Source organism: Brevundimonas subvibrioides ATCC 15264 (assembly GCF_000144605.1).
GTDB lineage: Bacteria > Pseudomonadota > Alphaproteobacteria > Caulobacterales > Caulobacteraceae > Brevundimonas > Brevundimonas subvibrioides.
In genome coordinates this window covers 2,285,922-2,395,037 of sequence record NC_014375.1, presented here as the reverse complement: position 1 = coordinate 2,395,037, position 109,116 = coordinate 2,285,922, and the positions used below count along the sequence as shown (strand labels likewise).

General features: G+C 68.6%; 113 protein-coding genes (2 of these 113 running past the window's edge). 53 read left to right on the top strand and 60 right to left on the bottom strand.

Going from position 1 to position 109,116, the window contains the following annotated elements:
• On the top strand, nucleotides 1–446 hold the 3' portion of the coding sequence (aroB, locus tag BRESU_RS11865; protein ID WP_013269799.1) for a 3-dehydroquinate synthase. The gene continues 661 nt to the left of window position 1, outside the view; 446 of the gene's 1,107 nt are visible here — the last part of the coding sequence; its start codon lies off the left edge, out of view; its stop codon occupies nucleotides 444–446.
• Nucleotides 447–455: 9 nt separating this feature from the next.
• Here aroB and BRESU_RS11860 read toward each other — a convergent pair whose 3' ends face one another.
• On the bottom strand, nucleotides 456–863 hold the full coding sequence (locus tag BRESU_RS11860; RefSeq protein ID WP_013269798.1) for an MliC family protein: 408 nt from the start codon (nucleotides 861–863) through the stop codon (nucleotides 456–458).
• A 43-nt stretch (nucleotides 864–906) separates the two neighbouring features.
• Complete coding sequence (gene tadA / locus BRESU_RS11855; RefSeq protein ID WP_245528563.1) at nucleotides 907–1,383, bottom strand: tRNA adenosine(34) deaminase TadA; 477 nt, start codon at nucleotides 1,381–1,383, stop codon at nucleotides 907–909.
• On the opposite strand from tadA, the gene BRESU_RS11850 reads away from it, so the two are divergent.
• A complete protein-coding gene (locus BRESU_RS11850; RefSeq protein WP_013269796.1) occupies nucleotides 1,372–2,907 on the top strand; it encodes a pseudouridine synthase in 1,536 nt (511 codons plus the stop codon). The two genes, tadA and BRESU_RS11850, sit on opposite strands and share 12 nt — an antisense overlap.
• Here the strand turns inward: BRESU_RS11850 and BRESU_RS16945 are convergent.
• Nucleotides 2,884–3,828 carry a CPBP family intramembrane glutamic endopeptidase gene (locus BRESU_RS16945; protein ID WP_013269795.1) on the bottom strand — a complete coding sequence of 315 codons (945 nt, stop codon included), beginning with the start codon at nucleotides 3,826–3,828 and terminating at the stop codon, nucleotides 2,884–2,886. The two genes, BRESU_RS11850 and BRESU_RS16945, sit on opposite strands and share 24 nt — an antisense overlap.
• A gap of 46 nt (nucleotides 3,829–3,874) precedes the next feature.
• On the opposite strand from BRESU_RS16945, the gene rsmD reads away from it, so the two are divergent.
• Nucleotides 3,875–4,441: a 16S rRNA (guanine(966)-N(2))-methyltransferase RsmD gene (rsmD, locus tag BRESU_RS11840; RefSeq protein WP_013269794.1), complete on the top strand. Its 567-nt coding sequence runs from the start codon at nucleotides 3,875–3,877 to the stop codon at nucleotides 4,439–4,441.
• Nucleotides 4,442–4,472: 31 nt separating this feature from the next.
• Here rsmD and BRESU_RS11835 read toward each other — a convergent pair whose 3' ends face one another.
• The gene (locus BRESU_RS11835) at nucleotides 4,473–4,934 is read right to left on the bottom strand and encodes a low molecular weight protein-tyrosine-phosphatase (RefSeq protein ID WP_013269793.1); all 462 of its coding nucleotides are present in this window, start codon (nucleotides 4,932–4,934) and stop codon (nucleotides 4,473–4,475) included.
• 36 nt (nucleotides 4,935–4,970) lie between these two features.
• Nucleotides 4,971–6,824 (bottom strand): DNA mismatch repair endonuclease MutL, encoded by a 1,854-nt coding sequence (gene mutL / locus BRESU_RS11830; protein ID WP_013269792.1) that lies wholly within the window; start codon nucleotides 6,822–6,824, stop codon nucleotides 4,971–4,973.
• Between the two features lie 75 nt (nucleotides 6,825–6,899).
• Between mutL and BRESU_RS11825 the strand changes: the two genes are divergently transcribed.
• Nucleotides 6,900–7,739, top strand: a complete 840-nt coding sequence (locus tag BRESU_RS11825) for a hypothetical protein (RefSeq protein ID WP_013269791.1) — start codon at nucleotides 6,900–6,902, stop codon at nucleotides 7,737–7,739.
• Nucleotides 7,736–8,317 carry a DUF4287 domain-containing protein gene (locus tag BRESU_RS11820; protein ID WP_013269790.1) on the top strand — a complete coding sequence of 194 codons (582 nt, stop codon included), beginning with the start codon at nucleotides 7,736–7,738 and terminating at the stop codon, nucleotides 8,315–8,317. Before BRESU_RS11825 ends, BRESU_RS11820 begins: the two co-directional genes overlap by 4 nt.
• 367 nt (nucleotides 8,318–8,684) lie before the next feature.
• Here the strand turns inward: BRESU_RS11820 and BRESU_RS11815 are convergent, their stop codons facing one another.
• Both BRESU_RS11815 and BRESU_RS11810 read right to left on the bottom strand, forming a co-directional pair.
• Complete coding sequence (locus BRESU_RS11815) at nucleotides 8,685–9,845, bottom strand: GNAT family N-acetyltransferase (protein WP_013269789.1); 1,161 nt, start codon at nucleotides 9,843–9,845, stop codon at nucleotides 8,685–8,687.
• On the bottom strand, nucleotides 9,842–10,300 hold the full coding sequence (locus tag BRESU_RS11810) for a RidA family protein (protein WP_013269788.1): 459 nt from the start codon (nucleotides 10,298–10,300) through the stop codon (nucleotides 9,842–9,844). Before BRESU_RS11810 ends, BRESU_RS11815 begins: the two co-directional genes overlap by 4 nt.
• A 100-nt stretch (nucleotides 10,301–10,400) precedes the next feature.
• Here BRESU_RS11810 and BRESU_RS11805 point away from each other — a divergent pair, with 100 nt between their 5' ends.
• On the top strand, nucleotides 10,401–11,327 hold the full coding sequence (locus BRESU_RS11805) for a hypothetical protein (protein WP_013269787.1): 927 nt from the start codon (nucleotides 10,401–10,403) through the stop codon (nucleotides 11,325–11,327).
• Nucleotides 11,328–11,355: 28 nt separating this feature from the next.
• On the opposite strand, the gene BRESU_RS11800 is transcribed toward BRESU_RS11805, so the two are convergent.
• Nucleotides 11,356–12,093 carry a polysaccharide deacetylase family protein gene (locus BRESU_RS11800; RefSeq protein WP_013269786.1) on the bottom strand — a complete coding sequence of 246 codons (738 nt, stop codon included), beginning with the start codon at nucleotides 12,091–12,093 and terminating at the stop codon, nucleotides 11,356–11,358.
• 23 nt (nucleotides 12,094–12,116) lie between these two features.
• Complete coding sequence (locus BRESU_RS11795) at nucleotides 12,117–13,376, bottom strand: DNA polymerase IV (RefSeq protein ID WP_013269785.1); 1,260 nt, start codon at nucleotides 13,374–13,376, stop codon at nucleotides 12,117–12,119.
• 117 nt (nucleotides 13,377–13,493) lie between these two features.
• Between BRESU_RS11795 and BRESU_RS11790 the strand changes: the two genes are divergently transcribed.
• The 4 genes from BRESU_RS11790 (at nucleotide 13,494) to BRESU_RS11775 (ending at nucleotide 17,504) form a co-directional block, all read left to right on the top strand.
• Complete coding sequence (locus tag BRESU_RS11790) at nucleotides 13,494–13,877, top strand: response regulator (protein WP_013269784.1); 384 nt, start codon at nucleotides 13,494–13,496, stop codon at nucleotides 13,875–13,877.
• Nucleotides 13,878–13,883: 6 nt separating this feature from the next.
• A complete protein-coding gene (locus tag BRESU_RS11785; protein WP_013269783.1) occupies nucleotides 13,884–15,248 on the top strand; it encodes a PleD family two-component system response regulator in 1,365 nt (454 codons plus the stop codon).
• Nucleotides 15,249–15,327: 79 nt separating this feature from the next.
• Nucleotides 15,328–16,989, top strand: a complete 1,662-nt coding sequence (locus tag BRESU_RS11780) for an FAD/NAD(P)-binding protein (RefSeq protein WP_013269782.1) — start codon at nucleotides 15,328–15,330, stop codon at nucleotides 16,987–16,989.
• 11 nt (nucleotides 16,990–17,000) lie between these two features.
• Nucleotides 17,001–17,504 (top strand): DUF1543 domain-containing protein, encoded by a 504-nt coding sequence (locus tag BRESU_RS11775; protein WP_013269781.1) that lies wholly within the window; start codon nucleotides 17,001–17,003, stop codon nucleotides 17,502–17,504.
• 294 nt (nucleotides 17,505–17,798) lie between these two features.
• Here the strand turns inward: BRESU_RS11775 and mazG are convergent, their stop codons facing one another.
• Both mazG and BRESU_RS11765 read right to left on the bottom strand, forming a co-directional pair.
• The gene (mazG, locus tag BRESU_RS11770) at nucleotides 17,799–18,584 is read right to left on the bottom strand and encodes a nucleoside triphosphate pyrophosphohydrolase (RefSeq protein WP_013269780.1); all 786 of its coding nucleotides are present in this window, start codon (nucleotides 18,582–18,584) and stop codon (nucleotides 17,799–17,801) included.
• Nucleotides 18,581–19,945 carry an MFS transporter gene (locus BRESU_RS11765; RefSeq protein ID WP_013269779.1) on the bottom strand — a complete coding sequence of 455 codons (1,365 nt, stop codon included), beginning with the start codon at nucleotides 19,943–19,945 and terminating at the stop codon, nucleotides 18,581–18,583. The genes mazG and BRESU_RS11765 overlap by 4 nt, the downstream gene beginning before the upstream one ends.
• A 111-nt stretch (nucleotides 19,946–20,056) precedes the next feature.
• On the opposite strand from BRESU_RS11765, the gene BRESU_RS11760 reads away from it, so the two are divergent.
• The 4 genes from BRESU_RS11760 to ygiD all read left to right on the top strand — a co-directional run bounded on the left by BRESU_RS11760 (nucleotide 20,057) and on the right by ygiD (nucleotide 22,827).
• On the top strand, nucleotides 20,057–20,926 hold the full coding sequence (locus BRESU_RS11760; protein WP_041761577.1) for a D-alanyl-D-alanine carboxypeptidase family protein: 870 nt from the start codon (nucleotides 20,057–20,059) through the stop codon (nucleotides 20,924–20,926).
• Nucleotides 20,923–21,384 carry a hypothetical protein gene (locus BRESU_RS11755; protein ID WP_156796159.1) on the top strand — a complete coding sequence of 154 codons (462 nt, stop codon included), beginning with the start codon at nucleotides 20,923–20,925 and terminating at the stop codon, nucleotides 21,382–21,384. The genes BRESU_RS11760 and BRESU_RS11755 overlap by 4 nt, the downstream gene beginning before the upstream one ends.
• A gap of 81 nt (nucleotides 21,385–21,465) precedes the next feature.
• Nucleotides 21,466–22,068 (top strand): NAD(P)H:quinone oxidoreductase, encoded by a 603-nt coding sequence (gene wrbA / locus BRESU_RS11750; RefSeq protein WP_013269777.1) that lies wholly within the window; start codon nucleotides 21,466–21,468, stop codon nucleotides 22,066–22,068.
• A 3-nt stretch (nucleotides 22,069–22,071) separates the two neighbouring features.
• Complete coding sequence (ygiD, locus tag BRESU_RS11745) at nucleotides 22,072–22,827, top strand: 4,5-DOPA-extradiol-dioxygenase (RefSeq protein ID WP_013269776.1); 756 nt, start codon at nucleotides 22,072–22,074, stop codon at nucleotides 22,825–22,827.
• Here the strand turns inward: ygiD and BRESU_RS11740 are convergent.
• The gene (locus BRESU_RS11740; protein WP_013269775.1) at nucleotides 22,824–24,380 is read right to left on the bottom strand and encodes an AMP-binding protein; all 1,557 of its coding nucleotides are present in this window, start codon (nucleotides 24,378–24,380) and stop codon (nucleotides 22,824–22,826) included. The two genes, ygiD and BRESU_RS11740, sit on opposite strands and share 4 nt — an antisense overlap.
• 186 nt (nucleotides 24,381–24,566) lie before the next feature.
• On the opposite strand from BRESU_RS11740, the gene lipA reads away from it, so the two are divergent.
• Genes lipA through BRESU_RS11720 form a run of 4 tightly spaced genes read left to right on the top strand, consistent with a single transcriptional unit; the run spans nucleotide 24,567 to nucleotide 27,435 of the window.
• Complete coding sequence (gene lipA, locus BRESU_RS11735) at nucleotides 24,567–25,529, top strand: lipoyl synthase (RefSeq protein WP_013269774.1); 963 nt, start codon at nucleotides 24,567–24,569, stop codon at nucleotides 25,527–25,529.
• Nucleotides 25,530–25,536: 7 nt separating this feature from the next.
• Complete coding sequence (locus tag BRESU_RS11730) at nucleotides 25,537–25,986, top strand: type II toxin-antitoxin system RatA family toxin (RefSeq protein ID WP_013269773.1); 450 nt, start codon at nucleotides 25,537–25,539, stop codon at nucleotides 25,984–25,986.
• A gap of 4 nt (nucleotides 25,987–25,990) precedes the next feature.
• Entirely contained in the window at nucleotides 25,991–26,326 is a 336-nt protein-coding gene (locus tag BRESU_RS11725; protein ID WP_041761573.1) for a hypothetical protein, read from the top strand.
• Nucleotides 26,323–27,435: an NAD(P)/FAD-dependent oxidoreductase gene (locus tag BRESU_RS11720; protein ID WP_013269772.1), complete on the top strand. Its 1,113-nt coding sequence runs from the start codon at nucleotides 26,323–26,325 to the stop codon at nucleotides 27,433–27,435. Before BRESU_RS11725 ends, BRESU_RS11720 begins: the two co-directional genes overlap by 4 nt.
• Here BRESU_RS11720 and BRESU_RS11715 read toward each other — a convergent pair.
• From BRESU_RS11715 to queA, 6 genes are all read right to left on the bottom strand, one after another.
• Nucleotides 27,432–28,187 (bottom strand): SDR family NAD(P)-dependent oxidoreductase, encoded by a 756-nt coding sequence (locus BRESU_RS11715; protein WP_013269771.1) that lies wholly within the window; start codon nucleotides 28,185–28,187, stop codon nucleotides 27,432–27,434. The genes BRESU_RS11720 and BRESU_RS11715 overlap by 4 nt on opposite strands.
• Before the next feature lie 39 nt (nucleotides 28,188–28,226).
• Nucleotides 28,227–28,589, bottom strand: a complete 363-nt coding sequence (locus BRESU_RS11710; protein WP_013269770.1) for a VOC family protein — start codon at nucleotides 28,587–28,589, stop codon at nucleotides 28,227–28,229.
• The gene (gene purF / locus BRESU_RS11705) at nucleotides 28,586–30,082 is read right to left on the bottom strand and encodes an amidophosphoribosyltransferase (RefSeq protein WP_041761571.1); all 1,497 of its coding nucleotides are present in this window, start codon (nucleotides 30,080–30,082) and stop codon (nucleotides 28,586–28,588) included. Before purF ends, BRESU_RS11710 begins: the two co-directional genes overlap by 4 nt.
• Before the next feature lie 46 nt (nucleotides 30,083–30,128).
• Entirely contained in the window at nucleotides 30,129–30,725 is a 597-nt protein-coding gene (locus tag BRESU_RS11700; protein WP_013269768.1) for a CvpA family protein, read from the bottom strand.
• A gap of 27 nt (nucleotides 30,726–30,752) precedes the next feature.
• On the bottom strand, nucleotides 30,753–32,117 hold the full coding sequence (gene radA / locus BRESU_RS11695; protein ID WP_013269767.1) for a DNA repair protein RadA: 1,365 nt from the start codon (nucleotides 32,115–32,117) through the stop codon (nucleotides 30,753–30,755).
• 83 nt (nucleotides 32,118–32,200) lie between these two features.
• Entirely contained in the window at nucleotides 32,201–33,271 is a 1,071-nt protein-coding gene (gene queA, locus BRESU_RS11690; RefSeq protein ID WP_013269766.1) for a tRNA preQ1(34) S-adenosylmethionine ribosyltransferase-isomerase QueA, read from the bottom strand.
• Nucleotides 33,272–33,415: 144 nt separating this feature from the next.
• On the opposite strand from queA, the gene BRESU_RS11685 reads away from it, so the two are divergent.
• The 6 genes from BRESU_RS11685 (at nucleotide 33,416) to BRESU_RS11660 (ending at nucleotide 39,420) form a co-directional block, all read left to right on the top strand.
• Nucleotides 33,416–34,846, top strand: a complete 1,431-nt coding sequence (locus BRESU_RS11685) for a response regulator (RefSeq protein ID WP_013269765.1) — start codon at nucleotides 33,416–33,418, stop codon at nucleotides 34,844–34,846.
• 151 nt (nucleotides 34,847–34,997) lie between these two features.
• The gene (locus tag BRESU_RS11680; protein ID WP_013269764.1) at nucleotides 34,998–36,161 is read left to right on the top strand and encodes an amidoligase family protein; all 1,164 of its coding nucleotides are present in this window, start codon (nucleotides 34,998–35,000) and stop codon (nucleotides 36,159–36,161) included.
• Nucleotides 36,158–36,592 (top strand): hypothetical protein, encoded by a 435-nt coding sequence (locus BRESU_RS11675; protein ID WP_013269763.1) that lies wholly within the window; start codon nucleotides 36,158–36,160, stop codon nucleotides 36,590–36,592. The genes BRESU_RS11680 and BRESU_RS11675 overlap by 4 nt, the downstream gene beginning before the upstream one ends.
• Nucleotides 36,593–36,648: 56 nt before the next feature.
• Nucleotides 36,649–37,116, top strand: a complete 468-nt coding sequence (locus BRESU_RS11670) for a hypothetical protein (protein ID WP_013269762.1) — start codon at nucleotides 36,649–36,651, stop codon at nucleotides 37,114–37,116.
• Nucleotides 37,117–37,165: 49 nt separating this feature from the next.
• The gene (locus BRESU_RS11665) at nucleotides 37,166–38,836 is read left to right on the top strand and encodes a lysine--tRNA ligase (protein WP_013269761.1); all 1,671 of its coding nucleotides are present in this window, start codon (nucleotides 37,166–37,168) and stop codon (nucleotides 38,834–38,836) included.
• 104 nt (nucleotides 38,837–38,940) lie between these two features.
• Nucleotides 38,941–39,420 (top strand): SH3 domain-containing protein, encoded by a 480-nt coding sequence (locus tag BRESU_RS11660; RefSeq protein ID WP_013269760.1) that lies wholly within the window; start codon nucleotides 38,941–38,943, stop codon nucleotides 39,418–39,420.
• A gap of 91 nt (nucleotides 39,421–39,511) precedes the next feature.
• Here BRESU_RS11660 and BRESU_RS11655 read toward each other — a convergent pair whose 3' ends face one another.
• The 6 genes from BRESU_RS11655 to BRESU_RS11630 all read right to left on the bottom strand — a co-directional run bounded on the left by BRESU_RS11655 (nucleotide 39,512) and on the right by BRESU_RS11630 (nucleotide 42,439).
• Nucleotides 39,512–40,147, bottom strand: a complete 636-nt coding sequence (locus BRESU_RS11655) for a S24 family peptidase (protein WP_013269759.1) — start codon at nucleotides 40,145–40,147, stop codon at nucleotides 39,512–39,514.
• 52 nt (nucleotides 40,148–40,199) lie between these two features.
• Nucleotides 40,200–40,631 (bottom strand): hypothetical protein, encoded by a 432-nt coding sequence (locus BRESU_RS11650; RefSeq protein ID WP_013269758.1) that lies wholly within the window; start codon nucleotides 40,629–40,631, stop codon nucleotides 40,200–40,202.
• Nucleotides 40,632–40,722: 91 nt separating this feature from the next.
• A complete protein-coding gene (locus BRESU_RS11645; protein ID WP_013269757.1) occupies nucleotides 40,723–41,076 on the bottom strand; it encodes a hypothetical protein in 354 nt (117 codons plus the stop codon).
• Nucleotides 41,077–41,121: 45 nt separating this feature from the next.
• On the bottom strand, nucleotides 41,122–41,508 hold the full coding sequence (locus BRESU_RS11640; RefSeq protein WP_013269756.1) for a hypothetical protein: 387 nt from the start codon (nucleotides 41,506–41,508) through the stop codon (nucleotides 41,122–41,124).
• A 53-nt stretch (nucleotides 41,509–41,561) separates the two neighbouring features.
• Entirely contained in the window at nucleotides 41,562–41,969 is a 408-nt protein-coding gene (locus BRESU_RS11635; protein ID WP_013269755.1) for a PaaI family thioesterase, read from the bottom strand.
• Complete coding sequence (locus tag BRESU_RS11630) at nucleotides 41,966–42,439, bottom strand: PaaI family thioesterase (RefSeq protein ID WP_013269754.1); 474 nt, start codon at nucleotides 42,437–42,439, stop codon at nucleotides 41,966–41,968. Before BRESU_RS11630 ends, BRESU_RS11635 begins: the two co-directional genes overlap by 4 nt.
• A gap of 62 nt (nucleotides 42,440–42,501) precedes the next feature.
• Here BRESU_RS11630 and BRESU_RS11625 point away from each other — a divergent pair, with 62 nt between their 5' ends.
• Nucleotides 42,502–43,542 carry a ligase-associated DNA damage response exonuclease gene (locus tag BRESU_RS11625; protein ID WP_041762509.1) on the top strand — a complete coding sequence of 347 codons (1,041 nt, stop codon included), beginning with the start codon at nucleotides 42,502–42,504 and terminating at the stop codon, nucleotides 43,540–43,542.
• 464 nt (nucleotides 43,543–44,006) lie between these two features.
• Here the strand turns inward: BRESU_RS11625 and BRESU_RS11620 are convergent, their stop codons facing one another.
• Nucleotides 44,007–45,626 (bottom strand): response regulator, encoded by a 1,620-nt coding sequence (locus BRESU_RS11620; protein WP_013269752.1) that lies wholly within the window; start codon nucleotides 45,624–45,626, stop codon nucleotides 44,007–44,009.
• Between the two features lie 202 nt (nucleotides 45,627–45,828).
• Here BRESU_RS11620 and queC point away from each other — a divergent pair, with 202 nt between their 5' ends.
• A complete protein-coding gene (queC, locus tag BRESU_RS11615) occupies nucleotides 45,829–46,545 on the top strand; it encodes a 7-cyano-7-deazaguanine synthase QueC (RefSeq protein ID WP_013269751.1) in 717 nt (238 codons plus the stop codon).
• Nucleotides 46,542–47,177, top strand: coding sequence for a 7-carboxy-7-deazaguanine synthase (gene queE, locus BRESU_RS11610; RefSeq protein WP_013269750.1), 636 nt, complete (start codon nucleotides 46,542–46,544; stop codon nucleotides 47,175–47,177). Before queC ends, queE begins: the two co-directional genes overlap by 4 nt.
• Before the next feature lies 1 nt (nucleotide 47,178).
• Here queE and BRESU_RS11605 read toward each other — a convergent pair whose 3' ends face one another.
• Entirely contained in the window at nucleotides 47,179–47,451 is a 273-nt protein-coding gene (locus BRESU_RS11605) for a hypothetical protein (RefSeq protein WP_013269749.1), read from the bottom strand.
• A gap of 99 nt (nucleotides 47,452–47,550) precedes the next feature.
• Between BRESU_RS11605 and BRESU_RS11600 the strand changes: the two genes are divergently transcribed.
• Nucleotides 47,551–48,084 carry a hypothetical protein gene (locus BRESU_RS11600; protein ID WP_013269748.1) on the top strand — a complete coding sequence of 178 codons (534 nt, stop codon included), beginning with the start codon at nucleotides 47,551–47,553 and terminating at the stop codon, nucleotides 48,082–48,084.
• Between the two features lie 10 nt (nucleotides 48,085–48,094).
• Here BRESU_RS11600 and aroC read toward each other — a convergent pair whose 3' ends face one another.
• Nucleotides 48,095–49,180 carry a chorismate synthase gene (gene aroC, locus BRESU_RS11595; RefSeq protein WP_013269747.1) on the bottom strand — a complete coding sequence of 362 codons (1,086 nt, stop codon included), beginning with the start codon at nucleotides 49,178–49,180 and terminating at the stop codon, nucleotides 48,095–48,097.
• Nucleotides 49,181–49,190: 10 nt separating this feature from the next.
• Entirely contained in the window at nucleotides 49,191–49,910 is a 720-nt protein-coding gene (locus tag BRESU_RS11590; protein ID WP_013269746.1) for a DnaJ C-terminal domain-containing protein, read from the bottom strand.
• Nucleotides 49,911–49,986: 76 nt separating this feature from the next.
• On the opposite strand from BRESU_RS11590, the gene pdxH reads away from it, so the two are divergent.
• Nucleotides 49,987–50,661, top strand: coding sequence for a pyridoxamine 5'-phosphate oxidase (pdxH, locus tag BRESU_RS11585; protein ID WP_013269745.1), 675 nt, complete (start codon nucleotides 49,987–49,989; stop codon nucleotides 50,659–50,661).
• 3 nt (nucleotides 50,662–50,664) lie between these two features.
• On the opposite strand, the gene BRESU_RS11580 is transcribed toward pdxH, so the two are convergent.
• Genes BRESU_RS11580 through BRESU_RS11570 form a run of 3 tightly spaced genes read right to left on the bottom strand, consistent with a single transcriptional unit; the run spans nucleotide 50,665 to nucleotide 52,374 of the window.
• A complete protein-coding gene (locus tag BRESU_RS11580; RefSeq protein WP_013269744.1) occupies nucleotides 50,665–51,294 on the bottom strand; it encodes a TetR/AcrR family transcriptional regulator in 630 nt (209 codons plus the stop codon).
• Between the two features lie 55 nt (nucleotides 51,295–51,349).
• Nucleotides 51,350–51,997: a uridine kinase gene (udk, locus tag BRESU_RS11575; protein ID WP_013269743.1), complete on the bottom strand. Its 648-nt coding sequence runs from the start codon at nucleotides 51,995–51,997 to the stop codon at nucleotides 51,350–51,352.
• A gap of 38 nt (nucleotides 51,998–52,035) precedes the next feature.
• Nucleotides 52,036–52,374 carry a DMT family transporter gene (locus BRESU_RS11570; RefSeq protein ID WP_013269742.1) on the bottom strand — a complete coding sequence of 113 codons (339 nt, stop codon included), beginning with the start codon at nucleotides 52,372–52,374 and terminating at the stop codon, nucleotides 52,036–52,038.
• Nucleotides 52,375–52,450: 76 nt separating this feature from the next.
• Here BRESU_RS11570 and BRESU_RS16940 point away from each other — a divergent pair, with 76 nt between their 5' ends.
• Nucleotides 52,451–53,071 carry a TetR/AcrR family transcriptional regulator gene (locus BRESU_RS16940; protein WP_013269741.1) on the top strand — a complete coding sequence of 207 codons (621 nt, stop codon included), beginning with the start codon at nucleotides 52,451–52,453 and terminating at the stop codon, nucleotides 53,069–53,071.
• A 1-nt stretch (nucleotide 53,072) separates the two neighbouring features.
• On the opposite strand, the gene BRESU_RS11560 is transcribed toward BRESU_RS16940, so the two are convergent.
• Complete coding sequence (locus BRESU_RS11560) at nucleotides 53,073–53,666, bottom strand: hypothetical protein (protein ID WP_156796156.1); 594 nt, start codon at nucleotides 53,664–53,666, stop codon at nucleotides 53,073–53,075.
• A gap of 92 nt (nucleotides 53,667–53,758) precedes the next feature.
• Nucleotides 53,759–54,352, bottom strand: a complete 594-nt coding sequence (locus BRESU_RS11555; RefSeq protein ID WP_013269739.1) for a hypothetical protein — start codon at nucleotides 54,350–54,352, stop codon at nucleotides 53,759–53,761.
• Between the two features lie 191 nt (nucleotides 54,353–54,543).
• Here BRESU_RS11555 and BRESU_RS11550 point away from each other — a divergent pair, with 191 nt between their 5' ends.
• Together BRESU_RS11550 and BRESU_RS11545 are read left to right on the top strand one after the other, a co-directional pair.
• The gene (locus tag BRESU_RS11550; protein ID WP_013269738.1) at nucleotides 54,544–56,190 is read left to right on the top strand and encodes a long-chain-fatty-acid--CoA ligase; all 1,647 of its coding nucleotides are present in this window, start codon (nucleotides 54,544–54,546) and stop codon (nucleotides 56,188–56,190) included.
• 2 nt (nucleotides 56,191–56,192) lie between these two features.
• A complete protein-coding gene (locus tag BRESU_RS11545) occupies nucleotides 56,193–56,855 on the top strand; it encodes a DUF1499 domain-containing protein (protein ID WP_156796155.1) in 663 nt (220 codons plus the stop codon).
• On the opposite strand, the gene BRESU_RS11540 is transcribed toward BRESU_RS11545, so the two are convergent.
• The gene (locus BRESU_RS11540) at nucleotides 56,840–57,757 is read right to left on the bottom strand and encodes an MBL fold metallo-hydrolase (RefSeq protein ID WP_013269736.1); all 918 of its coding nucleotides are present in this window, start codon (nucleotides 57,755–57,757) and stop codon (nucleotides 56,840–56,842) included. The genes BRESU_RS11545 and BRESU_RS11540 overlap by 16 nt on opposite strands.
• Before the next feature lie 82 nt (nucleotides 57,758–57,839).
• Between BRESU_RS11540 and BRESU_RS17565 the strand changes: the two genes are divergently transcribed.
• Nucleotides 57,840–57,989: a hypothetical protein gene (locus BRESU_RS17565; RefSeq protein WP_013269735.1), complete on the top strand. Its 150-nt coding sequence runs from the start codon at nucleotides 57,840–57,842 to the stop codon at nucleotides 57,987–57,989.
• Here BRESU_RS17565 and BRESU_RS11535 read toward each other — a convergent pair.
• Nucleotides 57,986–58,393 carry a protein tyrosine phosphatase family protein gene (locus tag BRESU_RS11535; RefSeq protein ID WP_013269734.1) on the bottom strand — a complete coding sequence of 136 codons (408 nt, stop codon included), beginning with the start codon at nucleotides 58,391–58,393 and terminating at the stop codon, nucleotides 57,986–57,988. The genes BRESU_RS17565 and BRESU_RS11535 overlap by 4 nt on opposite strands.
• Nucleotides 58,394–58,605: 212 nt before the next feature.
• Here BRESU_RS11535 and BRESU_RS11530 point away from each other — a divergent pair, with 212 nt between their 5' ends.
• The gene (locus BRESU_RS11530; protein WP_013269733.1) at nucleotides 58,606–61,668 is read left to right on the top strand and encodes a TonB-dependent receptor; all 3,063 of its coding nucleotides are present in this window, start codon (nucleotides 58,606–58,608) and stop codon (nucleotides 61,666–61,668) included.
• A 177-nt stretch (nucleotides 61,669–61,845) separates the two neighbouring features.
• Nucleotides 61,846–62,424, top strand: coding sequence for a hypothetical protein (locus BRESU_RS11525; RefSeq protein WP_013269732.1), 579 nt, complete (start codon nucleotides 61,846–61,848; stop codon nucleotides 62,422–62,424).
• 130 nt (nucleotides 62,425–62,554) lie between these two features.
• On the opposite strand, the gene metH is transcribed toward BRESU_RS11525, so the two are convergent.
• The 6 genes from metH to BRESU_RS11495 form a co-directional block, all read right to left on the bottom strand.
• A complete protein-coding gene (gene metH / locus BRESU_RS11520; protein WP_013269731.1) occupies nucleotides 62,555–65,221 on the bottom strand; it encodes a methionine synthase in 2,667 nt (888 codons plus the stop codon).
• Nucleotides 65,221–66,291 carry a homocysteine S-methyltransferase family protein gene (locus BRESU_RS11515; RefSeq protein WP_013269730.1) on the bottom strand — a complete coding sequence of 357 codons (1,071 nt, stop codon included), beginning with the start codon at nucleotides 66,289–66,291 and terminating at the stop codon, nucleotides 65,221–65,223. The genes metH and BRESU_RS11515 overlap by 1 nt, the downstream gene beginning before the upstream one ends.
• Nucleotides 66,288–67,256, bottom strand: coding sequence for a methylenetetrahydrofolate reductase [NAD(P)H] (gene metF / locus BRESU_RS11510; RefSeq protein ID WP_013269729.1), 969 nt, complete (start codon nucleotides 67,254–67,256; stop codon nucleotides 66,288–66,290). Before metF ends, BRESU_RS11515 begins: the two co-directional genes overlap by 4 nt.
• A complete protein-coding gene (locus BRESU_RS11505; protein WP_013269728.1) occupies nucleotides 67,256–68,218 on the bottom strand; it encodes an ArsR/SmtB family transcription factor in 963 nt (320 codons plus the stop codon). The genes metF and BRESU_RS11505 overlap by 1 nt, the downstream gene beginning before the upstream one ends.
• A 66-nt stretch (nucleotides 68,219–68,284) precedes the next feature.
• Nucleotides 68,285–69,097: a DUF6065 family protein gene (locus BRESU_RS11500; RefSeq protein WP_245528637.1), complete on the bottom strand. Its 813-nt coding sequence runs from the start codon at nucleotides 69,095–69,097 to the stop codon at nucleotides 68,285–68,287.
• Between the two features lie 125 nt (nucleotides 69,098–69,222).
• Nucleotides 69,223–70,158, bottom strand: coding sequence for a 2-hydroxyacid dehydrogenase (locus tag BRESU_RS11495; protein ID WP_013269726.1), 936 nt, complete (start codon nucleotides 70,156–70,158; stop codon nucleotides 69,223–69,225).
• A gap of 122 nt (nucleotides 70,159–70,280) precedes the next feature.
• Between BRESU_RS11495 and BRESU_RS11490 the strand changes: the two genes are divergently transcribed.
• From BRESU_RS11490 to mdoH, 4 genes are all read left to right on the top strand, one after another.
• Nucleotides 70,281–70,709, top strand: coding sequence for a protease inhibitor I42 family protein (locus BRESU_RS11490; RefSeq protein WP_050762497.1), 429 nt, complete (start codon nucleotides 70,281–70,283; stop codon nucleotides 70,707–70,709).
• Nucleotides 70,710–70,772: 63 nt separating this feature from the next.
• Nucleotides 70,773–71,951: an acyltransferase family protein gene (locus BRESU_RS11485; protein WP_050762496.1), complete on the top strand. Its 1,179-nt coding sequence runs from the start codon at nucleotides 70,773–70,775 to the stop codon at nucleotides 71,949–71,951.
• A gap of 8 nt (nucleotides 71,952–71,959) precedes the next feature.
• A complete protein-coding gene (locus BRESU_RS11480; RefSeq protein ID WP_169308021.1) occupies nucleotides 71,960–72,601 on the top strand; it encodes a DUF998 domain-containing protein in 642 nt (213 codons plus the stop codon).
• Nucleotides 72,602–72,731: 130 nt separating this feature from the next.
• Nucleotides 72,732–74,657, top strand: coding sequence for a glucans biosynthesis glucosyltransferase MdoH (gene mdoH / locus BRESU_RS11475; protein ID WP_013269722.1), 1,926 nt, complete (start codon nucleotides 72,732–72,734; stop codon nucleotides 74,655–74,657).
• A gap of 76 nt (nucleotides 74,658–74,733) precedes the next feature.
• On the opposite strand, the gene ettA is transcribed toward mdoH, so the two are convergent.
• The 7 genes from ettA to BRESU_RS11440 all read right to left on the bottom strand — a co-directional run bounded on the left by ettA (nucleotide 74,734) and on the right by BRESU_RS11440 (nucleotide 81,472).
• Nucleotides 74,734–76,401: an energy-dependent translational throttle protein EttA gene (gene ettA / locus BRESU_RS11470; RefSeq protein WP_013269721.1), complete on the bottom strand. Its 1,668-nt coding sequence runs from the start codon at nucleotides 76,399–76,401 to the stop codon at nucleotides 74,734–74,736.
• Between the two features lie 122 nt (nucleotides 76,402–76,523).
• A complete protein-coding gene (locus tag BRESU_RS11465) occupies nucleotides 76,524–77,165 on the bottom strand; it encodes an NrsF family protein (RefSeq protein WP_013269720.1) in 642 nt (213 codons plus the stop codon).
• Nucleotides 77,155–77,727, bottom strand: coding sequence for a sigma-70 family RNA polymerase sigma factor (locus BRESU_RS11460; RefSeq protein WP_342610948.1), 573 nt, complete (start codon nucleotides 77,725–77,727; stop codon nucleotides 77,155–77,157). Before BRESU_RS11460 ends, BRESU_RS11465 begins: the two co-directional genes overlap by 11 nt.
• Before the next feature lie 39 nt (nucleotides 77,728–77,766).
• Nucleotides 77,767–78,570, bottom strand: coding sequence for an SDR family NAD(P)-dependent oxidoreductase (locus tag BRESU_RS11455; RefSeq protein ID WP_013269718.1), 804 nt, complete (start codon nucleotides 78,568–78,570; stop codon nucleotides 77,767–77,769).
• Entirely contained in the window at nucleotides 78,563–79,174 is a 612-nt protein-coding gene (locus BRESU_RS11450; RefSeq protein WP_013269717.1) for a TIGR02466 family protein, read from the bottom strand. The genes BRESU_RS11455 and BRESU_RS11450 overlap by 8 nt, the downstream gene beginning before the upstream one ends.
• Before the next feature lie 44 nt (nucleotides 79,175–79,218).
• Nucleotides 79,219–80,466, bottom strand: a complete 1,248-nt coding sequence (locus BRESU_RS11445; RefSeq protein ID WP_013269716.1) for a metal-dependent hydrolase family protein — start codon at nucleotides 80,464–80,466, stop codon at nucleotides 79,219–79,221.
• Between the two features lie 241 nt (nucleotides 80,467–80,707).
• Complete coding sequence (locus BRESU_RS11440; protein ID WP_013269715.1) at nucleotides 80,708–81,472, bottom strand: tRNA1(Val) (adenine(37)-N6)-methyltransferase; 765 nt, start codon at nucleotides 81,470–81,472, stop codon at nucleotides 80,708–80,710.
• A gap of 116 nt (nucleotides 81,473–81,588) precedes the next feature.
• On the opposite strand from BRESU_RS11440, the gene BRESU_RS11435 reads away from it, so the two are divergent.
• On the top strand, nucleotides 81,589–82,629 hold the full coding sequence (locus BRESU_RS11435; RefSeq protein WP_013269714.1) for a polyprenyl synthetase family protein: 1,041 nt from the start codon (nucleotides 81,589–81,591) through the stop codon (nucleotides 82,627–82,629).
• Nucleotides 82,630–82,635: 6 nt separating this feature from the next.
• Here the strand turns inward: BRESU_RS11435 and BRESU_RS11430 are convergent, their stop codons facing one another.
• On the bottom strand, nucleotides 82,636–83,841 hold the full coding sequence (locus tag BRESU_RS11430) for a pyridoxal phosphate-dependent aminotransferase (protein WP_013269713.1): 1,206 nt from the start codon (nucleotides 83,839–83,841) through the stop codon (nucleotides 82,636–82,638).
• A 92-nt stretch (nucleotides 83,842–83,933) separates the two neighbouring features.
• Between BRESU_RS11430 and BRESU_RS11425 the strand changes: the two genes are divergently transcribed.
• The 7 genes from BRESU_RS11425 (at nucleotide 83,934) to rodA (ending at nucleotide 91,661) form a co-directional block, all read left to right on the top strand.
• On the top strand, nucleotides 83,934–84,671 hold the full coding sequence (locus BRESU_RS11425) for a TVP38/TMEM64 family protein (protein ID WP_013269712.1): 738 nt from the start codon (nucleotides 83,934–83,936) through the stop codon (nucleotides 84,669–84,671).
• A 56-nt stretch (nucleotides 84,672–84,727) separates the two neighbouring features.
• Nucleotides 84,728–85,339, top strand: coding sequence for a glutathione S-transferase family protein (locus BRESU_RS11420; protein WP_013269711.1), 612 nt, complete (start codon nucleotides 84,728–84,730; stop codon nucleotides 85,337–85,339).
• A 238-nt stretch (nucleotides 85,340–85,577) separates the two neighbouring features.
• Entirely contained in the window at nucleotides 85,578–86,618 is a 1,041-nt protein-coding gene (locus tag BRESU_RS11415) for a rod shape-determining protein (protein ID WP_013269710.1), read from the top strand.
• A gap of 139 nt (nucleotides 86,619–86,757) precedes the next feature.
• Complete coding sequence (gene mreC, locus BRESU_RS11410; RefSeq protein ID WP_013269709.1) at nucleotides 86,758–87,864, top strand: rod shape-determining protein MreC; 1,107 nt, start codon at nucleotides 86,758–86,760, stop codon at nucleotides 87,862–87,864.
• A gap of 8 nt (nucleotides 87,865–87,872) precedes the next feature.
• Entirely contained in the window at nucleotides 87,873–88,379 is a 507-nt protein-coding gene (locus tag BRESU_RS11405) for a hypothetical protein (RefSeq protein ID WP_013269708.1), read from the top strand.
• Between the two features lie 67 nt (nucleotides 88,380–88,446).
• Complete coding sequence (mrdA, locus tag BRESU_RS11400) at nucleotides 88,447–90,507, top strand: penicillin-binding protein 2 (protein ID WP_013269707.1); 2,061 nt, start codon at nucleotides 88,447–88,449, stop codon at nucleotides 90,505–90,507.
• A complete protein-coding gene (gene rodA / locus BRESU_RS11395; RefSeq protein WP_013269706.1) occupies nucleotides 90,504–91,661 on the top strand; it encodes a rod shape-determining protein RodA in 1,158 nt (385 codons plus the stop codon). The genes mrdA and rodA overlap by 4 nt, the downstream gene beginning before the upstream one ends.
• Here the strand turns inward: rodA and BRESU_RS11390 are convergent, their stop codons facing one another.
• From BRESU_RS11390 to BRESU_RS11380, 3 genes are all read right to left on the bottom strand, one after another.
• Complete coding sequence (locus BRESU_RS11390; protein ID WP_013269705.1) at nucleotides 91,662–92,117, bottom strand: hypothetical protein; 456 nt, start codon at nucleotides 92,115–92,117, stop codon at nucleotides 91,662–91,664. It abuts the gene before it with no gap.
• Between the two features lie 291 nt (nucleotides 92,118–92,408).
• Nucleotides 92,409–93,383 carry a prolyl aminopeptidase gene (gene pip, locus BRESU_RS11385; RefSeq protein WP_013269704.1) on the bottom strand — a complete coding sequence of 325 codons (975 nt, stop codon included), beginning with the start codon at nucleotides 93,381–93,383 and terminating at the stop codon, nucleotides 92,409–92,411.
• 28 nt (nucleotides 93,384–93,411) lie between these two features.
• A complete protein-coding gene (locus tag BRESU_RS11380) occupies nucleotides 93,412–93,783 on the bottom strand; it encodes a DUF423 domain-containing protein (RefSeq protein ID WP_041761567.1) in 372 nt (123 codons plus the stop codon).
• Nucleotides 93,784–93,850: 67 nt separating this feature from the next.
• On the opposite strand from BRESU_RS11380, the gene BRESU_RS11375 reads away from it, so the two are divergent.
• Nucleotides 93,851–94,993: an MFS transporter gene (locus tag BRESU_RS11375; protein WP_245528562.1), complete on the top strand. Its 1,143-nt coding sequence runs from the start codon at nucleotides 93,851–93,853 to the stop codon at nucleotides 94,991–94,993.
• Here BRESU_RS11375 and BRESU_RS11370 read toward each other — a convergent pair.
• The 3 genes from BRESU_RS11370 to BRESU_RS11360 form a co-directional block, all read right to left on the bottom strand.
• Complete coding sequence (locus tag BRESU_RS11370; protein ID WP_013269701.1) at nucleotides 94,986–95,585, bottom strand: C15 family peptidase; 600 nt, start codon at nucleotides 95,583–95,585, stop codon at nucleotides 94,986–94,988. The two genes, BRESU_RS11375 and BRESU_RS11370, sit on opposite strands and share 8 nt — an antisense overlap.
• A gap of 111 nt (nucleotides 95,586–95,696) precedes the next feature.
• Nucleotides 95,697–98,264 (bottom strand): coiled-coil domain-containing protein, encoded by a 2,568-nt coding sequence (locus BRESU_RS11365; RefSeq protein WP_013269700.1) that lies wholly within the window; start codon nucleotides 98,262–98,264, stop codon nucleotides 95,697–95,699.
• 152 nt (nucleotides 98,265–98,416) lie between these two features.
• On the bottom strand, nucleotides 98,417–98,599 hold the full coding sequence (locus BRESU_RS11360; protein ID WP_013269699.1) for a hypothetical protein: 183 nt from the start codon (nucleotides 98,597–98,599) through the stop codon (nucleotides 98,417–98,419).
• 177 nt (nucleotides 98,600–98,776) lie between these two features.
• Here BRESU_RS11360 and BRESU_RS11355 point away from each other — a divergent pair, with 177 nt between their 5' ends.
• Nucleotides 98,777–100,246 (top strand): phospholipase D-like domain-containing protein, encoded by a 1,470-nt coding sequence (locus tag BRESU_RS11355; RefSeq protein WP_013269698.1) that lies wholly within the window; start codon nucleotides 98,777–98,779, stop codon nucleotides 100,244–100,246.
• Here BRESU_RS11355 and BRESU_RS11350 read toward each other — a convergent pair.
• The 5 genes from BRESU_RS11350 to BRESU_RS11330 all read right to left on the bottom strand — a co-directional run bounded on the left by BRESU_RS11350 (nucleotide 100,234) and on the right by BRESU_RS11330 (nucleotide 104,212).
• Nucleotides 100,234–100,971, bottom strand: coding sequence for an endonuclease/exonuclease/phosphatase family protein (locus BRESU_RS11350; RefSeq protein WP_013269697.1), 738 nt, complete (start codon nucleotides 100,969–100,971; stop codon nucleotides 100,234–100,236). The two genes, BRESU_RS11355 and BRESU_RS11350, sit on opposite strands and share 13 nt — an antisense overlap.
• A gap of 50 nt (nucleotides 100,972–101,021) precedes the next feature.
• On the bottom strand, nucleotides 101,022–101,708 hold the full coding sequence (locus BRESU_RS11345) for a TPM domain-containing protein (protein WP_245528561.1): 687 nt from the start codon (nucleotides 101,706–101,708) through the stop codon (nucleotides 101,022–101,024).
• Nucleotides 101,708–102,544 carry a TPM domain-containing protein gene (locus BRESU_RS11340; protein WP_013269695.1) on the bottom strand — a complete coding sequence of 279 codons (837 nt, stop codon included), beginning with the start codon at nucleotides 102,542–102,544 and terminating at the stop codon, nucleotides 101,708–101,710. Before BRESU_RS11340 ends, BRESU_RS11345 begins: the two co-directional genes overlap by 1 nt.
• Nucleotides 102,541–103,218, bottom strand: a complete 678-nt coding sequence (locus BRESU_RS11335) for a LemA family protein (RefSeq protein ID WP_013269694.1) — start codon at nucleotides 103,216–103,218, stop codon at nucleotides 102,541–102,543. Before BRESU_RS11335 ends, BRESU_RS11340 begins: the two co-directional genes overlap by 4 nt.
• 70 nt (nucleotides 103,219–103,288) lie before the next feature.
• Nucleotides 103,289–104,212, bottom strand: a complete 924-nt coding sequence (locus tag BRESU_RS11330; RefSeq protein WP_013269693.1) for a bifunctional methylenetetrahydrofolate dehydrogenase/methenyltetrahydrofolate cyclohydrolase — start codon at nucleotides 104,210–104,212, stop codon at nucleotides 103,289–103,291.
• A gap of 102 nt (nucleotides 104,213–104,314) precedes the next feature.
• Between BRESU_RS11330 and BRESU_RS11325 the strand changes: the two genes are divergently transcribed.
• From BRESU_RS11325 to BRESU_RS11310, 4 genes are all read left to right on the top strand, one after another.
• Nucleotides 104,315–106,162: a hypothetical protein gene (locus BRESU_RS11325; protein ID WP_013269692.1), complete on the top strand. Its 1,848-nt coding sequence runs from the start codon at nucleotides 104,315–104,317 to the stop codon at nucleotides 106,160–106,162.
• A gap of 70 nt (nucleotides 106,163–106,232) precedes the next feature.
• Complete coding sequence (gene crtY / locus BRESU_RS11320; RefSeq protein WP_013269691.1) at nucleotides 106,233–107,399, top strand: lycopene beta-cyclase CrtY; 1,167 nt, start codon at nucleotides 106,233–106,235, stop codon at nucleotides 107,397–107,399.
• Nucleotides 107,396–108,898: a phytoene desaturase gene (locus BRESU_RS11315; RefSeq protein ID WP_013269690.1), complete on the top strand. Its 1,503-nt coding sequence runs from the start codon at nucleotides 107,396–107,398 to the stop codon at nucleotides 108,896–108,898. The genes crtY and BRESU_RS11315 overlap by 4 nt, the downstream gene beginning before the upstream one ends.
• Nucleotides 108,895–109,116: the 5' end (the start) of a phytoene/squalene synthase family protein gene (locus tag BRESU_RS11310; RefSeq protein WP_013269689.1), read on the top strand. Its footprint extends 720 nt past the window's final position; only the first 222 of its 942 coding nucleotides appear in the window; its start codon is at nucleotides 108,895–108,897; its stop codon lies off the right edge, out of view. The genes BRESU_RS11315 and BRESU_RS11310 overlap by 4 nt, the downstream gene beginning before the upstream one ends.

Below are 109,116 nucleotides of genomic sequence, written 5' to 3'. Positions count from 1 at the left end.
TGATCCGCTCCGTCGAGATCAAGTCGGCCATCGTCGGCGAGGACGAGAAGGAGGCCGGCCGCCGCGCCCTGCTGAATCTCGGCCACACCTTCGGTCATGCCATCGAGGCCGAACTGGGGTTCGAGGAGGCGGCGCTGGCCCACGGCGAGGCTGTGGCGCTGGGTTGCTGCCTGGCGTTCCGGTTCTCGGCCGGGCAGGGGCTGTGCGATCCGGTGGACGCCGCCCGGGTCGAACAGGTCGTCGCCGCGGCCGGTCTGCCGACCCGCCTCGTTCAGGCGGGCCGCTTCTCTGCCGAGGCGCTGCTGGGCCGCATGGCGGGAGACAAGAAGGCCGAAGGCGGCGGCGTCACCCTGATCCTGGCGCACGGGATCGGACGGGCGTTCACGCAGCGCTTCAGCGATCCAGCCCCCATTCTGGCGTTCCTGCGCCAGGAGGGTGCCGCCTAGGCAGCGCCTTCAGTCGATGGCACGGCACTGGGTGTCGGCGCGGCCGTCGGCGGTCCAGGTCGCCAGAATGCCTTTGCCGCGCAGTTCGGTCGCCCCGGCGCGGTACCAGATCCCGTCGGCGGCGCGTTCCTGGAACAGGTCGGCGGCCTCGCCGTGTGAGTTGCGGACCGTGGCCATAGAGCGGGGATTGTCGAAATCGACCGTCAGCCGTTCGCCGTTGTCGCACAGATAGACGGTGCGGATGACCCGGTTCTCCGCCCGGTCCTGAAGCTCGGCCCCGGTGCGTCGCCGCGCGGTCTGGGCCTCGACCGCCCGCTGCTGCACCGCCTCCGCGCTGTCCGGGGCCTCGCGGGATTCGCCGCACCCGCCGAGCAGGGTAAGGCCGCCGAGGACGAGCGGGACGAGGACGATCTTCATGGAAACTCCGGCGAGGTGTCAGTCAGGCTTTGCCGTAACGGGTTCACGCGTCACGCGTTCCGGTCCGCCGCGCCCGGAAGAAGGCGCGCAGGGATTCGGCGCTCGCGTCGGCCAGAACCCCGCCCTCGATCACAGGACGGGAATGGAGCGTGGGCTGGTCGAACAGGCGGGGTCCGTGGATCACGGCACCGCCCTTCGGATCGTCCGCGCCCCACACCACACGGCCGATTCGGGCATGGCTGATCGCGCCGGCGCACATGGCGCAGGGCTCCAGGGTGACATAGAGCGTCAGGCCGGTCAGACGATAATTGCCCGTCGCCGCCGCGGCCGCCCGGATGGCCTGGATTTCGGCGTGGGCGGTGGGATCATGCCCGGAAATCGGGGCGTTGGCGCCCGTGGCGACCACCGTGCCGGTGGTCTCGTCGACGATTACGGCCCCCACGGGAACCTCGCCGGCGTCCGCCGCCGCTTGCGCAAGGTCCAGTGCCATGCGCATGAACCGCTCATCATGGCCCGCCATCCCGACGACAACGACAAGAAGCCCCGCCCCAGTCAAGCCCCGAGGGCGCACAAGCCCGGGGACCGGCCGAAAAGCGGCACCGCGCGCCCGGGCTCGGCCTCGGCCGCCCTGTTCCAGTCCAGCGCCAAGGCCCCCGAGGGCGGCCGGGGCTCCGGCAGCGGCCGCGCCTATCCGGCCGACAAGGGCGCACGCCCCGAGCCGAAGCCCAAGGGACCTCGCGCCGGCGGCAAACCGGGCAAGCCCGGGGCGAAGGACGCGGCCCCCGCCGAGCCCAAGCGCAGCGAGCGGATCGCCAAGGCCATGGCGCGCGCGGGCATCGCCTCGCGCCGCGAGGTCGAGCGGCTGATCGGTCTGGGCAAGGTGGCGGTCAACGGCCGCATCCTGGACACGCCCGCCACCCTGGTGACGCGCGATGACGTCATCACCGTGGACGGCAAGCCGATCGCGGCGGCCCAGGCCACGCGCGTCTGGCGCTACAACAAGCCGGTCGGCCTGCTGACCTCGCACAACGATCCGCAGGGGCGGCCGACCGTGTTCGACGCCCTGCCCAGCGGCCTGCCGCGGGTGATCTCGGTCGGGCGCCTCGACATCAACACCGAAGGCCTGCTGCTGCTGACCAATGACGGCGAACTGAGCCGGGCGCTGGAGCTGCCGGAGACGGCCCTGGTGCGTCAGTATCGGGCCCGGGCGCGCGGTCGCGTGACCCAGGCGGATCTCGACAAGCTGAAGGACGGGGTCACGGTCGACGGCGTCCGCTACGGCCCCGTCGAGGCCTCGATCGACAAGGCCACGACCAAGGAAGACGGCTCCCAGGCCGCCAACCTGTGGATCAGCGTCCAGATCGCCGAGGGCAAGAACCGCGAGGTCCGCAAGGTCCTTGAATCGGTCGGCCTGACGGTCAACCGGCTGATCCGCCTGGCCTATGGCCCGTTCCAGCTGGGCACCTTGGCCGTCGGCTCGGTGGAGGAGGTGGGCCCCCGCGTCATCCGCGAACTGCTGGGCGAGCATATCCGTCCCGACAACCTGCCCCAGGGCAACACGGTCGAGACGCCCGCGCCGATCCCCGGCCGCCGGACGGGCGCGCCGAAGGTTACCGGCACATCGGGCTCGGCCATGTCGGACCCGTCGCGCAAGCCCAGCCGAGTCCGCGCCGCCGCCACGGCCCAGGTCGAGGGGGCCGAACGCGCCAACCGTCCGCCCAAGAAGGCCGGCTGGGCCAAGGCCGCCGCGCCGAACCCGCGCGGCCCCTCGACCAAGAAGCCCTGGGCGCCCCGCGAGGGCGCGGCCCCGACGGGCGACCGCCCGGCCCGCGTGTTCAAGCCGCGCGACGACAAGATGATCGGCCCCAAGTCCGCGACCTGGGCGCGCGACGGCGACAAGCCGAATCGCGAGGGACCGAAGCGGGACTTCAAGCCGCGTGACGGAACCGGCGCGCCGCGCACGGGCGGGCCTCGTTCGGGTCCCGGCGGCGCCAGACCTGCGGGCGGCAAGCCCGGTGGATCACGCGGCCCCTCGCGGGGCTGATCCGGCCGGTCGCCAGTCGCGCGGGCCGTCGGCCAGCCGCTCGATGACGACCAGCATGATGGCCGTGACGAAGATCTCGGGTGCCAGCTCGACCCAGTCCGAATCGCGTCCCACCTCCATCGCCGACAGGGGCTGCCAGAACAGGGCGATCATCAGGTTGTTGGCCAGATGCGCGCCGATGGCGAACTCCAGCCCGCCCAGCCGGATCGCGGCCCAGGTCCAGATCGCGCCGGACAGGGCCCGGGCGACGAAGGCCACGGGATCCGGGTCGAGGTGCAGGGCCGAGAACAGCAGGCCGTTGATCAGGCACAGGACGACGGGGTGGCGCGTGAGCTGGGTGCTCAGCCGCAGCAGGACGCCGCGGCAGATGACCTCTTCCGCCGCCGCCGCCCCGAGCAGGCCCACGACGCTCGCGACGACGAAGACCGGGCGCGTCCAGTCGGCATAGATCGGGCTGAACAGCGGCGGCGTCCACTCCGCGCCCATCAGCAGATAGACGGGGAACAGGATCACGCTGACGCAGCCCATCGCCAGGAAGCCGACCCCGAGGTCCCAGGCGTTGAACCGGCGACCCGGCCACAGGAAGTCGGTGAGGGGCCGCAGATAGATCATGGCGGCCGCGGCGAGAACGGCCACGGCCAGACTGCCCAGAATCGCCGCCAGAAACAGGGTCTGCTTGCTCTCGTCGATCAGGCGGAGCGGCGTCTCGGCCAGGGGGCCGGACAGGCTCAGTTGATCGGGGCTTCCCGTGATGATGCGGACGACGATGACCAGGACGAGGGTGACGACGACCATCAGCAGCATCGCCAGGGCGATGAAGCCGATCAGCTTGAGCCAGGGGCATTGCGGCGTGAAGCCGGTGACCATGGGCGACCGGCGCGCCAGCGGGACGGCGCGGATCAGGGCTTCATAGGGGGGCATGGCTCACCGTTGCATTGCGTCGCGGTTTCGGTCCAGAGGCAGGCGCATGAGGATCGTATCTGGAAAGCTGAAGGGCCGGGCCATCGTGGCGCCGGAGGGTCAGGGCACGCGCCCGACCTCGGACCGCGCGCGGCAAGCCGTGTTCAATGTGCTGGAGCATGCGGCCTGGGCTGAGCCGCTCCAGGGGATGCGGGTCATGGACCTGTTCGCCGGCTCGGGGGCCCTGGGCTTCGAGGCCATCAGCCGGGGCGCGGCCTTCTGCCTGTTCGTAGAGACCGACGAGCTGGCGCGCGGCGTGATCCGCGAGAACGCCGACGCCTATGGCCTTCTGGGCACGACACGGGTGCACCGGCGCAGCGCCGTGGATCTCGGCGTCCGGCCGGGGTCGGACGGGGAGGCGTTCGACCTCGCCTTCCTCGACCCGCCCTATGGCAAGGGGCTGGGCGAACAGTCCCTGCAGCGTCTGCTGGACGGCAGATGGCTGAAGCCGGAGGCTCTCGTGGTGTTCGAGCGCGGGTCGGACGAGCCCGAGATCGAGACGCCCGGCTTCGAGCGGCTGGACGCGCGCGACTACGGGGCGGCGCGGGTGCTGTTCCTGCGGGTTCTGCCCTAGGGCCTTCGGGCGCTGCCTTGTGCGGCACCGATCAGCCGCCGCGCAGCCGCGCCGCCAGTCCGGCCGCCGCGGCGGTGACTTCGGCCCAGGTGACGTCGAAGCCGTCGTCGTCGCCGAAATACGGATCGGTCACGGCCTGGCCCTCGCGGCCCGGCACATGGTCCAGCAGCAGGCTGAGCTCCGCCAGCGCGTCGGCGGGGGCCAGCCGGCGCATGTTCGACAGGTTGTCGTGGTCGAGCGCGACGATGTGGGTGAACCGGCGGAAATCCGCCGGCTTCACCTGCCGGCCCTGATAGCCCGAAATGTCGATGCCGTGGCGGGCGGCGACCGCCCGGGCGCGGGGATCGGGCGGATCGCCGATGTGCCAGTCACCGGTGCCCGCCGAGTCCACCACGAGGTCGAGGCCCAGCCGATCCGCCTCGGCGCGCAGGGCGGCCTCGGCCAGGGGCGAGCGACAGATGTTGCCGAGGCAGACGAAGAGGACGGAGGGCATGGCTTCACCTAACGCGGGGACAGGCCGACAGGACTGTCATCGCCGCCCGAACAGCTTCTCGAGGTCGTGGAGCTTCAGCTCCACATAGGTCGGACGGCCGTGGTTGCATTGGCCGGAGTGGGGGGTGGCCTCCATCTGGCGCAGCAGGGCGTTCATCTCGGGCGCGGACAGGACGCGGCCGGCGCGGACCGAGCCGTGGCAGGCCATGGTGCCGCAGACCTCGCCCAGCCGCTCGGACAGGGCCAGCGCCGCGCCGTGTTCGGCCAGGTCGTCGGCGATGTCGCGGATCAGGCCCTGGACGTCGGTGTCGCCCAGCAGGGCCGGGGTCTCGCGGACCAGCACGGCCCCGCCGCCGAACGGTTCGACGATCAGGCCCAGCTCGGCCAGTTCGTCGGCGCGGGCCAGGACCCGGTCCGCCTCGGCCGGGTCCAGCTCGACCACCTCGGGTGTCAGCAGGGCCTGACGGGTGACCGACCCCTGGGCCATCTGGACCTTCATCCGCTCGTAGACGAGGCGTTCGTGGGCGGCGTGCTGGTCGACCACGACCAGGCCGTCCCTTGTCTGGGCGACGATATAGGTGCCGTGGACCTGGGCGCGCGCGGCGCCCAGCGGCTGGTCGATGGGGTCTGAGGTGTTGGCGGCGCCCGACTGCTCGGGCCAGCCGGTAAAGCCGGGCGGCGGGGCCTCCACGCGGGCGCTGCGCTCCGACAGGCCGGGAATGTCCTGGTTCGCCGCGACGGGCCGGTCCCAGCCTGTCCAGCCGCTGAATCCGCCGGCGAAGCCTTGCGAGGTCTGTGAGCTCGGACTGAAGGCGGCACCGGTGTGGGCCGTGAAGCCGGCCAGCACGCTGTCGGCGACGGTGGTCGAGGCGCGGTGGCCGGCGGCGTGCAGGGCGTGGCGCAGGGCCCCGACGATCAGGCCGCGCACCAGGGCCGGATCGCGGAACCGGACCTCGGCCTTGGCGGGGTGGACGTTGACGTCGACGAACAGGGGGTCGATCTCGAGGAACAGGACCGCCGCCGGGTGCCGGTCACGGGCGAGGAAGTCGGCATAGGCCCCGCGCAGAGCCCCCTGCAGCAGCCGGTCGCGCACCGGCCGCCCGTTGACGAACAGATACTGGTGCCCGCCGTTGCCGCGGCTGTAGGTCGGCAGACCGGCATAGCCCGACAGGCGGATGCCCTCGCGCGACTGGTCGATCAGCAGGGCATTGGCCTCGAAATCCCGGCCCAGCAGGGCGGCGAGCCGCTTCAGCCGGCCCTCGTCGCCGGGGTGTTCGGCGGGCAGGCGCAGGGTCGTGCGGCCGTCGAGGTCCAGCGTGAAGGCCACCCCCTCGTGTGCCATGGCCTGGCGCTTGATCTCTTCCGAGATGGCCATGGCCTCGGACCGCTCCGACTTCATGAACTTCAGCCGGGCGGGCGTGGCGTAGAACAGGTCGCGGACCTCGACCCGCGCCCCGTGCGGCCCGGGGAAGCCGGCGGGGGCGACCGGGCGCTGGTCGCCCCCCTCGACGGTGATCTGGTGGGCGTCGCCGCCGGGGCTGCGGCTGGTGATCGTCAGCCGGGCCACCGAGCCGATCGAGGGCAGGGCCTCGCCGCGGAAGCCCAGGGTGGAGATGCGCAGCAGATCGACGTCGCCGGCGTCGTCGGGCTCCAGCTTGGACGTCGCATGGCGTTCGACGGCCAGGGCCAGCTGGTCCGGGGCCATGCCGTGGCCATCGTCGGCGATCAGGATGCGCGACAGTCCCCCACCGTCGGCCTGGACCTCGATCCGGGTCGCCCCGGCGTCCAGCGCGTTCTCGACCAGCTCCTTGATGGCGCTGGCCGGGCGTTCGACCACCTCGCCGGCGGCGATGCGGTTGACGGTCTCGGGCGGCAGGCGGCGGATGGGCATGGGTGTCACAGACTGCGGTAGCGGACGGCGCGGCGCGGTCCTACCTTCACGGTTCACATAGGCAGGATGGCGTCGATGACCACCCGGATACTGCTTCAGACCACGATTCCGCCCATCGAGGACGACTGGAATATCGGCCGCTTCTCGCGCCTCGTCGCGCACCTGGCCGCGCTGGAGGGCGTCGAGGTCATTGCGCGCGACCGGGCCGTGCCGGGCGGAGCGACTGATCCCGTGCTGGGGTCGCTCGACACCAGCCACTTCGACCAGCTGTGGCTGTTCGCGGTCGACACCGGCGACGGGCTGAACGCCGACGAGTGCGCGGCCATCGGCCGGTTTCGGGCGAAGGGGGGCGGGCTGATGGTGACCCGCGATCACATGGACCTGGGCACCTCGGTCTGTACCCTCGGCGGGCTCGGCGCGGCCCACTATTTCCACTCGAAGAACCCGGACCCGGACGCCAGCCGCAACGCCCGGGACGACGTGGACACCACCCATATCGACTGGCCCAACTATCATTCCGGCGCGAACGGCGACGTTCAGACCATCACCCCGGTGGGCGAGGTCCATCCCCTGCTGAAGGACGGCGAGGGCGTGATCCGTCTCCTGCCCGCTCATCCGCACGAGGGCGGGGTGGGGGCTCCGGCCGAGGCCCCGGACGCCCGGGTCATCGCCACCGGCGTCAGCCGCACCACGCAGCGGCCGTTCAACATCGCCGTCGCCTTCGAGGGCGCGGACGGCGCGGGCCGGGGCGTGGCCCAGAGCACCTTCCACCATTTCTGCGACTACAACTGGGACCCCCGCGACGGCTGCCCCAGCTTCGTCGACGAACCGCCGGGCGACGCCATCGTCCGCGACCCCGAAGGCCTGCGGCAGACGCGGACCTATATGACCAATCTGGCGCGCTGGCTGTCGTGAAGCCGGGACCCCAGCTGACCGAGCGCCAGGCGAAATGGTTCGCCTCGGTGCAGGCCAATTTCGAGGCCCAGACCGGCAAGCCGTTGGCGGCCTGGGTCGAGATCATGAAGACCTGCCCCGAGACCGCGCACCGCGCCCGGGCCGCCTGGCTGAAAGCCGAACACGGCCTCGGCCAGAACCATGCGGCCCAGATCCTCGACGCGGTCCGCGCGGAGGGCAATCCCGGCTGGGACGAACCCGCCGAACTGCGCGCCGCCCTGTGGAAGGACGCCGGATCGCTGGCGATCATGGAGGCGGTCGAGGCGGTGGCCGCCGGCGTCGAGGGCGTCATGTCGGGCCAGCGGAAAGGCTACACGGCCTTCAGCCGCGCGGTTCAGTTCGCAGCCATCCGGCCGCTGAAGGGCGGGCGGGCGCTGCTGGGGCTGAAGCTGGAACCGGAGGCCTCGGCGCGGCTTTCGCCGGCGGTGAGGAAGGAAAGCTGGTCGGAGCGGCTGAGCGCCGTGGTCGAACTGGACAACGCGGCGGCGGTCGACGGGGAGATCGCGCGGCTGTTTGGGGCGGCGGCGGAGCGAGGGTGATGGTTGGCCGTGGTGCCGGGTTTAGGCTGGGCGACAAAGGCCGTTTTCGACCACGAACGGGAAGTCTTGCACGGCGCCAGGCGTGACGTAGCCGACTACGCATCGCACGGTTGAACCATCCTGCGAGACGATGATTTCTCCGTCTCCTTCGCAATTTATGCCTTGGATTCCAACGAATCGGTCACCCGCTCTCTGAAGGCGCTGCGTTCGACCGCAAAGGTGCAGGACTACGGACGTCGCATCAGGGCCTGTCTTGACGCTAAAACTGTTCGGCACGGGGCCACACGCCGCAACAAGCGAAGTTAGAACCAAACCGAGCATCCCGACCAACCTGCGCATCGTGCGGAGGCTGCCAGTCCCGACTAACCTACGCAATCGACCTGTAAGGCGACAGCTCCGCCGTCATCGCCACAATCTCCGCCTCCACACCGCTGCGTTCCTGCTCCAGATACCGCGCCACCGGGGTCCGCAGGGCCGGGTCCGAGATCCAGTGGGCGGAATAGACGGGGGAGGGCAGGTAGCCGCGCGCGATCTTGTGCTCGCCCTGGGCCCCCGCCTCGACGCGGGAGAGGCCCCGGCTGATCGCGAAGTCGATGGCCTGGTAGTAGCAGAGCTCGAAATGGAGGAAGGGCACCTCCTCCAGCGCGCCCCACTGGCGGCCGTACAGGGCGTCGCGGCCGATGAAGTTCAGGGCTCCGGCAATCGGGGTCTCGTCGCGGAAAGCCATGACCAGGGCGATCTGGTCCGCCATCGTCTCCCCGATCATTGAGAAGAAGGCGCGGGTCAGATAGGGGCGACCCCATTTCCGGGCCCCGGTGTCCTGGTAGAAGTCGAAGAAGGCGTCCCAGTGGGCCTCGGTCAGGTCGGAGCCGGTCAGCACCCGGATGTCCAGGTCGCCCTGCGCCTCGCGGCGTTCCCGCCGGATGGTCTTTCGCCGGTTGGACGACAGGGCGGCCAGGAAGTCGTCGAAGGTGGCGTAGCCGTCGTTCCTCCAGATGAACTGCATGTCCTGGCGGCGCAGCATCCCGGCCTCGCCCATCGCCGACCATTCCGGTGCGTTCGGAAAATTGACGTGCAGCGACGACACGCCCAGCCGCTGGGTCAGGGTAAGCGCCCCCTCGATCAGGGCCGCGCGGACCGTCGCCCCGTCCGTCCCGGGCGCGTGCAGGAACCGCGGCCCGGTCGCGGGCGTGAAGGGCACGGCCCCCAGCAGCTTCGGGTAATACTGCCCGCCCGCCCGCTGATAGGCGTCGGCCCAGCTGTGATCGAAGACGTATTCGCCCTGGCTATGGCCCTTCAGATACAGCGGCATGCAGCCCAGCACCGCGTCGTCCGGACCCATCAGGGTCAGGTGACGCGGGCCCCAGCCCTGACGCGCGACAGCGCTGCCCGACGCCTCACAGGCGTGCAGGAAGTCGAAGCTGACGAAGGGGTCGCCGGTCGGGCCGGCGCAGGCGTCCCACGCCTCGCGCCCGATGGCCGCGATGCTGTCGTGGACCTGGAGGGTGAACTCGGGCTGGGCGTTCACCGCACCTCGACGATGGCGTCCACCTCGACGGCGAAGCCGAGGGGCAGCTGATAGACGCCGACGGCCGAGCGGGCGTGGCGGCCGGCGTCGCCGAACACCTCGACCATCAGGTCCGAACAGCCGTTGATGACAGCGGGGATGGCGGTGAAGCCCGGTCCCGCCTGGACGAAGCCGCCCAGCTTGACGATGCGCACGACGCGGTCGAGGTCGCCGTCCAGAGCGGCGTTCAGCTGGGCCAGCAGGTTGATGCCGCACAGGCGCGCCCCGGCATTGGCCTGTTCCGGCGTGACGTCCTCGCCCACCGTGCCCTTGAGCCCGCCCGAGGCGTCGTTCGACAGCTGGCCCGAGATGTGGACCAGATTGCCCGTGCGCACGAACGGCACATAGTTGGCCACGGCCGCGGCGGGCTGGGGCAGGTCGATGCCGAGTTCGGTCAGGCGGGCGGTGATGGACATGCTGGGCTCCAGATAGGGATCTGGGGGCGGTTTAGCGCGGGCCTGCGACGTCTCGCCAGCCCTTAAGTCTTCGCCAACCGGCGTGTGGCATGATGCCGTCATGGAAACGCTCTCTCCCACCCAGGTCGCCGCGTTCAACGCCGTCCGGGCCCGTCTGACCGCCGAAGAGCGGGCGCGGGTCGACATCGCCTCGGTCGAGGCCGTGGAGCCGGCGGTGACCGCCGCGCCCCACTGGAATTTCGACCTTCCGGCCCACGCCGCCGACCGGGCCCTGGGCCCCGACGCCACCGACGCCCTGCGCCGCGCGCTCGTCGCCACCTGGGCGCTGGAGCTGCCGGGGCGCGCGAAACAGGCGGCCCTGCCGGGCGAGGTGATGGAGCTCTATCCCTACTGGCTCGACCGGATGGCCGAGTTCCTGACCGGGGCGGCCGAGACCGACGCGCCCTATGACGCCGACCACTGGGCCAAGGATGTGCGCATGGCCCTGGTGCTCAGCGTGCCGGGGGCCCTGACCCAGACCATCGACCTGTCCTCGCCCATGGGACCGGGGCAGGTGGTCCGGAACGGCCGCGAGGGCCACGGCTGGGGCCAGCTGATCCAGTACGTCCGCGCCCAGGGCTGGAAGAAGCCCTGGCTGGAAGTCCATACCGAAAGCCGCCAACTGGCCGACTTCAACGAGGCCGGCTGGGACCGCGCCTGGGCGACGGCCGCGGCGATCTGCAAGACCCGGCCGGAGCTGGCCGGCATGATCGGCTCCAGCTGGTTCTACGATCCGCCGCTGGAAACCATCAGCCCGCGCCTGGCCTATCTGCGGCTGAACCCGCTGAAGGGCGGGGCCTTCATCATCCACCAGGGCCCCGCGCCGATCCATTCGGAGCGCGCCAGCGCCTCCTCGCCGACCCGCAAGGCCCTGATCGAGAGCGGCGAATACACGCCCAGTTCCTGGCTGGTCGCCTGGCCGCGGGCGACGCTCATCCCCTGGGCCGAGCAGCGGAAGATGGCGCTGGAGATGGCGGAGGCGGCCTAGCGGTCCTTCTCCCGCAAGGGGAGAAGGATCACTGCATCCGCGCCCACGCCGCCCCGACCGGCACGATCTCCAGCCCCGCCGCCTTCGCCAGCCGGATGACCCGGTCCAGATCGTCCGGCGTGCACCCATAGGGCGTCGGTCCGTCCATCACGTCGTGGCCATAGGCGATCAGCCAGCCCTTCCGCTCCGCCGTCTCCGCCATCAGGGCCTCGAGGTCGTAGCCGGGCAGGCGGCGGCTCTCCAGGCCGATGGCCTGCAGGTTCGCCCGATCCGCCGACGCGGCGTTGACTCCGTCGCGGATGCCGCGGCCCAGGGCGAACCGGTCGGCGACGACGGCCTTGGTTCCCCGCGCCACATCGCCGAACGGCCAGGCGAAGGTCTGCATCCGGTGTCCGTCCAGCCGCTCGGCCACCCAGGCGGCGTTGCGCTCCAGGTCGGCCGCATAGTCGGCCGCCGACAGCCTCAGGGCATTGGCATGGCTATAGGTGTGGCACCCGACCTCGTGGCCCGCCTCGTACAGGGCCTGCAGGTGCGCGGTGGTGAACTGGGGCAGGTCGAGGTTCGCGCCGCTCTCCAGCCCGCCGCAGACATAGTAGGTCGCCTTGATGCCGTGCCCGGCCAGGATCGGCCCGGCCTCGGTCCAGGCCGTCGCGGGAATGTCGTCGAACGACAGGCTGAACACGCCGGATCCGGGGCGGACCGGCACGGTGCGGACATCCAGATAGCGGCCGGCGCGGCGACGCATCTTGTCGAGAAGGGCGGACATGGGCCCACTGTGCCCGACCCGCCTTAAGGACGCTTCAACGCCCGCCCGGCGACCACGGCCCCGGCCCCGAACTTCGCGCGCAGGGCGTCGATGGTGGTCTCGGTCTTCAGGGTGCGGGCCTCGCCGCTGTCGAACAGGGCCGGCGGCATGTCCTCGGCGTCCTGGATATCGGCCAGGCCGATGCCGATCAGGCGATAGGGACGGCCCAGTTCGGGCTTCAGCAGGTCGCGGCCGATGGCGAACAGGGCCCGCGCCGTCTGCACCGGGTCGGGCAGGGTAGTGCGCCGGGTGACGATCCTGAAGTCGGTCCGCCGCAGCTTCAGCACCACGACGCGACTGGCCACCCCGTCGCGCCGGGCCTTGGAGGCGATCTTCTCGCACAGGGGCCAGAGTTCGGCCTCCAGATCCTCCTGCGTCGTCAGGTCGGTGTGGAAGGTGTTCTCCGCGCTCATGCCGCGCCGGTCGTGCTCGGGGTTCACGCTGCGGGCGTCGCGGGCATGGGCCAGGTCGTGCAGTCGCAGGCCCGTCTCGCCATAGCGTTTGACCAGGTCGCGCACATCCGCCTTCGCGAGGTCGCCGACCGTGGGAAAGCCGTCGCTGACCAGGGTCTTGCCGAACACCGGCCCGACGCCCGGCAGGATGCGCACCGACTTCGGGGCCAGCAGGGCCTGGGCGTTCGCCGCCCCGATGACCGAGAAGCCACGCGGCTTGTCCAGTTCGGACGCGATCTTGGCGAGGAAGCGGTTGGGGGCCAGGCCGATGGACACCGACAGGCCGGTCTCCTCCTCGATCCGCTTCTGCAGGCGAATCAGCTGCAGCGCCGGCGGCCCGCCGTTCAGCCGTTCGGTGCCCGACAGGTCGATCCAGGCCTCGTCCAGCGACAGGGTCTGCACCAGCGGCGTCAGGGTTCTGACCATGCCGAAGATGCGCTCGGACTCGGGCACGTATTTGGTGAAGTCCGGCTTGATGACCACGGCGTCGGGACAGGCCTTCAGCGCCTTGAACATCGGCATGGCCGAATGCACGCCGTAGATCCGGGCGATGTAGCAGCAGGTCGAGACCACGCCCCGGGTCCCGCCGCCGACGATCACCGGCCGGTCGCGCAGCTCGGGCCGGTCGCGCTTCTCGACCGAGGCATAGAAGGCGTCGCAGTCCAGGTGGGCGATCGACAGGCTGGACAGCTCGGGGTCGCAGACGACGCGCGGCGAGCCGCAGGCCGGGCAGCGCGCCACCGCGTCCGCTCCGGTCCAGAGACATTCTCGACAGATGGCGATTATGGCCACGCTTGGGTTTCCGACTTCACCCCAACTTAAGACTGCGCAGGCAAGATCGTAAGCGAAGAAGGCAAATGCCAGCGTCCGCACACGCGCACGCACGACGAGGCCGCAAACCGGGTGAAGATGTCCAAGAAAGTCCTCATCGTCGAGGATAACGAGCTGAACATGAAGCTTTTTCATGATCTGCTCGATTCCCAGGGCTATCAGACGTTTCAGACCCGCGAGGGGCTGCAGGCGATGGCCCTGGCGCGCCAGTACATGCCCGACCTCATCCTGATGGACATCCAGCTGCCCGAGATCAGCGGCCTGGAGGTCACCAAATGGCTGAAGGACGACGAGGAACTGGCCCACATCCCCATCATTGCCGTCACCGCCTTCGCCATGAAGGGCGATGAGGAACGCATCCGTCAGGGCGGCTGCGAGGCCTATATCTCCAAGCCGATCTCGGTGATGCCGTTCCTCGAAACGGTGCGCAAACACCTCGGCGTTCCGGTACTGGCGGGATAGGGACCGATGACCGCGCGTATCCTTGTGGTCGACGACGTCGAGGCGAACGTCCGCCTGCTCGAGGCCAAGCTGACGCTGGAATACTACGACGTCCTGACCTGCAGCGACGGCGCGACCGCCGTGCGGCTGGCGGCGTCGGAAAAGCCTGACATCATCCTGCTGGACGTCATGATGCCCGGCATGGACGGGTTCGAGACCTGTCGCCGCATCAAGGCCGACCCGGCCACCAACCATATCCCGATCGTCCTGGTGACGGCGCTGGACGGGCGCGAGGACCGGATCAAGGGGCTGGAGGCCGGGGCCGACGACTTCGTGACCAAGCCGCTGGACGACGTCGTCCTGTTCGCCCGCGTCCGCTCCCTGACCCGGCTGAAGCTGGTCATGGACGAACTGCGCGAGCGCGATGAGAGCGGCCGCCGTCTGGGCGTCACCACCGACGGGGCCGGCCGACTGCGCGGCTCGGGCGGTCGCGTCCTGATCGTCGACGACAACGCCCGGCAGGCCGCAGGCATCGCCGAGGAGCTGACGCGCGAGCATCGCCCCGTGATCGAGACCGATGCGGCCGCCGGCCTGATTTCATCCAAGACGCCCGTCGATCTGATGATCGTCAATGTGACGGCGGCGTCCTTCGACGGCCTGCGGCTGATCGCCCAGGTGCGCTCGGCCGATCCGACGCGACATCTCCCCATCCTCGCCGTGGTCGATCCCGCCGACCGGCCCCGTCTGGTCAAGGCGCTGGAACTGGGCGTCAACGACATCCTGATGCGGCCGGTGGACCCCGAGGAACTGGCCGCCCGCGCCCGCACCCAGGTCCGCCGCAAACGCTACACAGACTTCCTGCGCGAGAAGCTGGACTACAGCCTCGAGATGGCCGTCACCGACGCGCTCACGGGCCTGCACAATCGCCGCTACATGGCCGGCCAGCTCCAGGCCTTCGTGGGCCGCGCGGCCCTGGGCGGAGAGCCCGTGTCCGTGCTGGTCCTGGACATCGACCACTTCAAGAAGGTCAACGACGGCTTCGGTCACGACGCCGGCGACGAGGTCCTGCGCGAATTCGCCGTCCGCCTGGCCACCAACGTCCGCGCCGTCGACCTGCCGTGCCGCCTGGGGGGCGAGGAGTTCGTGGTGGTCATGCCGGGCACCACGATCGAGGACGCCCATCGCATCGCCGAACGCATCCGTCGCGACGTCGGCTCGACCCCGTTCCGCGTCATGGGCGGTCGCGAGCATCTGACCGTGACCATCTCCATCGGCGTCGCGGCCTCGACCGGCCCGGGCGATACGCCCGACGCCCTGCTGAAACGCGCGGACGAGGGTGTGTACGAGGCCAAGGCCAGCGGCCGCGACAAGGTCATCGCCCGGGCCGCCTAGGCCACAGGGGCCCATCGTCCCGATACGACAGCGAGCCGACATTGGATCGCGATGCCTGCCTGCGCATTGAAGGCCCGCCATGTCATCAATCGCCTTTGTCGGCGCCGGCCCGACGACCCTCTATGCTTTGAACGCGCTCCTGGATCACGACGTCCGTGGGGCCAGCATCACCGTGTTCGAAGCCCAGGCGTCGGCGGGGGCGGGGACACCCTACCGTTCCGGATGGAACGATGCGGCGATGCTGTCCAACATCGCCAGCGCGGAAATCCCGCCGCTGACGCAGACGCTGGCGGCCTGGCTCCAGTCCCGGCCTGCGCGCGAGCTCGAGGACATGGGTGTCGATATCGAGCAGATCGACGATCGCGCCTTCGTGCCGCGCGTCGTTCTGGGCCGGTATTTCGAGGCTCAGTTCGCGACCCTGGTCCAGACGTTCCGCGCGGCGGGCGGCCAGATCCAGGTGATGACGGGCTGTCGCGTGATCGATGCCGTCAACCGGCCGGGCGGCATGGAACTCGTGCTCTCCTCCTCGCCACAGGGCGAGATCACGAAAGCCCTGTTCGACCACGTCGTCCTGGCCACGGGCCACCAGTGGCCGTCGCGGCAGGAAGTCCGTCCGGGCTACTTCACCAGCCCCTGGCCCGCGGCCACGCTGACGAAGATTCCGGCGACCCGGGTGGGCATCCGGGGCTCGTCGCTGACCGCCATCGACACCGCCGTTGCGCTGGCCGGCGTGCACGGCGCATTCGAACGTGAGGGCGACGCCCTGACCTATGTGCCCCATGCGGACACCGGGACCTTCGGCATCACCATGATGTCGCGCAAGGGGCTGTTGCCTGAGGCCGACTTCTACTTCCCCCTGCCGCACCCGCCCCTGGAAATCTGCACGGAACAGGCGATCGCGGACCTGATCGATCGGCCGGGCCCCGGCTTGCTGGATGACGTCTTCGAACTGTTCCGCCGCGAGCTGCAGGTCGTCGATCCCGCCTATGTCGAGGCCACGGGCCTGGCCGATGCCACGCTGGAGGCGTTCGGCGAGGCCTATTTCGCGGACCGGCTGACGGCGGATCCGTTCGAATGGGCGGCCGCCAATCTTGAGGAGGCCCGCGCGACCCACGACGCCGGCACGACGGTGCCCTGGCGCGACGCGATCTTGAGGATGCACGAGGTGGTGGCGGCGATCGTGCCGCATCTCGACGGTCCCGCCTTCGAGCGCTTCAGCCGCCATTTCAAGCCGGTCTTCGTCGACGCCTACGGGGCGGTGCCCCATGAATCGGTCGAGCGGATGCTTGCACTGCACCGCGCCGGCAAGCTGGACGTGCTCGCGCTCGACGACGACCACCGGATCGACACCCACTGTCCGGCGGGTGGGGCCCGCCTGATGCAGGCCGACGTGGACCGGCACTTTCCCGTCTTCATCGAGGCCACGGGCCAGCGCGCCCTGGGAGCCATCCAGTTTCCGTTCCTGTCGCTGCTGGAGCAGGGGATCGTGCGCGACGAAATGCCCGCCGTTGCCGGCGGGTCGTCGCGCGGCATCGTCATCGATGACGTGTTCCAGCCGGTCGCGGACGGTCTGCCCGCCGATCGCCTGTTCTGCTTGAGCCTCCCGTTCATCATGGGCCGCCACCCGTTCGTGCAGGGGATCACCAGCTCGCACGAGATGGGCGAGGTCGTCGGCCAGCGGCTGGCCTGCGCCCTCGGGCATGGCGACCCCGAGGTCGACATGCGCCGGGCTGTGTCCTAGACGGCCCGACGATGAAGCTGTTTGCGATCTACATTGGCGGCGAGCACGCCGGGGCCAACATCGAGGTGCACGACATCCGCTTCGTCGTCGCGGACTCGATCGCGGCGACCCACGGCCCGCTCGTCGCCCAGTGGTGGGGCAAGCCCGGCAGCCTTCATATCGACTGCTGGTCCGAGATCGATCGCGCGGATGGCTATGAGGTGTCGCTCCGTCCCGAGCCCTTCGAGGGACCGGAACGGCTCTATTACGTGAACCTGGGTGGATACGACGGGCTGTCCTTCGCGGAGCAGCACCGGAACGTCTTCGTCGTGGCTCCGGACCTGTCGTCGGCCAAGGCGCGCGCCATCAAGCTCGCGGCCGGATGGAAGGACGCCCACCGCGACGACATGTATGAGGCCGAGCAGGCCTTTGCCCTGGACGTCGCCGCGTCGAACGAACGCCTGCACATCCACCTGACGCCGGGCCTCATGACCGGCGATCCGGCCTTCACCTGCCGCTACACACCGATCCGCTGAGACACGGGCCGGCGGCTGTTCCGCGTCTACGACCGATTCTGACGCAGGCGTGTGTCAGGCTACAGATCTTCCGCCCGCGCCTCGACCGGCCCGCATCGCGCCGTCCGGATCGAGTGCAAATTCGAATGGGCGAAGCTTATCGGGCGTCGGGAGCAGAACGGCAATGATCTGAACGGGTTGAGCGGGCCTTCCCGAGTGATGTCGCAGGAATTGGACTCGCTGCACCCGGTTTTTTCGGGGTGCAATTCCGGACTGTCCGGTCTTCATCCGCCAAGCGGTTGAGGGGCGGAGACGCTACGCCCGCTCCGCCACCTTGGCCGCATCCCACAACCCGTCCATCTCGGCGAGGTCCGACTGCTCCGGCGTCCGTCCGGCCTTCGCCAGCTCCGCCTCGATGAAGCCGAACCGGCGGACGAACTTGGCGTTTGCGCCGCGAAGGGCGTCCTCCGGCTCCACGCCCAGCTTGCGCGCCAGGTTGGCGACGACGAACAGCAGATCGCCCACCTCCTCGCGGGCCTTGTCGAGGTCCCCGGCGGCGATCTCGACCTTCAGCTCGGCCACCTCCTCGTCCAGCTTGTCGAAGACCTCGTCGGTCGAGGGCCAGTCGAACCCGACCCGCGCCGCCCGTTTGGTCAGCTTGGCCGCCCGGTGCAGGGCGGGCAGGCCCACCGGCACGTCGTCCAGCACCCCGTGCTGGGCCTTGCCGGCACGCTCGGCGGCCTTGATGTCCTCCCAGCGCAGCTTCTGGGCCGGGCCCGAGGTCTGGGCCACCTCGTCGGCGAACACGTGGGGATGACGCCGGATCAGCTTGTCGGACATGGCGTCGGCCACGTCGTCGAAGGCGAACAGCCCTTGTTCCTCGGCCATGCGGGCGTGGAAGACGACCTGGAACAGCAGGTCCCCCAGCTCGCCCTTCAGCTCGGTCATGTCGCCCCGCTCGATGGCGTCGGCGACCTCATAGGCCTCCTCGATCGTATAGGGGGCGATGCTCTGAAAGGTCTGTTCCACGTCCCACGGGCAGCCCCCGTCCGGGTCGCGCAGGCGGACCATGATGTCGCGCAGGCGTTCGGTCGGGGTCATGCGGACGCCGCCTCGCGTGCGTCCAGTTCGCGACGGATCTGGTCGTGGCGCGCCGGCGTCAGCGGATAGTTCCGCAGCAGCACCGCCGCGCTGGCCAGCAGCAGGCCGGGCAGCAGGATGAACAGGACCTGGAGCGTCAGCAGCGAGGCCGGACTGTTGCCGCCCGCCGGTGGCACGGCCTGGAAGCCCACCGCCTGCAGGATCAGATAGGGGATCAGGGCGACGACATGCCCGACCTTGGTCGTGGCCGACAGGATGGAGAACATCAGCCCGGTCCGGTCCACGCCGGTCTCCAGCCGCACCTCGTCGCCCACGTCGGCCATCATGGCCCGGAGCAGGAACAGCCCCGCCGCATAGGGCAGACCGCCGATGAACATGGCGACCGCCGTCAGGGCGAAGCTGCCCCCCGGCACCAGGGTCGCCCCGACGTAGAAGGCGGCGAAGACCAGGCTGGCCACCGCCAGCGCCTTGTCCTTGCCGATCCGCGTCGCCAGCCACGCCCAGAAGGGCGCCCCGACCAGCCCGGCCACGAAATACAGCAGCATGAACAGCGACGCCTGGGTGTGGTCGTAGCCCTTGATCTGGCCGAAGAAGAAGAACAGCAGCGACCCGGTGATCCCGGGGGCGACGCCCAGCACCACGTCGGCCAGCAGCAGCTTCCTGACCGCCTTGCGCCTGAACAGCTCCAGATAGGCCCCGAGGCCCCCGTGCGGCGCGGCGCCGGCATTGACCGGCTCGGGCACGGCGAACAGGGCCAGCCCCATGGTGAGCGGCAGGGCGATCAGGATGGCCCAGCCCATGATGCGGACGCCGTCGGCGTAGGTCCCGATGCCCGTCTGGATCACCGCCGTCGGCAGGATCAGGATCAGGATGACGCCGATGATATTGAAGACCTGCCACCAGCCGTAGACCCGGCTGCGCTGGTCGTATTCGGGCGCGAGGACCGAGGCCCAGCCCAGCTGGCCCAGGGTCCCGATCGAGAAGCCGAGATAGAGCACCAGCAGCCAGGCGAACAGATAGACCGGCCCGGCTCCCGGCTGGACGACCACGAACATCATGAAGGCCGACAGCATCAGGATCGGCGTCGAGGCGACCATCCACGGGCGATAGCGGCCGAACCGGGTCTTGGTCCGGTCCATGGCCCAGCCGATGAAGGGGTCGAAGGTGATGTCGATCAGCCGCACGATCATGAACACCGCCGCGACCACGCCCAGCTCCAGCCCCACGTGGGTCGCATAGAACTCGGGCAGGGTGACCGGCAGGGCCACCCCGAAGGCCGCCAGCGGCAGGCACACCGCGGAGAAGGCGGCGAGGACGGCGTTGCTGCGGCGTGGCGCCGTTGCGGCGATCGCGTCTGACATTCGGAATTCCCGTGGCCCCGCCTCGACTCGCGGACAGCCGACCATGCCAGAACTGATCGCAGGAGGAGAGGGGTCTTGCATGCGCCTCAACCGTCAGGCTTCCTCATCCTCATGCGTCGTGGCCTCGTCATCCTGTTCTGCGCGACCCTGTTCGGTCTTCTGGCCGGCGGGGGCGCGGCGAGGGCGCAAGGTGCCGACCGATGCCAGGCCGGGCGCGACCAGTGGGCCGGCCAGGCCTTCGCCAACGCCATCTCGGAATATGCGCTGGAATGGTCGCCCTTCGGCACGACCGAGTGGGGCTGGGTCACCTATGTGCCGCTGCTGCAGAAGGAGCTGGGCACCGACTGCGAGGCCAATACCCCGGCCTTCGCCGCCGCCCTGGCCGGATTCCAGACGCGCTACGCCCTGACCCCCACGGGCGTCTTCGACCAGCCGACCTTCCTCGTCCTGAAGGGGCTGCTCCAGGAACGCCGGCCCTTCGTCATGGCCCGCGTGCGCGACGAATGCCCCGATCCGCCGCCCCTCAACCAGCTGGGCTATCTGGTCGAGTCCGAGGAACACGCCGACCGCCTGACCCGGCTGCTGCGCCGGGACGTGCTGGACGCCTATCGCCGCATGGTCGCCGCCGCCCGCGCGGAGGTGCCCCAGGTCCGCAACGACCCCGAACGGCTGCAGATTTTCTCCGGCTTTCGCGATCCCGAGGCCGATGCGGCGCGGTGCGCGGCGGAACGCAACTGCGACGGCCTGAGGCGGGCCGTCTGCTCGCCCCACCGGACCGGGACGGCCGTGGACCTCTACGTCGGTGAACTGCTGGGGATGGGCGTCGATTCGACCAACCCGGCCAGCCGACGGCACATGACGCAGGAGCCGACCTATCGCTGGCTGGTCAGGAATGCCGGCCGGTTCGGCTTCGTGCCCTACATCTTCGAGCCCTGGCACTGGGAATACGTCGGGGCCCCGCCATCCGACGGCACACCGTGAGGGCCCTGACCGGGGGCGAACGGCGACTGATCCGCGGCGAGTTCGGAAATTCGGTGGCTCTGGAAACCGTGCGTCTGCTGGGCACGCCCTGGCCGTTCGACCGTGCCTTCGTGCCCGGCCGCTGGTTCGGACGGGACTGGATCCTGTGGCCGGGCCGCGCGCTCCCCGAAGATTTCGCCGTCGCGCCGCTGTCGCTGCAGTCCGTTCTGATCCACGAGATGGTGCACGTCTGGCAGGCCCAGTCCGGCGTCAACCTGATCACGGGCAAGCTGAAGGCCGGCGACGGGCCGTCGGCCTATGGCTATCCCGCCGTGCCCTGTGGCTGGGATGTGCTGAACATCGAACAGCAGGCGATGGCCGTGGAGCACCGGTTTAAGGCGTCACGGGGCCTTCGCGTGCCGGCCGACGCCGGCCGTTACGCCGAGATCTGTCCGATCGGCCGACCGAATTCGGACTGAGGGGCTTGCGCCCCGGAGGGCGCGCCTTACATCCGCTACTGCAGTTGTTGCAGAAGTGCGAAACCCCTCAAGGAGCGTCCCATGACCAAGGTGCTGGTTCTCTATCATTCGACCTACGGCCACATCGAGCAGATGGCCGAAGCCGTCGCAGAAGGTGCCGCCTCGGTCGAAGGGGTCACGGTCGACATCCGCCGCGTGCTGGAGACGGTGCCCGAGGAGCTGGCGATCCAGTCGCACTACAAGCTCGACCAGAAGGCCCCGCTGGCCAACGTCAACGAGCTGGAAAACTACGACGCCATCATCGTCGGGGCGGGCACCCGCTTCGGCACGGCGGCCGCGCAGATGCGGAACTTCTGGGATCAGACCGGCGGCGTGTGGTTCCAGGGCAAGCTGGTCGGCAAGGTCGGCGGCGCCTTCACGTCCTCGGCCAGCCAGCACGGCGGCAACGAGACGACGCTGATCGGCCTGATCCAGACGCTGATGCACCACGGCATGGTCGTGGCCGGCCTGCCGTACGCCTTCCAGGGCCAGCTCACGCTTGAGGAGATCTCCGGCGGCTCGCCCTACGGCGCCACCACGATCACCGGTGGCGACGGCTCGCGTCAGCCCAGCGCCAACGAACTGGACGGGGCCCGTCACCAGGGTCAGTACATCGCCGGTCTGGCCAAGAAGCTGGCGGCCTGATCCATGCGCCAGCCGGCGGTCTTCTTCGGGCACGGCTCACCCATGAACGCCCTGGGCGGTCCGCACGCGGACGCCTGGCGCGCGGTGGGCCGCGATCTGGGCAAGCCCGCCGGCGTGGTCATGGTCTCGGCCCACTGGGAGACCTGCGGACTGGGCGTGACGGCGCAGCGGAACCCCGAGACCATCCACGATTTCGGCAACTTCGGGCCGGAGCTTCACGCGTTCCAGTATCCGGCCCCGGGGTCGCCGACCCTGGCGGCGCGGGTGGCCGACCTGACCGGGGCCCAGGCCGTCGAGGCGTGGGGCCTGGATCACGGGACGTGGTCGGTGCTCGCCCACGTCTGCCCCGAGGCCGATGTGCCGGTGGTGCAGCTGTCGCTGAACCGCGACCTCGATGCGCGCGGCCACTACGAACTCGCGAAACGCCTTCGCCCGCTGCGCGATGAGGGCATCGTCGTCGCCGGCAGCGGGGACTTCGTGCACAACCTGCGGACCTGGAAGCGGGACGGCGGCGACGCCTATCCCTGGGCGACCAGCTTCAACGCGGCGGTCAAGTCGGCGCTGGAGCGGGGCGATCACGACGCCCTGATCGACTGGGTCGGCCTGGCCGAGGACGCGCAGCTCAGCGTCCCGACCGACGAACACTATCTGCCGCTACTCTACGTCGCGGCCCAAGCCGGGCCCGGCGATGCCGTGACCTTCTTCAACGACGTCATCGACGGTGGCTCGATCTCGATGACGGGCGTCCGGATCGGCTAGGCCGCCTCGGCGAGGTCGACCAGCGACTGGATGGCGACGTAGTCGGTCTTGCCCGTTCCCAGCACCGGCAGCTCGCGGACCTTGACGATCTTCTTGGGGACGGCCAGCTCCGGCGCGCCGTGCTCGCGGGCCCACTCGGCCAGCTCCCTGACGTCGGCGTCCTTGCGTTCGGTGACCAGGACCAGCTTCTCGCCCTTGCGGCTGTCCGCGATGGAGATGACGGCGTGGCGTACGTCGGGCCAGACGGACTGGACCAGGCCTTCCACCGCGCTCAGCGAGACCATCTCGCCCCCGATCTTGGCGAACCGCTTCACCCGGCCGAGGATGGCGATATAGCCCTCCGGGTCGAGATCGACGATGTCGCCCGTGTCGTGCCAGCCGCCCTCGAGCGGCTCGACCTTCGTCGGGTCCTCGGGCGTCATATAGCCGGCCATGACATTGGGACCGCGCAGATACAGACGGCCGCCTTCGGTGATGCCCTCGACCGGTTCGACGCGGGCCTCGATGCCGGGCAGCAGCTGGCCGACCGTCCCCGGGCGGTTGCGGTCGGGGTGGTTCACCGCGACCACGGGCGCGGCCTCGGTGGCTCCATAGCCTTCCAGCAGCTTCACGCCGCCGAACTTGGTGTTGAACAGGTGGTGGGTCTCGTCGCGCACCCGCTCGGCCCCGGCCACCACGAACTTCAACGTGCGGAAGTCGTCGGGCGACGCCACGCGCGCCCACTGGTTCAGGAAGGTGTCCGTGGCGAACAGGATCGCGGTGTTCACCTCGGCCAGCAGGGCAACGATCTGCTTGCCGTGGAGCGGGGAGGGATACTGGAACGTCTTCAGCCCGCTGAGGACCGGCAGGATGACGCCGCCCGTCAGCCCGAAGCAGTGGAACGTCGGCAGCGGATTGAACATCACCCACGCCGGATCCAGCGGGATGTGGGTCGAGATCTGCCGGGCGTTGGCGACGAGGTTCTTCTGGCTCAGCAGCACGCCCTTGGGCGCGCCGAAACTACCGGAGGTGAACAGGACCACGCCCGGATCTCCGGGCTTGGTCGGGGTGCGGAACCGCTTGGGCGCGAGGCCCGCCATCAGGCCGAACAGCTTGTCCTGCAGCCCGATCGTCTTGCGCACGTCGTCCAGCCAGACGATCTCGGCCACCGTGGACAGTTCCTCGATCAGGTCCTCGATCTTGGCCTGTTCCACGAAGCGCCGGGCGGTGAGGATGCGTTTCACGCCGGCCGCCTGGATCGCCGCCTTGATGTTCCGCTCGCCGGCGGTGAAGTTCAGCATGGTCGGCACGCGTCCGAAGGCGTGCAGGCCGAAGAAGGTGACCACCACCCCCATCGACGCGGGCAGCAGGATGCCCACGCGCTCGGCCGGCTTCGTCATCGCCGCGATCTTGCGCCCCAGCACGAAGGCGGCGCGGATCAGGCCGGTGTAGGTCAGGGGCTTCCTGTCCTGATCCTCGACGATTTCCTTGTCGCCGAACCGCGTACGCGCGGCGATCAGGGCGTCGAAGAGGGACTCTTCGCCCGCGGATGGATCAAGACCTGGCCGTAGCACGCATATCCTCCGGAGGGCTTGGTACCGCCCCCTCGCTGACTGGGCGGCCAAACTAGTTAAGCCGGGCGGCATTGAAAAGATGCGTTACGTCGCGTGAGGTCACGGCTGCGTCACAGGGCGTGACTTGCCTTTGGGTGACGGAAAGACGACATACCGGCCTGTCCTCCCTGGAGCCCGGCCGCCTCGATGGTCACCCTCATCGACACCCTGACGCGAAGCCCTGCGGAGCTGCGTCACCCCGAAAAGCAGAACCGGCCCGAGACGGCGGTACTGCGCAAGCCCGACTGGCTGCGGGTCAAGGCTCCGGGTTCGGGCCAGTACAATGCCACCAAGGAGATCGTCCGCTCCAAGGGGCTGGTCACGGTCTGCGAGGAGGCCGCCTGCCCGAACATCGGCGAGTGCTGGAGCCAGAAGCACGCCACCCTGATGATCATGGGCGACACCTGCACGCGGGCCTGCGCCTTCTGCAATGTGAAGACCGGCCTGCCCCAGGCGTTGGACCCCGAAGAGCCCGCCAAGGTCGGTCTCGCGGTCGCGCAACTGGGTCTGAACCACGTGGTCATCACCTCGGTCGACCGGGACGACGTGGCTGACGGCGGCGCGGCCCACTTCGCCGAGGTCGTGCGCCAGATCCGGCTGCAGGCCCCGCTGACGACCATCGAGATTCTCACGCCCGATTTCCTGCGCAAGGACGGGGCCGCCGAGGTCATGATCGACGCCCGTCCCGACGTCTTCAACCACAACCTCGAGACCGTGCCGCGGCTGTATCTGAAGATCCGGCCCGGCGCTCGTTACTTCCATTCCCTGCGCCTCCTTCAGCAGGTCAAGGAACGCGACCCCAACCAGTTCACAAAGTCCGGCATCATGGTCGGCCTCGGCGAGACCAAGGAAGAGGTCATGCAGGTCATGGACGATATGCGCTCGGCCGGCGTCGACTTCATCACCATCGGCCAGTATCTGCAGCCGACCCGCAAGCACGCCGCCATCGACCGGTTCGTCACGCCGGAAGAGTTCAAGGCCTATGAGGCGATCGCCCGGGCCAAGGGCTTCCTGATGGTCTCGGCCTCGCCCCTGACCCGGTCGTCGCACCACGCCGGCGACGACTTCGCTCGGCTGAAGGCGGCGCGTCTGGCCCAGACCGGACGCTGACCACCGCTTGGCCGTCCACCGCGTCACCCGCCATCTGCCCTACACCCCCGCCCAGCTCGCCGAGCTGGTCGCGGACGTGGAGGCCTATCCGCGCTTCGTGAAGTGGGTGACCTCGATGCGGGTCTGGAACCGGCGTCAGGAGGCCCCGGGCGTCGACCTTCTGGATGCCGAAGCGTCCGTCGGGTTCTCGTTCCTGAAGGAGCGGTTCTCGACCTGGGTGCGCCATGACCGCAATGCCCCTCTGGTCGAGGCGGGGCTTTTGCGCGGTCCGTTCCGGCACCTGAAGAACCGCTGGGAGTTCCATGAGGACCCACGGGGCACCCGGCTGGAGTTCATGATCGATTTCGCGTTCAAATCGCCGCTGCTGAACGCCGCCCTGCAGGCCAATTTCGAGCGAGCTGTCTCCATGCTGATCGGCTCGTTCGAGGCGGAAGCCGCGCGGCGGTTCGGGCCATAGGCCGATGATCCAGGCGCTTATAGCCAGGCTGGATGGCCGCAGCTGGCTTCTGCTGCTTGTCCTCGTCGTCTTGACCGGTGCGGCGATCCTGTCCTTTCCGTTCATTCTGTTGTTCGCAGCCATGTCAGGGATGGCTGCCGATTCTTGCATTGATTGGCCGATCAAGCTCTTCATCCTGACGGCGCTGACATCTCCAGTCGCAGTTCTGGCTGCGCTCGTTGTCGGCTGGAAGAGCTTCCTGCAGCGCAAAGAGAAGTTTGCGTGGCTTGCGCTAGGTGCTTTGGCTCTATGGCCGCTTGTCCTTGTGGGAAGTGTGGAAATGGGAGCGAGAGTCTGTTGACCGGGTTCGACTTCGACGCCGTCATCGTGGGAGCCGGGGCCGTGGGTCTTGCCTGCGGGCGGGCGCTGTCGAAGCGCGGGCTGACGGTCCTGGTGCTCGAGAAAGAGCCGCACATCGGCCAGGGCGTGTCGTCGCGCAACTCCGAGGTCATCCACGGCGGGCTCTACTATCCGACCGGGTCGCTGAAGGCGCGGTTCTGCGTCGAGGGGCGTCGCGCGCTGTATGCCTATCTGGACAGCCGCAAGATCGACCATCGCAAATGCGGCAAGCTGGTCGTGGCCACCCAGGCAGACGAGGTCGGCCTGATCGAGCGAATCTACGAACAGGCGACGGTCAACAGGGTCGAGGGGCTGGAGCACCTCAGTGGCGAACAGGCCCGGGCCATGGAGCCCGCGCTGAACGCCCACGCCGCCATCCTGTCGCCAGAGAGCGGCATCTTCGCCAGCCACGACTACATGCTGTCGCTGCAGGGCGAGATCGAGGACGCGGGCGGATCGGTGGTGGTCTCCACCCCGTTCGAACGGGCCGAGCCTCTGCCGGGCGGGGGCTTCCGGATCACGGCCGGCGGGGAAGGGGGCGCGAGCCTGACGACCCGTCTGCTGGTCACCGCGCCGGGCTTGGGTTCACAGGCCGTCGCCGCCCGGATCGAGGGGTTTCCGGCCGACCGCATTCCGGCGGGCCATTTCGGCAAGGGCGTCTATTTCCGGCTGACGGGCAAGGCGCCCTTTGACCGGCTGATCTATCCGCCCCCGATCGCCGGGGCCCTGGGCACCCACTACCGGAAGGACCTGGGCGGACAGGCCGTGTTCGGGCCCGATCTCGAGTATGTCGCGACCGAGGACTATTCGGTCGACCCGGCCCGGGCCGAGGGGTTCGCCACCTATATCCGCCGTTTCTGGCCGGGCCTGCCGGACGGTGCCCTGACGCCCGACTATGCGGGCATCCGGCCGAAGCTTCACGGACCGGGCGAGCCCCAGCCGGACTTTCAGCTGGACGGCGCCGACGTCCACGGCCTGCCGGGCCTGATGGCCCTGTTCGGCATCGAGAGCCCGGGCCTGACCAGTTCGCTGGCGATCGGCGAGGCCGTGGCCGACCGTCTGTTGGCCTAGATCAGCGCCGCCGTCGGCAGACCGGACGACCATTCCTTGAAGCTGATCCGCGTCGGGGGCGTCACATCGGGGCGGGCCAGTTCGACGATCAGTGGGCCCAGTTCGGACGGATGCGGCAGGGTCTGCGGATCCTCGCCCGGGAAGGCCTGGGCGCGCATCTGGGTGCGCATGCGCCCGGGGTCCAGGACGCTGACGCGGATGGACGTGCTCTCGATCTCGTCGCCCCAGGCCAGCATCATCGCCTCGGCTCCGGCCTTGGTCGCGGCGTACAGGCCCCAGAACGCCTTGGGATCACGCGCGAGGCTGGTCGTCAGGTGGATCACGCGGGCGGCGTCGGAGCCGCGCAGCAGGGGTTCCAGCGACCGGATCAGGCGATAGGTGGCGGTGAAGTTGGTCTTCTCGATCTTGGCGAAGCCGCGCGGGTCGATATGGCTGACCGGCGTCAGGCCCTGGGCCCCCAGGGTCGCGGCCGCATTGACCCAGATGTCCAGCTTGCCGAACCGGCCGAAGATCGCCCCGCCCAGCCGGTCGATGCCGCCGCCGTCGACCAGATCGAACGGCACCAGCGTCGCGTGGCGTCCGGTGGCGGCATAGATGGCGTCGTCCAGCTCCTCGAGCCCGCCCTGGGTCCGGGCGGTAGCCACGACGTGCGCGCCGGCGACGGCCAGCGCGAGCGCGGCCTGATAGCCGATGCCGCGCGAGGCCCCCACGACGAGGGCGATACGGTCATCCAGGGGCAGGGCGTCGGTCATGCGGCCTGATAGCGCGACGGCTCGCCGATGGCCAAGCGGCTAATCGACCAGACCCGGCGCGGGCTGCCACAGGCTGAGGCTGACGCCCTGGTCGTCGCAGATGACGGCCGACAGGCCGCTGTCGCTCTGCGCCGGCATGGACGCCCGGCCGCCCAGCGCGTTCACCCGGGCGCACATCGCGTGGATGTCGTCGACCTGGATGTAGAGATTCGGGAAATCCTTGCGCTCGCCCTTGCGCACACCGAACGCCACCTCGCCCGCCGCGCCGGTCGCCAGGACGTGGGCATAGGTCGGATTGGAGTTGGCGTCGTCGAAGGTCCAGCCCAGCAGCGACGAATAGAAGGCCTTCGCCTTGCCCAGATCGGGCGTGTCGATGGTGAAATAGCCCAGGCGGTTGGTCATGCCGTCACCAGCAGGGACAGCTGGCGGCCGATGGCATCGCGGCCGCCTTCCTCGATCTCCCGGTCCACCAGGCGGGTCGGATAGTCGCCCGTGAAATAGTGGTCGGTGAACTGGGGGGCGGCGGCGTTGCGGCCCGTCTCGCCCATGGCCTTGTACAGGCCGTCGACGGACAGGAAGCCGAGCGAATCGACCTCGAGCAGTTCGCGCATCTCCTCCATCGTCTTGTTGGCGGCGATCAGCTGGTCCCGTTCCGGCATGTCGATGCCGTAGAAGTCCGGCCACAGGATCGGCGGGCTGGCGGAGCGCAGGTGGACCTCCCTGGCCCCCGCGGCGCGGACGGCGCGGACCAGTTTGACCGACGTCGTGCCGCGCACGATCGAATCGTCGATCAGCACGACGCGTTTTCCCTCGATCACGGCCCGGTTCGGGCTGTGCTTCATGGCCACGCCCTTCTGGCGGGCCCCCTGGCTGGGCTGGATGAAGGTGCGGCCCAGATAGTGGCTGCGGATGATGCCCATCTCGTAGGGGATGCCGCTGGCCTGGGCATAGCCGAGCGCGGCCGGCACGCCGGAGTCGGGGACCGGCACGACCACGTCGGCGTCGATCGGGAACTCGCGGGCCAGACCCTCGCCCATGCGCTTGCGCACGCCATAGACGGAGCGCCCGTTCACGACGCTGTCGGGGCGCGAGAAGTAGACGTATTCGAACAGGCAGGGCCGCGCGGCGCGGGCCGGGAAGGGCTTGATCGAGCGCAGGCCCTCATGGTCGATGACGATCACCTCGCCGTGCTCGACGTCGCGGACGAAGGTCGCCCCCATGGTGTCCAGAGCGCAGGTCTCGGAGGCCAGCACCCAAGCGTCGCCCAGCTGGCCCAGCACCAGCGGCCGGATGCCCAGCGGATCGCGGGCCCCGATCATCTTTGTGCGGGTCTGGGCGACCAGGGCATAACCGCCCTCGATCCGGGCCAGGGCGTCGATGAAGCGGTCGACGATCTTTGCCTTCCGGCTGCGGGCGATCAGATGGAGGATGACTTCGGAGTCCGAGGTGGACTGGAAGATCGAGCCCTCGCCGACCAGCTGGTTCCGCAGGAAGTGGAAGTTGGTCAGGTTGCCGTTGTGACCGATGGCGATGCCGCCCTGGTCCAGGTCGGCGAACATCGGCTGGATGTTGCGCAGGAAGCTGCCGCCGGCGGTCGAATAGCGGGTGTGGCCCACCGCGGCCGTGCCGGGCATCCGCTCGGGCAGGTCGGTGCCGCCGAAGGCCTCGCCGACATGGCCCATGTGGCGTTCGGTGTGAAAGCGCGTCTGGTTGACCGAGGCGATGCCGCAGGCTTCCTGGCCGCGATGCTGCAGGGCGTGCAGGCCCAGGGCGACGATGGCGGAGGCCTCGTCGGCGGGCGCACCCCAGACGCCACAGACGCCGCATTCCAGGCGCGGATGATCATCATCGGCGTCTCGGAAATGCTCCCGGTGAACGACCGGGGGATGGATCATATGGCTCAGGCTGCGCATCGACGGGGCTCCGATGACAGGCGAAAATTTATTCTGGGGCGGCAGGGCGCGAGGTAGGGCCCGATTGGGTCGGGGGCAAGGCCTTATCGTCGGAAAATCCTCGGCGAACGGATGAATCGACCACGGGGCTGATGGCGTCGGCTCCTCGACCGATGCCGGGCAGGACGATCTGGATGGCCCGGGCGGCCCCGGCGCTGACGGGCCGCAGGGTCGCCTTGCTGAGCCAGCCGGGCGTCCGCTCGCCCGGCATGGCGGCCACGATGACCAGATGGATGGCCCCCAGCAGCACCAGGGCGCGGCCGGCTCCTACGATGATCCCCACCAGCCGGTCGATCCCGCCCAGGGTCGGATGCGCCTGAGCCTGTTTCGACAGGATCGAGCCGAAGATGCGGATGCCGAAATAGACGATCAGGAACGAGACGATCGCCGCGGTGATGGAACCGGCCCAGTCGGGATCGATCAGCGCCCGCCCGGCCGGCGCGGTCAGGGGCAGGGCCACCAGCGCCAGGAACGCCGCAAGGACGAAGCTGAGCAGGGTGATGATCTCGCGCGTGCCACCGCGTACCCACCCGGCCGCGGCCGAGGCGAGGATGACCACGATGGCAAAGGCGTCGAAGCCGGTCATTCGGTTCCCGTGGGCCGCATCCCCGACCTAATAGCGGTTCTGCGAGATTCGTTCGACCGCTTCGGTCAATCGACTGATTCCGGTGATCGCCACCCCGCCGCCCTTGACCGTCAGGGGCGGCGACAGGGCCTGGTCGAAGCCCAGCTTCTGGGCCTCGCGAAGGCGGGCCTCGGCGCGGCCGACGGCGCGGACCTCGCCCGACAGACTGATCTCGCCGAAGACGATACAGCCCTGGGGCAGGGGCATGTCGGTGACCGAGGAGATCAGGGCGGCGGCGGCCGCCAGATCGGCCGCGGGCTCGTTGATGCGCAGACCCCCGGCGACATTCAGATAGACGTCCTGATCCCCGAACCCGAGGCCGCAGCGGGCCTCCAGCACGGCCAGCACCATGGCCAGGCGCCCGGTCTCCCAGCCGATCACGGCGCGGCGGGGCGTGCCATAGGCGGACTTGGACACCAGGGCCTGGATCTCGACCAGCACGGGGCGGCTGCCTTCGATCCCGGCGAAGACGGCGGCGCCGGGGGCGCGGTCCTTGCCTTCGCCGAGGAACAGGGCCGACGGATTGGCGACCTCGCGCAGTCCGGCGTCGCCCATTTCGAACACGCCAATCTCGTCGGTGGCCCCGAAGCGGTTCTTGCCGGCGCGCAGGATGCGGAACGGATAGCCGCGCTCGCCCTCGAAGCTGAGGACCGCGTCGACCATGTGCTCGACCACGCGCGGACCCGCGACCTGACCGTCCTTGGTGACATGGCCGACCAGGACCACGGCGGGGCCCCCGGCCTTGGCCAGGCGCACCAGTTCGCCGGCACAGGCCCGGACCTGGGTCACCGACCCGGGACCGGCCTCATGGGCGTCGGACCACAGGGTCTGGATCGAATCGACGATGACGATGTCGAATTTCTCGCGCTTCAGCGTCCCCAGGATGTCGCGCAGCGCCGTGGCGGAGGCGAGGGCGACGGGGGCCTCGGCCAGACCCATGCGCCGGGCGCGGGCGCGGATCTGCTCGATCGCCTCCTCGCCCGAGATATAGGCGACGCGCGCCCCGGCCAGGGCGGCGCGACCGGCCACGTCCAGCAGCAGCGTCGACTTGCCGACGCCGGGATCGCCGGAGAGCAGGATCGCCGATCCGGGCACGACGCCGCCGCCGCAGACCCGGTCGAACTCCGTCACCCCGGTGATGATTCGTGGCGGCTCGGCCGTCTCGGACATCAGGGATTCGAACTGCAGGCCCCGGGCCCTGGCCGTCGCGGCCGGCTTCATCGCGCCGGGCGGTGCCGAGCGACCCTCCTCGACGATGGTGTTCCAGTTGCCGCAGGCATTGCACTGCCCGGCCCACTTGCCGTGGACCGCCCCGCAGGACTGACAAACGTAGATCGCACCGTCTCTGGCCATGACGACGGCTTACAGGAATCGCGCAGGCCGGGGCAGGGGGCAGTGCAGGGGGTACGTCCGATTCTGACGTGAGCCGGGGGGCATCACTGCCGGAACAGCAGCGACCCGTCGCCATAGGAATAGAACCGGTAACCGTCCGCCACCGCATGGGCATAGGCGGTCTTCATCGTGTCCAGGCCAGCGAAGGCGCTGACCAGCATGAACAGCGTCGACTTCGGCAGATGGAAGTTGGTCACCAGGACGTCGGCGGCGCGGAAGGCGTAGCCGGGCGTGATGAAGATCGCCGTGTCGCCGTGGAAGGGCTGGATCACGCCGTCCGGCGTGGTGGCCGATTCCAGCAGGCGCAGCGACGTGGTGCCGACGCAGACGATCCGGCCGCCGTTCGCATGGACGGCGTTGAGGGCGGCGGCGGTCTCTCCCGATACCGTGCCCCACTCGGAATGCATCCGGTGGTCGGCGGTGTCGTCGGCCTTGACCGGCAGGAAGGTTCCGGCGCCGACATGCAGGGTCACGGCGTGTGTGGTGACGCCTTTCGCCCGGATCGCGTCGAGCAGGGCGGGGGTGAAATGCAGGCCCGCCGTGGGGGCGGCGACCGAGCCGTCGTGGGTGGCGAAGACGGTCTGGTAGTCCAAGCGGTCGCGGTCGTCCTCGGGCCGTTTGGCGGCGATATAGGGCGGCAGGGGCATGACGCCCACGGCGCGGATGGCGTCGTCGAGCGCGGGGCCGGACACGTCGAAGCGCAGGGTGACCAGGCCGTCGTCCGACTTGGCGATGACGGTCGCCGACAGGCTGTCGAAGACGATGCGGTCGTCGGGCCTGATCCGCTTGCCGGGCTTCATGAAGGCGGACCAGGTGTCGGGCGTGTCGCGGTGGTGCAGTGTGGCCTCGACCGGAACGGTCAGGGTCTCGCCCTCCGGGCTCCCGACGACGGGGTTGGGACGCTGGCGGACACCGGACAGGCGGGCGGGGATCACGCGGGTGTCGTTGAAGACCAGGGCGTCGCCGGGGCGCAAGAAGGCCGGCAGGTCGCGGATGACATGGTCGGCCAGAGCGCCGTCTTGCACCACCAGCAGACGGGCGGAATCGCGCGGCTCGGCCGGACGCAGCGCGATGCGGTCCTCGGGCAGGTCGAAGTCGAAATCGGCGGTCTTCATGGGACGGGGCTAAGGCCATGCGCGACGGGCAGGGTCAAGGTCGTACCGAACGGGATGGCCATGATCGCCTAGGTATTAATACGGCGCGCCGGTGGATTTAACGGGACGTTCAGGCAGATCGCTCACCGGTGTTCCATGAGCCGAATGTCAATCCTGGCAGACCATTCGTTCACCGCTGCGTGGAACTGCCTGAAGCGGCCGGTGTGGCTGTATGACCCGCAGACCGGGCGCAAGCCGTATGCCAATCCCGCCGCCCTGGCCCTGTTCGGGGCCGCCGGCCTGGAGGCCTTGGCCGCCCGCGACTTCTACGCCCGCTCGCCTGCCATCAAGGCCCGGATCCGACGCCTTGTCGACCAGACCGCGGACGGCAGGACGGTGCGCGAGCGCTGGACCTTCTTCCCGCACGGCCACCCGGTCACGGCCGAGGCAACGGTGTCGGCAGTGCGGGACGACGCCGGCCAGGTCCTGCTGCTGTTTGAAGCCGCGCCCGAGGACGTTCCCGCCGAGGACCGGCGGGCTGCGGAGGCCTTGAGGCACGCGTCGACGGTGATCAGCCTGTTCGACGGCGAGGGCCGCCGGCTGTTCTCCAATCCTGCGGCCTTCCGCGCCTATGGCGACCTTGAGGATGATTTCGCGGGCCGTTTCGCGGACCCTGCCGAGGGGCTTGCCATGCTGGCAGCCGCCGCTCGCGCCCCTGTGGCGGGGCTGCGCGCCGTCGTCACCCGTCATGGGAGCCGCTGGCATCATATGGACGCACGGTCCGTCCCCGACCCGGTTACCGGCCGCCCCTGCGTGCTGTTGAACGAACAGGACGTCACCCCCCGGGTCGAGGCGGAGCTGGCGCGCAGTGCGGCCGAGCAGAAGGCGACCATGGCTGATGCACGACAGCGCTTCCTGACCGACATGTCGCACGAGCTGCGGACGCCGCTGAACGCGGTGATCGGTTTCTCGCGGCTCCTGTCGGACGCGGGGCTGGCCGAGGAATCGACGGACCACGCCCGGCGCATTCACGCCGCCGGCCAGGACCTGCTGGAGGTGGTCAACCGGATGATCGAGGATCCGATGGGGGAGGCGACCGCGCCGGACGCCGCACCTGCGGCTTCTGAGGTCATGGCTGCATCCGAGCCGGAACCGGCCTACGGGCCTGAACCGTCCGAAATGCCATTGCGGACCCTTTACGTGGACGACAACGAAAGCAACCGCACCCTGGTCCGCACAATGCTGGCCACCATGGGCATTGTCTGCGAGACCGCCGACGACGGCCACGCGGGGGTGCGGGCCGCCGCCGCTGGCGACTGGGACGTAATCCTGATGGACATCCAGATGCCGGTCATGGACGGCGTCGAGGCCACCCGCCGGATCCGGGCGCTGGACGGCGCGGTCGCGGCCACGCCCATCATCGCCCTGACGGCCAACACCCTCGATGCCCAGATCCCGACCTATGTCGAGGCGGGAATGGACGATTGCGTGGCCAAGCCGGTCAACATGGTCGAACTCATCACCAAGACATCCCATTGGGGTCGTAGCGGATGGCGCGAGGCGGTGATGGGCGACAGCGTGCTGGCGAGCGCCTGACTGCGGCGGCATGACGGCAGGACCGCTTCGCTCCGAAAATCCTGATCCTGAAGCCGATCGGTCCGGGCCTCTGCGTCAACGCCATACGGACGGGTCTGTATCGAGCTGCTAGGGGTCGCAGATCCGGGCGGGCCGGACAGGGACGCAGGCGGTGGCTATCAATCTGGACTGGAAAACGGGCTTCGAGATCGAGCTGATGGCACCGGCCGGGGCCTCGCGCCGCGATCTGGCAGAGCGGGTGGCGACGCGCGTGGGGGGCACGGTCCGTCGCTTCTTTCATCCGCAGTCGGAACCCAGCGCCGTCGAGGGGCGGCCGGTGTTCGAGAATCTGACGCCGGGGTTCCGGGTGGAGGACGGCCAGGGGCGCTGGGTGGCCTCGTTCGTGGACGATCTGACCCTGCAGGGCGACCTCGACCGCGAGCGGCCCCCGGCCGAGGGGTGGCGGCGGATCGTGGCGGACGATGGCCGTCTGCTGAGGCTGGTCGAGCGGCACTGCGACCCGGATGCGGTCGGGGACGGGAGTCTGGTCCCCCTGGCCGCGCTGTTCGGCACGGAGATCGTGCGCCATCCCTCCGGCATGGTGCGGGTGGCGGACGACCGGGGCCGGTCGGTGGCCATCGACGCGCCCCTGCCGGGCGAGCGGGAGCGACCCTGCGAGATCGTGACGGCGCCGATCGCGGTCGATCATGCCGGCGCGCTGGCGGTCCTGCTGGCCGATGCCCGGGCGCTGGATTTCTTCGTGCCGGTCGAATCCGCCACCCATGTCCATTTCGATGCCGGCCCCCTGTGTTCGCCGGCGGCCGTGGCGGCCCTCGTCGCGATGTGGACGCGGCATGGCGCGGGCCTGAAGCGGCTGGTCGGAAGCAATGCCCGCTGCGTGCGGCTGGGCGACTGGCCCGACGATCTCGCGGTCCTGACCCGCAGCGCGCGGTTTGCGGCCATGGACTGGCCCGCCGCCCGGCGCGCGCTGGCGGAGATCAAGGGGCTGGCCAAATACTGCGACCTCAACCTCGTCAACCTGATCAACGCGCGAGTGGACAAGCACACCGTCGAGGTTCGGGTCCTGCCGGGGACGCTGGAGGCGGACGAGATCGTCGCGGCCGCGGCGCTGTTCGAAGGTCTGCTGGGCTGGTGTCGGGATGCGGATGGCGGGGAGCCCGTGCCCGGCACTTTGGTCGAACTGTTGATTCAGGCCCCGATGGACCAGACGGCGCGGACCCTCTGGCTGGACAGGCTTCGTCAGGAAAACACGGCTATCGCAAGCGCGCCAGGACCGTATAGTCCGTCCACCACTCTGTCGGGGGACAAGACATGACGACCAGATTTCAGACCCGCGCGCGCCGCCTGTCGTGCGCCCTGATGATGTCCAGCGCGATTGCCCTGGTGATGTTCGGCCAGCCCGGCCCGGCGGCGGCGCAGGACGCCTACGCCACCTTCTTTTCCTCGGGCTATACCTACTGCGATGCCAAGATGATGGGGGCCCTGTATGGTCAGGACGCCGACGGCGGCAAGGTCATCATCGGGCAGAAGATCAGCAACGGCATCGGATCGAACATCCGGGTCACCCTGGCCGAGAGCCGGCGGCTGGGAAACACCTGCGAGTGGGAAGACACCGGGCTGTCGTACAACGACGCGCTGGTGATGGCCGAGGTCTGGGGCTTCGACGATCCGTACGATGCCAAGCTGAAGGCCGCGCGGCTCTATACCCAGGGTCGGTCGCAACAGGTCGCCAACGCGCTCGGCTAGAGCCGCGTCGGACGGATGGCATTGAACCCTGGACGCCGTCGCGGTGTTCAGGCCGGATGACATACACAGCCCTCCTACCTTCCGTCCTGATCGGCGCCGTCGCCAGCGCCCGCTCCATGACGCCCATGGCGGCCCTGGCGGGGGCGCGGCTGGCGCATCGCCGGACGCCGGGGCGGCTGGTCCTGCTGGATCATCCGCTGTTCCGGTTCGGGGCCCTGGCCATGGGGGCGGGCGAGCTTTTCGGCGACAAGATGAAGTCGGCCCCCGACCGCACGGTGTTCCTGGGCCTGCTCGCCCGGGTGCTGAGCGCGGGCATCGCCGGCGCGGCCCTGGCTCCGCGCGGGCGCGAACGGCAGGGCGCGGCCCTGGCGGTCGGGACGGCCGTGCCGATGGCCTATCTGACGCTGCGGGGACGCAAACGCGCCATGCGGGCGATCGGCCAGACCAACAGCGGCCTGATCGAGGATGCCCTGATCGTCGGGGCGGGGATGGCCGTGGTGGCCTGGGCCGTCGGGCGTCGCTGATACAGGCTTGGCGTTGACCGTCGGGCGCTGAGGCTGCAAACCCCGGCCCATGCTGCAGAACCTCGAAACCCTCGCGCGCGACGCCAGGTCCTGGCCCTTCGAACAGGCCCGCGCCCTGCTGGACCACGTCCTGAAGAAGCGCCTGTCGGACTCGGACCGGGACGCGGCGAAACTGCTGATCGACGCCGGCAAGGCGGACGAGGCCCTGGCGACCTTCGAAGCGCTGCAGCGGCCGGTGGTGCTGGAGACCGGCTACGGTCCGTCCGGCCTGCCGCACATGGGGACCTTCGGCGAAGTGGCGCGCACGACCATGGTGCGCAACGCCTTCCGCGCCCTGACCGGCGACCATTGGCCGACGCGGCTGATCGCCTTCTCGGACGACATGGACGGACTGCGGAAAGTCCCTGAGGGCGTGCCCAACCCGGAGATGCTGGCCGAAGACCTGCATCTGTCGCTGACGCGGGTGCGCGATCCGTTCGGGACTCACGACAGCTTCGGCGCCCACAACAACGCGCGGCTGCGGGCCTTCCTCGACGGGTTCGGCTTCGACTACGAGTTCATGAGCTCGACCGAGACCTATCGGTCCGGCCGGTTCGACGCGGTGCTTCTGCGCCTGCTGGAGCGTTTCGACGCCGTCCAGGCGATCATGCTGCCGACGCTGGGCCCCGAGCGGCGCGAGACCTATTCGCCCTTCCTGCCGGTCAGCCCGATCACCGGCCACGTCCTGCAGGTGCCGACGCTGGAGCGGAACGTCGAGAAGGGCACGATCGTGTTCGACGACCCGGCGGGCGGGCGCACCGAACTGCCGGTCACGGGCGGTCATGTGAAGCTGCAATGGAAGCCCGACTGGGCCATGCGCTGGACCGCGCTGGACGTCGACTACGAGATGTCGGGCAAGGACCTGATCGAGAGCGTGCGCGAGTCGTCGAAGGTGTGCCGGGCGCTGGGCGGCGTTCCGCCCGAAGGCTTCAACTACGAGCTCTTCCTCGACGTCGAGGGCAAGAAGATCTCCAAGTCCAAGGGCAACGGCCTGACCATGGACCAGTGGCTGCGCTACGGCACGCCCGAATCCTTGAGCTGGTACATGTTCCAGTCGCCGAAGTCGGCCAAGAGCCTGCACTTCAACGTCATCCCCCGCGCCATCGACGACTATCTGGGGGCCATCGACGCCTATGGCTCGCAGGAGCCGGCCAAACAGATCGACAACGCGGTCTGGTCGATCCACGCGGGCGCGCCGCCGAAGGTCGCCTCGCCGGTGTCGTTCGCCCTGCTGCTGAACCTGGTCGGCGTGGCCAACGCCTCATCCAAGGCCCAGCTGTGGGCCTATTTCGCCAAGTACCTGCCGCAAGCCACGGCCGAGAACGAGCCCGTGCTGGACGGGCTGATGGACCGGGCGCTGAACTACTACGAGGACTTCGTGAAGCCGACGAAGTCGTACCGCCTGCCGGACGACCGGGAAAAGGCGGCGCTGCTGGACTTGGCGGCGCGGCTGAAGGCCCTGCCGGCGGACACGACCGACGGCGAGCTGATCCAGGGCGAGGTCTATGCCGTGGGCAAGGAACACGCCTTCGAGCCCCTGCGCGGCTGGTTCGCGGCGCTGTACGAGGTGCTGCTGGGGGCCTCGCAGGGCCCGCGCTTCGGCTCGTTCGCGGCGATCTACGGCCTGCCGCAGACCATCCGGCTGATCGAGGCGGGCGCGAACGGAGAGCTGGCTGGATAGCGTTCATCTAGATGAACCGAAAACAACGGCAAGGCTTGGGGAGCCTTCAGGCGGCATGGCGCATTATGCCTGACATCGACCAACCTCGATGAATGGAGAGAGCCATGTCGAAGATCATGAACACCACCTTGGCCACCGCCGCCGCCCTGGCCGCGCTGGTCACCGCCGCGCCGATGACCGCCTCGGCCCAGCAGTCGAACGGCATCACCAGCTGCGACGCCCCCGGAGGCCGTCAGACCGCTGGTGCCCTGATCGGCGGCGCCCTCGGGGCCCTGGCCGGCAGCCGGATCTCGAGCAACGAACGCGGACTGGGCGCCCTTGCCGGCGCCGGTGCGGGTGCCGCGGCCGGGTCCTACATCGGCTGCAACCAGCAACGCGCCCGCGTCAACAGCCAGGCCAGCTCGAGCGGCGCCCAGTATCGCGCCTCGTCCAACCTGCGCATCCGTTCGGGTCCGGGCACCAACTATCGCCAGGCCGGCAGCCTGTCGGCGGGCCAGCCCTTCACGGCCGTCGGCTCGCAGGGTGAGTGGGTCCAGATCGCCGGTGGCGGTTGGGTCAACGCCAACTACGTCTCGCCGTACTGAGCCGGACGCCGGCCCGGCGGCCCATCGCGGCCTTGCCGGGCCACCAATCCAGGGAAGAAGCCGCTCCGCAAGGGGCGGCTTTTTTCATGCCCTACTGGCTGACCCAGAGGATCCGGGCCATCCAGTCGACGTCGGCGCGCGCCAGCACCCGTGGCGGGTAGGCGGGATTGATCGACGCCAGGGTGACCGTCCTGGCCGTCAGGGCCTCGATCTGTTTGGCCAGGGTCTCGCCCGACCGGGTGCGTGCCACGACCCGATCGCCCTTGCGGACGTCGGTGCGTTCGCGGTCCACCAGGACCCGGTCGCCCTCGCGATACAGCGGCACCATCGAATCGCCGGAGATCAGCAGGCTGAACAGGCTTTCTTTCGGCGACGGCAGGTCCGTCTGCTCCCAGCCGTCCCCGGTCGGCAGGCCGGCGTCGTCGAAGAAGCCGTCCGCGCCGGCCTGGGCCATGCCGAGCAGGGGGGCTGTGGCGATCCGGGCCGGGGCGTCGTCGGCCAGGGCCGCGAACTCGGCCAGGGACGTGCCAGTGGCCTCCAGGATCAGGTTCAGGCTCTCGGTCGAGGGCCAGCGGGGCCGGGGCGGCACGCCGGGCCCGAACCGCTTCGACGGGTTGAAGGCCGTGGCGTCGAGGCCGGCCTTGCGGGCCAGCGCCGAGGACGACAGGCCCTGCCGACGCGCGAGGGTGTCGAGGGCGGTCCAGAGGCGGTCGTGGGAGAGGGACAAGGCAGGGGTCCGCGGCGGTTGATTCGGAACCACCTTAGTGAGGAATAAATCCCTATTCCAGTCCTGCGGCCCGGCGCTCCTGCCAAGCCCAGAAGGTGCCGACCCCGATACTCAGCAGGATGCCGTAACTGGCCAAGTTCAGCACGGTGTAGAAGGCCGCGATCGGCGGCCGGACATCGAACAGATAGACGATGTGGCTCATGACCACGATCAACTGGATCGCCAGCGCCCAGATCGTCCATGACCTGCGCCATGTCCAGACGACATAGGCGAAGGTCGCGGCCATCGCGCAGTCCAGCAGGAACATCGTCCACTGGAAGTTCTTGTAGAGTTGACCATCGTTCTGCAGCAACAGGCCGGCGAGCCAGCCCAGCAGATAGGTGCCGGTCGCGACCCGCTCGGGCTCATCGCCCTTGAGGAACGCGAATATCGCAACCGCCACCATCGGAAGTAGAGCGAACTTTACGTAGAGGGTATCCAACATACAAAATCGCCCCCGCACCAAGTAGTGCGAGGGCGACAATGCTTCGAATCTGGCCTGCGGGGAACCTTTACCCCGCAAGATTACGCCGAATTCAGGCGACGCGCGGGATGGCCCGGGGGGGCTCTTCGCTGCCGACCGGGGTCTCCCAGTCGTCGGGCTTGTTCAGCGGGCCGACGGCATAGATGCCGAAGCCCTGACGGCGATGGGCGCGCTGCAGTTCTGCGTGGCAGGCGACGATCGCTTCGCGGGCCGACGACAGGGCCGCGATGGCCTCGATCGCCTTGGCTTGGGCTTCCGAACCGGCGACCGGCGAAACCTTCAGAAGGGTGCGCGCACCGATCATGGATTGAACCAGGGTCGTCGATGCCGTGATGGCCGCATCGACCGCCTTTTCGGTAGCATAGAGATCGCCTGCAACGCTGGCGACGACTTCAGTTCTGTCCATGTGTAGCCCCTCAATGAAACAACAATGAACAACCCGTTAACACGTTTAGGGCGTAAACGGTAGCGTTTCATTAACCACGGGTGCGGCCCGCGGCACGACACGACCTCCGGGCGGATCGTCCCCGACGGGCGGGTGATCGTCGGGCTTGTCCAGCGGTCCCACGGCGAGGGTTTGCAGCCCCAGACGACGCGCCAGCGCCGCCAGGGTCCTGTGGGTATCGACGAGGTGGGACCGCGCCGAGGCGAGGGCGCCGATCGAGGCCGCGGCTCCGTCGAACGCCTTCTGGCCTGCGACGGCCGAGAGGTAGGCTTGGGCCCGCGCGGTCGGCAGCATGGCGGCCAGCAGGGCCGTCTCCACCAAAGCCTGGTCGATCGCGGCTTCGGCGGCATGGAGGCGGACGCTCAGGGCGTCGCCCACGGTTTCTCTGCTCATGAAGGAAGCTCCCTCGTGGCCGGACGCCACGCGGGAATACAACCTCAGGTATTTCAGGAAGGCAAGTCCCGGTTGTCGTCGAGCGAGAAGTGGGCCGTCAGGCTGGCGATCGGGTGGGCCGGATCCTCCTGCCAGGCCTCGGCCAGCACGTGGGCCACCCGGCGGCCGGCGCGGGAGATGCGGGCGCGGGCGTGGACGTCGCGCGGCTTTCCGGATCGCAGGTAGGCCGTGGTCACCGTGATCGGCCGGGGCAGCCGCAGGCGCGGCCAGACCAGGGCGACCTGGGCGATGGCGGTCAGCTCCAGCATGGCCGCCGTCGAACCCCCATGAAGGGCCGGCAGCATGGGATTGCCGATCAGATGGTCCGCGAAGGGCATGACGACGGTCAGCGTATCGCCGTCCTGTTCGGTCCGCAGACCGAGGAAGCGGGCGTAGGGGATCGTCTCCAGCAGGGCGGTCATGCGGCGTCTCTTCTGGATTTCAGATTGGATCCGGTCGCGCTCGCGTCGCTGGAGTTGATCACATAGGTCATCTGGGCGGCGGCGACGGGGTCCGCCGGATCGCTCTCGAAGGCCCAGGCGCGGACGAAACCGATGGTGCGCGTCAGCTTGTAGCAGCGCGCCTCGCTGAGCAGGTCCACGCGGGGGCGGGCCGCCCGCATGTAGTCGATGCGCAGATCCAGCGTCGCGATCGGTGCGAACCGGCGCAGCGCCACCCAGATCGCCAGCCCGCCGACATGGTCCAGCATGGCGGTGACCAGCCCCCCGGCGAAGACGTCCGTCTCCGGATCGCCGACCAGATCGGCCCTCCAGGGGGTGCGCAGGCGAACGCGGTCGCCCTCGACGCCCTCGTACGTGAATCCCAGCGCATGGGTGTGGGCGGCGCCCGAGGCGAGCTGCGGCAGGATGTCGGTCAGGAACGGATCGCTCATTCGACCGTCCTTATCCGGCGCGGATGGACGCGCAAGCCCGGAACGCCGCCTATATGGTCTCCATGATCCGCCCCGAAGACCTGCTCCGGCCCACCCCGGCCGGCCTGTACTGCCCGCCCGGCGATTTCTACGTCGATCCCAACCGGCCTGTGGACCGCGCCGTCGTGACCCACGGCCATGCCGACCATGCCCGGTCGGGACACGGCGCGGTGCTGGCGACCGACCAGACCATCAAGATCATGGCCGAGCGCTATGGCGAGGACTTCACCGCCCTGCGCCAGCCGGTGGCCTATGGGGAGACCGCCTCGCACAACGGCGTCGACATCCGGCTGGTCCCGGCCGGCCATGTGCTGGGCTCGGCCCAGGCGGTGGTGACGTATCAGGGCCTGACCATGGTGGTGTCGGGCGACTACAAGCGCCGGCGCGACCCGACCTGCACGCCGTTCGAGCCGGTGCCGTGCCACGTCTTCATCTCGGAGGCGACCTTCGGCCTGCCGGTCTTCACCCATCCGCCGGATGCCGAGGAGGTGGGGCGGCTGGTGCAGTCGCTGGGCCAGTTCCCCGACCGGGCCCATCTGGTGGGGGCCTATGCGCTGGGCAAGGCCCAGCGGGTCATCCGGCTGCTGCGCGAGGCGGGCTGGGAACGGCCCATCTATGTCCACGGCGCGCTGGAGCGGCTGAACCGGCTCTACGAGCGCGAGGGCGTCGACCTGGGCCCCATCCTCCCGGCCACGGGCCTGAAGAAGGACGCGCTCGGCGGCGAGGTCGCCATCGCGCCACCCAGCGCCATCCAGGACCGCTGGGCCCGCCGCTTCGCCGATCCTGTGACGGCCTTTGCCTCGGGCTGGATGCTGGTCAAGGCGCGGGCCAAGCAGCGGGGCGTGGAACTTCCCCTTGTCATCTCGGACCACGCCGACTGGCCCGAACTGATCCAGACCTTCGAAGAGGTGAAGCCGGAGGAACTGTGGATCACCCACGGCCGCGAGGAGGGTCTGCTGCGCTGGGCCGAGATCAACGGCGTCAAGGCGCGCGCGCTGCGGCTGGTGGGCTATGAGGATGAGGACGAGGAGGTGGTCGGGGAGGGAACCCCGGATCAGGGGTGAGGTCCGGATGGGGAGGGTCTGCGGTCCGCCTTGATGTTGCGTTCGAACAGCCACGACCGCTTTTGACGTACGCGTATGTCAGGCTGCCCGCATGACCCCGGAGCACAGCTGAGTCTGGGCGGTGACGTCTAAGCCCCGGTGATGGCGCATCGGTCCGATATCTTGGGCGAATGCAGTTTTCGAACGATCAGGACAATCAGGATGGACGATACGAATGGAAGCCAGTTCAATGGTTTGATTGGGTGTTCAGAGACCCGATCCCAGGACTTGGATTCCTTGCACCCGGTTTTTCGGAGTCCAATCCGTAAGGTCTCCTCCCTGTCGCGCAGCGATGGGGAGGTGGCGCGGCGCGACTTTAGCGCCGTGACGGAGGGGTTCTTGATGCACACAGAACCCTCCGTCAGCTCGCAAGGGGCTCGCTGACCCCTCTGCATTCGCGCGGCGGCGAACGGGGGGGGGAGGGCCTACGCCGCACGCACCTTCGCCGTCGGTGCCTCGGCCTCGACCGGCTCCGCCGTCAGGGCGGCGTTCATGGCCATGCGCAGGCGCTCGGGCTTGATGGGCTTCTCGACCACGGCGGCCATGCCGATCGCAAGATAGTGTTTCGCGTCGTCCGGATCGGCATTGGCGGTCAGGGCGACGATGGGGATGTTGCGCGCCGTGCCGGTCAGGGCGCGGATCGCCTGGGTCGCCTGGACCCCGTCCATCCGGGGCATCTTGATGTCCATCAGGATCAGGTCGAACGGGCGGGCCTGGACGGCTTCCAGCGCCTCCAGACCGTCCTCGGCGGTCTCTGACGAGCATCCGAACATCTCGCACAGGGCCTGGGCGACCACCCGGTTCGTGGCGTTGTCGTCGACGATCAGGATATGCGGGTTGGACGTCAGCTCCAGGTCGGCCAGGGCCGAGACGTTCGACGGGTGATCGACGGCGACGGCCGACAAAGGCGCGGTGATGTCGAAGGCGAAGGTGGCCCCGCGACCCTGGTTGTTCTCGGCCCAGATGCGGCCGTTCATATTGTCCACGATCTGGCGGCAGATCGAAAGGCCCAGGCCCGCGCCGTCCGGGCCGGAGCCATGGACGAAGGGTTCGAAGATCGCATCCACGCGGTCGGCATCGACGCCCGGGCCGTCGTCGCGTATCCGGGCCTCCATATGCACCTGGCCGTTCTCGGACCAGGCCTTGAGGCTGGCCTCGACGACGCCGTTCCGGGCGAATTTCAGCGCATTGCCGATCAGGTTGTTGAACACCTGTTTGACGCGCACGCAGTCGAGATCGGCGGTCAGTTCGGTGTCGCCTTCGTAACCCACCATCAGCCGCACGCCGTCCTGCGACGCGCGCGGGGCCCACAGGTGCTCGATGTCGTCGACCAGGGCGCGCAGCGGCGTGGGCGCGGGGGTCAGCTCCAGCTCGCCGGCCTCGGCGCGCGACAGGTCCAGCGCGTCCTGAAGGATGCGCAGCAGGGTCTCGGAGGAATCCACGATGGTCTGGACGTGGGCGTGGGCCGCGTCGTTCAGGGGCTGGCGGCGCAGCAGTTCGGCGACGGCGAGGACGCCATTCATGGGGGTGCGCAGCTCGTGGCTCATGATGGCCAGGAACTGGCTCTTGGCGCGGGCCGAGGCCAGGGCCTGGGTCCGGCTGTCGGTCAGGGCGCGCGCCTGCTCCTCCAGCTCGCGGTTCTGGCTGCGCTGCTGGTCGTTGACGGCCTGCAGCAGGGAGATGGCCGTGCCGACGCCGCGATAGCGCCCGTCGCGCGTGACGATGAAGCCGCGCATCAGGGCCCCCGGCCCGGACTTCAGCAGGATGTCGCAGAAGGCGTCGATCTTGACCCCGGCCTCGACCACGGCGGGCTCGGTGTCCATGATCATCGACACGGGGCGGTTGGCGTAGAGCGCGTGGCCGAACGGGCCGGCGATCTTGAGCAGGAAGGCGTTGCGTTCGACCAGTCCGACGGGCCGATCGTTGTCGACGACCGGAATCACCAGTGTGTCCGGCTCGTTCCTGAAACGAGCGAAGATCTCGCTGGTCGGGACCGTCGACGAGACAGGCTCGGCGCGCTCCGTAAGAACCTCGATCGTCGGCATACTGGCCGCTACTCCGTGATACCGGTGGACATCTAGGGGATAACCTTCTTCAGAATCGTTAAGTGCGGCGGCCTGCCGCATTTCGGCCCCGGTCGATCGTGTTTTGCGGCTGGCGAGCCGCTGGTGTAAGAGCGCGGTCCAACCTCAGAACCCTCAAATCCCTTTTCGATGCGCGCGGCCGGTGGCCGACCGCAGGGCCGTCATGACCGAAACCCAACCCGCACCGTCATCCGCTCTCGTCCTGTTCTCGGGCGGGCAGGACAGCGCCACCTGCCTTGCCTGGGCCCTGGAGCGGTTCGACCGGGTCGAGACGGTGGGCTTCGACTACGGCCAGCGGCACGCGGTCGAGATGGACGCGCGTCTGCGGGTGCGCGCGGGCATGCCTCGCGTCCTGCCGCGCCTGGCCGACAGGCTCGGGCCGGACCACGTCGTCGACCTGACCGGGTTCGGGGCCATCGGCGAGACGGCGATGACGACCGACCGGGCGATCGAGGTGGGGGCGAGGGGCCTGCCGACGACCTTCGTGCCGGGGCGGAACCTGATCTTCCTCACGGCGGCGGCCGCGCTGGCGGACCGGCGGGGGCTAGAGGTGCTGGTCGGCGGCATGTGCGAGACCGACTTCTCCGGCTATCCCGACTGCCGACGCGAGACCATGGACGCCATGGAGCGGGCGCTGTCGCTCGGCCTGGACAGGCCGGTGCCGATCCAGACGCCCCTGATGTGGCTGACGAAGGCGCGGACCTGGGCCCTGGCCGACGCGATCGGCGGCGCGGCCCTGGTCGATCTGATCGTCGAGGACAGCCACACCTGCTACCGGGGCGACCGGACCCATCGGCACGCCTGGGGCTATGGCTGCGGCGCCTGTCCGGCCTGCGAACTGCGGGCGGCGGGCTGGGACGGCTGGGTGGCGTCCCGATGACTTATTCGGTCAAGGAGACCTTCCTGACGGTGCAGGGCGAGGGCGGGCAGGCGGGGCGGCCGGCGGTCTTCCTGCGCTTCGCCGGGTGCAATCTCTGGAGCGGCCGCGAGCAGGACCGGGCCAAGGCCGTCTGTTCGTTCTGCGACACCGAGTTCGTGGGGACGGACGGCGACGGCGGCGGGAAGTTCGCGGATGCGGGCGTTTTGTCGGACCATGTCGCCTCGATGTGGATCGGCCGGGACGGGGATCCGAAGCTGGTGGTCTGCACAGGCGGCGAGCCGCTGCTTCAGCTGGACGCGCCCCTGATCGAGGCCTTGCACGCGCGCGGCTTCGACATCGCCGTGGAGACGAACGGGACGCTGGCGGCCCCCACGGGCATCGACTGGGTGTGCGTCAGTCCCAAGGCCGCGGCGCCCGTCGTGCAGACGTCCGGGCAGGAGCTGAAACTGGTCTTTCCCCAGGCCCTGGCCATGCCCCACCGGTTCGAGGCGCTCGATTTCGAGCGCTTCTGGCTGCAGCCGATGGACGGCCCGGACCAGGCGGCGAATACGGCCGCGGCGCTGGACTACTGTCTGAAGAACCCGAAATGGCGTCTGAGCGTCCAGACGCACAAATACATCGGCGTCCGGTGATCTAGCAGCGCTGGCCGTTGGCGCGCCGCTGTTCGCAGCGGCGTTGCTCGCGCTCGTAATCGCGCTGCTCGCGCTCGCGACGGGCGCGGGTTTCCTCGTCCGAGGTGGTGACGGAATCGACTCCGGCCCCGACAACAGCCCCTGTGACCTTGGCCGCGCCGCCCACGACGGCCCCGGCGGTGCCGACGACGGCCCCGACCAGGCAACCCTGGAGCATGAGCGCGCCCGCGAGGACGGCGGACACGGCGGTGAGGCGGCGCAGGGTCTGGGTCATGGTTTCCTCTAGTCCGTACATGGTGAACGGATGGTGACCGATTTGTAAGCGGCGCTGGCGAACAGCGCCGGTTAGGATCGGGCATTCCGGGGGCAGGGCATGACCATCATTCGAACCATCGGCCTTGGTCTGGCGGTCATGGTGGCGACCTTCGCGGTCCATGAGGCCGCGCACGGGCTGATGGCCCTCGGTCTCGGCTATGACGTCTTCATCCGGGTCAACAGCGCGGGCCCGGCCAGCGGCAGCTACAGTTCGGGCCTGCACAGGGATCTGGTGGACGCAGCGGGCCCGGCGATGACCCTGCTGCAGGGGCTGTTCGGTTTGTGGCTGGGGTCGCGGGGCACGGCCATGATCGGGTTCGCCACGGTGCTGGCCGCCTTCCTGATGCGGTTGCTGGCCGCGGGGATCAGCGTCATCAACCCCAACGACGAGGCCCGCCTCGGTCTGTCGTGGGGGATCGGCCAGTGGACCGTCCACGCCGCCGTCGTGGGGTGTCTGCTGATCCTGACGGTTCTGGCGGTGCGCAGGGCCAGACCCTCGACCGGCCCGATCATCACCCTCGTCCTGGCCATGCAGGTGGGAATCGCCGCCGTGGTCCTGGGCGAGCGCTATCTGCCGACCCTGTACCTCTGAGGCGAAAGCGTCAGCCGATCTGGGCGCGGTGCCTGAGCAGGGCGTCGGCGAGCACGCAGGCGGCCATGGCCTCGACCACCGGCACGCCGCGCAGGGCCACGCAGGGGTCGTGGCGGCCTTTGGTGCGCAGGTCGGTCTCGGTCCCGTCCCGGGTAACCGTCTGGCGCGGGGTCAGGATCGATGAGGTGGGCTTGAAGGCGATCCGGGCGGTCAGGGGCTGGCCGGTCGAGATGCCGCCCAGGACACCGCCGGCATGGTTGGACTGGAACACGATCCCGCCGTCCGGACCGATCCGCATCTCGTCGGCATTGTCCTCCCCGGACAGTTCGGCCGAGCCGAAGCCGGCCCCGATCTCCACGCCCTTGACGGCGTTGATGGACATCATCGCCGCGGCCAGTTCCGCGTCCAGCTTGCCATAGAGGGGCGCGCCCCAGCCGGCGGGGATGCCCGTGACCTCCAGAGCGACCACGGCACCGCAGGACGATCCCGCCTTGCGCACGCCATCCAGCCAGGCCTCCCACGCGGGGACGACCCCGGCGGAGGCCGCGAACAGGGGGTTGTCGTAGACGGCCGAGAAATCGACGGCGTCCGGCGCGATCCTGTGGGGGCCCAGCTGGACCACGCCGGCCCGGATCACGATCCCGTCGCCCAGGATGCGACGCGCGACGGCCCCCGCGGCGACCCGGCTGGCAGTCTCGCGGGCCGAGGACCGCCCGCCGCCGCGATGGTCGCGGACGCCGTATTTGGCCTGATAGGTCATGTCGGCGTGGCCGGGACGGAAGGCGCGGGCGATCTCGCCGTAATCCTTCGAGCGCGCATCCTCGTTGTCGATATGGATGGCGATGGGAGCCCCTGTGGTGACCGGGCCGTCGCCGTCGTCGAACACCCCGGACAGGATGCGGGCGGTGTCGCTCTCCTTCCTCTGGGTGACGAAGCGGCTGCCGCCGGGCTTGCGCCGGTCGAGCCAGGGCTGGAGGTCGGCCTCGTTGAGGGGAATCAGCGGCGGGCAACCGTCGACGACGCAGCCGATCGCCGGCCCGTGGCTCTCGCCCCAGGTCGTCACGCGAAACAGATGGCCGAAGGTATTGTGCGACATGGTTTCGCGATTAGGCCGCGAGCCGGTCCGGCGTCCAGACCCGCGTGAACCGGGCCAGCAGATCTTCGGCCGCCGAGGGCGCGTCCTCGCTGGCAAAAAAGGTGACGAACAGGTGGCCGGCCCGGTGGGTGCCTCTGGCCGGAAGGCCGAGATCGCGCAGGCGCAGCCGGATGGGCGACTGCAGGCCGGGCGTCAGCCAGGCCGAGCGGGGACCGGCGTGGGTGTCGATCTCGATTCGGCCGCCGTCGGTGAGCACGCGTGGCGAGGCCCCCCACCGCATGTGCAGATCGTCGCCGAGGGCGGCCAGGCCGTCGGTGGGGCGGATCAGGACCGGCAGGTAGAGGTCGGAACCGTCATCGGCGGCCTTCTTCAGGCGAAGGTGCTCGCCGGTCCGCATCCCGGCCGGGGCGCGCACCCGCAGGGACCGGGTCCCGAGGCGAACGGTGGTGTCTCCCCCCGACAGGGCCTGCAGCGGCGTCAGGCCGACGACGGGCAGGGCGGCCGGGCGGGCGACCGGCGCGGCAAGGGCGGGGTGGCCGCCGCCCCGGCTCTGGATCAGGCGATAGGCGGCGATGACCCGGCGGAAACGCTCGGCATCACCCGCCGGCAGATCGGGTCGGGCGCCCTTCACGGCCATGCGGAAGGCGCGTGCGACCTCGGCCTGGTCGGTCGGACCATGCAGCCCGAGGACCGCGAAGGCTTCGTTCAGGGTCTGGCCGGGCGACGTCATGCGACCAATAGGCCGCCGTCATGGTCAAGGACGGGTTAACCGTGCGGGGCGCGGCGACGCTTGCTATATCGCCGTCATGACCAGCCCCGTGATCCCGTCCAGCCCCACCCGTGAAGAGTATGCGCGCGACTACGCCGCGGCGCTCGCCGCCAATGGCGACGAGACGATCTTCGACCGAACCGAGCCGATCGGCCTGATCGTCGAATGGCTGGCCCAGGCGCGGGCGCACGAAGCGAACGATCCGAACGCCATGGCCCTGTCGACGGTCGACGCCGACGGCGCGCCGGACAGCCGCATGGTCCTGCTGAAAGACGTCGATGCCCGGGGGCTGACCTTCTATTCCAATCGCGAGAGCGCCAAGGGCCTGCAGCTTCACGCCCGGCCCCGTGCGGCCCTGCTGTTCCACTGGAAGTCCCTGCGGCGCCAGATCCGGGTGCGCGGCGCGGTCGAGCCGGTCAGCGCCGCGGAGGCCGATGCCTATTTCGCCAGCCGGGCGCGCGAGAGCCGGATCGGGGCGTGGGCCTCGGACCAGTCGCGGCCGCTGCAAGACCGGTCGGCGCTGGAGGCCGCCGTCGCGCGCGAGACGGCGCGGTTCGACGGCGCGGACGTGCCGCGCCCCGAGCACTGGACCGGCTGGCGCGTCCTGCCGGACGTGGTCGAGTTCTGGCGCGACCGCCCGTTCCGGCTGCACGACCGGCTGCGGTTCACGCGTGAAGGCGAGGATTGGGCGCGGACCCGGCTGCAGCCCTGAGCTTCAGGTGCCGTAACGGGCCAGGAAGGTCTCGACGGCGTCGGCCGCGATCTGTCCGTTGGTTCGGGCCGCCTGGACCTCGTCGCCGGTGACCAGCGGCATGAAGAAGACCGGGTGCTCGACCATGCCCATCAGCTGCCCGGCGGCCCACGAGGGTTTGTCGATCTTCAGTTCGCCGCGTTCGGCAAGGCGGGCGAGGGCGGCCATCAGCGGGCGGCCGAAATCGCTGCGACCCTTGTCGAAGAAGCCTTGGGCGACATCCCGGAACCGGGGACGCTCCGCCATCACCAGGCGAAAGACCGATCGGACGAACGGGTCGCCCATGAAGTCGGCATAGGCCGTGGCGAACAGGGTCAGCTGTTCGCGGGCATGACCGTCGGAGACCCGGACATATTCCATCTGGGCCGAGAAATCGGCCGACGCGTCCGAAATCACGGCCGTGAACAGATGCTGTTTCGACGGGAAATAGCCGTAGAGCGTGGCCGTGGACACGGCCGCGGCCCGCGCGATCGGCTCGATCCGGGTGGCGGCATAGCCGTCGGCCATGAAGTGACGGCGGGCCTCGCGAACGATCGTCTGGCGCCGGGGGTCTACGGGTTCGGCTGCTGCAGCCGTATTGCTGTGTGAACGCATCGCCGTGACTTTAGCGTATATGGTTACGCTCCGAAATCCCCGACAAATACGTATGTTACGTCGTCAGAAGCCCCGCCAGAAGCGGGTGCGCCAGCAGGGGGGCCGCCAGGCGCACGATGACCTGCGGATCATCCAGCCGGACCGCCGCCGTGGCGTCGGCGATGACGAAATCGGCGCGGGTGCGCGAGGGTTCGGTAAGGCGTTCGTGCCCGGGACGGACGGTCTTCAGATACTGGTCGATCACCGACGTGGACGTTCGACCCCGCTCGGCCTGATCCCGCAGCAGGCGACGGATGAACCGGATGTCGGCCGGTGTGTCGACGAAGACCCGGATGTCGAAAAGGTCGGCCACGGCGGGGGTGCACAGGACGTGGGTGCCCTCCACGATCACCACCGGCGCGACGGGGATGATCTCGCCTTCCGGCTCCCGGCCGTGGTGGATGAAGGAATAGACGGGGGCGGTCACGGGTTTGCCCGCCTTCAGCCGGGACAGGTCCTCGAACAGCAGGTCGTGATCCCGCGCAGCCACGTCGTCGAAGTCGAAGGTCGCGGCGTCGAAGCCGGGCAGGGAGGCCGCGTCGCGATAGTACGAATCCTCGCGCATCAGCACGGCAGTGCCGGCGGGCAGGACGGCGGCGACGGTTTCGGCGAGCGTCGACTTGCCCGAACCGGACCCGCCGGTGATCGCGATGAGGATGGTCATGCCGGTGCCATATGACGACAGAGGCGGTCGCGCCAGTCTCAGGCCTTGACCAGCTTCAGTCCGACGATCGCCGCGACGATCACCGCGAGCAGGATCAGGCGGACCGCATCGAGGCGCTCGCCGAAGAACAGGGCGCCGACGACCACCGTGCCGACCGCGCCGATCCCGGTCCAGACAGCATAGGCCATGCCCATCGGGATCGTCCGGATGGCGAACTGGAGCGCCTGGAAGCTGGCGATGATCAGGCCGATGAACAGGACGTTCAGGCCGATCTTTGCTCCGGTCGTGGCATCGGCCCCCATCCCGTTGAGGAGCCGCAGGGTGGTGGTGAAACCCACCTCGAGCACACCCGCGACGACCAGCGAAATCCAACCCATGACGATCCTCAATAATAGAATGATCGATCGAATTATATGACTGGACGGTCCCGTCAAGGCGCGGCATGAGAGCGGCATGGCCCGGACCCGAAATGCGGAGAAGTTCGACGCGCAGCGGCAGGGGCTGCTCGCGGCGGCGGGCGCCTGCTTCATCCGTCTGGGCTTTCACGCGGCGAGCATTGCGGACATCTGTGCCGAGGCGGGCGGCATCAGCCCGGGCCGGCTCTATCACTATTTTCCCTCCAAGCAGGCGATGGTGGAGGCCCTGGTCGCCGAGGAGCGGGCGGAGGTGGCCCTGCTTTTCGGCGCTGTCTCGGCGATAGAGGACCCGCTGGAAGCGATCGTGTCGCTGGTCGAGCGGGGCGTCGAACTCGGGTGCCAGCGCGACTATGGCGTGCTGGCGACCGAGATCGTGGGCGAGAGCCTGCGCAGTGCCGAGGTCGGGCGGATCGTCCGCTACGCCGAGCGCGACTATCGCGAGCGGCTGATCGCGCTTCTGGCCGACGCCCGGACGGCGCGCGCACGTCAGGACGAACCGGTCTGGGCTGCGAAGGACGACGACCGGCTGGCGCGCGGTCTGACGATGATCGTCGACGGCGCGTCGGTGCGCGCCTTGCTGGAGCCGTCGTCGCTGAAGACCCTGACGCGCGAGGCGGTCGACCTCGCGCGCCTGCTGGTGCTGTCGGCCTGCCGCTGATCTAGCGGAAGAAGCAGGTGGCGCCGGCGTAAAGGCTTTCGACCGTGCCCGCGGCCCCGTCGGCCGTCAGGAACCCACCCATGTCGCCGGCCTGGAACTCGATGCCGAGCGTGGATTCGGGGTCGATCTCGATCGTGCGGGCACCATCGAGGTCTGCCCGGGTCGTGCCCACGCCGACGCCGTCGACGGTGGTCAGACCGGCCGCATCGAGGAACCAGCCGGCGAACTTCTCGTCCTGGAAGGCCAGTTTCAGCCCGTTGGAGAACGACGCGAACTGAACCGGGCCCTCGCCGCATTCCGAGTTGGTCGTGACCTCGGGCGTCTCTCTGGCTCCGAGCATGCCCGCGACCAGTCCGATCACCACGTCTTGCGGTGTCCCGAACGGGACAGGCCGGGCCGATCCGGATGCCGAAAACAGGCGCAGGCCTTCGCCCTCGATCGCCAGGCCGCCCGTCGCCGGCGGCGGGGCCGGGGCCTCAGCCGCAGCGGGGGTGGCCGCCGCGACCGGGGCCGCGGCCGGTTCCGGTGACCCCTCGCAGGCCGCGATGGTGAGCACCGTGGCGAGGGCGAGGGCCGAGCGGGCGATCACGCGCATATCCGGGGCATCCTTGTGTCGGGTCAGGTCGCGCACGAGAAGCCAGAACGGGATCGCGCGCAAGCGGTCGCTGTCCGAAAGCGTGCGCCGCCCTAGCGGAAGAAGCAGGTCAGACCGGCATAGAGGCTTTCGACCACGCCGTCGGGCGCATCGGAGCTCATGAAGCCGTTGACCCCCTGGAAATAGAACTCCACGCCCAGGGTCGAGGACGTGTCGATCTGGAAGTCGGGCAGGCTGTCCATCGTGGCCCGGTCGACGCCCACGCCGAACTCGTTCTCGGTGTAGATCCCCGCCTGATCCAGGGTCCAGCCCTGAAAGCTTCCGTCCACGAAGACCAACTGAAGCCCGTTCGGATAGTCGGCGAAGCCCGTGGGCCCGGACGGACAGTCGTTGTTCGTCGTCACCTCGGGCGTGGTTCCCGTCGCCGCGTTGACGGCGGCGATCGCGTCGGCTTGCGATACCTGCTCGAACTTCAGCGTGCTGGTCGTTCCCGCCGCGTCGGTGATGTCGAGGCCAAGGCCCTGGATGCGGATCCGGCTCGGGCTTGCGGCCGGTGCCACCGCCGGTACCGCCGCCGTGGCTGCCTCCGCCGCGTCCGGAGCGGCATTGCCTGACGGACTTCCGCAGGCGGCCAGGACCGTCAGGACGAGGGAGAGGGCGAGGGGGGTGCCGGTCGCTGGCCGCATGCGAGTGTCTCGGAGGTTTGGGTGAACGATGTTCGGACCAGACCGCAAATCCCGCCGGGGCACAATGGTGACGCTTGGGAGGCCCGTTGGCTGACCCGTTAGGTGACCCTGCGTCACGTTGCTTGTCGGCGAGGACCTCGGCTAGTTTGAAAGCCAAGCCCTGCGCACGACGGGGAAAACGAGGGAATGCGATGCTGGGTTTGATGCAGGACTGGCCACTGACGGTCGATCGTATCCTCGACCACTCGAAGAACTGGCACGGCCACCGCGAGGTGGTGACCCGTTCGGTCGAAGGGCCGGTCGTGCGGACCACCTATGGCCAGATCCACGGTCGCGCCAAACAGGTGTCGAACGTCCTCAAGGAGTGGGGCGTCCAGCGCGGCGACCGGGTCGCGACCCTGGCCTGGAACACCGGCAATCATATCGAGGCCTGGTACGGCATCATGGGGATCGGCGCGGTGTGCCACACCCTGAACCCGCGCCTGTTTCCCGAGCAGCTGATCTACATCATCAACCACGCCGGCGACCGGATCATCTTCGTCGATCTGACCTTCGTGCCGCTGCTGGAAGCGATCCTGCCGCATTGCCCCAGCGTCGAGCGCGTCGTGGTCATGACCGACGCCTTCCACATGCCGGCGACGAAACTGCCCAGGGCCGAATGCTATGAGGCCGTCCTGCAGGGCGTGTCACAGGACTGCGTCTGGGGTGACTTCGACGAACAGACGGCCTGTGGCCTCTGCTACACCTCGGGCACGACAGGGAACCCCAAGGGAGTCCTGTACTCGCACCGGTCGAACTTCATCCACACCCTGCTGGGCATGCAGTCCACGGTGCTGGGGCCCTCGCCGAAGGAAGTCATCCTTCCGGTCGTGCCGATGTTCCACGCCAACGCCTGGGGCATCGCCTTCGCCGGTCCGGCCTCGGGGGCCAAGCTGGTCATGCCGGGTGCCAAGATGGACGGCGCCTCCATCTATGAACTGATCGTGTCCGAGGGCGTGACCTTCTCCGCCGCCGTGCCGACGGTGTGGCAGGGGCTTCTGACCCATCTGCGCGAGAACAAGCTGACCATCCCGACCGTCAAGCGCGTGCTGATCGGCGGCTCTGCCGTTCCCGAAAGCCTGATCCGCGCCTTCCACGACGAGTTCGGCATCGAGGTGGCCCAGGGCTGGGGCATGACCGAGACCTCGCCCATCGGCACCATGTCGATCCTGACGCCCGAACTCGAGGCCCTGCCTTACGACGAGGGCATGAAGTGGCGCATCAAGCAGGGAATTCCCCCGCTGGGCGTCGAGCTGAAGCTGAAGAACTATGCCGGTCAGGAGATGCCGCACGACGGCACGACCTACGGCCGCCTGATGATCAAGGGGCCGACGATCGCCCGCGCCTATTTCCGCGACGAGGGCGGCGACATCCTGGACCACGAAGGCTTCTTCGATACCGGCGACGTCTCGACGATCGACGAATACGGCTTCATGCAGATCACCGACCGCGCCAAGGACGTCATCAAGTCCGGCGGCGAATGGATCAGCTCCATCGAGATCGAGAACATCGCCGTCGGTCACCCGAAGGTCGAGCTGGCCGCCGTGATCGGCGCGGCCCATCCCAAATGGGACGAGCGGCCGGTGCTGATCGTCAAGCTGAAGCCCGGCGAGACGCAGGACAAGCAGGAGCACCTGGACTTCCTGGTCGGCAAGATCGCCAAATGGTGGATGCCCGATGACGTGGTCTTCGTGGACGACATCCCACTGGGCGCGACGGGCAAGATCGACAAGAAGACCCTGCGCGAACAGCTGAAGGACTATCGCCTGCCGACCTCGGTCGAGCCGGCCCGGACCTGAGCGTGGCCGGTCGCAGGGCCACGCCGGGCTTGATGGCCGTCCGGGCCGCCATGGTCGCGACCCTCGCCGGGCCGCTGCTAGCGATCGTCGCGGTGCTGCTGGTCGGAGCGGACGCGGTTTCGCTGGAGACCGGGCTGGACCTGCTGACGCTGAAGGTGGCTCTGGCTCTGAGCGTGCTGGCGGTGGTGGTCGCCCTGGTCGCGATGGTGATCGCGTTCCGGACGTCTCCCCGGCTGGGCGTGATGGCCCTGGCCACCCTGGTCGTCGCCGTCGGGATCTCTGGAGCCTTCCTGTGGCGCGCGCAGGTGATGGCGATCGCCGGTCCTCTGGATGTGACGACCGATCTGGCCGATCCGCCGACCATTGCCAATGCTGCGGGCCCCAGCGTCGCCTGTCCGGGCGTATCGGCCCCCATGACCCAGTTCGCGCAGGGAACGGCGGGATGGGCCATGCAGCAGGCCGGTTTCCGGATCACCGGCGCCAGTCTGTTCCAGATTCGCGGCGAGCGCACCGGCGCCGTCTTCGGCCTGACGCACGAGGCTGTGATTCGCATCCGGCCCGGCCAGACCGATGTGCGCGTCGTCGCCCGTTACGACCGGGCCGACGGCGGCGAGAACTGTCGCCTCGCCACCAAGCTGGTGGATGCGCTTCAGGCCGGTCGGTAGGTCGCAGACAGGGTCGGTTCGCCGTCCGTCACCACACGCCCGTCGTTCACCAGCTTGATCAGATGCGCCCACACCGACAGGCCGGCGGCGGCCCACAACCGCTGATCGACCGCCGCATACAGGACCGGGACCATCTGCGCGATCGTGCGGTCCCCGGCGACCAGGCGGGCGAGGATCTGCGCCTCCCGATCCAGACGGTGCCGGCGATAGGCGGCCAGGAACGGCGCCGGCTCGGTGACCGGCGCGCCATGGGTAGGCCACAGGGTCGAGAACCCTTCCGCGATCACGACGTCGAGGCTGAGCAGATAGTCGCTCATGTTGCCGTCCGGCGGCGCGACGACGGTCGTTGACCAGCCCATGATGTGGTCGCCGCAGAACAGCGCGTTCTCGTCCTCCAGCGCGAAGGCCATGTGATTCGAGGCGTGACCGGGCGTGAACAGCGCCCGCAGGGTCCAGCCGTCGCCGGCGATCGCCTCGCCCCCGGTCAGGATCGTGTCGGGCGCGAAGACGGCATCCTCCTCCTCGTCCAGCGGGCCGGACGCATGGGTGTCCCTGGCGGGCGGGCGGGCGGCCAGGACCGGGGCTCGCACGACATCCGCGAACGGGCGGGCGAGGGGAGAGTGGTCGCGGTGGGTATGGGTCACCAGGATATGGCTGACGGTCCTGCCCTCGACGGCCGACATCAGCGCGGCCAGATGGGCGTCGTCCAGGGGACCGGGGTCGATCACGGCGACGGACGATCCCGGACGGGAGTGGCCGACGATATAGGTGCCGGTACCGGTGAAGGTGAAGGGGCCGGGGTTGTTGCAGATCACCCGCTGGATCAGGGGCGAGACCTGGTCGGCGCGGCCGTACTGGAAATCGAAGGCGCGGACGAAGGGGATCGCCTGGACTGCGGACATGACGATGGTCTCGAAACGGTACGGAGAGGAACGGCCCGACCCTTGCCTTAACAGAGCGTAAACCCGTTCTGGAGCGCCTGTCTTGGCCCGATCGATCGCACTGACTGTCTCAAATCGGCTCCAGCCCATCGCCGCAGCCATGCTGTGCCTGATGGCGGCGCAGCTGGTTCTGACCTCCTGCGGCGATCCCGAGCCGATCCCCTACGCCGCCCGGGTGGCGATCAGCCGCTAGAGCGGCAACCGGCTGAGGTCATAGCCGGCCGCCGCGGCGGTCGCGCGCAATGTGTCCGCATCCGCGCGATCGAGGGATCGCATCGCCAGCGCCCAGGCGAAGGTCGACCGGGTGCCGGATCGGCAGAACATCAGCACGGGCGATCCGTCCTCGAGCGCCCCGGCTGTCGCCTTCACAGCGTCTGGACCGGGCATGCCGCTGACGGGAGCATGGACGAACTCCATGCCGTTCGCGGTCGCCACCGCCGACATCTCGGCCGCCGAGGGCTGCCCGGGCTCCTCGCTGTCCGGGCGGTGGCTGACGATGCGCCGGATTCCCAGGCGCGCCAGCTCGGGCACGTCGTCCAGTCCGATCTGTGGCGCGGCCCAGACGCCCGCCGACAGCGCGTTCGCTCGAATGTTCACTTCGATCCCCTGTGACAGTTCAATGTAACTTCACCGTTAGAAACGTGTCCTGAATGCGACACTCGCAAGGCAGCCTTATTACACAGACGTAATTCTTATGGCGCTTGGCCGATCGCGGCGTCTATCCAAGCCTCAGTCTGCGCCGAGTCCGACGCAAGATGCCAACTCGATGCCGCAGCGGAGGGCTGCGTCATCACTCCAGGAGAATGATCTTGAAACTCCAAACTGTCCGTCAGCGCATGCTGAACACCACGATGATCGGCACCGCGGCCCTGCTGGCGCTCGCCGCCGCCCCGGTGATGATGCTGGTCGCCCCGACTGAAGCCCTGGCCCAATCCCTGACCGGCTCGCTGCGCGTGACGGTGTCGGGCGACGGCGGCGCGCCGCTCTCCGGCGCGACCGTGATGGTGAGCTCGCCGGACAGCCTGGTGAGCCGCACCGGCGTGACCGATGCCGACGGCCGCGTCCGCCTGGCCGGCCTCGACCCCGCCACCAACTATACCGTGAGCGTGACGGCCGAGGGCTATGAGGCGTTCGGCGTCGGCAATGTCGCCGTCGTGGCCGGCCGCGATCTCAGCGTCGGTTATGTGCTGGTCAGCGGTGCCGGCTCCACCTCCACCGTCGACGACATCGTCGTCACGGGGACCTCGCTGGCCGCCATCGACGTGACCTCCGCGCAGGTCAGCACCACCCTGACGCTGGGCGTCGTGGAAGCCCTGCCGACCGCCCGTAACTATCAAGCATACCTGCAGCTGGTTCCCGGCGTGAAGCCCTCGAACGGCGGCAACCCGTCGTCGCGTTCGGGCGTCAACTACGCCGAGGCCGGCGGCGGCATCGGCAACTCGTCGGACAACCTCTACTACCTCGACGGCGTCGACGTGACCGACCCGGTCTCCGGCACCTTCGGCTCCAACTTCAACTCCGAGATCATCCAGGAACAACAGGTCATCGTCGGCGGCGTGCCGGCTGAATACGCCGGTGGTTCGGGCCTGGTCTCGCGCGTCATCACCAAGTCGGGTGGTAACGAGTGGCACGGTTCGCTCAACTACTACCTCCAGAACGACGACCTGGTATCCGAAGACCAGCACACGACCTCGGGCGGCTTCTCGACCTATGACACGGCCTTCACCCTGGGCGGCCCGATCATTCGCGACCGTCTGTGGATCTATGGCTCGTACCAGAAGAAGAACCAGGAGGACGACGTCCTCGACAACACCCTCGGCAGCCCGACCTTCGGCCAGCTGATCCGGAGCACGACGCGCGACCAGGACTACACCTTCGCCAAACTGACGTGGCAGGCCACGGACAACGACCGCCTGACCCTGACCTACTTCGGCGATCCGACCACGGTCAGTGGCCAGAGCTCTTCCGCGATCATCAACCGTCGCGACTTCACGCGCGAGCAGGGCGGCGACAACTATAAGGTCGACTACACGCGGACTTGGGGCGACCTGATCGTCAACGCCTACTACTTCAACCACGAAGCCGAGATCATCGACACCGCTGTGGACAGCAGTGTTCGCGACAACGTCACCTATCGCAACGCCTTCGGCTCTAACCTCTACCAGCGTCAGCTGGGCGGTCGTGGCCTGAACTCCGAAGAAACCCGCAACCGCGAGGAGTACGGCGCCAACTTCGAGTACTATCTCGACACCGGCTTCGGTTCGCACACGTTCAAGGGCGGCTTCTCGTTCGCGGACAACACCAACTTCCAGACCGACTCGGTTCCGGGCGGCGTGACCTACAACTCGCTGGCCCCGATCTACAGCGGCACCACGCTGGCCTCCTATGTCGGGTCGGGCTGGACGGCGCGCGCGATCACGACGCAGGATTACGCCACCTTCCTCCTGCCGGCGCTGAGCGGCAATGCTCGCGCCCGGTCGATCCTGGACACCAACGCTGACGGACAGGTCTCGTCCGCAGAAGCCGGTGCCCTAGTGTTCGGCAGCAGCGCAGGCAACCCCTACGGTAACACCAACGTCTATCGGACCGTTCGCGCCTCCGATGGCCCGTACACGCTGCGCCTCGAGTACACCTCGCTGTACCTGCAGGACACCTGGACGCTGGACCAGCTGACCGTCGCCGCCGGCGTTCGCGCCGAACGGACCGAGCATTTCGCGTCCGACGACAGCAAGATCGCCTCGTTCGAATGGACCTACGCGCCGCGCCTGAGCGTCGTGTATGACCTGAACGGCGACGGCCGCAGCAAGGTGTTCGGCTTCGTCGGTCGCTACTACGACCCGATCCGCACCGACATGACGGACTTCGCCGGGGCCCTGACCGGCCCGGTGAACAACGAGCAGATCTACGTCAGCAACGGCGCGGGCGGCGAGTGGGTCACCTTCCGGACGCGGGGACCGGGCGACGCCCAGATCTCGCCCGGCACCAAGACGCCCTATACGGACGAATTCATGATCGGTGGGTCGACCACCATCGGGTCCGACATCGGCATAGCGGCCTCGGTTACGCACCGCGTGACCAAGGACATCATGGAAGACTTCGACCTGACGCTGTACTCGGATCCGACCTGCACGCAGGCGACCTGCGGCGTGAACGGTGCGGCCTTCCCGGGATCGCCGTTCTACCTGCCGTATTCCTACTTCGGCTACGACGCGAACCCCGGCACCAACTATGTCATCGGCACCCTGCCGGGCGGCAAGCGCGAGTACACCGGCTTCGAGCTGACCGTGACGAAGTTCAAGACCGACAACTGGTTCGGTCAGGCGTCCTACACCTATAACAAGGCCGAAGGTAACGCGAACTCGGACGGCAACGCGGACTTCGTCGGCGACTGGCTCGCGCTCGATCCGCGCGCCCCGAACGTCTACGGCCCGCAGGCTGGCAACATTCCGCATCAGTTCAAGGCCTACGGCGGCTACGAGTTCGATTTCGGTCTGGAAGTCTCCAGCGTGTTCAACTGGAACAGCGGCGCCCTCTACACGCCCGGTTCGGCCATCTCCGGCCGCATCATTCCGGACATGCAGGATCCGTTCGTGTTCAACGGCGTCACCGACAGCTACCTCGTCGAAGGCATCACCGGCAGCGAACAGAACCCCAGCTACTACACCTGGGACCTGCGCTTTAAGTACGTCGCCGACGCGCCCTACGTGGCCGGCGAGCTGGAGTTCTTCCTCGACGTCTTCAACGTCATGAACCACCAGACGGCGACCGGAGTGGTCAACAACCGCGCCGGCAGCGGCCAGTTCCTCTACCAGGAAGCCAATGCCTGGGTCGCCCCGCGTCGCGCCTATCTGGGCGTCCGCTACTCGTTCTGATCCGTCAGGACATCGTCGACCAACGGAATGCCGGCGCGAAAGCGCCGGCATTTCTGTTTCCGGCGTCCTGGTTTTAGGATCGCGGAAGGGGGAGGGGCCGTCAGACGGGCCTTGCCGTAGAAAAACCACGCCGCGCCTTCAGGCGGGGGGTCAGACAGCTATCGGATGACATCACCTATGCGCCTAAGCCTTGCCGCCGCTCTCGCCGTGCTCGCCCTCGGCGGATTGACCGCACCCGTCTCGGCCCAGTCCCAGGACGGACCGATCGTGACCGCCGGATCGGACGCCGAGTCCGTCGAGGCCCGGAATGTGCGTGAGGCCATCGCCTATGCCACGCCGCTGCCGCGCGGCGCGCCCACCGAGGACTATCCTCTGGTCGCCTGGTGCGCCTCTCTGGTCGAGGGGCATATCGCGCTCGGCCGCACCCTGACGACGGCCGACGATCTGGATCGCGACATCATGCGGCTGGGCGGGCTGGAAGCGACCGATTTCCGCGAGGCCCTTCGCATCGGGGCCGCGCGTCAGACCCCGGCCGTCCGCGCCGCCGCCGAGGCCGCGGGTGTCGAGGCCGCCGCCAAATGGACGCCGCTGATGGCGCAGGAAGACGAAAAGGCCCGCAGCGAGGCCTTCGGCCTGTTCTTCGGCCTGCCCGGACGGTGCGAACACGCCGCGCGCCGCGTCCGCGAGAACATCACCACCCCGCCGGAATCGCTGGATGACGCCGGTCTGGACGAGACCGGCCAGCCGAAGACGTAAATCCTCCCCCATCGGGGGAGGGGGACCGCGAAGCGGTGGAGGGGGCTGGCCGCGCACTCAGGGTTCTGGTTCGGGCCCCCTCCGTCACGGCGCGAAGACGCGCCGTGCCACCTCCCCCGACGGGGGAGGACTAGGCCGCCACGCCCCGCGCGGTCTCGCCCGGCTCATAGTTGAGGATCGGGGCCAGCCAGCGTTCGGCGGTCTCGACATCCCAGCCCTTCCTGGCCGCATAGTCCTCGATCTGGTCGCGATCGATCTTGCCGACGCCGAAATAGTGGCTGCCGGGATGGCCGAAATACAGGCCCGACACGGACGCCGGCGGGGTCATGGCGAAGCTCTCGGTCAGCGCCATGCCGGCATTCGCTTCCGCCTGCAGCAGTCTGAAAAGCGTGGCCTTTTCGGTGTGGTCCGGTTGGGCCGGATAGCCGGGGGCCGGGCGAATGCCCTGGTACTGTTCGGCGATCAGGTCGTCGATGCCGGTCGCCTCGTCGGCGGCATAGCCCCACAGCTGGGTCCGGACCTCCTTGTGCAGCCGCTCGGCGAAGGCCTCGGCCAGGCGGTCAGCCAGTGCCGCAGCCATGATGGCGGAATAGTCGTCGCCGGCGTCCTTGAACCGCTTGGAGGCCTCGAGCTCGCCGTGGCCGGTCGTGACCGCGAAGGCCCCGATGTAGTCCTGGCCATCCTCGGCGACGAAGTCGCTGAGGGCCAGATTGGGCTTGCCGTTCGACTTCCGGATCTGCTGGCGCAGGGTGTGGAAGCGGGCGATCTCCTCGGTGCGGCTCTCGTCGGCATAGACAGCCACGTCGTCGCCGATCGCGTTGGCGGGCCAGAAGCCGACCACCCCCTTGGCCGTGAACCACTTCTCGTCGACGATCTGTTTCAGCATGACCTTGGCGTCTGCGAACAGGTCGGTCGCGGCCTGGCCCACGATCTCGTCCTCCAGGATCAGCGGATAGCGGCCGATCAGCTCCCAGCTGGCGAAGAAGGGCGTCCAGTCGATGTGGTCCGCCAGGTCCTGCAGGTCCCAGCTGTCGAACGCCTTCACGCCGATGAAGGACGGCGCGCCGGGCATGCGGTCAGCCGGGTCAGGCTTGAATCGGTTCTCCCGGGCCTGGGGCAGGGTCGCGCGCGCCTTGACCTCCTGGCCCCGGGCATACTGCTCGCGGATGCGGATGTATTCGTCCCGCGTCAAGGCCTCGTTCTTCGCGCGCTCGGTCTTGGACAGCAGGCCGGAGACCACGCCGACGGCGCGCGAGGCGTCGACGACATAGGTGGTCGATCCTGCGGAATAGCCCGGCTCGATCTTGACCGCCGTATGGGTCCGGCTGGTCGTCGCCCCGCCGATCAGCAGGGGGATGTCGAAGCCGCGCCGCTGCATCTCGCGCGCGACGAAGACCATCTCGTCCAGGCTGGGGGTGATCAGGCCCGACAGACCGACGATGTCGACCTTGTGCTCGATCGCGGCGTCCAGGATCCGGTCGGCCGGGACCATGACGCCCAGGTCGATGACCTCGTAGTTGTTACACTGCAGCACGACGCCGACGATGTTCTTGCCGATGTCGTGGACGTCGCCCTTGACCGTGGCCATCAGGATCCGGCCCGCCTGTTCGCGCGGCTTGCCTGCCTTCTCGGCCTCCATGAAGGGTTCCAGCCAGGCCACGGCCTGTTTCATCACCCGGGCCGACTTCACGACCTGCGGCAGGAACATCTTGCCCGAACCGAACAGGTCGCCGACCACGTTCATCCCGTCCATCAGCGGCCCCTCGATGACGTGCAGCGGCCGCTCGAACGACAGCCGGGCCTCCTCGGTGTCGGCGTCGATGAACTCGGTGATACCGTTGACCAGGGCGTGCTCGATCCGCTTGCCGACCGGGGCCTCGCGCCACTTCAGGTCGACGACCCGCGCGACGCCCTTGTCGCCCTTGTAGTTGGGGGCGATGTCGACCAGCCGCTCGGTGTTCGAGACATTGGTCCGCTGGGGCCGGTTCAGGATCACGTCCTCGACCGCCTCCCTCAGCGTCGGGTCGATGTCGTCATAGACGGGCAGGTCGCCGGCGTTGACGATGCCCATGTCCATGCCCGCCTGGATGGCGTGGTACAGGAAGACCGAGTGGATCGCCCGGCGCACCGGCTCGTTGCCGCGGAAGCTGAACGAGACGTTCGACACCCCGCCCGAGATCCGGGCGTAGGGCAGGGTCTGTTTGATGACGCGCGTCGCCTCGATGAAGTCGACGGCATAGTTGTCGTGTTCCTCGATCCCCGTCGCCACGGCGAAGATGTTGGGGTCGAAGATGATGTCCTCGGGCGGGAATCCGACCTCGTCCACCAGGATGCGGTAGGCGCGGGTGCAGATCTCGATCTTGCGCGCGGCGGTGTCGGCCTGGCCCACCTCGTCGAAAGCCATGACGACAACGGCCGCGCCGTAGCGCAGGCATTTGACGGCCTGGGCGCGGAAGGCGTCCTCGCCCTCCTTCATCGAGATCGAATTGACGATCGGCTTGCCCTGGACGCATTTCAGGCCCGCCTCGATCACCTCCCATTTGGAGGAGTCGATCATCACCGGCACGCGGGCGATGTCGGGCTCGGCCGCGATCAGGTTGAGGAAGGTGACCATGGCCTGCTTCGAATCCAGCAGGCCTTCGTCCATGTTGATGTCGATGATCTGGGCCCCGGCCTCGACCTGTTGCCGGGCCACGGTCAGGGCGGCGGGATAGTCGCCCTCGACGACCAGTTTCTTGAACTTGGCCGAGCCGGTGACGTTGGTCCGTTCGCCGACGTTGATGAATGTGGGACGCATCAGGCTACCAGTTCGAAGGGCTCGAGGCCGCTGAGCCGCATCGCGACCGGCCGTTCAGGAATCTCGCGCGTCGGCAGTTTCGACACCGCCTCCGCCGTATGTTTGATGTGGTCCGGTGTCGTGCCGCAGCAGCCGCCGACGATGTTGACCAGCCCCGACGCCGCCCATTCCTCGATGAAGTGGGCGGTCTGGTGCGGTTCCTCGTCGTACTGGCCCATGGCGTTGGGCAGGCCGGCGTTGGGATAGGCGGCGACCAGGGTGTCGGCGACGCGGCTCAGCTCGGCGATGAACGGCCGCATCAGGTCGGCGCCCAGGGCGCAGTTGAAGCCGACGGCGAACGGCTTGGCGTGGCGCACGCTGTTCCAGAAAGCCTCGGCCGTCTGACCGGACAGGGTGCGGCCCGAGCGATCGGTGATGGTGCCCGAAATCCAGATGGGCAGGGCCTCCATGCCCTCGTCCTCGAGGTCCTTGATGGCCTTGATCGCCGCCTTGCAGTTCAGCGTGTCGGTGATGGTCTCGATCAGATACAGGTCGACCCCGCCCTCGTTCAGCGCCTTCACCTGGTGGCGATAGGCGTCATAGACCTGGTCGAAGGTCACCAGCCGCGCGCCGGGATCGTTCACGTCCGACGACATCGACAGCATCTTGTTCAGCGGTCCGATCGAGCCGGCGGCGAAGCGCGGCTTGTGCGGTTCCTTCTCGGTCCAGCGGTCGGCCGAGGCCCGGGCCAGCTTCGCCCCCTCCAGATTGATGTCCCAGACCGCGTCGGCCTCGAGCTTGTAGTCGTCCTGGGCGATCACCGTGGCCGAGAAGGTGTTGGTCTCCGAGATGTCCGCCCCGGCGGCGAAATACTGGTCGTGCAGGTCGCCGATGACGTCCGGGCGGGTGATGCACAGGATGTCGTTGTTGCCCTTCATCTGGCCCTCGTGGGCCGTGAAGCGGTCGCCGCGGAAGTCTTCCTCCGACAGCTCCGCGCGCTGGATCATCACGCCCCACGATCCGTCGAGGACCAGGATGCGCTCCCTGGCGGCGGCATGGAGGGCGGCGATGCGTTGGGCGCGGGCGGTCATGCGGCAACCTTCTGTTCGCGAACGCCCAGGACGCGGCAGATCGCATAGACCAGGTCGGCACGGTTCAATGTGTAGAAGTGGAAGTCGGCAAAGCCCTCTTCCTGCAGCCGGGCACAGGTCTCGGCGGCGACGGAGGCGGCCAGCAGCTTGCGGGTCTCGGGGTCGTCGTCCAGCCCGTCGAAATGGGCCGCGAGCCAGGCCGGGACCGCTGCGCCGCACGACGCGCTCATCCGCTGCAGCCCGGCGAAATTGGACACCGGCATGATCCCGGGGATCAGGGGGATGGTCACGCCCGCCGCCCGGATCCGGTCGCGGAAGCGCAGGAAGGCGTCGATGTCGAAGAAGAACTGGCTCAGAGCCCGTGTGGCCCCGGCGTCGATCTTGGCCTTCAGCACATCGATGTCGTGATCGATCGAAGGGCTTTCCGGGTGCTTCTCGGGATAGACGCCGATGCTGGTCTGGAAGCCGCCGACGCGCTGGATGGCCTGGGCCAGCTCCGTGGCATTGGCGTATCCGTCGGCGCGGGGCTGATAGACGCCGCCGATGCCCGATCCGCCGCTGACCGCCGAGCCGGGCGGGTCCCCGCGCAGGGCCACGATGTGGTCCACGCCGATGGCCTTGTAGTCCTGGATGACCTGATCGACCTCGTCGCGGCTGGCCTCGACGCAGGTCAGGTGGGCGGCGGGCTTCAGCGTGGTCTCGGTCAGCATGCGCTGGACCGTGCGATGGGTGCGCTCCCGCGTGGAGCCGCCCGCGCCGTAGGTCACGGACACGAACTCCGGGTTCAGCGGTTCCAGGCGGCGGACCGCCTTCCACAGATTGGCTTCGGCGTCGTCGGACTTGGGCGGGAAGAACTCGAACGAGACCCGGACCGGATTGCCGTTGTTCCCGGCGCGCGCGACGGGGCCCAGGGGCGACAGCAGCAGGGCGCGGGCGTCGGCAAGCGATGTGGCGGTGGCGGCCATCAGGCAACGCTCCTTTTTGCGATGGCCGGACGCGTCGCGGTCCAGATGGTGACGGTCAGGCCCGCCGTGTCGGGGGGCAGGGCGATGGAGGCGGAGGCGTCGAGGCCGGCCTCGGCCAGCCACCGGCCGATCTCCTCGTCGGCGAACCCCAGCCGGCGGTGCTGATGCTCGTCGCGCAGCTGCTCCAGGTCGTGGGGGGCGAAATCAACGATCAGCAGTTTTCCACCGGGGCTGACCAGCCGCGCCGCCTCGGCCACGGCGGCGGCCGGATCGACGAGGTAATGCAGGACCTGATGCACCAGAACGAGGTCGGCCGATTGGTTGGGCAGGCGGGTGGCGAAGATGTCGCCGTGGCGCAGTTCGACCTTGTCCAGCCCTGCCTTCACGACATTGGCGCGGGCGATGTTGAGCATGTTCTGCGACAGGTCCAGACCGATCGACATGCGGGCCTTGGACCCCAGCAGGGTCAGCATGCGGCCGGACCCCGTGCCCAGGTCGACCACGCGATCGAACGGGCCCGGACCGGCGGCGCGGGCGATGGCGCTCTCGACCGCTGATTCGGAGACGTAGAGCGACCGGATGCGGTCCCAGCTGGGCGCGACGGTCTCGAAATAGGCGGCGGCGGCCGTGGCGCGCTCGTCCCGGACGGCGTCCAGGCGGGCATGGTCCGCCTCGCCCTCGGCGTCGTCCAGCAGGTCCAGGACCGTGTCCGTCAGCCGCCGCGCATCGACATCGTGCGAGACCCGGTAGAAGACCCGCGCCCCGTCCGGGAACCGCTCGATCAGGCCGGCGTCGGTCATCAGTTTCAGGTGGCGGGACACGCGGGGCTGGCTCTGGTCCAGCACGCGGCTGAGCTCCATCACCGACAGCTCCTCGCCCGCCAGCAGCGCCAGGATGCGCAGCCGGGTCGGCTCGCCGGCGGCGCGCAGGGCTTCGATGGTCTGTTCGGCCGTCAGGGACATGAGAAAATCATATAAGGATATCCTTATATGATTGGAAGCGTGAAATCCGTGGCCTGGCCTCGAGGATCAGGTTTTCGGAACGGCGGACCAGGTCCGGAACCCGACATGCGCCCGGGCCGGCGGGGCAGGCTCGATCGGCGGCGCATCGGGCAGGGGCGCCAGACGCCGCTTGTTCACGTGCTCGGAAGGGGCCTCGGCGATGTGGTCGGGAAACTCGCCGCGGAAATAGAACCGCTGCCAGGCTTGTTTGATCGTCTCCGGGTCGCCGTTGGCCATGCGGGTGTTGAAGTCGGTGCGGACCTCCGTCCACTTGCGGTACTGCAGCGCCAGGTCCGAGTCCGCGTCCATGGCGGCGCGCACAGGGCGGAAGGCCTCGATCCGGCTGTGCGGCACCGGTTGCAGGAAGCAGAACGGCTCGTCCTTCTCGAAGCGCACGACGCCGGGCGCGGTGAAGCGCCAGTTCATGGTGAAGGGATAGGGCAGCCAGTCGGTCTCGGTCAGGCCTTCCAGCGCGCCGATGCCGTGCTTGAACCGGTTCGGCACGCCCGAGGCCCGCAGGGCCCAGCCCGGCGGCGTGCGGAACAGCCAGCCGGTGTGGAAGGTCAGGACGCCCTCCGTGAAATGCGACGCCGCGAAATGATCGAACAGGGTGGCGTCGGCGTCGGGCCGGAACCGGATCGAATCGGCCCCCATTCGCCCGTCCCACTCGGCCTCGAACCCGAAGGGGCACAGCAGCTCCCAGCCCGTGGTGTTGGCCATGGTCAGGGGCAGGCAGCGGTAGGGATGGCGGTTGGCGAAATCGTCCATCCAGTCGCGCTCGGGCCGACCGGGCACCATCCGCGGCGGATCGCTCCGCATCGGATAGCATTCCAGGGTCAGCCCCGGTTCAGACCCGGCGTCCGGTGCGGCCGTGATCGGGATGTCGTCGGTGATGTCGGTCAACTGCGGTTCCGGTTTCAGCCCTGCCTGTCCCGACGCGTCCGCGCGGGCGCTCGCAACGGCCGTCAGATCACCCGTACGACCGGCGTGACCAGAGGTTCATCCGCCATCGCTGCGGCGAGATTGCGCATCAACAGGCCCAGCATGCCCTGGACCGCCTCGGTCGTGGCCCCGGCCGTATGGGGCGTCAGAACCGTGTTGGGCACATCCACCCAGCGTGCGGCGTCGGTCGGCTCGGTCTCGAACACATCCAGCGCCGCTTGGCCCAAAGCTCCGGACTTCAGCGCCGCGATCAGCGCGTCCTCATCCACCACCTGGCCGCGCGCGACGTTGACCAGAAGCCCGTTCGGACCGAGCGCCTGCAGAACCTCGGCCGAGATCAGTCCCCGGTTCGTCGCATCGGCCCGGCAGGCGACCACCAGCACGTCGCTGTTCCGCGCGAGGTCCAGCAGGCTCGCGGCCCGGGGCCAGGTCGTGGTCTTGTCGCGCGGCCCCCACCAGGCCACCGCGCAGCCCAGGATCTCGACGCGCCGGGCGACCGCCTCGCCGATCAGGCCCAGCCCGACAATGCCGATCCGCTGCCCCCGCATCGACGGCGTCATCAGGCGGCTTTCCATGCGCCAGTCGCCGGCCTTCACCGTGCGGTCGCCCGTCACGATCTGGCGTCGGGCCGCCAGGATCAGGCCCAGGGCATGATCGGCCACGTCCTCGTGATTGACGGCGGGCGCATGGGTGACCGGCACGCCCCGCGCGGCGCACCAGTCCAGGTCGATCCCGTCGTAGCCTGACGTGAAACAGGCGATCAGCTTCAGGTTCGGCAGATGCTCCAGCACCGCCGTGTCCAGCGGAGCCTCTCCGATCACGACCACGGCCTCGATGTCGGCCTGGGCCTCCACCGGCGGACCCTCCCACAATCGAAAGACGCGATAGGCTGTTTCCAGGAAGGGCGTGAGCAGGCCCAGTGCGGGCTGCATGATCAGAACGGCGGGGCGGTGCGGCATGATTTTGCCTTTAGGCTTAACCGTATGCCGGAACCAGTCGGCGGTCAGGAAAAGAAGGTCGCCGAACGGCCGGCGCAGCGGCTAGGCTGGATGCAAAGGGCGGTTCGTCCGCCGGAGGACCCATGATGAAACGCTTCGCCGCATCGATCGTCTCCCTGGCGCTGCTGACCGGATGCGGCACGGCCGGCGGTGAACCGGAAGAGGGGACCGGCGTGATCCCGACAGGCGGCGTCGTCGAGGGCGTGCGGGGTGGGGAGACCCGGCTGCGTGTCGGTCAGACCATGACCGTGGCGCTCGGCAGCAACAGCACGACCGGCTATCAGTGGCAGGTCTCCGACGTCGAAGGCGGCGTTCTGGTTCCAGGCACGCCCTTCGGCGAGGAGATCGTCGAGCCGCATGCCCCGGGCATGGTCGGCGTCGGCGGCACGACGCACTGGCATTATCTGGCGGCCCGACCCGGCGCGGTGACCCTGACCTTCACCTATCGCCGCGCCTGGGAGCGGGACACGCCTCCGGCCCAGACCGAGCGCTATCGCGTCGTCGTCCGGTGACCGCAGCCCGCGGGGCTGCAGGCCGGCGTGGACAGGGCGGGGCCGGTCGATCATAGACGCGGCGTGACCCCTGCCGCCGCCAACGTCCGTCGCCTCGATCTGGACTGGATCCGGGTGTCTGCCTTCGGACTGCTGATCCTGTATCATGTGGGGCTGGCCTATGCCCCGTACGACTGGCACGTCCACAGCCGCCATACGTTCGAGTGGATGCGCGAGGGGGTGCTGGTCACCAATCCGTGGCGGCTCACCTTGCTGTTCCTGGTGTCGGGCGCGGCGCTTCGTTTCATGACCGCGCGCCGGACCGCCGGCCAGGTGGCCCGGGCCCGGGCCGAGCGTCTGATTCCGCCACTCCTGTTCGGGACCCTGGTCCTCGTGCCGATCCAGTCGTGGATCGAGGCCTTGGACAAGGGCGGCTGGTCCGGCAATTTTGCCGGCTGGTGGTGGCACGAGTTCAGCCTGTCGGGCCTGGCCGATGGCATCCCCATCAACCACCTGTGGTTCATCGTCTATATCGCGGCGTACAGCGCCGTCGTGGTCTTGCTGATGACGCGTCCGACGCTTCTGGCGCGCCTCGAGGCGGGGTTGCTGCCGCTGCTTTCAGGATGGCGGGTCGTCGTCGTCCCGATGGCCTATCTGATCGTCATCCGGCTGGCCGTGTTCCCCCTGATCGGCGTCACCAACACCCTCGGTCATGACTGGTACAATCATGCCCTGTCGCTGGGCGCCTTTCTGTTCGGGTTTCTGGTGGTGCGGCAGGACGCGGTCTGGCGAGATCTGGAGCGCTATCGCTGGGTCGGGCTGGGGATCGCCTGCCTCGCCCTGCCGGTCATGATGCTGCAGACCGCGCATCCGGGGGGAGGGGCCTTCGGGGGCGTGCCGCGCAACCTCGTGTTCGCGATTGACCAGTGGGCCGTGATCTCGGCCATCCTCGGGTTCGGCAGCCTGTATCTCCGGCGCGCCGACAGCCGGGTACTGCGCTATCTCAGCGATGCGGTCTTCACCTGCTATCTGGCGCATCAGACGATCCTGGTCGTCGCGGTGTGGTTGATCGGGCCCCTCGGCTGGGCTGCGCCGCTCGAGGCCGCCGCGCTCACCATCCTCACGATCGGCGGCAGCCTGCTGATCTACGAGATCGTGCGCCGGATCCCGCTCATCCGGCCCATCTGGGGCCTGAAGCCCGCGGCCGTCGGTCACCCGGTCGCGGGCACCGTGCCGGTCGCGCGTCCCGACAAGGCCGTATGAAGATCCCCGTGTTCGACATCGATCGGGCGGCGCGCGTTCTGCTCACGGTCGGGGTCGCGGCCCCGGTCGTGGCGCTGGTGGCCGTGCTGATCGCGGCGGCCGCCTATGCCGGGTTCGATCACGCGCGCCAGTATCTCAGTGAACTCGGCGGTGCCACGGCGGCCCATCCCTGGATCTTCAACGCGGGGGTCCTGACCGCGGGCGTCATGACTGGGTTCGCGGGCCTCGGGTTTGGCCTGGCCGTGGTGATCCTGACCCGATCGCCTGTGTCGGCCATCGCCGTCGGCCTGCTGTTTGTTCTGGCGGGGATCGGGCTGGTCGTTTCCAGCCTCTACGCCTGGCCCGATCCGCGCCACATGGCCATCAACCTCGGCCTCGGGATCCAGCTGGCTCCCGCGTTCCTGCTGGTCGCCCTGCGCAACGCGGACCGGTTCCTGCGTCTGAAGCAGTTCCTGTTTCTCGTCTTCATCGCCATGGCGGTTCTCACCGTGGTGACCAAGCACCTCGTGTTTCCGGGAACCGTGAACGATTTCAACGTCGGCTACTGGGAGAGGGCGTTCGCCATCGTGCTGGTGGGGTGGGTCGGGGTCGCGGCCCATCTGCTCAAACGGGGCCTTGCGGACCGCAAGACGCCGCTCGACGACGGCTGATCACGAAATAAAATGGTTCCAATCACCATTCCGTGATTGAAAATCGCGCAAGAGTGATTGAGAGTGCGTGGAATGTTGCAACGCAACAACCGTGTTCGGTTGGCGCGGCGCGACCCGCAAGGGAGCTTCCATGAACGCCTACGGCTCGACGGCACGTGTCTATCATACGGATGACCAGGTCGAGACCTTTTCGGCCTTCACCGGCGTAAGCGGCTGGCTGCCTGAACAGGCCCCGCTGGCCATGCCGCGTCAGACCTTCCATGACGCCGACCGCCAGGTCACCGACCGTCTGGACACGCGTCCCGACGGCCTGCTGACGCGTCGCTTCATCGTCTTCGGTTCCACCTTCGCCGTGGCCCTGCTGGCGCTGATCGCACCTGTGATCTTGTGCGCGCGCGAAGGCTTCCAGCCGCTCGAGATTGTGGCCCTCGCCATCTTCTCCGTCCTGATCCTGGCCATCGCCTGCTGGTTCTGCAGCACGTTCGCGGGCCTCGTCGTCATGCTGACCGGCCGCGAGCAGGACGACATGGACTTCGCGCCCTATCCGCCGCTGCCCACGCGCCGCACGGCGCTCCTGATGCCGCTCTACAACGAGGACGCCCGGGCCGCCCTGGCCCGTCTGGGCGCGCTCGACGCCTCGCTGGCGCGTCTCGGAGCCTCCGACGCCTTCGACCTGTTCGTGCTCAGCGACTCGACGAAGGACGAGGCCGCCGTCGCCGAACTGTCGGCCTGCATGGCGCTGCGGGCCCACGCCGGCAGCCAGCTCTATTACCGCCGCCGGACCGAGAACGTCGAACGCAAGGCCGGTAACATCGCCGACTGGACCCGCACCTTCGGCGGGGCCTACGACTTCATGATCGTGCTCGACGCCGACTCGACCATGGCCGGCGAGACCGTTCTGCGTCTGGTGGACGCCATGGAGCGCAACCCCGGCGTCGGCCTGATCCAGACCGCCCCGACCATCATCAAGGCCCAGACCCTGTTCGCGCGCGTGTCGCAGTTCGGCGTGCGCCTGTACGGCCGCGTCGCCGCAGCCGGCCTGGCCTGGTGGGCCGGTTCCGAAGCCAGCTACTGGGGCCACAACGCCATCCTGCGCACCCGCGCCTTCGCCGACTGCGCCGGCCTGCCCGAACTGGAGGGCCGCAAGCCCTTCGGCGGCCACATCATGAGCCACGATGTGGTCGAGGCGGCGCTGCTGCGCCGCGCCGGCTGGGCTGTCCACGTGACCGCCGCCCTGGACGGCAGCTGCGAAGAGACGCCGCCGACCCTGACCGACTTCATCCGCCGCGATCACCGCTGGTGCCAGGGCAACCTGCAGCACCTGGCCCTGATCGGGGCCAGGGGCCTGAACCCCATCAGCCGCCTGCAGCTGGCCATGGGCTGCATGGCCTATCTGTCGTCGCCGCTGTGGCTGGCCTCGCTGATGGTCGGCATGGCCATGCAGCTGCAGGGCCCGGTGGACTGGACGTCCTTCTTCTACATCCTGAACCCGCAGCTCTCGCCCTTCATGCTGGCCTCGCTGCTGGGCGGCGTCATGCTGATGGGGCCCAAGCTGATGGGCTTCATCCTGGTCCTGACCCGTCCGGGCGAGCGCAGGGCCTTTGGCGGCACGCGCCAGATCCTGAAGGGCATGGCGCTCGAGATCGCCCTGTCCGCCGCGCTGGCCCCCATCCTGATGGTCGCCAACACCATCGCCGTCATCAAGATCGTCAGCGGCCACGACGCCGGCTGGTCCGCCCAGCAGCGCAGCGCCGACGGCCTGGCCTGGAAGGATGCCTTCGTCGCCATGCGCTGGCAGATGGCGACCGGCGTGATGTTCGCAGCCGGCCTGTTCGTCCGCCCCGATCTGGCGACCTGGTTCGCCCCGATCGTCCTGCCGCTGCTGTTCGCCGCCCCGATCGCCGTGTTCACCTCGCGCCGCGCCGTGGGCGAGGCGTTCGGCCGCAAGGGCTGGATGGTCACGCCGGACGAGGACGCGGTGGCGGTCTCGCCCGCCGTCCTGTTCCCGGCGACGCGGTCGGTGGCCGAGGTCGAACCGGTCCGCGCCTTCGGCTGATACCGGTCGTTAGACGACAAAAGAAAAGGGGACCGAGCCGCAGCTCGGTCCCCTTTTTGCTTTCAGACGTCGGGCCCTAGCGGCCGAACTTCTGGAACTTGATCCGGTGCGGGATCAGGGCGTCGGTGCCGAGGCGCCGCTTCTTGTCCTCCTCGTAGGCTTCGAAGTTGCCCTCGAACCATTCGACGTGGCTGTCGCCCTCGAAGGCCAGGATGTGGGTCGCCAGACGGTCCAGGAACCAGCGGTCGTGGGAGATGACCACGGCGCAGCCCGCGAACTCCTCCAGAGCCTCCTCGAGGTTCTGCAGGGTCTCGATGTCCAGGTCGTTGGTCGGCTCATCGAGCAGGATCAGGTTGCCGCCGGTGGCCAGGGTCTTGGCCAGGTGGACGCGGTTGCGCTCACCGCCCGACAGTTGACCGACCTTCTTCTGCTGGTCGCCGCCCTTGAAGTTGAAGCTGCCGACATAGGCGCGGGTGTTGATCTCGCGCTTGCCGACCATCATCACATCGGTGCCGCCCGAGATCTCTTCCCAGATGGTCTTGTTCGGGTCGAGGGCGTCGCGGCTCTGGTCGACATAGGCCAGCTTGACCGTCTCGCCGACCTTGATGGTGCCGCCGTCCGGCGTTTCCTGGCCGGTGATCAGCTTGAACATGGTCGACTTGCCGGCGCCGTTGGGGCCGATCACGCCGACGATGCCGTTGGGCGGCAGCTTGAAGGTCAGGTTGTCGAACAGCAGCTTGTCGCCATACGACTTCTGCAGGCCGTCGACCTCCAGCACGACGTTGCCGAGGCGCGGCCCGGGCGGGATCTGGATGTGGGCGTGGGTCTGGGCCCCGCGCAGGTTCTCCTGCTCGGTCACCATCCGCTCATAGGCGGCCAGACGGGCCTTGGACTTGGCCTGACGGGCCTTGGCGCCCGAGCGGACCCATTCCAGTTCGCGGGTCAGGGCGCGCTGGCGAGCCTCGGACTCCGAGTTCTCCTGCACGACGCGCTTCTGCTTCTGCTCCAGCCAGCTGGAGTAGTTGCCCTCGTAGGGGATGCCCTTGCCGCGATCGAGCTCCAGCGTCCACTTGGTCACCAGGTCCAGGAAGTAGCGGTCGTGGGTCACCAGGATGACGCAGCCGGGGAAGGCTTCGAGGTGGTGCTGCAGCCAGGCGACGCTTTCGGCGTCCAGGTGGTTGGTCGGTTCGTCGAGCAGCAGCATGTCGGGCTTGGACAGCAACAAACGGGCCAGGGCCACGCGACGCTTCTCGCCGCCCGACAGGTTGGTCACCCCCCAGTCGTCGGGCGGGCAGCGCAGGGCGTCCATCGCCATCTCGATGCGGCTGTCGATGTCCCAGACGTCGCCGGCGTCGATCTTCTCCTGAAGGGCGGTCATCTCCTCCATCAGCTCGTCGGAGTAGTTCTCGGCCATCTCCATGGCGATGGCGTTGAAGCGGTTGACCCACTGCTTCTCCTCGCACCAGGCCTCGACGTTCTCGCGGACGTTCAGGGCGTCATCCAGGTGCGGTTCCTGCTCGAGGTAGCCGCGCTTGATCCCGTCGGCGGCCTTGGCCTCGCCCGAGAACTCCGGGTCGATGCCGGCCATGATCTTCAGCAGGGTGGACTTGCCCGAGCCGTTGACGCCGACAACGCCGATCTTGGCGTCGTTGTAGAAGCTCAGCCAGATGTTCTCGAAGATCTTCTTGCCGCCGGGAAAGGCCTTGGTCAGGCCCTGCATCTGGAAAATGTATTGCTGCGCCATGAGGTGCGTTGCGCCCTGTCGTCGGATTGGATGGGGAGTTGGCGCGGGATGTAGCGACCCGCACGCCGGGTGGCAAATGACCTAGCGTGCGGGCAGGGCGGTTTGAAGGCGGACCGGGGTCTCTACCAGCGGAACACGAACCGTCCCGCGATGGCCCCGAGCGCGGTGGCCAGCCCCATGCCGAGCGAATACCAGACGGCGACGAAGGGCGCGGTGTGTTCGGGACAGTGCAGCCCGTACAGGGTCGTGGCCAGCCCGGCCGTCAGCAGCCCCGCGGCAGCGCCCGCCAGGGCCGGCCGCGTCGGCGCAAAGGCGCGGGCCGCCCAGAAGACGAACGGGGCCGCCAGCGCGCTGAGCAGCAGGATGGCGGGGGCACAGGTCCGGGCGCTGTCGCCCATCAGGGCGGGCATCCGCTCCGGCATCGGCATGGTGACCAGTTCGTAGATCGCGAGCGCTGCAACGGCGGCCAGCAGCGCGGCCAGAACCATCAGCGGTGCCTTGGCACTCGCGCCGGGTCGACCGAGGCGGGCCAGCAGCCAGAAGGCGGTGACGGTCAGGCCGGTTGTATAGGCGGCCTTGGCCCAGAAGCTCGGCCCGATCATGGCGCTGGCCAGGTCGCTGCGGAACCCGAGCCACAGGCCTACGCCGGCCAACACCGCAAGGGCGGCGGGGATCAGCCACAGCAGGATGGTTCGCTCGATCTGGCGGCTGCCGGAAGGCGGCAGGTCAACAGCCAGGGCGTCGATCAGATCTTCAGTCTTCATCGGAAGCGGTCCCGGCATGCTCAGCCGTGGCGTAACGGGCATTCAGCGATTTCATGGAGCGGTGGATACTGACCTTGGCGGCGGTCAGGGTGTAGCCGTGGTTGGCGGCCGCCTCGGCGACGGTCAGGCCCTTCAGCCGGACGTCCTCGATCAGCCGACGCTGGCGGGCGGGCAGCAGGGACAGGCAGCGCGACAGGTCGGCCTGGGTGGCACCGTCCTCGACCGTGTGGTCGGCGAACAGCTCGGACGCCTCGTCCAGCGGATGGGTCGGTCGGCGGCCGCGACGACGCAGGTGGTCGATCAGCTTGTGGCGCGCGATCGCATAGGCCCAGCCGGTGAACGACTGGTTGCGGTCCCAGGTGGTCCGCTTGGCATGGATGGCGATCAGGGTTTCCTGCACCAGGTCCTCGGCGTCCGCCCCCCCGTCGAACAGCCGACGGGCGAAGAAGGGGCGCAGATGCGCGCCCAGATCGGTCAGCAGCACGCGCCACGCACTCGCGTCGCCGTCGAGGCCACGCAGCATGAGGGACTGAAGATGCGCTTCGCGGTCGGTCACGGTCACGCGGGGTTCGTGCGGCACCCAGGGAAGGTTACATCGACCTCAGAGCATGTAACCGCCGTCCACGACAAGCGCAGAGCCGGTCATCGAATGTGCGGCGGGCGACAGCAGGAAGGCGATCTGACCTGCGATCTCGTCCGGTTTTGCGTAGTGGCCGAGCGGTGTCGCGAAACCGGCCATTCGGTCGAAGGCGGCCTGTTCCGATCCGGTTTCGGTGACCAGCGCGTCGAAGGCCGGAACGCCCTGCCAGATCGGGGTTTCGACCCCGCCGGGCAGGATGGCATTGACCCGGATTCCGCGGGCGGCGCCCTCTTTGGCCGCGACGCGGGCCAGTTGCAGCCCGGCGGCCTTGGACGCGCCATAGGCGGCTGTACCGGGCTCGGCCTTCATGGCCGAGGCCGAGGACACCACCACGGCGGCTCCGCCGTCCCGCAGCAGGCGCATGGCGGTCCTCAGGGTCAGAAACGTGCCGTCGAGGTTGACGGACACGACCGCTCGCCAGGCCTCGAGCGAGAGCTCGGCGATCGTTCCCGCGTCGGAAACGCCGGCGTTGATCACCACGCTGTCCAGCCCGCCCCAGTGGTGGGTGACGCCGTGCTCGACGCCATCCCAGCCCTCTTCGCTCAGGATGTCCTGGTGGCACAGGTAGAGGGCGATGCCGTGGGCCTGCTCAAGTTCGTCGCCAAGCGCGTGAAGAGCCTCGCCGTTGCGATCGACTAGCACCATTGCCGTGGCGCCGTCCGCGGCGAGGCGTCTGGCTGTGGCGGCCCCGATGCCGGAGGCGGCTCCGGTGACGAGGCAGACACCGGGATAGGTCGCGCGCGGAGCGGGATCGACGTCAGGCATAGTTGAAGCTGATCGAGATGCGGTCGGATTTCGCCGCGTTCATGGGCACCTCGTGGCGCAGCCAGCTTTCCCACATCAGGACCGTGCCCGCCTTGGGGGCCAGATAGACGAACGGCTGCTCGGTTTCCGGCGCGTCCGGAACGACCGAAGGCCGGGCCATCATCATGGGCAGGCGCGGGTCTTCCAGCTTCAGCGCGGACGCGCCGTCGGGCACCTCGACGTAGACGGTGCCGGACAGGAAGGCGTGGGGGTGGATATGGCCCGAATGGGCCCCGCCGGGCTTCAGGATATTGACCCACATCGTGTCCAGACGGGGCTTTCGGGCCAGGTCGAAGTTCAGGGCGCGGGCATAGGCCAGGGCGTGGCGGTCCAGGTGCTTCTTCAGCTCCGCGAACTCCGGCAGCCTCTGGGGCAGGTCGTTCAGCGAGCCATAGGAGGTGTAGCCGCGATAGCCGTGCGCCTTGCACCAGGCGCGACCGGCACCGTCCTCGCCCGCCAGCATGCGGCAGGCGTCGGCGAGGTCGGCGTTGAAGCCGTCGAAGCCGGGGACGGGGGCGAGCGAGGCCTCATAGACCTGGGTGACGAAGAGGGGGCGCAGGGACATGGCGGTCTCATACCCTCTCCCTCCCCCGAGGACGAGGGAGAGGATCAGGGACGGACGATCCGGCCGTCCTTGATCACCAGCCGCACGGCGCGGACGGCAGAAATGTCGCCGGTCGGATCGCCCTCGACGGCGACGAGGTCCGCCAGCAGGCCCGGGCGGATCGCGCCCCGGTCGGTCAGGTCGAAGATCGCGGCATTGCCCGAGGTCGCGGCGACGAGGACGTCCGCGACCGGCATTCCGGCGGCCACCATCAGCTCCATCTCCAGCGCGTTGTTGCCATGGGCATAGACGCCGACGTCCCCGCCCATGCAGATCGCGACCCCGGCGGCCCGCGCGGCGGCGAAAGCCTCGCGCTTGGTCAGGACGTTCTGGGGTGCGGGGTCCGAGCCGTCCCAGCCGCGGTAGCGGGTGATCGATTCGGCCGCCGCCAGGGTGGGGCACAGCGCCGTGCCGTGCTCGGCCATCAGGCGGAAGATCTCCGGCGTCCCGGCGTCCCCGTGCTCCAGCGTGTCGGCCCCGGCCAGGATGCTGCGACGCATGCCCTCGACCGTGCCGGCATGGATGGCGACCTGACGCCCGGCGGAATGCGCCGCCTCGACCGCCTCGGTCAGTTCGGCCTGCGAGAAGGTCGGACGGCTGGGCTCGCCGGGACCCCAGCGATAGTCGGCATACAGTTTCACCAGATCGGCCCCGGCGCCGATCTGGCTGCGCACGACGCGGACGAGGTCGTCGCCGTCGGCCTCCTCGGCCCCCAGCGGCACCTCGACGCCGGGCTCGAAGCCCTTCGGACCGTAGGCCCCGGTGGCGACGATGGCGCGGGAGGCGATCAGCATGCGGGGTCCGGGAACGATGCCCTCGTTGATCGCGCGACGCAGGCCGGCGTCGGCGTAGCCTGCGCCTTCGGTGCCCAGGTCGCGCACGGTCGTGAACCCGGCCAGCAGGGTGGCCTGCGCGTGGTTGACGGCGCGGGCCGTGCGCAGGGCTAGGGGCTCGTGCAGCACCTGATCGTCCCACGGGGTCTCGTTATAGGGATGCAGGAACAGGTGGGAATGGCCCTCGATCAGGCCCGGCATCAGGGTCTGGCCCGGCAGGTCGACGACGCGGGCATCCGCCGGGGGCACGATGTCCGGACCGGCCGCTTCGATCCTGTTGCCGCGCACCAGCACGGTCCAGCCGACGTGGGGCCGCGGATCGACCCCGTCGAAAACCCGGTCGGGCCGTAGCAGCAGCGCCTCCTGCGCCTGGGCGGGGATTGCGAACAGCAGGGCGGCGAGGATCAGGAACAGGCGCATGTGGGCAGACAAGCGTGGGACGTGGGACAGCGCAACCGGCGTGACGCCTGCGACCGGGTTTGACGCAGGACCGTGTCAGGGTCTTCCGAACGTCCGCTCCGGGCGCGCTGTCGGAAAGGAAGGGAATGCGATCGGGACTCCACTGGACTGTCTCGAGCACGAGTCCAGCCCATTCCCTAGGGAAAGCAGAGGCTTGGACGACCTGGACTCTCTGGACTCTCCGGGCCCGCGCCCTGCGGATCTAGAAGCCCAGGCCGGTCTCGCCCCTCAGGATCGCCTCGGCCTCCGGGGCGTGTTTGGCACCGGATCGATCATGCAGCACCAGCGCGGGCAACAGGCGCAGAGGGGCCTTTCCTCCGCGGACCGCCTGCACCAGGACCCGTTTCGCGGCCTGGTCGGCGAAGGGCTGGATCGGGCGGATCGCGAACGAACCGCACCGCTCGCCCAGCAAGGCCAGCAGATCCGCCAGCCGGTCGGCCCGGTGAATCACGACGATGCGGCCCCCGTCGCGCGCGCCGTCGCTCAGAAACCGGATCCACACGGCCAGACCGTCGTCGGCGATCCAGGCCCCGCGCTTGGCGGGGGAGGGCGCCCGCAGGGCGGCCTCGTCGTCGAAGAAGGGGGGATTGCTGACGGCCCAGTCGAATCGCTCGCGGCCGAGCGCGGCGAAGCCACCGGCCACATCGGCCTGCACGACGGCCATCCTGTCTTGCAGCGCGTTGAGCCCGACGTTGCACGCGCCCAGAGCGACCGCCGCCGGGTCCCGTTCGACGCCGGTGACGACGACGCCCGGCCGCCGCGCCGCGATCTGGGTCAGGACCGCCCCGACGCCGCAACCCGCCTCCAGCACCCGCTCGCCCGGTTTCGCCACGACCGCCGCTGCCAGCAGGGCCGCATCCATGCCGGCGCGATACCCGTCTGCGGCCTGCAGCAGGCGAACCTTTCCCCCCAGCAGGGCGTTCTCCACGGGCAGTGCGGCCTCGGGCGGTGGTGATGCGACGGTCACGCGGCTTGACCCCTCATGGTGGCGTCACCATTGTCCGGCGGATCGGTTTGCTGCAAGCGGGCGCGATAAAGAAGCGGTGCCATCCTCCCCGGGACCGCGTTTGAGAGAGATTTCCGTTGGATGCCGTCACTTTGACCGCGCCCCGAGCCCACCCCACGCGGGACCGGGGCGATGCCGAGGCCCTGGCCCGGCTGGCCAAGGTCGACATGGCGGCGGTCGACGCCCTGATCCTGGACCGTATGCAGTCCAGCGTCCCGGTCATCCCGCTGCTGGCCGAGCACATCGTCTCCGCAGGCGGAAAGCGCCTGCGCCCCCTGCTGACCATCGCCGCGGCCCGATCGGCCACGGCTGACCGCCCTGACGCCGACCTGACTGCGGCGCTGAAGCTGGCGGCCTCGGTCGAGTTCATTCACACGGCGACCCTGCTGCACGACGACGTCGTCGACGGCTCGGAGCGGCGACGCGGCAAGGTGGCGGCGCACCTGATCTGGGGATCGGCCACCAGCGTGCTGGTCGGCGACTTCCTGTTCGCGCGCGCCTTCGAGCTGATGGTCGAGACCGACCAGATCCGGGCGCTGGGCATCCTGGCCCAGGCGTCCAGCGTCATCGCCCAGGGCGAGGTGCTGCAGCTGACGCGGGCCCACGACCTCAATCTGGACCAGGAAACCTATCTGCGGATCATCTCGGCCAAGACGGCCGAGCTCTTCGCCGCGGCCGCCGAATCGGGTGCCGTGGGCGTGGGCGCGGACCCGAAAACGACCTCGGCCCTGCGGTCCTACGGCCTGAACCTCGGCCTGGCGTTCCAGTTGGCGGATGATGCACTGGACTACGGCGGCTCGTCCGAGGCCCTCGGCAAGAACGCCGGCGACGACTTCCGCGAAGGCAAGGTCACCATGCCGCTTCTGCTGGCCGTGGCGCGCACCCGGGGCCGCGAGGATGCGTTCTGGGACCGCACGATCAACGGCAACCAGCGGACCGACGACGATTTCCGGCGCGCGCGCGAGCTGATCGTGGGGACGGGGGCCGTGTCAGCGACCCTGGATGCGGCCGGAGAGTATGCCGACGCCGCCAAGACCGCCCTGGGCGTGTTGCCGAACGGCGAATGGAAAGCCGCGCTGGAACGCCTGGCCGATTTCGCCGTCAGCCGGGCCAGCTAGCCCCCGTCAGCGGAGACTGGCGCAGAAGCGCTGAATCCGGGCGCAGGCCTCCTCCAGCACGGCTTCGGACGTCGCATAGCTGATGCGGAAATAGGGGCTCAGACCAAAGGCCGCCCCCTGGACCACGGCCACGCCCTCGGCCTCCAGCAGCGCCGATGTGAAGACCTCGTCGTCGCTGATGACCGTGCCGTCCGGTGCCGTCTTGCCGATCAGCCCTTCGATCGACGGATAGACATAGAAGGCCCCCTCGGGGTTGGGGCAGCGGATGCCGGTCGCCTGGTTCAGCATGGACACCACCAGGTCCCGGCGCTTCTCGAACGCCGCTCCGCGCTCGGCGATGAAGTCCTGGGTGCCGTTCAGGGCCTCGACCGCCGCCCACTGGCTGATCGAGGAGGGGTTCGAGGTGGTCTGGCTGGCGACCTTTCGCATTAGGTCGATCAGAGGCTTGGGACCCCCCGCATAGCCGATGCGCCAGCCGGTCATGGCGTAGGCCTTGGACACGCCGTTGACGGTCAGGGTCCGGTCATAGAGGTCCGGCGCGACCTGGGCGATCGTCGTGTACTCGAAATCGCCATAGGTCAGGTGCTCGTACATGTCGTCGGTCAGGACCCAGACATGGGGGTGGCGACGCAGGACATCCGCCAAGGCCAGCAGTTCGGCGCGGGTGTAGGCGGCGCCGGTCGGGTTGGACGGGCTGTTCAGGATCAGCCACCGGGTGCGCGGCGTGATCGCGGCCTCCAGAACCTCGGGGCGCAGCTTGAACCCGTCGGATTCCTCGCCGGTGACGAAGACCGGCTCGCCCCCGGCCAGCAGGACCATGTCCGGATAGCTGACCCAGTAGGGGGCCGGCACGATGACCTCGTCGCCGGCATTCAGCGTGGCGACGAAGGCGTTGTAGATCACGGGCTTGCCGCCCGATGCGACGTGGATCTGGGCCGGGGTGTAGGTCAGGCCGTTCTCGCGCGCGAACTTGGCCACGATCGCAGCCTTCAGTTCGGGCGTGCCGTCGACGTCGGTGTATTTCGTCTCGCCGCGCTGGATGGCGGCGATGGCGGCGTCCTTGATGTTCTGGGGGGTGTCGAAGTCGGGTTCGCCGGCCCCCAGTCCGATCACGTCGCGGCCGGCGCGCTTGAGCTCTCGCGCCTTGGCGGTCACGGCGAGGGTCGCTGACGGCTGAACGCGGGCGAGGGCGGTGGACTGCAGGCTGGACATAGGCGATTCCCGGGGAGAGCGGTGTTTCGTCTTACGCAGATGCGAAAGGCGGATCAAACGGCAAGGCTCGCCGCAGGGACCGGAGCGGTGGTATGCGCATGCCCACCATGCGGCGCATCCTCGACTTCATCCTGAACATGGAAACGGCCCGGTGGCGGGCGCTGCTGGCCAGCGTGCTGTTGCTGGCGGCGGTGGCCGCCCTGTTCGCGGTCGGCAAGGCGTCCCTGGGACTCGAGGCCGAGGAGCGGCTGGAGGCCTGGCTGCAGGGTTTTCATGATGGTCCGATCGGGTTCGCGGCGGTGGTCGTGGTGTTCGTGGTCTCTGCCTTTCTGGGCGTGCCTCAGTTCATCCTGATCGCCGCCAGCGTCGTGGCGTTCGGGCCCTGGTCGGGGTTTGCCTACAGCTGGGTGGCGACGATCGTCTCGGCGGGCGTGACCTACTGGCTGGGGCGAGGGCCGACCGCCCGCGCGATCGAGAAGCTGGGCGGTCGGACGACCGAGCGGCTGGCCCGCTTCGTGGGCCGGAACGCCTTCTACGCCAGCTTCATGATCCGCAATGTGCCGTCTGCGCCGTTCATCGTCGTCAATATGGCCTTCGGGGCGGCGCGGGCGTCGTTCCCGGCCTTCCTGGCGGGATGCGCTCTCGGCGTTCTGCCCAAGACCGCGCTGGTCGCCTTCTTCGGCGGGTCGTTCATGTCGGCCGTGCGCGGTGACGGGGTCTGGACCTCGGTGATCCTGGCGGGCGTGGCGGTCGTCTGGCTGGCGCTTATGCTGGCGGTGCGTGAACTCGTGAAAAGGCGCGAGAACATGCCCGCCAATCAAAAACAGTAGTTGTTGCGAATGGCGACCTGGCCTATCAGGCCTGCGTGGACCACGGAGATACCGTCATGCTGAAGCTCTATTACTCGCCCGGAGCCTGTGCCCTCGCGTCACACATCGCGCTGGAGGAGGCGGGAGCCGACTACGAGATCCAGGCGGTCAACCTGCGCGCCGGCGAGCAAAAGACCCCGGAGTTCCTTGCCATCAATCCGGCCGGCTCGACACCGGCCCTGATGACGGACCGCGGACCCCTGACCCAGAACCTGGTCATCATGGGATATGTCGCCCAGACCTATCCGGAGGCGAACCTGGCCCCCAATGATGACAGCTACGCGTTCGGGCGGATGCAGGCGTTCAACGGCTATCTGGCGTCCTCGGTGCACCCTGCGATGGGGCAACTGCTCTATGCCGGGCTTGAGGGCGAGGCCCGGGACGCCGCGCTGAAACTGACCCTGGCCAAGCTCGGCGTGGTGGAGGATTCGCTGCTGGGTTCGCCCTGGGCGATGGGCGCCGACTACACCGTCGCCGACGGATATCTCTCGGTCTTCACGCGCTGGGCGCGCCAGGCCGGGATCCTGGACGGGACGCGTTTTGCCAGGCTGAACGACCACCTTGACCGCGTTCAGGTCCGGCCGGCCGTGCAGCGGGTGCTGGCCGCCGAGGGTCTTCAGGCGGTCTGATCAAAACACGGCGCGAAAAGCCAAGCGTAGCCGTCACTTGGTCGTGATCGAGACAGAGGCTTCGCGCGGTATCGGGGCTTGTATTCGCCAGTCCATGCGGGCAAACGAGCGCACAGCCGGTCAGGCGAGGACGATCAGGAAACCCGAAGCGTGTGGGGATACGCATCGGGTGGGGCGTCGCCGAAGCCGGTTGATTTGCAGCGCCTTGAAGGCCCCAACCGAACGGTAACCGACCCCCATGAGCTTCTCCCTCTTCGGCGCCATCTCCAATGACATCGCGATGGACCTCGGGACCGCCAACACCCTGATCTATATGAAGGGCAAGGGCATTGTCCTGAACGAGCCTTCGGTCGTGGCGCTTCGAAACGTCGGTGGACGGAAGATCGTCCACGCGGTGGGCATCGAGGCCAAGCAGATGCTGGGCCGCACCCCGGGCCACATGGAAGCCATCCGCCCTATGCGCGACGGGGTCATCGCCGACTTCGAAGTCGCCGAGGAGATGATCAAGCACTTCATCCGCAAGGTTCATAACCGCAAGGGCTTCGTGAACCCCAAGATCATCGTCTGCGTGCCGTCGGGCGCCACGGCCGTCGAGCGCCGCGCGATCAACGATTCCTGCCTGAACGCCTCGGCCCGCCGCGTCGGCCTGATCGACGAGCCGATGGCAGCCGCGATCGGCGCCGGCCTGCCCATCCACGAGCCGACCGGTTCGATGGTCGTCGACATCGGCGGCGGCACGACCGAGGTCGCGGTCCTGTCCCTGTCGGGCATCGTCTATTCGCGCTCGGTCCGCGTCGGCGGCGACAAGATGGACGACAGCATCATCAGCTACATGCGCCGCAACCATAACCTTCTGATCGGCGAGACCACGGCCGAGCGGATCAAGAAGGACATCGGCACCGCCCGCATCCCCGCCGACGGCGAAGGCCTGTCGATCGAGGTGAAGGGTCGCGACCTGATGCAGGGCGTGCCCCGCGAGGTCCGCATCTCGGAGCGCCAGGCGGCGGAAGCGCTCGCCGAACCGGTGTCGCAGATCATCGACGCCGTGAAGGTGGCCCTGGAAGCCACGCCGCCCGAACTGGCCGCCGACATCGCCGACAAGGGCATCATGCTGACCGGCGGCGGTGCCCTGCTGCGCGGTCTGGATGCCGAAATCCGCGATCACACGGGCCTGCCGGTCTCGGTCGCCGACGATCCCCTGTCCTGCGTCGCCATCGGTTGCGGTCGCGTTCTGGAGCATCCCCGGTGGATGAAGGGCGTGCTCGACTCGGCTCTCTGAGCCGGTTCGCCGGCTTCGCTGCAAATCCCCGTGATTGCAGCGAATTCGCCGGTTTCATTGTGGCCCGCTTTTTGCGATAGGCTGCGCACAGCGGCGGGGGGCGTCCCGCCGATTCTGACTCTTTTTGGGAAGGCAGGCCGTGGCGTTTCGCGACGGACCGTTCGATCAGTTCAAGGTGCCGCTGGTGTGGACCGCCGCGGTCGTGGTCGTGGTCGCCCTCATTGCATCCATCCTGCTGATCCTGGCCGATCGACGCCATGACACCGCCGGCGATGCCTATGGTCCCGTGCGGGCCGGCTTCGACGCCGGTGCCGGGCCGATCAATGGCATCTTCGCAGCGCCGGTCCGCTGGGCGGGCGCGGCATCCGACTATGTCGGCGGCTATTTCTTCGCGGTGTCCGAGAACCGCCGCCTGAAGAAGGAGCTGGAAGAGCTCCAGCCCTGGCGCGACCAGGCGATCGCCCTGAAGAACGTCAATGCCCGCTATGAAGCCATGCTGGGCCTGCGGACCGAGCCTGTCGTCGCTCTGGCCACGGCGCGCTCGGTGTCGGAATCACGGGGCCCGTTCGTCAACGCGCGCCTGCTGGACGCCGGATCGGGCAAGGGCATCCAGATCGGCAATCCGGTCATCAACGAGCAGGGGCTGGTCGGGCGCATCGTCGGCGTGACCGGAGGCGTCAGCCGGATGCTGCTGCTGACTGACGTGGCCAGCCGGACGCCGGTCCTGATCGATCGCACGGATGCCCGGGCCCTGTTGACCGGGGACGGCTCGGGCAATCCGAAGCTGGAGTTCGTCCGGGGCGTCGGTTCGGTCCAGGCCGGCGACCGGGTGCTCTCGTCCGGAGACGGCGGCGGCTTTCCGCGCGGCGTGCCCATCGGGGTCGCGGCGCGCGGCATCGACGGGTCGTGGCGGGTCAAGCTGTTCAGCGACCGCGGCGCGATCGACTATGTTCGCGTCATGCTGTTCCAGGACTTCGGCCAGCTGGTCGCGCCGGACGCGCTGAACGCGCCGCCGCTGGCCGGTCTGGCGACCGCGCCTGCACCCGATTCCACCGAGGCCGCCGCCATCGGCGACGCCGCGGCACGTCGGGCCCGGACGCCGACGGCCACCGACGCCGGCACCGAGAGGCCATCGACAGCTCCGGCTCGTCCCCGCCCGACGGTCCCCGCGACCGCCACGCCGGCCGCGCCACCGCCGACGACGGAGGCCCCGGTCCCGCTCCCGGCCGGTGCGGGTGCGCCGTGAGACGCTCGATGCAGGTCCGCGTCGTCGGCCCGCTGCAGTGGGTGATCTATCCTGCGCTGGTCGCCATGGCCGCGACCCTGATCCTGGCCACGCCGGTCGAGCTGTTCGGCCTGAAGCTGCCCGAGCCGGTCCTGCCGCTGGTGCTGGCCTTCGCCTGGCCCTTGATCCGCCCGTCGATGACGGCCCCGGCGGTCCTGTTCGGTCTGGGCGTCTTTCTGGACATGTTCTGGGGCGGGACCCTGGGCCTGTGGCCGCTGTGTCTGCTTTCGGTCTATGCCGTCGTGCTGGGATCCCGCAACCTGCTGGCGGGACAGGAGACCCAGGTCCTGTTCGTCTGGTACGCCACCTGCACCGTGGGGGCCTTCTTGCTGGCGTATCTGGTGGTTAGTCTGGACGCCGGGCGCGCGCCGAGCCTGCTGGCCCTGCTGGGTCAGGTGATCCCGACGCTGCTGCTCTTTCCGATCGCCGACTGGATGGTCCAGCGGTTCGACGACGGGGACGTGCGGTTCCGATGATCCTGCTACGCCAAGGCTACGAAGGATGGGGACCGTCCTGCAAAGCTCCTGCCAGGAGTGAAGCAGGATGAGCGAGCCTTCGATCTTCTTTTCCGACGTCAACGAGCGTCAGGGCTCGTTCCTGCGCCGGACCTTCGTGGTCGGCGGGCTGACGGCGCTGGGCATCACCGCCCTGACGGTCCGCCTGGCCCAGCTGCAGGTCGTTCAGGCTGAGGAATATGCGACCCTGGCCACCAACAACCAGTTCAACTTCCGGCTCGTGCCGCCTCCGCGGGGACGAATCCTGGACCGGAACGGGGTGGTCATCGCCGGAAACCGGCCCAGTTTCCGCGTCCTGGTCGTGCGCGACGAAACCAAGGATCTGGACCAGACCCTGGACCTGCTGGGCCGGCTGTTGCCCGATACGGTCGACCGGCGTCGGGCCATCATCCGGGATGTGAACGCGGCACCCCGCTTCAGCCCCGTGCCGGTCAAGAGCGACCTGACCTGGGAGGAGTTTGCCAAGGTAAACATCTATGCGCCCGAACTGCCGGGCGTGATGGCCGACATGAACGAGGCGCGCTTCTATCCGTTCGGCGGATCGTTCGCCCACGTCATCGGGTACGTCGCCAAGGTCTCCGATCGCGACGTCCAGGCGATCAAGGACCGCGGCGAGGAGGTTCCGCAGATCCTCTACAACCCCGGCTTCCGCATCGGCCGGTCCGGCGTGGAGAAGGCGCTCGATTCCGATCTGCGCGGCGAGGCGGGCGGCACGCGTGTCGAGGTCGACGCCCGTGGCCGCGTCGTGGCCGAGGACGTCGGTGGATCGCGGCCGGCGGTGCCGGGCAAGGACGTCGTCCTGACGCTGGATGCGGACGTCCAGAACCGGGCCCTGGAGGTCTTCGGCGAGGAAAGCGGCGGCTGCGTCGTGATGGACATCCGCAACGGCGACATCCTGTGCATGACCTCGGCACCGTCGTTCGACCCGAACCTCTTCGTCAGCGGCGTGCCCACCGCAACCTATCGCGCGCTGTCCGATTACGAGCGCAAGCCTTTGCTGGACAAGGCGATCGGGGGCGTCTTCCACCCCGGTTCGACCTTCAAGCTGACCACGTCGCTGGCGTTGCTGGAGGCGGGCGTCGATCCGACCGAACGGGTCAACTGCGGCGGCGGCTACCGCTTCGGCAACCGGACCTTCCGGTGCTGGAGCCGCAGCGGGCACGGTCCTCAGGACATGCACGACGCGATCAAGAACAGCTGCGACGTCTATTTCTACCACATGTGCAATCGCGCGGGCGTGGACGGGATCCACGATGCGGCGCGCAAGATCGGCTTCATGCAGACCTTCGACATCGGGGTCGGCAACCAGAAGACGGGCTCGATCCCCAGCCGGGCGTGGAAGGCGGAATATAACAAGGACAATCCGAACCCGGATTCGCGCACCTGGTATCCGGGCGAAACGCTGTCGGTCGCGATCGGGCAGGGCGACGTCAACGTGACGGCCCTGCAACTCGCCGTCATGGTGTCGCGGATCGCCAACGGCGTGAAGGCGCTGCAGCCGCGCCTCATCAAGTCGGTCGGCGGCGTCGATCGGCCGTCCGGGGCCGCGGTGCCTGACCTGCCGTTCTCGCGCGAGCATATGGACGTCGTGCGCCAGGGGATGGTCGCGGTGGCCAACGACCGGTCGGGCGGCGCCTATCGCCAGAGCCAGCTGGGGCTGGGCGATATCCAGATGGCGGGCAAGACCGGGACGGCCCAGGTCCGCAGCTATGACAACGTCGCCTCCCGCTCCAGCAGCAGCGTGGGCTGGGCGCTGAAGGACCACAACCTGTTCGTCGCCTTCGCGCCGGTCGACGCGCCGCGCTACGGCATCGCGGTCATCGTGGAGCACGGGGGTCTGGCCGGATCGACCGCAGCGGCACCCCGCGCCCGAGAGATCATGCGCACGGTCCTGCTGAAGGATCCCGAGATGCGCGCCCGGATCGAACGGCCGCTGCCGCCTGCGGCCGAGGGAGCCGCCCTCGGTGACGACGAGGCCTTCGGTGCCGCCCCCGAACCGGATGCACCGGCCACCACGGTGCAGACACCGCCGCGCGCCGCGCCGACCGCGACCACCGGGCCGCGCCCCTATCTGTCGGAACCCAGATGACGTCCTCGGCCCTCACACGCCCCGGTGAACGCGACCGGCTGTCGGTCAAGATCGGTGAGATCGACTGGCGGTTCGCGGCCCTGCTCTGCACGGTGGCGGGGATCGGTGGTGCCATGCTGTATTCCGTTGCCGGCGGCGCGTGGGAGCCGTGGGCCGCCAATCACCTGATCCGGTTCGGCGTGTGCCTGGCGATCATGCTGGCGCTGTCGATGGTCAGCATGCGGATCTGGTTCGGTTCGGCGTATGTGGTCTACGGCCTGGCCCTTCTGATGCTGGCGCTGATCGAGATCCCGGGCCTGGGCTACACGGCCATGGGTGCCACCCGCTGGCTGAACCTGGGGTTCACGCGCATCCAGCCCTCCGAGATCATGAAGATCGGCGTCGTGCTGGCCCTGGCCCGCTGGTATCATGGTGCCTCGGCCCAGGATGCCCGGTTCAGCTGGAAGCTGATCTTCCCCATCGGCATCATCGGCCTGCCGTTCGCGCTCGTGGCGCACCAGCCGGATCTGGGCACGGCCATGCTGATCGGTCTGACGGGCGCGGCCATGATGTTCATGGCGGGTCTGAGCTGGAAGATCATGGCGGCCGCGGCGGCGGCCCTGGCGGCATTCGTTCCGCCATATGTGATGTTCGGCATGCATGAATATCAGCGACACCGGGTGCTGACCTTCCTGTCGCCCGAGAGCGATCCGTCGGGGACCGGCTACCACATCACCCAGTCCAAGATCGCGCTGGGGTCCGGCGGTCTGCTGGGCAAGGGTTACGGCCTGGGCAGCCAGAGCCAGCTGGAGTTCCTGCCCGAGAAACAGACCGACTTCATTTTCTCGGCGGTCTCGGAGGAGTTCGGCTTCGTCGGATCTTTCTCGATCCTGCTCTGCTACATCGCCATCATCCTGATCGCGCTCAGGATCGCCTCGCTGTCGCACAGCCATTTCGGCCGCATGGCCTCGGCCGGCGTGACGGCGACGTTCGCCCTCTATGTGATGATCAACGGCGCCATGGTGATGGGTCTGGCCCCGGTCGTGGGCGTGCCGATGCCACTGCTGAGCTATGGCGGCACGGTCATGCTGACGGTGATGATCGGCTTCGGTCTGGTGATGGCCACGCGGGTGCACCGCTATGCCGAACTGCCCAAGGGCCACGGTCTGATCTGATCAGCGCGCTGCGTCGCGTGCCCGCTTCAGGTCGCGCTTCAGCGCCTCCCGCGCCTTTGACTGATCGCGTTCGAGGCTGGCCGCTTCGCGGTCCAGCTCGACCCTGCGCGCTGTCAGCGCGTCGAGCGCTTCGGCCTGTTCGAGATCGAGCGCGGCGAGCCGGGCCTCGAGGTCTTCGACGCGCTTGCGGGCCCGTGCGGTGGGGATGGGCGTCTTCGACGGCTTGCGGCGGGTGGTCTTGCCGATGTCGACGGCAAGGCCGCGGGTAACGACCGCGCCCGGGGCGGCGAGGGCGGCGGCCCTGTCGATATCGTCGGTCACCTCGTGGGCGAGGCCGGTCTTGAACAGGTCCTGATCTACACCCCAGGCCGCGAGGGCCTTCGGACGGGACGGGGCGGCCACGGTGAAGGCATGAAAGCCATCGGACCAGGTGAAGACTTTCAACTTCGCGGCCATGAAGCGCGAACACGCCGTCCACGCCCCGGTTCCACGCTGGATCGCACACCCTTGGGAAAATATTCACAACCGGGCTTGTATGCGCCCGGGTTCACAACCACGTCTCGGCGCACGCCGGTCTTTGACATCTACGTTGCCGCGACCAGGCGCCTGGCACGCGTCTTCGACGAAAAGTGGCACCCCGAAGCTCGTAGCTGGATCTCCAACGCCTTTATTTTCAGGCTCTTCTGAAAACTGGCAGGAGTGGCACCCGTTTTTTCGAGAACCGTGCCAAACCCTTCAGGGGGAGGTTCAGACGGTCGCCGCCCAGTCCGTGCCCCGGATCAGGCTGTCGATGATCCCGGGCTCCGACGAGGCATGGCCGGCGTCGGGGACGATGTCCAGTTTCGCCTCGGGGAAGGCGCGATGCAGCGACCAGGCTCCCGAGATCGGGGTGACGACGTCGAACCTTCCCTGGGCGATCCAGGTCGGGATGTGACGGATCCGGCCGATGTTCTTCAGCAGCCAGTGCTCCTCCGGGAAGAAGCCGCCATTCATGAAGTACCAGCACTCGATCCGGGCGAAGGCGATGGCGAATTCCGGTTCGGCGAACTTGTCGGGACGGGCGGACGGGCCCTCCACGCTGACGGTCTCGCCCTCCCAGCTCGACCAGGCGATGGCGCAGCGTTCCTGCTCGGCCCGATCGTCGCCGGTCAGCCGCTTGTAGTAGGCCCCCATCAGGTCGTGGCGTTCATCCTCGGGAATGGGCGCGACGAACCGTTCCCAGGCGTCCGGGAAGATCATCGAGGCCCCGTCCTGGTAGAACCACAGCAGCTCCTTCTTCGTCAGCAGGAAGATGCCGCGCAGGATCAGGGCCGTGACCCGCTCGGGATGTGTGATCGCATAGGCCAGCGACAGGGTGGAGCCCCATGATCCGCCGAAGACCGCCCAGGACTCGATCCCGCAACGTTCGCGAAGACGCTCGATGTCCTCGATCAGCGTCCAGGTGGTGTTGTCCTCCAGCGAGGCGTTGGGCCGCGACTTTCCGCACCCGCGCTGGTCGAACAGGACGATGCGGTAGATGGACGGATCGAAGTAGCGCCGCATGCCGGCGTTGATCGCGCCACCGGGGCCGCCGTGCAGGACCAGGACGGGCTTGCCCTGCGGATTGCCGACCTCTTCGAAATAGATCTCGTGCGCGCTGCCGGTCTGCATCCATCCGGACGCAAAGGGCTCGATTTCGGGATACAGTTCGCGGCGCGGAGTCTCGGTCACGGGAAAGGACATGCGATGGTCGGTACTTCTTGCTGACGGGTCAGGCGGTGACAGGAGACGGACGGAGCGCGGCGAAGGCGAGGACAAGCCAGCCCCCGATCATCAGCACGCCGCCGATCGGAGCCACGGCTCCGAAGGGCGGGAGGCTTAACAAGCCGATGAAGGCCAGCGCCAGACAGAAAATCAGACCGCCGCAGACCGACAGCCACCCGGCCAGACCCGTCAGACGGATACGGGGGGCAAGGCCGGCGCAAACCACACCCAGAACAGCGTGGGCCAGCTGGTAGGAGGCTCCGGTCTGCAGCAGCGTCTTGATCTGCGGACCCGCGCCGTGGGCCGCGAAAGCCCCCACCGCCACCGCCATCGCGCCGTTCAATGCAGCGAAGGCCGCGAGGTGACGATTCCATGTCATAGCTGGACCGTAGCCCACGGATCGGCCCGCGTCTGCTATCGCATGGCGTATGATTCCCGCCCGCCGCATGGCTCTGCAGTATGTGTTGCTCTTCGGTGCCAATGGCGTGAGCCTGCCGTTCGCGGGTCTCTGGTTCGCGGCCCAGGGCTTCTCGGGAGTCGAGATCGGAACCCTGCTGGCGGCCCCCATGCTGGCCCGTGTCGTGACCGGACCGGTGCTGGCTGTCTGGGCGGACGGGTTCACCCGGCGCCGGACCCCTATCGCGATCCTCGGGGCCGTCGCGGCCCTGGCCTATGCCGGGGCGGGGCTGACGCAGGGCGTCTGGATCCAGGGCGCGCTGTGGTGGGTGGGCGCCAGTGCCATGGCGGCCACGATCCCGTTGACCGACGTCCTGAATCTGGCAAGCGCGCGTCGGCACGGTTTCGCGTTCGCCTGGCCGAGAGGATGCGGGTCGGCCGCGTTCGTGGCGGCCAATGTGCTGATGGGCGCGGTTCTGGCCCGCGCCTCGATCGACTGGGTCATCGTCTGGATCGTGGTTGCGGGGGCCCTGATCGCCGTGACGGCGTCCGCCTTTCTGCCGCCCGAGCCGGTGTCCGACGACGGGCCGGGCCGCAAGCGGGATCGTTATGCCGGACTGGCTCGCCTCGCGCTCGATCCCGGCTTCATGACCGCGATCCTGGCCATCGGCGCGATCCAGGCGACCCATGCCTTCTACTACGGTTTCTCTGCCATCGCGTGGAAGGCGCAGGGGATCAGCGAGGCGATGACGGGTCTGCTGTGGGCTGTCTCGGTGGTGGTCGAGATTGCATTCATGTGGGTGATCGAGCCGTGGCGTCGCGCCCGCGGGATCGGTCCCTGGCTTGTCCTGGTGCTGGGCGGATGCGCAGCTGTCGTGCGCTGGACGATGCTGGCGGTCGCGCCTCCGCTCTGGGCGCTGTGGCCCTTGCAGGCGCTCCACGCCCTGACATTCGCCGCGACCTATCTGGCCGGGGTCGAGATCATCGAACGCCTGGCTCCGCCCGGCCAGCATACGGGCGCCCAGACGCTGAACTCGGTCATGGCTGCAGGGATCCTGATCGGACTGGCGACGCTGGCGGCCGGGCCGCTTTACGACCGGTTCGGCACCCTGGGCTATCTGGCCATGACCGGGCTGGCGATGGTCGGGCTTCTTGCGGCGTGGCGACTGAAGCGCGTGCTCGCGGTCAGCTGAGCCGCGTGCGGGGGAGAGGGGACAGGTGGCGCGCCATGGCGGACGTCGCCGTCCGCAGCGCGGTCCGCAGGCTTTCCGGATCGATCGTGGTCGGTACCCGCAGCAGCCCCACCGCCGGCGCGTCCGCCGCGTCCGGCAAGGCGGTCAGGATGCGGTACAGCAGATAGCTGCCGGCATCGTCCTCGCCTTCGGAGGTGGCGTCTGCGGCCAGACCGGCGTCGGTCAGGTCCCGTACGATCTCGGCAACCGGGGCCGTCGCGCGCGCCATCGCCGGGCCGGTGGACGACAGTTTCGCCCCGCCCGCGAGGACGCGGTTCTCGGCGCGCATCTGAAGGCGGAAACCGTTGCTCCGCCGCGTCCGACCGACCAGCAGAACAGCGCAGCAATCCACCTGAGCGAGCCTTGCCGAGAGGTGTTCCGCCAGCGCCTCGGGATCGCCGGTACCGATCGGCAGCGCGCGCGCTCCGGCCGGATTCCAACCTGTCGAGGTGACGTCGCCCAGTGCGACCCAGGCAGGGTCATCGGGTTCGTAGACACAGACAAGGATCGCGGGTCGACGGTCCGGGTTGGTCTCGGCGAGGGTGTCGAGCATGAGTTCCGCTGGGTGACAATGTCGTGACAGCGCCGGGACGGTGTCGGCAAGCGGGCTGGATCGTCAAGCCCAAATCAGATGGCAGGTCGCGGCCCGCTGTCGATTATCGCTTCAGGCGAGGTCGCCGATGGCGGCATCCAGCAGCATGAAGGCGCGGCCGGAGTCGGTGGCCAGCGCCGCCTGGACGCCCGCTCCGTCGCCGCTTCGGGCCTGATCGCTCAGACGGGTTGCGAAGCCGCGGACATAGCGTTCGGCATCGGCACGCAGGTCCGGATCGCTCATGACCCTTCGGGAGACGCTGCGAACGGCGGCGGGGGCGACGCGCCGGACGATCTGGCGAGCCCGGTCGGGATCGCGCTCGGCCAGCGCCGCAGCGGCCTCCTCGACGCGCGATCGGGGCAGAAGGGCGTTGGGGTCGACGCCCATCCGCCGGATCGCGGCCGTGATCCGGTCGGCCAGGGCGTCGGCATCTGCGGGCATGGCCGGCGTGTCGAGATCCAGCGGAGCCTCGCCGGGACCATCGTCAACCAGGTCGCTCCAGTCCAGACGGTCCTGCGGCGGCGGGGAGGGGCGTGACGCGGGTTCGCTGGCCGCCGGGGCCAGTCGAAGCCGGCCTCTCAGGCCGAACCCGCGATCGCGGTCCGTTTCCGTCGGCTCCGGCCTCGGCGGGCGCGCCTCGGCGGGCGTAGATTGAGGCGGTGGCGAAAGCGGTTCGCGACGCCGCATTGGCTGGGGATCGCCGGACACCACGCCCATCAGGCGCACGGCCTCGGTCAGCATGTCGTAGTTGCGACGCACGCGCTCCTGGAACCCGGCGTCCAGGGCCTCGGTGTCTTCGGCAGCCTTGCGTGAGGCGGCGGCGAGGGCGGCCAGACCTTCCTCGACCGTGACCCTGACGGCCTCGGCCCGGGCCCGGGCTTCCTCGGGCAGACGGGAGGCACGGTCGTCGAGATCGCCGATGGCGGCATCGACCTCGCCCAGGGCCTGGGTCATCCGTGACAGGGTGGATTCCAGCTTCTGAATCGCGCGCTGGCCGGCCTCGTCCACGAGGCCGACGGTCTCGCCGACGATGCGCCGGGCCCCCTCGACGCGCGCATCGGCGGCATGGTCGGCCTTCTGTGCCGCGTCGAACAAGGCCTCGCCCAGGCGGTCCACGCGGATCTGGGCCTGGCCGGCCGCTTCCTCGGCCGCGATGCGGCTGTCTTCGGCCGTCGCCTTCAGCGCGGCGAGGGCGCGGCGCGTTTCCTCCACAAGGGTGTCGCGGGCCTCGGCTGCGAGGGCCTCGAAGCGGTCGAGAGACAGTTTGGTCGCCGCATCGAACCCGTCCGCCTCGCGCTGGGACAGGTCGACCAGAGCGCGGAACTGATCGGTGGCGGCCTCCACCAGATCGCGCAGCCCCTCGGACGCGCGCGTCGAGGTCTCGCCGAGCGCCCCGGTGGCGGCGCGGGCCGCGGACAGCTGCTCACTGAGCTGGGCGCGCTGGCTCTCGACCTGGGCGGAGAAGTCTTCCTGGTCGGTGCGCAGGGCATAGGCAGCGGTGACCAGGGCGGCGCGTTGCTGCCCCAGCCCCTGTTCGACGGACAGGATCTGTTCGGCGACGCCGGTTCCGGCGTTCTCCAGACGCAGGGTCTGGCGGGCCAGGTCGTCGGAGGCCAGACGTGCCGCGTCCTGGGCCTCGCCCGCGGCGGCGGCCAGGTCGGCGGCGCGGGCGGCAAGCGCGGTCTCCGCCTCGCGCAGCTGGGTCTGGGCGAGATCGGAGGCGTCGACGATCAGCCGCGACTGGCGCTCGACGGCGTCCAGAACACCGGAGGCCTGGGTGTCGAGGCGACCGCCGAGCGAGGCCATTTCCTCACGCTCGCGGCCCAGTTGCTCGCTGAGACGGCGCGCCGTCCGGCCGGCGGTCTCTGCCGCCTCGTTCAGCCGGTGTGTCTCCAGCGAAAGGGCCTCGCGCAGCAGCGCCATATCGTTGCGGGCGCGCTCGGCGGCCAGGGCGGCCTGATCGATGTCGTTGCGCAGGGCGGACAGGACGTCGCCCGTCTGCTGTGCGGCAAGGGCCGTCGGGGCGACCAGGGCTTCGGCCAGCTGGCGCGCGCGGCGGGTCTCATCGGCGAGGCCGTTTCCCTGCCGCACGGCATGGGCCAGCATCAAGGCCAGCCCGGCCGGGGCCAGGGCGATGAGGGTGTAGATGGCGAGGCGCAGCGGGTCGGCCAGCACGTCGCCGGCCCCGATTTCATAGGCCGCCCAGGCAGCGACGCCGCCGATCCACAGCGCGGACGCTGCGCCGGCTATGGCATAGGGGGTGGTCGATTGGCTGGGACGCCGGGCCGGCATGGCGCGCTGCGCCGGCGGCTCTGGCGGCTGGTAGGGCGCGGGCGGCGCATCGGCGCTGACCGCAAAAGGTTCGACGACGGGCGTGTCGTGGGGCGTCTCGGGGGGACGGCCCGGTTCGGGCTGGACGGTCGCCGGCATGGGGTCGAGCGTAGCGGCCTCAACCCGCTGCTGCTGTTCCGCGAGACGTCGGCGCCGACGCTCGGACATGGGCCGTTCCGGGGTCGGGGCAGGGGGAGGCGTTGACGGCACGGGCTGGGGAATCTCGATGTCGTCATCCGGCGCGACCGTAACCTCCGGCATCACCTCGGGATCGGTCAGGACGAGCGGCGGCCGTTGGCGGGACTTCATGGGCGAACGATCTCGGCAGGCGTGCAATGGCGTCGCAGCGCGCACGTTTCTTCAGGCGCGGCGTGCCGTCTGACCCTAGAGGCTGAACCGACCGGACGAAAGGGTTTCAGTCTGCGGTCGTGTGTGCCTGGTTCGAAAAAGGTCCGACCGACTCAGCAGTTGTCGTCACTCCGGGCGATCACGAACTGCGCCTCCCGGGGCTGTGCGCAGTCGCTGACGCGATGCACTTCGGGCCGTTTGCTATCGGGGCGTACGATATCGACGCCGAACTGGGACAGCGCCGCTGCGACGAGCAGGGCGATGAAGCCGGCCAGCAGTTCGATCAGCGCCTGCACCCGCGTGCTCCCCTTCGTGCGCTCGCCTTATGCCTGATTTCGACGACCGCTACAATCCGACGATCAAACCACACCGCGAGGGTGGAACCGACGCATAGCTGTGCCATTGACCCAGACAGCCCACGATGGGACGAAATCGACGATCCGGAAGGATCGAAAGGACGGGGCGAAGATCCAATGCAGCATGCGGTCGACGATACGACCCTTGACGCCTCTGCCGTGCTTGTCCCCGGCGACACATGCTGGCGGGTGGAGCGGGCCGACCGCCTGTCCATCCTCATGGAGAACGAAGCCTATTTCGACGCCCTGTCGTCGGCCCTGGACAAGGCGCGGCGGTCGATCGTGGTGCTGGGATGGCAGTTCGATCCCCGGACGCGGCTGGATCCGGAAAGCCGCGCCGGCGATCGTCAGGCCGAGATCGGGCACCGCCTCAGAATGCTGGTCAAGACGAGGCCCGAACTCGATGTCCGGCTGCTGATCTGGCGGTCGCCGCTGCTGATCGCGGCTTCCCAGGGCTTCTATCCTCACAAGGCCCAGCGCTGGTTCCGCAAGCGGATGGTGGAGTTCCGGCTGGATACCCCGGGTCCGATCGGGGCCTGCCATCACCAGAAGGCCATCATCATCGACGACGCCGTGGCCTTCTGCGGCGGCGGGGATATCTCGGTCGATCGGTGGGACTCGCCCGATCACCGCGACGACGACCCCCGGCGCTGTCAGCCCTCCGGCCTGATCTCGCCGCCACGTCACGAGACCATGTGCGTCATGAGCGGGCAGGCCGCGATGGCGCTGGGCGATCTCGCCCGCGAGCGGTGGTTCAAGGCGACGTGGGAGCGCACGGTGCCAGAGCCGGTGGACAGCGATCCCTGGCCGGACGGTGTCGCCGTCGATTTCGCGGACGTCCCGGTCGGTATCGCCCGGACCGAACCGGCGTACGGCGGCAGGATCGGGGTGCGTGAAAACGAGCGGCTTCACCTTGCGGCCATCCGGGGGGCGCGCCGGCTCATCTATATGGAGAACCAGTATTTCACCTCGCCGGTGATCGCGCGAGCGCTGTCCGAGCGGCTGGCCGAGCCCGACGGCCCCGAAGTGGTGCTGGTGTCCACGGGACGCAGCCCCAGCTGGTTCGACAGCATCACGATGGATACGGCGCGCGCTGAGGTCCTGTTCCGGCTGGAAACCGCCGACGTGCACAACCGGTTCTTCGCCTTCAGCCCGAATACGCCGTCGGGCCAGCGGATCATCGTCCACGCCAAGGTGACGATCGTCGACGACCGGTTGCTGCGGATCGGTTCGACCAACATCAACAACCGGTCCTTGGGTTTCGACACGGAGTGCGACGTGGCGATCGCGCCGGATGACGTGGCCGGTCATGTCCGGATCCGGGATTACCGTCACCGGACCATCGGTCATTTCATCGGCGTTTCCGCTGAGGCCTTCGCGGCCGTGGAAGCGGTCATGGGCTCAACGGGTCATGCCATCCAGGGCTTCGACAACGGGCGGCTGACCCCGCTGGGGGCCACCCAGCCGTCGATGGTCGAGCGCACCATCGCCGAGTTCCAGCTCGGCGATCCGGTCTCGTCGGCCGACGCCTGGCGACCGTGGAAACGACGCAACCGAACGCAGCGGCTTCTGGGTCAGACCGGCTGAAACTCGAAATCCACGATCAGTGGCAGATGGTCGGACGCCATGCGGGCGAGGGGGGAGAAGGCAGCGCGCACGCCGGTCACCCGGATGTGCGGACTGACGAACACGTGGTCGATCCGGATGGCGGGGAAGCCGGACGGGAAGGTCTTGATCGTCGGCTTCTGGCCGATCTGGCGCTGACAGTCGGCGAGATGGCGGGTCAGCGTCTGATAGGGGCGGGTGATCGATGTGGCGTTGAAGTCGCCGGCCAGAATCGTCGGTCCCTGGCACTCGGCGTGGCCCATCCAGTCCTTGCCGGCCAGCGCGGCGGCCTGAAGCCGCTGCTCGCGGGGAACGAGGCCCAGATGGGTGGTCAGGACATTCAGCGGCGGGCATCCGGGCTTTTCCACACGGATCCAGATCGCCCCACGGGGTTCCAGCCCCGGGATGCCCTTCACGGTGGGAAGCGCTCCGACGCGGATCAGCCGTTCGGGGCAACGGGTCAGGATGGCGTCCCCGTATTCCTCCTGTTCCACAGTCATCGCCGCGTGGAACCGGACGGACATGGCCAGCCGATCGGCAATGACGCGCGCCTGATCCACGCCGCCCGTTCGGGCGCGACCGACGTCGAGTTCCTGCAGGCAGACGATATCGGGGTCGTGCTCGGCTATGACACCGACGATCCGCTCGACGTCCAGACGCCGATCGACGCCGACGCAGCGGTGCACGTTGTAGGTCAAAAGACGCATGACCGACCCGCTAGTCGATTACGCGCGCAAAGGCCATGCGGTCGCTGGCCTCAGATTTCGACGATGCGGTTGGGCACTTCGTCGGGGTTGCGTGGACGCGGAGGAAAGTGCTCCGCCAGCACACGGCCGGCCAGTTCTATGGCCCGCTCGAATCCTTCGGCAGGACGACTCGCCTTCAACCCGGAGGTCAGGGCCGTCACGGCCTCGGCCCAGATGTCCGGATCGACCCGGCTGTAGATACCCTCGTCGGCGATGACCTCGACCTGGCGGTCCGAGAGCGCGGCGAAGATCAGCACGCCGGTCCGATCCTGGGTCACGTGCAGACCGTGGGCGAGGAACTGATGCATGGCGGCCTGACGCGTCCGGTCGCGCCGGATCGAGCGCGGCGTGAACAGTCGGGTCACAGGAGGAATGCGCAGAATCATATAGGCGAAGACGAACACCGCCGCCTGGACAACGGCATACACCCCGATCGTCCGTCCGATGATGACGTCGCGCGCCGCCAGCTGTCCGGCCTCCCAGGTGTCGCCGAACCCCGGAAACCAGTGGGCGTCGAACCCCAGCGGGATGAACCCCAGAGGCAGGATCATGGCCGCTGCGGCTGCCCAGACCATGCTGATGTCACGGTACGAAGACACCCGCCGCGCCAGCACGCAGAAGATTTCACCGGATGTTTTCGCTTCCGCTGCGGCGATAGCGGCGGCGATCGAGGCGTGTTCCTCGGGTTTGATGCGCATCACCATCCGCCTGAGGCTCCTCCGCCGCCGAAGCTGCCGCCCCCGCCCGAAAACCCTCCGCCCCCGCTGAAGCCGGAGCCGCCGCTGGAGCGGCTGGTGGCGGCGCTGCTCAGGGCATTGGCCACACCCCACAGGACGACCTGACCGAGACCGTCGGAACTGCGTCGACGTCGCCCGCTTCGTCCCACGCCCCGCATCAGGTTCAGGAACAGGAACAGGAAGATCAGCGCAATGATCAGGACGGGAAACACCGGCTCGTCGGCCTCGGTCGGGACGGCCGCGGCAGCCCGGGCCTGGGCCTCGGCCGGATCCAGGCGCAACTGTTCGATGACGGCGTCCACCCCTGCCGAGATCCCTTCTTCGAAGCCGCTTTGACGGAACGGGGGCAGGATGTCGTTCTGGATGATCTGGTTGGACAGGGCGTCGGTCAGAACCGGCTCCAGCCCGTAGCCGACCTCGAGGCGTACCTTGCGCTCGTTGGGGGCGACGATCAGCAGGACGCCGCTGTCGCTTTCGGCATTGCCGATGCCCCAGGTGCGACCCAGTCGATAGCCGTAGTCCTCGATCTGATAGTCTTCGAGGCTGTTGAGGGTGACGACGACGAACTGGTCACCCGTATCGGTTTCCAGTTGCTCGAGCTTGGCCGTGATCTCGGCTTCTCGTTCGGCCGACAACAGCCGGGCCTGATCGACGATCCGGCCTGACAAGGCGGGGAAAGTCGGGTCGGCGGCAAGCGCGCGTGTCCCCAGCGACAGGGCAAACGTCATGGCCAGCAGGAGGCCGCTGGCGCAGGCGACGACAAGCCGCGACTGGCGGGCGATCGAACCGGACCTCACTGCGTTGGCGGGGGCGAGCCCGGAGGAACGGCGGCCGACGTGCCGCCGGGCTGGCTGGCGGGCGTCCCGTTCAGATTGAACTGGACCTGCGGCGCGGACTGCGCCTCGGCGGTCGCTGTGAAAAGCTGCATGGGCTCCTCGCCCGAAAAGGCGGTCTTGGCCCAGATCACCGTCGGGAAGGTCCGCAGCGAGGTGTTATAGTCGCGCACGGCTTCATTGTAGTCGCGCCGGGCGATCGTGATGCGGTTCTCGGTACCCTCGAGCTGGGACTGCAGTTGCAGGAACCCCTGGTTGGCCTGCAGCTGCGGATAGGCTTCAACGGTCACGAGCAGTCGTGACAGCGCACTGGTCAACTGGCCCTGGGCCGCCTGGAACTGCTGGAAGGCGGCGGGGTCGCTCAGGGTTTCAGGCGTGATCTGGACGGAGGTGGCGCGGGCGCGGGCCTCGATCACCTGGGTCAGGGTGGTGCGTTCCTGGATGGCGGCTCCCTGAACGGTGGCGACCAGGTTCGGGATCAGGTCGGCCCGCCGCTGATACTGGCTCTGGACATCGGCCCAGGCCGCCTGGGCGCGTTCCTGCTTGGTCGGGATGGTGTTGTAGCCGCAGGCCGAGAGGGCCGGGACCGCCAGGACGAGCGCCGTCGCAACGCCGAAGCGAGAATTTATGCGAACCATGGATCCCTCCGTTCGGCGGCTCGGGCCGCCTGTCTCCGAACCTGTACTATCCGCGCAACCGCGGGTCGCTTCAAGCGTCCAGAGCTGACCGTACGATACCGTGCGCACGGCAGGCGGCGACATAGGTGTTGGCCAGCAGAGAGGCGATGGTCATGGGGCCCACGCCACCCGGCACGGGCGTGATCGCCCCCGCTACGTCGAGAGCCTCGGCGAAGGCGACGTCGCCGACCACGCGGGTCTTGCCTTCGGCCGCCCTGGCCGGGTCGAGGGCGGGCACGCGATTGATGCCCACGTCGATCACTGTGGCACCCGGCTTGATCCAGTCACCCCGGATCGTCTCCGGGCGACCGACCGCAGCGACGAGGATGTCGGCGGTGCGGCACAGGGCCGGCAGGTCGCGGCTGCGCGAGTGGGCGACGGTCACGGTGCAGTTCTCCGCCAGCAGCAGCTGGGCCATCGGCTTGCCCACGATGTTCGAGCGGCCCACGATCACGGCGTGGAGGCCGGAAAGGTCGCCGAGCCGATCCTTGAGCAACAGGGTCGAGCCGAGCGGGGTGCAGGGAACGAGGCCGGGGAGGCCGACCGCGAGGCGCCCGGCATTGACGACGTGGAATCCGTCTACGTCCTTGTCGGGGTCGATCGCGCCCAATACCGCAGACGAGTCGATCTGCGAGGGCAGGGGCAACTGCACCAGGATCCCGTGAATTCCCGGGTCGTCGTTCAGGGTCTGGACCAGGGCCAGGAGCTCGTCCTGGGAAGTGGTGTCCGTCAGGCGATGGGTCTCGGAACGCATGCCAGCGCGGGCCGTGGTCTCGCCCTTGTTGCGGACGTAGATCTGGCTGGCGGGATCCTCGCCGACGATGACCACGGCAAGGCCCGGGGTAATGCCGTGATCGGCGATCAGGGCGGCTGTCGCAGTCGTGATCCGGTCGACGAGGCTGGCTGCGAACGCCTTGCCGTCGATGATCATGGCGCGCGTGGCATCGTCCGCCATGACTGGCTCCTCGTGTGTCAGGAATCGACCGGTGCGCGGCGATTTACAGACGTCGCGGTTCGGCGTCTATGATCCGTACGGGCTTATCCCGGGGGAAATAAAATGCGTCGCTCTTCGTTCGCCATCACCGTCAGTGCCATCGCGCTGTTTGCCGCCGGCCACGCCCTGGCCCAGGACGCTACCCCGCTGCGTCTGGGTCAGTCCGTGTCGGGCTCCCTGACCGCCGACGACACGAAGGTCGACAACGAGGAGGTGGGGCAGTTCGTCTACGACACCTATTCCATCCGTCTGCGCGAAGGTCAGCGGGTCGAGGCGACGATGCGCGCCGAAGCCTTTGACGCCTATCTGGAAGCGTTCGAGGCCGATGCCACGGAAGCGTTCGCCATGGACGACGATGGTCTTGGCGAAGGCACCAACGCGCGCATGCGCTTCGTGGCCCCCACCAACGGTACGTACCTGATCCGGGCCCGTACGCTCGGGGGTCTGGAAGGCGGAGACTACGCCCTGCAGATCAGCGAACGCGCCGCGCCGCCCCGCGCGCCGCGCCCGACGGCCCTGCGTCTGGGTGAGGATGTCGACGGTCGTATCGCGGACACCGACCCCGTGAACGATGACGACGGGCTTTACGATGCCTACAGCTTCCGGGCTCGCGAAGGTCAACGCTACGCCATCAGCCTGAACAGCGATGATTTCGACGCGGTCGTTCGGGTCGGTTCGGCGCGCGGGGCCTTTGAGGAGATCGCGTCGAACGACGATTCGGGGTCCGGCGGCCTGAACTCCTATCTGATGTTCACGGCCCCCACCTCGGGCGACTTCATCGTCCGGGCCGCGCCCCTGGATGGCACGACCAACGGAGCCTACAGCCTCAAGGTCGATGAAGCGGGACCTGCGGCCCCGCGCACTCCGCTCGCGTTCGGAGAGACCGTCGAGGGCACCCTTGGCAGCCACAAAAATGATTTCGGCGTGACGGCCGAGACCTACACCTTCCGCGCCACGACCGGTCAGCGGATCATCGCCACGATGAGTTCGGACGACTTCGACACCTATCTCGAACTGTTTGCCGAACAGGCCCAGGACTCGGGTAGCCGTTACTCCGTCGACACGGACGACGACGGCGCGGGGGAGGGCACCAACTCGCGCCTGACCTACACCTTCTATGAGGACGGTGACTATTCGCTGGAGGCCCGCGCCTTCGGTGACGACGGTGAGGGGGCCTTTACCCTGACGCTCGAGGAGGCACCGCCTTTGCCCGAGCCTGCGCTGCTGGAAATGGGTGCCACGGTCCAGGGCGAGATCGTTGAGGGCGACCCGATCGACGACGAGAACAGGGCCTATGATGCGTACCGGTTCACCGGCGTGGGCGGTAACCGTGTGCAGGCCATAATGCGTTCGGGAGACTTCGACACCTATCTCCAGATCGGCAGCCCGGACGGTGATTTCTACGAACAGGCCAGCGACGACGACGGGCTCGGCGAGGGGACGGATTCGCGCCTGAACTACATCCTGCCGGCCGACGGCGACTACATCATCCGGGCCTTGCCTTTGTCGAGCGACTCCACGGGTCTGTATTCGCTGGAGCTGATCGACCGGGGTCCGCAGCCCCTGCCGGGCAGCATTCTTGTTGGGGCGACGGCGCGCGGCACGCTGACCGAGGATGACGCCGTGACCGACGACGGCAGCTACTACGACGCCTACAAGGTCACTCTGAAGGCTGGCGAAAAGCTGCGTCTGACGATGGTGTCGAATGCCTTCGACGCCTTCCTCGATATCGGCAAGGAAGACGAAAGCGGGGTCTTTACCTCCGTGGTCTCCGATGACGACAGCCTGTCGGACACGCACGCGAAGATCGAATGGTCGGTCGAGGAAGACGGCGACTATGTCATCCGTGCCCGCAGCTATGCCCAGGGCCAGGAGGGTGCCTACGCCCTGACGATCGCGCCGCGCGAATAGCCAGAGCCGCGACGAAGAAGCGGGCCCCGGTGCTGTCGCGCCGGGGCCCGTTTCGCTCTATGCATGAGGAATGGGCCGTCCCGACTATGACCTGATCCTCGTCGGCGGCGGGCTGGCGTCCAGCCTGATCGCCTGGCGGCTCGCCATTGACCGTCCGGATCTGCGTGTGGCCGTCATCGAGCGCGACGGGCGACTGGGCGGGAAGCACACCTGGTCCTTCTTTGACGGCGACATCTCGACCGAGGACCGCGCCTGGCTGGCCCCGGCGACGCCGCACCGCTGGTCGGGCGGGTACGAAATCTATTTCCCCGGCCTGAGCCGGTCGATGACGACTCCCTACAACAGCATGACCTCCGAGCGGCTGCACGCGGCCGTGGCACCCCTGCTGGGTGACCGGCTGATCGCGGGCGAGGCCGTGGTCGTTTCGCCCGACGCCGTGACCCTGGCCGATCAGTCGGTCATCCGCGCGCGCGGGGTGATCGACGCGCGAGGGCCCGCCCCGACGCCGCATCTGGATCTGGGCTGGCAGCTGTTCCTCGGGCGGACGGTTCGGCTGACGGAGCCTCACGGCCTGACCCGCCCGACGATCATGGACGCAACGGTGGCGCAGGGAGACGCCTACCGGTTTGTCTATCTGCTTCCCTTCGACGAGCGGACCGTCCTGATCGAGGACACCTACTACGTCGACGGCGCGCGGCTGGATCGCGAGGTGCTGAGGGGACGGATCGATGCCTACGCCCGGTCGCGAGGGTGGACCGTCGAGGCGGTCCTCGATGAGGAGGAGGGGATCCTGCCCATCGCGCTGGACGGCGACATCGACGCCTTCTGGGCCGAAGAGCCTTCGGTGGCGCGGGCGGGCCTGGCCGCGGCCCTGTTTCACCCGACGACCGGCTATTCGCTTTTGGACGCCGTCGCGACAGCGCGGCTGGTCGCGGGCGCAACGGACCTGTCTTCCGCGGGGTTGCGGACTCTGATGGAAGATCACTCCAAGCAGGTCTGGGCCGATCGCGCCTTTTATCGATTGCTGGACAGGATGCTGTTCAGGGCCGCCGAGCCGAAAGATCGCTGGAGCGTCATGCGTCGGTTCTATGGTCTGTCAGAGCCGCTGGTGCGGCGCTTCTACGCAGGACGGAGCACGACGCTGGACAAGGCGCGCATCCTGACCGGAAAACCGCCCGTGCCCATCCATCGCGCGCTGCGACAGCTGCGTGAATCCGGCGTAGGAAGACCAGCATGAGAGACGTGACATCCAAACGCGCGGTGGTGATCGGAGCCGGCTTCGGCGGCATCGCCCTCGCCATCCGGCTGCAACGGGCCGGCATCCAGACGACCCTGCTGGAGATGCGGGACAAGCCCGGCGGGCGGGCTTACGTCTGGAAGGAGCAGGGCTTCACCTTCGATGCCGGCCCGACTGTCATCACGGACCCGGATTGCCTGAAGGAACTGTTCGACGGCACAGGATCGGTCCTGAGCGACTACGTCGACCTGATGCCCGTCGATCCCTTCTACCGGCTGTGCTGGGAGGACGGGGCGTCGTTCGACTACAACGACGATCAGGAGGCGATGGAGCGCCAGATGGCGGCCTTCAATCCCGACGATGTCGAGGGCTACAACAAGTTCCACGCCTATTCGGAGGAGCTCTATCAGGAGGGCTATCTGAAGCTGGGGGCCGTGCCGTTCCAGTCGTTCGGATCGATGCTGCAGGCCGCGCCGGAACTGATCCGGCTCGAGGCCTGGAACAGCGTCCACACCATGGTGGCCCGGCACATCAAGGACCCGCACCTGCGTCAGGCCTTCAGCTTCCACACCCTGCTGGTCGGCGGTGACCCGTTCAAGACCAGCTCGGTCTACGGCCTGATCCACGCCCTGGAGCGCCGCGGCGGCGTCTGGTTTGCGCGCGGCGGGACGAGCGCCCTGATCAACGGGCTGGTGAAGTTCTTCGAGGATCTGGGCGGCGACTTCCGTCTGAACAGCCGGGTCGAACGCATCGAAACCGAGGGCGATCGCGCCACCGGGGTGACCCTGGCCGGCGGCGAAGTCATTCCCGCTGAGATGGTCGCGTCGAACGCCGACGTTGTGACCACCTACGAGAAGCTGCTGGGCCGCACGCCGCGCGGGAAGTCCAAGGCAAAGTCGCTGAAGTCGAAGCGATTCTCGATGTCGCTGTTCGTCCTGCATTTCGGCACGTCGCAGCCGCAGCCGCAGCTGGCCCACCACACGATCTGTTTCGGGGCCCGCTATCGCGAGCTGATCTCCGAGATCTTCTCCGGCCCGACCCTGCCCGACGACTTCTCGCTGTACCTCCACGCGCCGTGCGCCACCGACCCGTCGATGGCCCCCGAGGGGATGAGCAGCCACTATGTCCTGTCGCCCGTGCCCCACCTGGGCGCCGCCGACATCGACTGGGATGTGAAGGGGCCGGAATACCGCGAGAAGATCATCGACTATCTGGAGGAGCGCTACATTCCGAACCTGCGGCGCGACCTGGTGACGACGCGGATCTGGACACCAAAGGACTTCAAGACGGACCTGGACGCCCATCTGGGCTCGGCCTTCTCCCTGGAGCCGATCCTGACACAGAGTGCATGGTTCCGGCCCCACAACCGGGACGACGTCATCGACAACCTCTACATTGTCGGGGCCGGCACCCACCCGGGCGCAGGCATCCCCGGCGTGGTCGGATCAGCCAAGGCGACGGCCGGGCTGATGCTGGAACAGGGGCAGACCGTCCGGTGACCGCAGACGCCGTCCTCGCCGCCTCCAAGGCCTCGATCACCAAGGGATCCAAGAGCTTCCGCTCTGCCTCGCGGCTGTTCGACCCGGCGGTGCGAGAGGATGCCTGGCTGCTCTATGCCTGGTGTCGCGCCTGCGACGACGAGATCGACGGGCAGGACCACGGCTTTGGTCACGAGGAACTGAGCGTCGAGGAGCAGCAGCGTCGGCTGGCGCGGCTG

Excerpts from the sequence above, each read along its gene's own strand:
- BRESU_RS11860 (WP_013269798.1), bottom strand. The coding sequence starts at position 863 with ATGAAGATCGTCCTCGTCCCGCTCGTCCTCGGCGGCCTTACCCTGCTC.
- BRESU_RS11850 (WP_013269796.1), top strand. The coding sequence starts at position 1,372 with ATGGCCCGCCATCCCGACGACAACGACAAGAAGCCCCGCCCCAGTCAA.
- tadA (WP_245528563.1), bottom strand. The coding sequence starts at position 1,383 with ATGGCGGGCCATGATGAGCGGTTCATGCGCATGGCACTGGACCTTGCG.
- BRESU_RS16945 (WP_013269795.1), bottom strand. The coding sequence starts at position 3,828 with ATGCCCCCCTATGAAGCCCTGATCCGCGCCGTCCCGCTGGCGCGCCGG.
- rsmD (WP_013269794.1), top strand. The coding sequence starts at position 3,875 with ATGAGGATCGTATCTGGAAAGCTGAAGGGCCGGGCCATCGTGGCGCCG.
- BRESU_RS11835 (WP_013269793.1), bottom strand. The coding sequence starts at position 4,934 with ATGCCCTCCGTCCTCTTCGTCTGCCTCGGCAACATCTGTCGCTCGCCC.
- mutL (WP_013269792.1), bottom strand. The coding sequence starts at position 6,824 with ATGCCCATCCGCCGCCTGCCGCCCGAGACCGTCAACCGCATCGCCGCC.
- BRESU_RS11825 (WP_013269791.1), top strand. The coding sequence starts at position 6,900 with ATGACCACCCGGATACTGCTTCAGACCACGATTCCGCCCATCGAGGAC.
- BRESU_RS11810 (WP_013269788.1), bottom strand. The coding sequence starts at position 10,300 with ATGTCCATCACCGCCCGCCTGACCGAACTCGGCATCGACCTGCCCCAG.
- BRESU_RS11805 (WP_013269787.1), top strand. The coding sequence starts at position 10,401 with ATGGAAACGCTCTCTCCCACCCAGGTCGCCGCGTTCAACGCCGTCCGG.
- BRESU_RS11800 (WP_013269786.1), bottom strand. The coding sequence starts at position 12,093 with ATGTCCGCCCTTCTCGACAAGATGCGTCGCCGCGCCGGCCGCTATCTG.
- BRESU_RS11790 (WP_013269784.1), top strand. The coding sequence starts at position 13,494 with ATGTCCAAGAAAGTCCTCATCGTCGAGGATAACGAGCTGAACATGAAG.
- BRESU_RS11785 (WP_013269783.1), top strand. The coding sequence starts at position 13,884 with ATGACCGCGCGTATCCTTGTGGTCGACGACGTCGAGGCGAACGTCCGC.
- BRESU_RS11780 (WP_013269782.1), top strand. The coding sequence starts at position 15,328 with ATGTCATCAATCGCCTTTGTCGGCGCCGGCCCGACGACCCTCTATGCT.
- BRESU_RS11775 (WP_013269781.1), top strand. The coding sequence starts at position 17,001 with ATGAAGCTGTTTGCGATCTACATTGGCGGCGAGCACGCCGGGGCCAAC.
- mazG (WP_013269780.1), bottom strand. The coding sequence starts at position 18,584 with ATGACCCCGACCGAACGCCTGCGCGACATCATGGTCCGCCTGCGCGAC.
- BRESU_RS11765 (WP_013269779.1), bottom strand. The coding sequence starts at position 19,945 with ATGTCAGACGCGATCGCCGCAACGGCGCCACGCCGCAGCAACGCCGTC.
- BRESU_RS11760 (WP_041761577.1), top strand. The coding sequence starts at position 20,057 with ATGCGTCGTGGCCTCGTCATCCTGTTCTGCGCGACCCTGTTCGGTCTT.
- wrbA (WP_013269777.1), top strand. The coding sequence starts at position 21,466 with ATGACCAAGGTGCTGGTTCTCTATCATTCGACCTACGGCCACATCGAG.
- ygiD (WP_013269776.1), top strand. The coding sequence starts at position 22,072 with ATGCGCCAGCCGGCGGTCTTCTTCGGGCACGGCTCACCCATGAACGCC.
- lipA (WP_013269774.1), top strand. The coding sequence starts at position 24,567 with ATGGTCACCCTCATCGACACCCTGACGCGAAGCCCTGCGGAGCTGCGT.
- BRESU_RS11725 (WP_041761573.1), top strand. The coding sequence starts at position 25,991 with ATGATCCAGGCGCTTATAGCCAGGCTGGATGGCCGCAGCTGGCTTCTG.
- BRESU_RS11715 (WP_013269771.1), bottom strand. The coding sequence starts at position 28,187 with ATGACCGACGCCCTGCCCCTGGATGACCGTATCGCCCTCGTCGTGGGG.
- BRESU_RS11710 (WP_013269770.1), bottom strand. The coding sequence starts at position 28,589 with ATGACCAACCGCCTGGGCTATTTCACCATCGACACGCCCGATCTGGGC.
- purF (WP_041761571.1), bottom strand. The coding sequence starts at position 30,082 with ATGATCCATCCCCCGGTCGTTCACCGGGAGCATTTCCGAGACGCCGAT.
- BRESU_RS11700 (WP_013269768.1), bottom strand. The coding sequence starts at position 30,725 with ATGACCGGCTTCGACGCCTTTGCCATCGTGGTCATCCTCGCCTCGGCC.
- radA (WP_013269767.1), bottom strand. The coding sequence starts at position 32,117 with ATGGCCAGAGACGGTGCGATCTACGTTTGTCAGTCCTGCGGGGCGGTC.
- queA (WP_013269766.1), bottom strand. The coding sequence starts at position 33,271 with ATGAAGACCGCCGATTTCGACTTCGACCTGCCCGAGGACCGCATCGCG.
- BRESU_RS11685 (WP_013269765.1), top strand. The coding sequence starts at position 33,416 with ATGTCAATCCTGGCAGACCATTCGTTCACCGCTGCGTGGAACTGCCTG.
- BRESU_RS11675 (WP_013269763.1), top strand. The coding sequence starts at position 36,158 with ATGACGACCAGATTTCAGACCCGCGCGCGCCGCCTGTCGTGCGCCCTG.
- BRESU_RS11670 (WP_013269762.1), top strand. The coding sequence starts at position 36,649 with ATGACATACACAGCCCTCCTACCTTCCGTCCTGATCGGCGCCGTCGCC.
- BRESU_RS11665 (WP_013269761.1), top strand. The coding sequence starts at position 37,166 with ATGCTGCAGAACCTCGAAACCCTCGCGCGCGACGCCAGGTCCTGGCCC.
- BRESU_RS11660 (WP_013269760.1), top strand. The coding sequence starts at position 38,941 with ATGTCGAAGATCATGAACACCACCTTGGCCACCGCCGCCGCCCTGGCC.
- BRESU_RS11650 (WP_013269758.1), bottom strand. The coding sequence starts at position 40,631 with ATGTTGGATACCCTCTACGTAAAGTTCGCTCTACTTCCGATGGTGGCG.
- BRESU_RS11645 (WP_013269757.1), bottom strand. The coding sequence starts at position 41,076 with ATGGACAGAACTGAAGTCGTCGCCAGCGTTGCAGGCGATCTCTATGCT.
- BRESU_RS11640 (WP_013269756.1), bottom strand. The coding sequence starts at position 41,508 with ATGAGCAGAGAAACCGTGGGCGACGCCCTGAGCGTCCGCCTCCATGCC.
- BRESU_RS11635 (WP_013269755.1), bottom strand. The coding sequence starts at position 41,969 with ATGACCGCCCTGCTGGAGACGATCCCCTACGCCCGCTTCCTCGGTCTG.
- BRESU_RS11630 (WP_013269754.1), bottom strand. The coding sequence starts at position 42,439 with ATGAGCGATCCGTTCCTGACCGACATCCTGCCGCAGCTCGCCTCGGGC.
- BRESU_RS11625 (WP_041762509.1), top strand. The coding sequence starts at position 42,502 with ATGATCCGCCCCGAAGACCTGCTCCGGCCCACCCCGGCCGGCCTGTAC.
- BRESU_RS11620 (WP_013269752.1), bottom strand. The coding sequence starts at position 45,626 with ATGCCGACGATCGAGGTTCTTACGGAGCGCGCCGAGCCTGTCTCGTCG.
- queC (WP_013269751.1), top strand. The coding sequence starts at position 45,829 with ATGACCGAAACCCAACCCGCACCGTCATCCGCTCTCGTCCTGTTCTCG.
- queE (WP_013269750.1), top strand. The coding sequence starts at position 46,542 with ATGACTTATTCGGTCAAGGAGACCTTCCTGACGGTGCAGGGCGAGGGC.
- BRESU_RS11605 (WP_013269749.1), bottom strand. The coding sequence starts at position 47,451 with ATGACCCAGACCCTGCGCCGCCTCACCGCCGTGTCCGCCGTCCTCGCG.
- BRESU_RS11600 (WP_013269748.1), top strand. The coding sequence starts at position 47,551 with ATGACCATCATTCGAACCATCGGCCTTGGTCTGGCGGTCATGGTGGCG.
- aroC (WP_013269747.1), bottom strand. The coding sequence starts at position 49,180 with ATGTCGCACAATACCTTCGGCCATCTGTTTCGCGTGACGACCTGGGGC.
- BRESU_RS11590 (WP_013269746.1), bottom strand. The coding sequence starts at position 49,910 with ATGACGTCGCCCGGCCAGACCCTGAACGAAGCCTTCGCGGTCCTCGGG.
- pdxH (WP_013269745.1), top strand. The coding sequence starts at position 49,987 with ATGACCAGCCCCGTGATCCCGTCCAGCCCCACCCGTGAAGAGTATGCG.
- BRESU_RS11580 (WP_013269744.1), bottom strand. The coding sequence starts at position 51,294 with ATGCGTTCACACAGCAATACGGCTGCAGCAGCCGAACCCGTAGACCCC.
- udk (WP_013269743.1), bottom strand. The coding sequence starts at position 51,997 with ATGACCATCCTCATCGCGATCACCGGCGGGTCCGGTTCGGGCAAGTCG.
- BRESU_RS11570 (WP_013269742.1), bottom strand. The coding sequence starts at position 52,374 with ATGGGTTGGATTTCGCTGGTCGTCGCGGGTGTGCTCGAGGTGGGTTTC.
- BRESU_RS16940 (WP_013269741.1), top strand. The coding sequence starts at position 52,451 with ATGGCCCGGACCCGAAATGCGGAGAAGTTCGACGCGCAGCGGCAGGGG.
- BRESU_RS11560 (WP_156796156.1), bottom strand. The coding sequence starts at position 53,666 with ATGCGCGTGATCGCCCGCTCGGCCCTCGCCCTCGCCACGGTGCTCACC.
- BRESU_RS11555 (WP_013269739.1), bottom strand. The coding sequence starts at position 54,352 with ATGCGGCCAGCGACCGGCACCCCCCTCGCCCTCTCCCTCGTCCTGACG.
- BRESU_RS11550 (WP_013269738.1), top strand. The coding sequence starts at position 54,544 with ATGCTGGGTTTGATGCAGGACTGGCCACTGACGGTCGATCGTATCCTC.
- BRESU_RS11540 (WP_013269736.1), bottom strand. The coding sequence starts at position 57,757 with ATGTCCGCAGTCCAGGCGATCCCCTTCGTCCGCGCCTTCGATTTCCAG.
- BRESU_RS11525 (WP_013269732.1), top strand. The coding sequence starts at position 61,846 with ATGCGCCTAAGCCTTGCCGCCGCTCTCGCCGTGCTCGCCCTCGGCGGA.
- metH (WP_013269731.1), bottom strand. The coding sequence starts at position 65,221 with ATGCGTCCCACATTCATCAACGTCGGCGAACGGACCAACGTCACCGGC.
- BRESU_RS11515 (WP_013269730.1), bottom strand. The coding sequence starts at position 66,291 with ATGACCGCCCGCGCCCAACGCATCGCCGCCCTCCATGCCGCCGCCAGG.
- metF (WP_013269729.1), bottom strand. The coding sequence starts at position 67,256 with ATGGCCGCCACCGCCACATCGCTTGCCGACGCCCGCGCCCTGCTGCTG.
- BRESU_RS11505 (WP_013269728.1), bottom strand. The coding sequence starts at position 68,218 with ATGTCCCTGACGGCCGAACAGACCATCGAAGCCCTGCGCGCCGCCGGC.
- BRESU_RS11495 (WP_013269726.1), bottom strand. The coding sequence starts at position 70,158 with ATGCCGCACCGCCCCGCCGTTCTGATCATGCAGCCCGCACTGGGCCTG.
- BRESU_RS11490 (WP_050762497.1), top strand. The coding sequence starts at position 70,281 with ATGATGAAACGCTTCGCCGCATCGATCGTCTCCCTGGCGCTGCTGACC.
- mdoH (WP_013269722.1), top strand. The coding sequence starts at position 72,732 with ATGAACGCCTACGGCTCGACGGCACGTGTCTATCATACGGATGACCAG.
- ettA (WP_013269721.1), bottom strand. The coding sequence starts at position 76,401 with ATGGCGCAGCAATACATTTTCCAGATGCAGGGCCTGACCAAGGCCTTT.
- BRESU_RS11465 (WP_013269720.1), bottom strand. The coding sequence starts at position 77,165 with ATGAAGACTGAAGATCTGATCGACGCCCTGGCTGTTGACCTGCCGCCT.
- BRESU_RS11455 (WP_013269718.1), bottom strand. The coding sequence starts at position 78,570 with ATGCCTGACGTCGATCCCGCTCCGCGCGCGACCTATCCCGGTGTCTGC.
- BRESU_RS11450 (WP_013269717.1), bottom strand. The coding sequence starts at position 79,174 with ATGTCCCTGCGCCCCCTCTTCGTCACCCAGGTCTATGAGGCCTCGCTC.
- BRESU_RS11445 (WP_013269716.1), bottom strand. The coding sequence starts at position 80,466 with ATGCGCCTGTTCCTGATCCTCGCCGCCCTGCTGTTCGCAATCCCCGCC.
- BRESU_RS11430 (WP_013269713.1), bottom strand. The coding sequence starts at position 83,841 with ATGTCCAGCCTGCAGTCCACCGCCCTCGCCCGCGTTCAGCCGTCAGCG.
- BRESU_RS11425 (WP_013269712.1), top strand. The coding sequence starts at position 83,934 with ATGCGCATGCCCACCATGCGGCGCATCCTCGACTTCATCCTGAACATG.
- BRESU_RS11420 (WP_013269711.1), top strand. The coding sequence starts at position 84,728 with ATGCTGAAGCTCTATTACTCGCCCGGAGCCTGTGCCCTCGCGTCACAC.
- BRESU_RS11415 (WP_013269710.1), top strand. The coding sequence starts at position 85,578 with ATGAGCTTCTCCCTCTTCGGCGCCATCTCCAATGACATCGCGATGGAC.
- BRESU_RS11405 (WP_013269708.1), top strand. The coding sequence starts at position 87,873 with ATGCAGGTCCGCGTCGTCGGCCCGCTGCAGTGGGTGATCTATCCTGCG.
- mrdA (WP_013269707.1), top strand. The coding sequence starts at position 88,447 with ATGAGCGAGCCTTCGATCTTCTTTTCCGACGTCAACGAGCGTCAGGGC.
- rodA (WP_013269706.1), top strand. The coding sequence starts at position 90,504 with ATGACGTCCTCGGCCCTCACACGCCCCGGTGAACGCGACCGGCTGTCG.
- BRESU_RS11390 (WP_013269705.1), bottom strand. The coding sequence starts at position 92,117 with ATGGCCGCGAAGTTGAAAGTCTTCACCTGGTCCGATGGCTTTCATGCC.
- pip (WP_013269704.1), bottom strand. The coding sequence starts at position 93,383 with ATGTCCTTTCCCGTGACCGAGACTCCGCGCCGCGAACTGTATCCCGAA.
- BRESU_RS11380 (WP_041761567.1), bottom strand. The coding sequence starts at position 93,783 with ATGACATGGAATCGTCACCTCGCGGCCTTCGCTGCATTGAACGGCGCG.
- BRESU_RS11375 (WP_245528562.1), top strand. The coding sequence starts at position 93,851 with ATGGCTCTGCAGTATGTGTTGCTCTTCGGTGCCAATGGCGTGAGCCTG.
- BRESU_RS11370 (WP_013269701.1), bottom strand. The coding sequence starts at position 95,585 with ATGCTCGACACCCTCGCCGAGACCAACCCGGACCGTCGACCCGCGATC.
- BRESU_RS11365 (WP_013269700.1), bottom strand. The coding sequence starts at position 98,264 with ATGAAGTCCCGCCAACGGCCGCCGCTCGTCCTGACCGATCCCGAGGTG.
- BRESU_RS11355 (WP_013269698.1), top strand. The coding sequence starts at position 98,777 with ATGCAGCATGCGGTCGACGATACGACCCTTGACGCCTCTGCCGTGCTT.
- BRESU_RS11350 (WP_013269697.1), bottom strand. The coding sequence starts at position 100,971 with ATGCGTCTTTTGACCTACAACGTGCACCGCTGCGTCGGCGTCGATCGG.
- BRESU_RS11345 (WP_245528561.1), bottom strand. The coding sequence starts at position 101,708 with ATGCGCATCAAACCCGAGGAACACGCCTCGATCGCCGCCGCTATCGCC.
- BRESU_RS11335 (WP_013269694.1), bottom strand. The coding sequence starts at position 103,218 with ATGGTTCGCATAAATTCTCGCTTCGGCGTTGCGACGGCGCTCGTCCTG.
- BRESU_RS11330 (WP_013269693.1), bottom strand. The coding sequence starts at position 104,212 with ATGGCGGACGATGCCACGCGCGCCATGATCATCGACGGCAAGGCGTTC.
- BRESU_RS11325 (WP_013269692.1), top strand. The coding sequence starts at position 104,315 with ATGCGTCGCTCTTCGTTCGCCATCACCGTCAGTGCCATCGCGCTGTTT.
- crtY (WP_013269691.1), top strand. The coding sequence starts at position 106,233 with ATGGGCCGTCCCGACTATGACCTGATCCTCGTCGGCGGCGGGCTGGCG.
- BRESU_RS11315 (WP_013269690.1), top strand. The coding sequence starts at position 107,396 with ATGAGAGACGTGACATCCAAACGCGCGGTGGTGATCGGAGCCGGCTTC.